The 111,302-nt window shown below is 72.0% G+C and carries 114 protein-coding genes, 4 tRNA genes and 1 riboswitch (2 of these 119 only partly in view); of the genes, 84 read left to right on the forward strand and 34 right to left on the reverse strand.

Annotated features, from left to right (window positions below; genetic code table 11):
* Positions 1-186 carry the 5' end (the start) of a rhodanese-like domain-containing protein gene (locus HB370_RS23275; protein ID WP_030778218.1) on the reverse strand. Its footprint begins 402 nt before the window's first position, so the window shows 186 of its 588 coding nt (coding positions 1-186); the start codon lies at positions 184-186; its stop codon lies off the left edge, out of view.
* Positions 187-295: 109 nt separating this feature from the next.
* On the opposite strand from HB370_RS23275, the gene HB370_RS23280 reads away from it, so the two are divergent.
* Positions 296-583: a metal-sensitive transcriptional regulator gene (locus tag HB370_RS23280; protein ID WP_030778221.1), complete on the forward strand. Its 288-nt coding sequence runs from the start codon at positions 296-298 to the stop codon at positions 581-583.
* Between the two features lie 9 nt (positions 584-592).
* Here the strand turns inward: HB370_RS23280 and HB370_RS23285 are convergent, their stop codons facing one another.
* The 4 genes from HB370_RS23285 to HB370_RS23300 form a co-directional block, all read right to left on the reverse strand.
* Positions 593-1,339 (reverse strand): sulfite exporter TauE/SafE family protein, encoded by a 747-nt coding sequence (locus HB370_RS23285; protein WP_030778223.1) that lies wholly within the window; start codon positions 1,337-1,339, stop codon positions 593-595.
* Complete coding sequence (locus HB370_RS23290; RefSeq protein WP_030778225.1) at positions 1,336-1,617, reverse strand: hypothetical protein; 282 nt, start codon at positions 1,615-1,617, stop codon at positions 1,336-1,338. The genes HB370_RS23285 and HB370_RS23290 overlap by 4 nt, the downstream gene beginning before the upstream one ends.
* 30 nt (positions 1,618-1,647) lie before the next feature.
* Positions 1,648-3,012: an MBL fold metallo-hydrolase gene (locus tag HB370_RS23295; protein WP_030778227.1), complete on the reverse strand. Its 1,365-nt coding sequence runs from the start codon at positions 3,010-3,012 to the stop codon at positions 1,648-1,650.
* A 156-nt stretch (positions 3,013-3,168) separates the two neighbouring features.
* Complete coding sequence (locus HB370_RS23300; RefSeq protein WP_208974434.1) at positions 3,169-3,789, reverse strand: hypothetical protein; 621 nt, start codon at positions 3,787-3,789, stop codon at positions 3,169-3,171.
* 305 nt (positions 3,790-4,094) lie between these two features.
* Between HB370_RS23300 and hemL the strand changes: the two genes are divergently transcribed.
* From hemL to HB370_RS23345, 8 genes are all read left to right on the forward strand, one after another.
* Positions 4,095-5,414: a glutamate-1-semialdehyde 2,1-aminomutase gene (gene hemL / locus HB370_RS23310; RefSeq protein ID WP_030778231.1), complete on the forward strand. Its 1,320-nt coding sequence runs from the start codon at positions 4,095-4,097 to the stop codon at positions 5,412-5,414.
* The gene (locus HB370_RS23315) at positions 5,411-6,142 is read left to right on the forward strand and encodes a histidine phosphatase family protein (protein ID WP_051815435.1); all 732 of its coding nucleotides are present in this window, start codon (positions 5,411-5,413) and stop codon (positions 6,140-6,142) included. Before hemL ends, HB370_RS23315 begins: the two co-directional genes overlap by 4 nt.
* Before the next feature lie 165 nt (positions 6,143-6,307).
* The gene (locus tag HB370_RS23320) at positions 6,308-7,588 is read left to right on the forward strand and encodes a hypothetical protein (RefSeq protein ID WP_030778235.1); all 1,281 of its coding nucleotides are present in this window, start codon (positions 6,308-6,310) and stop codon (positions 7,586-7,588) included.
* A gap of 98 nt (positions 7,589-7,686) precedes the next feature.
* Positions 7,687-8,277 carry a TlpA disulfide reductase family protein gene (locus HB370_RS23325; RefSeq protein ID WP_030778236.1) on the forward strand — a complete coding sequence of 197 codons (591 nt, stop codon included), beginning with the start codon at positions 7,687-7,689 and terminating at the stop codon, positions 8,275-8,277.
* A 1-nt stretch (position 8,278) separates the two neighbouring features.
* On the forward strand, positions 8,279-9,052 hold the full coding sequence (locus HB370_RS23330; protein WP_030778238.1) for a cytochrome c biogenesis protein CcdA: 774 nt from the start codon (positions 8,279-8,281) through the stop codon (positions 9,050-9,052).
* Positions 9,053-9,055: 3 nt separating this feature from the next.
* Positions 9,056-10,768, forward strand: coding sequence for a cytochrome c biogenesis protein ResB (locus HB370_RS23335; protein ID WP_030778239.1), 1,713 nt, complete (start codon positions 9,056-9,058; stop codon positions 10,766-10,768).
* Complete coding sequence (ccsB, locus tag HB370_RS23340) at positions 10,765-11,847, forward strand: c-type cytochrome biogenesis protein CcsB (protein WP_030778240.1); 1,083 nt, start codon at positions 10,765-10,767, stop codon at positions 11,845-11,847. The genes HB370_RS23335 and ccsB overlap by 4 nt, the downstream gene beginning before the upstream one ends.
* A gap of 109 nt (positions 11,848-11,956) precedes the next feature.
* Complete coding sequence (locus HB370_RS23345) at positions 11,957-12,385, forward strand: hypothetical protein (protein WP_030778242.1); 429 nt, start codon at positions 11,957-11,959, stop codon at positions 12,383-12,385.
* 1 nt (position 12,386) lies between these two features.
* On the opposite strand, the gene HB370_RS23350 is transcribed toward HB370_RS23345, so the two are convergent.
* The gene (locus HB370_RS23350; protein ID WP_030778244.1) at positions 12,387-13,793 is read right to left on the reverse strand and encodes a condensation domain-containing protein; all 1,407 of its coding nucleotides are present in this window, start codon (positions 13,791-13,793) and stop codon (positions 12,387-12,389) included.
* A gap of 232 nt (positions 13,794-14,025) precedes the next feature.
* On the opposite strand from HB370_RS23350, the gene HB370_RS23355 reads away from it, so the two are divergent.
* From HB370_RS23355 to HB370_RS23405, 11 genes are all read left to right on the forward strand, one after another.
* Positions 14,026-14,550 (forward strand): VWA domain-containing protein, encoded by a 525-nt coding sequence (locus tag HB370_RS23355; RefSeq protein ID WP_106980596.1) that lies wholly within the window; start codon positions 14,026-14,028, stop codon positions 14,548-14,550.
* Positions 14,547-14,891, forward strand: coding sequence for a hypothetical protein (locus tag HB370_RS23360; protein ID WP_030778249.1), 345 nt, complete (start codon positions 14,547-14,549; stop codon positions 14,889-14,891). The genes HB370_RS23355 and HB370_RS23360 overlap by 4 nt, the downstream gene beginning before the upstream one ends.
* A 69-nt stretch (positions 14,892-14,960) precedes the next feature.
* The gene (locus tag HB370_RS23365; RefSeq protein WP_030778251.1) at positions 14,961-16,412 is read left to right on the forward strand and encodes a menaquinone biosynthesis decarboxylase; all 1,452 of its coding nucleotides are present in this window, start codon (positions 14,961-14,963) and stop codon (positions 16,410-16,412) included.
* A 79-nt stretch (positions 16,413-16,491) separates the two neighbouring features.
* Positions 16,492-17,394 carry a menaquinone biosynthesis prenyltransferase MqnP gene (gene mqnP / locus HB370_RS23370; RefSeq protein ID WP_030778254.1) on the forward strand — a complete coding sequence of 301 codons (903 nt, stop codon included), beginning with the start codon at positions 16,492-16,494 and terminating at the stop codon, positions 17,392-17,394.
* A gap of 114 nt (positions 17,395-17,508) precedes the next feature.
* On the forward strand, positions 17,509-18,171 hold the full coding sequence (locus HB370_RS23375) for a UbiX family flavin prenyltransferase (protein WP_030778256.1): 663 nt from the start codon (positions 17,509-17,511) through the stop codon (positions 18,169-18,171).
* A 52-nt stretch (positions 18,172-18,223) separates the two neighbouring features.
* A complete protein-coding gene (locus HB370_RS23380) occupies positions 18,224-18,679 on the forward strand; it encodes an Lrp/AsnC family transcriptional regulator (protein WP_030601569.1) in 456 nt (151 codons plus the stop codon).
* A 38-nt stretch (positions 18,680-18,717) separates the two neighbouring features.
* Positions 18,718-19,881 (forward strand): aminofutalosine synthase MqnE, encoded by a 1,164-nt coding sequence (gene mqnE, locus HB370_RS23385; protein WP_030778260.1) that lies wholly within the window; start codon positions 18,718-18,720, stop codon positions 19,879-19,881.
* Positions 19,882-20,053: 172 nt separating this feature from the next.
* Positions 20,054-20,710: a UdgX family uracil-DNA binding protein gene (locus HB370_RS23390; RefSeq protein WP_030778263.1), complete on the forward strand. Its 657-nt coding sequence runs from the start codon at positions 20,054-20,056 to the stop codon at positions 20,708-20,710.
* Positions 20,711-20,726: 16 nt separating this feature from the next.
* Entirely contained in the window at positions 20,727-21,251 is a 525-nt protein-coding gene (locus HB370_RS23395; protein ID WP_030778265.1) for a GNAT family N-acetyltransferase, read from the forward strand.
* Positions 21,252-21,360: 109 nt separating this feature from the next.
* A complete protein-coding gene (locus HB370_RS23400) occupies positions 21,361-21,669 on the forward strand; it encodes a DUF4229 domain-containing protein (RefSeq protein ID WP_030778266.1) in 309 nt (102 codons plus the stop codon).
* Between the two features lie 80 nt (positions 21,670-21,749).
* On the forward strand, positions 21,750-22,436 hold the full coding sequence (locus HB370_RS23405) for a TetR/AcrR family transcriptional regulator (RefSeq protein ID WP_030778269.1): 687 nt from the start codon (positions 21,750-21,752) through the stop codon (positions 22,434-22,436).
* On the opposite strand, the gene HB370_RS23410 is transcribed toward HB370_RS23405, so the two are convergent.
* Positions 22,423-23,259 carry a MaoC/PaaZ C-terminal domain-containing protein gene (locus tag HB370_RS23410; RefSeq protein WP_030778271.1) on the reverse strand — a complete coding sequence of 279 codons (837 nt, stop codon included), beginning with the start codon at positions 23,257-23,259 and terminating at the stop codon, positions 22,423-22,425. The genes HB370_RS23405 and HB370_RS23410 overlap by 14 nt on opposite strands.
* 228 nt (positions 23,260-23,487) lie before the next feature.
* Here HB370_RS23410 and HB370_RS23415 point away from each other — a divergent pair, with 228 nt between their 5' ends.
* The 4 genes from HB370_RS23415 to HB370_RS23430 all read left to right on the forward strand — a co-directional run bounded on the left by HB370_RS23415 (position 23,488) and on the right by HB370_RS23430 (position 27,513).
* A complete protein-coding gene (locus HB370_RS23415; RefSeq protein ID WP_030778273.1) occupies positions 23,488-25,434 on the forward strand; it encodes an AMP-dependent synthetase/ligase in 1,947 nt (648 codons plus the stop codon).
* A gap of 62 nt (positions 25,435-25,496) precedes the next feature.
* Positions 25,497-26,117 carry a DUF6232 family protein gene (locus HB370_RS23420; RefSeq protein ID WP_244405618.1) on the forward strand — a complete coding sequence of 207 codons (621 nt, stop codon included), beginning with the start codon at positions 25,497-25,499 and terminating at the stop codon, positions 26,115-26,117.
* On the forward strand, positions 26,114-26,461 hold the full coding sequence (locus HB370_RS23425) for a hypothetical protein (RefSeq protein WP_030778278.1): 348 nt from the start codon (positions 26,114-26,116) through the stop codon (positions 26,459-26,461). Before HB370_RS23420 ends, HB370_RS23425 begins: the two co-directional genes overlap by 4 nt.
* 170 nt (positions 26,462-26,631) lie before the next feature.
* Complete coding sequence (locus tag HB370_RS23430; RefSeq protein ID WP_030778280.1) at positions 26,632-27,513, forward strand: LysR family transcriptional regulator; 882 nt, start codon at positions 26,632-26,634, stop codon at positions 27,511-27,513.
* A gap of 59 nt (positions 27,514-27,572) precedes the next feature.
* Here HB370_RS23430 and HB370_RS23435 read toward each other — a convergent pair whose 3' ends face one another.
* Complete coding sequence (locus HB370_RS23435; RefSeq protein ID WP_030778282.1) at positions 27,573-28,202, reverse strand: class I SAM-dependent methyltransferase; 630 nt, start codon at positions 28,200-28,202, stop codon at positions 27,573-27,575.
* Between the two features lie 101 nt (positions 28,203-28,303).
* On the opposite strand from HB370_RS23435, the gene HB370_RS23440 reads away from it, so the two are divergent.
* Complete coding sequence (locus HB370_RS23440) at positions 28,304-29,950, forward strand: serine/threonine-protein kinase (RefSeq protein ID WP_030778285.1); 1,647 nt, start codon at positions 28,304-28,306, stop codon at positions 29,948-29,950.
* On the opposite strand, the gene HB370_RS23445 is transcribed toward HB370_RS23440, so the two are convergent.
* Both HB370_RS23445 and HB370_RS23450 read right to left on the reverse strand, forming a co-directional pair.
* Positions 29,947-30,261, reverse strand: coding sequence for an AzlD domain-containing protein (locus tag HB370_RS23445; protein ID WP_030778287.1), 315 nt, complete (start codon positions 30,259-30,261; stop codon positions 29,947-29,949). The two genes, HB370_RS23440 and HB370_RS23445, sit on opposite strands and share 4 nt — an antisense overlap.
* Entirely contained in the window at positions 30,258-30,971 is a 714-nt protein-coding gene (locus HB370_RS23450; RefSeq protein ID WP_030778289.1) for an AzlC family ABC transporter permease, read from the reverse strand. The genes HB370_RS23445 and HB370_RS23450 overlap by 4 nt, the downstream gene beginning before the upstream one ends.
* 67 nt (positions 30,972-31,038) lie before the next feature.
* Here HB370_RS23450 and HB370_RS23455 point away from each other — a divergent pair, with 67 nt between their 5' ends.
* Complete coding sequence (locus tag HB370_RS23455; RefSeq protein ID WP_030778291.1) at positions 31,039-31,605, forward strand: XRE family transcriptional regulator; 567 nt, start codon at positions 31,039-31,041, stop codon at positions 31,603-31,605.
* 129 nt (positions 31,606-31,734) lie between these two features.
* Here HB370_RS23455 and HB370_RS23460 read toward each other — a convergent pair whose 3' ends face one another.
* Entirely contained in the window at positions 31,735-31,938 is a 204-nt protein-coding gene (locus HB370_RS23460; protein ID WP_030778293.1) for a cold-shock protein, read from the reverse strand.
* Between the two features lie 285 nt (positions 31,939-32,223).
* Here HB370_RS23460 and HB370_RS23465 point away from each other — a divergent pair, with 285 nt between their 5' ends.
* The 5 genes from HB370_RS23465 to HB370_RS23485 all read left to right on the forward strand — a co-directional run bounded on the left by HB370_RS23465 (position 32,224) and on the right by HB370_RS23485 (position 36,570).
* The gene (locus HB370_RS23465; RefSeq protein ID WP_030778296.1) at positions 32,224-33,072 is read left to right on the forward strand and encodes a menaquinone biosynthesis protein; all 849 of its coding nucleotides are present in this window, start codon (positions 32,224-32,226) and stop codon (positions 33,070-33,072) included.
* 23 nt (positions 33,073-33,095) lie between these two features.
* Positions 33,096-33,890 (forward strand): A24 family peptidase, encoded by a 795-nt coding sequence (locus HB370_RS23470; RefSeq protein ID WP_030778299.1) that lies wholly within the window; start codon positions 33,096-33,098, stop codon positions 33,888-33,890.
* Between the two features lie 81 nt (positions 33,891-33,971).
* Entirely contained in the window at positions 33,972-35,171 is a 1,200-nt protein-coding gene (gene mqnC, locus HB370_RS23475) for a cyclic dehypoxanthinyl futalosine synthase (protein ID WP_030778301.1), read from the forward strand.
* Between the two features lie 26 nt (positions 35,172-35,197).
* A complete protein-coding gene (locus HB370_RS23480) occupies positions 35,198-35,797 on the forward strand; it encodes a hypothetical protein (protein ID WP_030778303.1) in 600 nt (199 codons plus the stop codon).
* Between the two features lie 59 nt (positions 35,798-35,856).
* Positions 35,857-36,570, forward strand: coding sequence for a demethylmenaquinone methyltransferase (locus HB370_RS23485; RefSeq protein ID WP_030778305.1), 714 nt, complete (start codon positions 35,857-35,859; stop codon positions 36,568-36,570).
* Here the strand turns inward: HB370_RS23485 and HB370_RS23490 are convergent.
* The gene (locus tag HB370_RS23490; RefSeq protein ID WP_078637401.1) at positions 36,557-36,874 is read right to left on the reverse strand and encodes a PASTA domain-containing protein; all 318 of its coding nucleotides are present in this window, start codon (positions 36,872-36,874) and stop codon (positions 36,557-36,559) included. The genes HB370_RS23485 and HB370_RS23490 overlap by 14 nt on opposite strands.
* Positions 36,875-37,101: 227 nt before the next feature.
* On the opposite strand from HB370_RS23490, the gene HB370_RS23495 reads away from it, so the two are divergent.
* Complete coding sequence (locus tag HB370_RS23495) at positions 37,102-38,394, forward strand: geranylgeranyl reductase family protein (RefSeq protein ID WP_030778311.1); 1,293 nt, start codon at positions 37,102-37,104, stop codon at positions 38,392-38,394.
* Between the two features lie 369 nt (positions 38,395-38,763).
* Here the strand turns inward: HB370_RS23495 and def are convergent, their stop codons facing one another.
* On the reverse strand, positions 38,764-39,390 hold the full coding sequence (def, locus tag HB370_RS23500; protein WP_030778313.1) for a peptide deformylase: 627 nt from the start codon (positions 39,388-39,390) through the stop codon (positions 38,764-38,766).
* Between the two features lie 128 nt (positions 39,391-39,518).
* Positions 39,519-40,376: a C40 family peptidase gene (locus HB370_RS23505; protein WP_030778315.1), complete on the reverse strand. Its 858-nt coding sequence runs from the start codon at positions 40,374-40,376 to the stop codon at positions 39,519-39,521.
* Between the two features lie 741 nt (positions 40,377-41,117).
* Here HB370_RS23505 and HB370_RS23510 point away from each other — a divergent pair.
* The 14 genes from HB370_RS23510 to nuoN are packed head-to-tail and all read left to right on the forward strand — an operon-like array spanning position 41,118 to position 57,132.
* Entirely contained in the window at positions 41,118-41,477 is a 360-nt protein-coding gene (locus HB370_RS23510; RefSeq protein ID WP_003992243.1) for an NADH-quinone oxidoreductase subunit A, read from the forward strand.
* 13 nt (positions 41,478-41,490) lie between these two features.
* On the forward strand, positions 41,491-42,045 hold the full coding sequence (locus HB370_RS23515; RefSeq protein ID WP_007383964.1) for an NADH-quinone oxidoreductase subunit B: 555 nt from the start codon (positions 41,491-41,493) through the stop codon (positions 42,043-42,045).
* Positions 42,042-42,839: an NADH-quinone oxidoreductase subunit C gene (locus tag HB370_RS23520; RefSeq protein ID WP_030778319.1), complete on the forward strand. Its 798-nt coding sequence runs from the start codon at positions 42,042-42,044 to the stop codon at positions 42,837-42,839. The genes HB370_RS23515 and HB370_RS23520 overlap by 4 nt, the downstream gene beginning before the upstream one ends.
* Complete coding sequence (locus HB370_RS23525) at positions 42,836-44,161, forward strand: NADH-quinone oxidoreductase subunit D (protein WP_030778322.1); 1,326 nt, start codon at positions 42,836-42,838, stop codon at positions 44,159-44,161. The genes HB370_RS23520 and HB370_RS23525 overlap by 4 nt, the downstream gene beginning before the upstream one ends.
* Positions 44,158-44,940, forward strand: a complete 783-nt coding sequence (gene nuoE, locus HB370_RS23530) for an NADH-quinone oxidoreductase subunit NuoE (RefSeq protein ID WP_030778324.1) — start codon at positions 44,158-44,160, stop codon at positions 44,938-44,940. Before HB370_RS23525 ends, nuoE begins: the two co-directional genes overlap by 4 nt.
* Positions 44,937-46,286, forward strand: a complete 1,350-nt coding sequence (nuoF, locus tag HB370_RS23535) for an NADH-quinone oxidoreductase subunit NuoF (protein ID WP_208974435.1) — start codon at positions 44,937-44,939, stop codon at positions 46,284-46,286. The genes nuoE and nuoF overlap by 4 nt, the downstream gene beginning before the upstream one ends.
* Entirely contained in the window at positions 46,283-48,787 is a 2,505-nt protein-coding gene (locus tag HB370_RS23540) for an NADH-quinone oxidoreductase subunit G (RefSeq protein WP_030778328.1), read from the forward strand. The genes nuoF and HB370_RS23540 overlap by 4 nt, the downstream gene beginning before the upstream one ends.
* Complete coding sequence (gene nuoH / locus HB370_RS23545) at positions 48,784-50,148, forward strand: NADH-quinone oxidoreductase subunit NuoH (protein ID WP_030778331.1); 1,365 nt, start codon at positions 48,784-48,786, stop codon at positions 50,146-50,148. The genes HB370_RS23540 and nuoH overlap by 4 nt, the downstream gene beginning before the upstream one ends.
* Positions 50,141-50,791, forward strand: coding sequence for an NADH-quinone oxidoreductase subunit NuoI (gene nuoI / locus HB370_RS23550; protein WP_030778333.1), 651 nt, complete (start codon positions 50,141-50,143; stop codon positions 50,789-50,791). The genes nuoH and nuoI overlap by 8 nt, the downstream gene beginning before the upstream one ends.
* Complete coding sequence (locus tag HB370_RS23555) at positions 50,788-51,633, forward strand: NADH-quinone oxidoreductase subunit J (protein ID WP_030778335.1); 846 nt, start codon at positions 50,788-50,790, stop codon at positions 51,631-51,633. Before nuoI ends, HB370_RS23555 begins: the two co-directional genes overlap by 4 nt.
* Positions 51,630-51,929 (forward strand): NADH-quinone oxidoreductase subunit NuoK, encoded by a 300-nt coding sequence (gene nuoK, locus HB370_RS23560; RefSeq protein ID WP_030778338.1) that lies wholly within the window; start codon positions 51,630-51,632, stop codon positions 51,927-51,929. Before HB370_RS23555 ends, nuoK (HB370_RS23560) begins: the two co-directional genes overlap by 4 nt.
* 15 nt (positions 51,930-51,944) lie before the next feature.
* Entirely contained in the window at positions 51,945-53,909 is a 1,965-nt protein-coding gene (gene nuoL, locus HB370_RS23565; RefSeq protein WP_030778341.1) for an NADH-quinone oxidoreductase subunit L, read from the forward strand.
* 5 nt (positions 53,910-53,914) lie between these two features.
* Positions 53,915-55,486 (forward strand): NADH-quinone oxidoreductase subunit M, encoded by a 1,572-nt coding sequence (locus tag HB370_RS23570; protein ID WP_030778343.1) that lies wholly within the window; start codon positions 53,915-53,917, stop codon positions 55,484-55,486.
* The gene (gene nuoN / locus HB370_RS23575) at positions 55,483-57,132 is read left to right on the forward strand and encodes an NADH-quinone oxidoreductase subunit NuoN (protein WP_030778345.1); all 1,650 of its coding nucleotides are present in this window, start codon (positions 55,483-55,485) and stop codon (positions 57,130-57,132) included. The genes HB370_RS23570 and nuoN overlap by 4 nt, the downstream gene beginning before the upstream one ends.
* A 66-nt stretch (positions 57,133-57,198) precedes the next feature.
* Here nuoN and HB370_RS23580 read toward each other — a convergent pair whose 3' ends face one another.
* Positions 57,199-57,801 carry a Uma2 family endonuclease gene (locus HB370_RS23580; protein WP_030778347.1) on the reverse strand — a complete coding sequence of 201 codons (603 nt, stop codon included), beginning with the start codon at positions 57,799-57,801 and terminating at the stop codon, positions 57,199-57,201.
* Between the two features lie 211 nt (positions 57,802-58,012).
* Between HB370_RS23580 and recQ the strand changes: the two genes are divergently transcribed.
* The gene (recQ, locus tag HB370_RS23585) at positions 58,013-60,016 is read left to right on the forward strand and encodes a DNA helicase RecQ (RefSeq protein ID WP_030778349.1); all 2,004 of its coding nucleotides are present in this window, start codon (positions 58,013-58,015) and stop codon (positions 60,014-60,016) included.
* 37 nt (positions 60,017-60,053) lie between these two features.
* Here the strand turns inward: recQ and HB370_RS23590 are convergent, their stop codons facing one another.
* The gene (locus HB370_RS23590; RefSeq protein WP_030778351.1) at positions 60,054-60,992 is read right to left on the reverse strand and encodes a M56 family metallopeptidase; all 939 of its coding nucleotides are present in this window, start codon (positions 60,990-60,992) and stop codon (positions 60,054-60,056) included.
* 242 nt (positions 60,993-61,234) lie between these two features.
* Positions 61,235-62,452, reverse strand: coding sequence for a fumarylacetoacetase (gene fahA, locus HB370_RS23595; protein WP_030778353.1), 1,218 nt, complete (start codon positions 62,450-62,452; stop codon positions 61,235-61,237).
* 262 nt (positions 62,453-62,714) lie between these two features.
* Here fahA and HB370_RS23600 point away from each other — a divergent pair, with 262 nt between their 5' ends.
* On the forward strand, positions 62,715-63,527 hold the full coding sequence (locus HB370_RS23600) for a Cof-type HAD-IIB family hydrolase (protein WP_030778355.1): 813 nt from the start codon (positions 62,715-62,717) through the stop codon (positions 63,525-63,527).
* Positions 63,528-63,556: 29 nt separating this feature from the next.
* Here HB370_RS23600 and HB370_RS23605 read toward each other — a convergent pair whose 3' ends face one another.
* Positions 63,557-64,045 carry a transglycosylase SLT domain-containing protein gene (locus HB370_RS23605; RefSeq protein WP_030778356.1) on the reverse strand — a complete coding sequence of 163 codons (489 nt, stop codon included), beginning with the start codon at positions 64,043-64,045 and terminating at the stop codon, positions 63,557-63,559.
* A 3-nt stretch (positions 64,046-64,048) separates the two neighbouring features.
* Positions 64,049-64,229: riboswitch (cyclic di-AMP (ydaO/yuaA leader) on the reverse strand.
* Between the two features lie 588 nt (positions 64,230-64,817).
* Between HB370_RS23605 and HB370_RS23610 the strand changes: the two genes are divergently transcribed.
* The 4 genes from HB370_RS23610 (at position 64,818) to HB370_RS23625 (ending at position 69,343) form a co-directional block, all read left to right on the forward strand.
* Positions 64,818-65,828, forward strand: a complete 1,011-nt coding sequence (locus HB370_RS23610; protein WP_030778358.1) for a polyprenyl synthetase family protein — start codon at positions 64,818-64,820, stop codon at positions 65,826-65,828.
* A 410-nt stretch (positions 65,829-66,238) separates the two neighbouring features.
* Positions 66,239-67,465 (forward strand): outer membrane lipoprotein carrier protein LolA, encoded by a 1,227-nt coding sequence (locus HB370_RS23615; RefSeq protein WP_030778361.1) that lies wholly within the window; start codon positions 66,239-66,241, stop codon positions 67,463-67,465.
* 32 nt (positions 67,466-67,497) lie between these two features.
* On the forward strand, positions 67,498-68,469 hold the full coding sequence (locus HB370_RS23620) for an ABC transporter ATP-binding protein (protein WP_030778364.1): 972 nt from the start codon (positions 67,498-67,500) through the stop codon (positions 68,467-68,469).
* Positions 68,456-69,343 (forward strand): ABC transporter permease, encoded by an 888-nt coding sequence (locus HB370_RS23625; RefSeq protein ID WP_030778366.1) that lies wholly within the window; start codon positions 68,456-68,458, stop codon positions 69,341-69,343. The genes HB370_RS23620 and HB370_RS23625 overlap by 14 nt, the downstream gene beginning before the upstream one ends.
* A 25-nt stretch (positions 69,344-69,368) precedes the next feature.
* Here the strand turns inward: HB370_RS23625 and HB370_RS23630 are convergent, their stop codons facing one another.
* Positions 69,369-69,965, reverse strand: a complete 597-nt coding sequence (locus tag HB370_RS23630) for an NAD(P)H-dependent oxidoreductase (protein ID WP_030778368.1) — start codon at positions 69,963-69,965, stop codon at positions 69,369-69,371.
* 228 nt (positions 69,966-70,193) lie between these two features.
* On the opposite strand from HB370_RS23630, the gene HB370_RS23635 reads away from it, so the two are divergent.
* Complete coding sequence (locus tag HB370_RS23635; protein WP_244405621.1) at positions 70,194-71,228, forward strand: hypothetical protein; 1,035 nt, start codon at positions 70,194-70,196, stop codon at positions 71,226-71,228.
* Between the two features lie 98 nt (positions 71,229-71,326).
* Here the strand turns inward: HB370_RS23635 and rarD are convergent, their stop codons facing one another.
* On the reverse strand, positions 71,327-72,283 hold the full coding sequence (gene rarD / locus HB370_RS23640) for an EamA family transporter RarD (protein ID WP_051815437.1): 957 nt from the start codon (positions 72,281-72,283) through the stop codon (positions 71,327-71,329).
* A gap of 117 nt (positions 72,284-72,400) precedes the next feature.
* The gene (locus HB370_RS23645; RefSeq protein WP_030778374.1) at positions 72,401-73,255 is read right to left on the reverse strand and encodes an SDR family oxidoreductase; all 855 of its coding nucleotides are present in this window, start codon (positions 73,253-73,255) and stop codon (positions 72,401-72,403) included.
* A gap of 95 nt (positions 73,256-73,350) precedes the next feature.
* Here HB370_RS23645 and HB370_RS23650 point away from each other — a divergent pair, with 95 nt between their 5' ends.
* Entirely contained in the window at positions 73,351-73,755 is a 405-nt protein-coding gene (locus HB370_RS23650; protein WP_030778376.1) for a helix-turn-helix domain-containing protein, read from the forward strand.
* 13 nt (positions 73,756-73,768) lie between these two features.
* Here HB370_RS23650 and HB370_RS23655 read toward each other — a convergent pair whose 3' ends face one another.
* From HB370_RS23655 to HB370_RS23675, 5 genes are all read right to left on the reverse strand, one after another.
* Positions 73,769-74,830 (reverse strand): 2-oxoacid:ferredoxin oxidoreductase subunit beta, encoded by a 1,062-nt coding sequence (locus HB370_RS23655; protein WP_030778378.1) that lies wholly within the window; start codon positions 74,828-74,830, stop codon positions 73,769-73,771.
* On the reverse strand, positions 74,823-76,751 hold the full coding sequence (locus tag HB370_RS23660; RefSeq protein ID WP_030778379.1) for a 2-oxoacid:acceptor oxidoreductase subunit alpha: 1,929 nt from the start codon (positions 76,749-76,751) through the stop codon (positions 74,823-74,825). The genes HB370_RS23655 and HB370_RS23660 overlap by 8 nt, the downstream gene beginning before the upstream one ends.
* A 260-nt stretch (positions 76,752-77,011) precedes the next feature.
* Entirely contained in the window at positions 77,012-77,671 is a 660-nt protein-coding gene (locus HB370_RS23665; RefSeq protein ID WP_030778381.1) for a response regulator transcription factor, read from the reverse strand.
* 150 nt (positions 77,672-77,821) lie between these two features.
* On the reverse strand, positions 77,822-79,147 hold the full coding sequence (locus HB370_RS23670; protein WP_030778383.1) for a sensor histidine kinase: 1,326 nt from the start codon (positions 79,145-79,147) through the stop codon (positions 77,822-77,824).
* Positions 79,148-79,302: 155 nt separating this feature from the next.
* Complete coding sequence (locus HB370_RS23675) at positions 79,303-80,511, reverse strand: sensor domain-containing protein (RefSeq protein WP_030778385.1); 1,209 nt, start codon at positions 80,509-80,511, stop codon at positions 79,303-79,305.
* A 263-nt stretch (positions 80,512-80,774) separates the two neighbouring features.
* Here HB370_RS23675 and HB370_RS23680 point away from each other — a divergent pair, with 263 nt between their 5' ends.
* The 12 genes from HB370_RS23680 (at position 80,775) to HB370_RS23735 (ending at position 92,462) form a co-directional block, all read left to right on the forward strand.
* Positions 80,775-81,194 carry an NADH-quinone oxidoreductase subunit A gene (locus tag HB370_RS23680; RefSeq protein WP_030778387.1) on the forward strand — a complete coding sequence of 140 codons (420 nt, stop codon included), beginning with the start codon at positions 80,775-80,777 and terminating at the stop codon, positions 81,192-81,194.
* A complete protein-coding gene (locus HB370_RS23685; RefSeq protein WP_030778388.1) occupies positions 81,185-81,790 on the forward strand; it encodes an NADH-quinone oxidoreductase subunit B in 606 nt (201 codons plus the stop codon). Before HB370_RS23680 ends, HB370_RS23685 begins: the two co-directional genes overlap by 10 nt.
* Positions 81,787-83,445, forward strand: a complete 1,659-nt coding sequence (locus HB370_RS23690) for an NADH-quinone oxidoreductase subunit C (RefSeq protein WP_037700834.1) — start codon at positions 81,787-81,789, stop codon at positions 83,443-83,445. Before HB370_RS23685 ends, HB370_RS23690 begins: the two co-directional genes overlap by 4 nt.
* Entirely contained in the window at positions 83,442-84,410 is a 969-nt protein-coding gene (locus HB370_RS23695; protein WP_030778390.1) for a complex I subunit 1 family protein, read from the forward strand. Before HB370_RS23690 ends, HB370_RS23695 begins: the two co-directional genes overlap by 4 nt.
* On the forward strand, positions 84,411-84,968 hold the full coding sequence (locus HB370_RS23700; RefSeq protein ID WP_030778392.1) for an NADH-quinone oxidoreductase subunit I: 558 nt from the start codon (positions 84,411-84,413) through the stop codon (positions 84,966-84,968).
* The gene (locus tag HB370_RS23705) at positions 84,965-85,555 is read left to right on the forward strand and encodes an NADH-quinone oxidoreductase subunit J (protein ID WP_030778394.1); all 591 of its coding nucleotides are present in this window, start codon (positions 84,965-84,967) and stop codon (positions 85,553-85,555) included. The genes HB370_RS23700 and HB370_RS23705 overlap by 4 nt, the downstream gene beginning before the upstream one ends.
* Entirely contained in the window at positions 85,555-85,935 is a 381-nt protein-coding gene (nuoK, locus tag HB370_RS23710; protein ID WP_030601406.1) for an NADH-quinone oxidoreductase subunit NuoK, read from the forward strand. Before HB370_RS23705 ends, nuoK (HB370_RS23710) begins: the two co-directional genes overlap by 1 nt.
* Positions 85,932-87,926 carry an NADH-quinone oxidoreductase subunit L gene (locus tag HB370_RS23715; protein ID WP_030778396.1) on the forward strand — a complete coding sequence of 665 codons (1,995 nt, stop codon included), beginning with the start codon at positions 85,932-85,934 and terminating at the stop codon, positions 87,924-87,926. Before nuoK (HB370_RS23710) ends, HB370_RS23715 begins: the two co-directional genes overlap by 4 nt.
* A 6-nt stretch (positions 87,927-87,932) precedes the next feature.
* Complete coding sequence (locus tag HB370_RS23720) at positions 87,933-89,507, forward strand: NADH-quinone oxidoreductase subunit M (RefSeq protein ID WP_030778398.1); 1,575 nt, start codon at positions 87,933-87,935, stop codon at positions 89,505-89,507.
* A complete protein-coding gene (locus HB370_RS23725; RefSeq protein ID WP_030778400.1) occupies positions 89,504-91,021 on the forward strand; it encodes an NADH-quinone oxidoreductase subunit N in 1,518 nt (505 codons plus the stop codon). The genes HB370_RS23720 and HB370_RS23725 overlap by 4 nt, the downstream gene beginning before the upstream one ends.
* Before the next feature lie 191 nt (positions 91,022-91,212).
* Complete coding sequence (htpX, locus tag HB370_RS23730) at positions 91,213-92,073, forward strand: zinc metalloprotease HtpX (protein ID WP_030778402.1); 861 nt, start codon at positions 91,213-91,215, stop codon at positions 92,071-92,073.
* Positions 92,070-92,462 (forward strand): YccF domain-containing protein, encoded by a 393-nt coding sequence (locus tag HB370_RS23735; RefSeq protein WP_030778404.1) that lies wholly within the window; start codon positions 92,070-92,072, stop codon positions 92,460-92,462. Before htpX ends, HB370_RS23735 begins: the two co-directional genes overlap by 4 nt.
* 28 nt (positions 92,463-92,490) lie before the next feature.
* Here the strand turns inward: HB370_RS23735 and HB370_RS23740 are convergent, their stop codons facing one another.
* A complete protein-coding gene (locus HB370_RS23740; RefSeq protein ID WP_030778408.1) occupies positions 92,491-93,744 on the reverse strand; it encodes an amino acid permease in 1,254 nt (417 codons plus the stop codon).
* A gap of 157 nt (positions 93,745-93,901) precedes the next feature.
* On the opposite strand from HB370_RS23740, the gene HB370_RS23745 reads away from it, so the two are divergent.
* On the forward strand, positions 93,902-94,168 hold the full coding sequence (locus HB370_RS23745) for a GlsB/YeaQ/YmgE family stress response membrane protein (protein WP_030778410.1): 267 nt from the start codon (positions 93,902-93,904) through the stop codon (positions 94,166-94,168).
* Positions 94,169-94,265: 97 nt separating this feature from the next.
* Here HB370_RS23745 and HB370_RS23750 read toward each other — a convergent pair whose 3' ends face one another.
* Positions 94,266-94,754, reverse strand: a complete 489-nt coding sequence (locus HB370_RS23750) for a YajQ family cyclic di-GMP-binding protein (RefSeq protein WP_030778411.1) — start codon at positions 94,752-94,754, stop codon at positions 94,266-94,268.
* A gap of 226 nt (positions 94,755-94,980) precedes the next feature.
* Here HB370_RS23750 and HB370_RS23755 point away from each other — a divergent pair.
* A tRNA-Tyr gene (locus HB370_RS23755) sits at positions 94,981-95,062 on the forward strand.
* Between the two features lie 62 nt (positions 95,063-95,124).
* On the opposite strand, the gene HB370_RS23760 is transcribed toward HB370_RS23755, so the two are convergent.
* The gene (locus tag HB370_RS23760) at positions 95,125-97,743 is read right to left on the reverse strand and encodes a SpoIIE family protein phosphatase (protein ID WP_030778415.1); all 2,619 of its coding nucleotides are present in this window, start codon (positions 97,741-97,743) and stop codon (positions 95,125-95,127) included.
* A gap of 92 nt (positions 97,744-97,835) precedes the next feature.
* Between HB370_RS23760 and HB370_RS23765 the strand changes: the two genes are divergently transcribed.
* The 3 genes from HB370_RS23765 (at position 97,836) to HB370_RS23775 (ending at position 99,186) form a co-directional block, all read left to right on the forward strand.
* Positions 97,836-98,561: a class I SAM-dependent methyltransferase gene (locus tag HB370_RS23765; protein WP_030778417.1), complete on the forward strand. Its 726-nt coding sequence runs from the start codon at positions 97,836-97,838 to the stop codon at positions 98,559-98,561.
* Between the two features lie 110 nt (positions 98,562-98,671).
* On the forward strand, positions 98,672-98,896 hold the full coding sequence (locus HB370_RS23770; protein ID WP_030641125.1) for a hypothetical protein: 225 nt from the start codon (positions 98,672-98,674) through the stop codon (positions 98,894-98,896).
* A gap of 77 nt (positions 98,897-98,973) precedes the next feature.
* Positions 98,974-99,186, forward strand: a complete 213-nt coding sequence (locus tag HB370_RS23775) for a hypothetical protein (protein WP_030778419.1) — start codon at positions 98,974-98,976, stop codon at positions 99,184-99,186.
* A gap of 6 nt (positions 99,187-99,192) precedes the next feature.
* On the opposite strand, the gene HB370_RS23780 is transcribed toward HB370_RS23775, so the two are convergent.
* Together HB370_RS23780 and HB370_RS23785 are read right to left on the reverse strand one after the other, a co-directional pair.
* Entirely contained in the window at positions 99,193-99,849 is a 657-nt protein-coding gene (locus HB370_RS23780) for an SDR family oxidoreductase (protein WP_030778420.1), read from the reverse strand.
* A 123-nt stretch (positions 99,850-99,972) separates the two neighbouring features.
* Positions 99,973-101,247, reverse strand: coding sequence for a hydrolase (locus tag HB370_RS23785; RefSeq protein ID WP_030778422.1), 1,275 nt, complete (start codon positions 101,245-101,247; stop codon positions 99,973-99,975).
* A gap of 241 nt (positions 101,248-101,488) precedes the next feature.
* Between HB370_RS23785 and HB370_RS23790 the strand changes: the two genes are divergently transcribed.
* The 6 genes from HB370_RS23790 to HB370_RS23815 all read left to right on the forward strand — a co-directional run bounded on the left by HB370_RS23790 (position 101,489) and on the right by HB370_RS23815 (position 104,177).
* Positions 101,489-101,561 (forward strand) — tRNA-Thr (locus tag HB370_RS23790).
* Between the two features lie 46 nt (positions 101,562-101,607).
* A tRNA-Met gene (locus HB370_RS23795) sits at positions 101,608-101,680 on the forward strand.
* A 90-nt stretch (positions 101,681-101,770) separates the two neighbouring features.
* Positions 101,771-101,935 carry a 50S ribosomal protein L33 gene (gene rpmG, locus HB370_RS23800; protein ID WP_003948671.1) on the forward strand — a complete coding sequence of 55 codons (165 nt, stop codon included), beginning with the start codon at positions 101,771-101,773 and terminating at the stop codon, positions 101,933-101,935.
* Between the two features lie 160 nt (positions 101,936-102,095).
* Positions 102,096-102,548, forward strand: coding sequence for a MaoC family dehydratase N-terminal domain-containing protein (locus HB370_RS23805; protein ID WP_030601369.1), 453 nt, complete (start codon positions 102,096-102,098; stop codon positions 102,546-102,548).
* Positions 102,549-102,555: 7 nt separating this feature from the next.
* Complete coding sequence (locus HB370_RS23810) at positions 102,556-102,984, forward strand: MaoC family dehydratase (RefSeq protein WP_030778424.1); 429 nt, start codon at positions 102,556-102,558, stop codon at positions 102,982-102,984.
* Between the two features lie 137 nt (positions 102,985-103,121).
* Positions 103,122-104,177, forward strand: coding sequence for a UDP-N-acetylmuramate dehydrogenase (locus HB370_RS23815; RefSeq protein WP_030778427.1), 1,056 nt, complete (start codon positions 103,122-103,124; stop codon positions 104,175-104,177).
* Positions 104,178-104,190: 13 nt separating this feature from the next.
* Here HB370_RS23815 and HB370_RS23820 read toward each other — a convergent pair whose 3' ends face one another.
* Entirely contained in the window at positions 104,191-104,823 is a 633-nt protein-coding gene (locus HB370_RS23820; RefSeq protein ID WP_030778429.1) for an NAD(P)H-binding protein, read from the reverse strand.
* Between the two features lie 113 nt (positions 104,824-104,936).
* On the opposite strand from HB370_RS23820, the gene HB370_RS23825 reads away from it, so the two are divergent.
* Entirely contained in the window at positions 104,937-105,560 is a 624-nt protein-coding gene (locus HB370_RS23825; RefSeq protein ID WP_030778431.1) for a TetR/AcrR family transcriptional regulator, read from the forward strand.
* Between the two features lie 199 nt (positions 105,561-105,759).
* On the opposite strand, the gene HB370_RS23830 is transcribed toward HB370_RS23825, so the two are convergent.
* Positions 105,760-106,800 carry an adenosine deaminase gene (locus HB370_RS23830; protein ID WP_030778433.1) on the reverse strand — a complete coding sequence of 347 codons (1,041 nt, stop codon included), beginning with the start codon at positions 106,798-106,800 and terminating at the stop codon, positions 105,760-105,762.
* A gap of 127 nt (positions 106,801-106,927) precedes the next feature.
* Complete coding sequence (locus HB370_RS23835) at positions 106,928-108,154, reverse strand: pyridoxal phosphate-dependent aminotransferase (protein WP_030778435.1); 1,227 nt, start codon at positions 108,152-108,154, stop codon at positions 106,928-106,930.
* Between the two features lie 261 nt (positions 108,155-108,415).
* Here HB370_RS23835 and HB370_RS23840 point away from each other — a divergent pair.
* From HB370_RS23840 to rplA, 6 genes are all read left to right on the forward strand, one after another.
* Positions 108,416-108,488 (forward strand) — tRNA-Trp (locus HB370_RS23840).
* Between the two features lie 106 nt (positions 108,489-108,594).
* A complete protein-coding gene (gene secE, locus HB370_RS23845; RefSeq protein WP_030601348.1) occupies positions 108,595-108,879 on the forward strand; it encodes a preprotein translocase subunit SecE in 285 nt (94 codons plus the stop codon).
* Positions 108,880-108,959: 80 nt separating this feature from the next.
* Complete coding sequence (gene nusG, locus HB370_RS23850; protein ID WP_030778437.1) at positions 108,960-109,838, forward strand: transcription termination/antitermination protein NusG; 879 nt, start codon at positions 108,960-108,962, stop codon at positions 109,836-109,838.
* Positions 109,839-109,864: 26 nt separating this feature from the next.
* The gene (locus HB370_RS23855) at positions 109,865-110,314 is read left to right on the forward strand and encodes a hypothetical protein (RefSeq protein ID WP_051815438.1); all 450 of its coding nucleotides are present in this window, start codon (positions 109,865-109,867) and stop codon (positions 110,312-110,314) included.
* Between the two features lie 131 nt (positions 110,315-110,445).
* A complete protein-coding gene (gene rplK, locus HB370_RS23860) occupies positions 110,446-110,880 on the forward strand; it encodes a 50S ribosomal protein L11 (protein WP_030601313.1) in 435 nt (144 codons plus the stop codon).
* 109 nt (positions 110,881-110,989) lie between these two features.
* Positions 110,990-111,302 carry the 5' end (the start) of a 50S ribosomal protein L1 gene (rplA, locus tag HB370_RS23865; RefSeq protein WP_030778441.1) on the forward strand. It continues 413 nt past the right edge of the window, so the window shows 313 of its 726 coding nt (coding positions 1-313); its start codon is at positions 110,990-110,992; its stop codon lies off the right edge, out of view.

The raw sequence follows: 111,302 nt of genomic DNA on the forward strand, positions 1-111,302 counted from the left end.
GTGGCCGGCCGCGTGCCGGAGTTCGGGCAGTGCGCGGCGGATGTGGTCCAGGGGGATGTTGAGGGCGCCCGGAAGGTGACCGGTGGCGTATTCGCCGGGGGTGCGGACGTCGATGACGGTGAGTTCGTGGAGCCGTTCCCGGACCTGGTCGGTGCCGAGCGTGGTGGGAGCGAGGGGGCTGGTCATGACAGTGGTGAACCTTGTCGTCGCTTGGTGATCGTCTGGGCGTCCGATCGACCCCGTCCGCGACCCGGGGACGTACAGTACCCCTAGGGGTATAGGCGGAGGAGTGATCGTGGAACTGGAGCTCGAGGGCGCGTCCCTGAAGGCCGTGCTGAACCGGCTGCGCAGGGCGCAGGGGCAGATCTCCGGGGTGATCCGGATGATCGAGGAGGGGCGGGACTGCGAGGAGGTCGTCACCCAGCTGGCCGCGGCCTCGCGGGCGCTGGACCGGGCGGGTTTCGCGATCATCGCCACCGGGCTGCAGCAGTGCGTCGCGGACATCGAGTCGGGCAGGAAGAACGGGGAGGACGCGGAGGCGATGCGCGCGCGGATGGAGAAGCTGTTCCTCTCCCTGGCGTGACGGCGGCCGTCACGCCACCGCGTCCAGCAGCATGAAGCCGGCCACCGCGAGCAGGACGACGGCGAAGACGCGTCGCAGGGTGTCCCCGGGCACCTTGGCCGACAGGCGTTTGCCGTCCCAGGCGCCGAGGATGGCCGCTCCGGCGAAGGGGCCGATGACGGACCAGTCCAGGCCGCTCGCCGTTCCGGCGCGCACGGCCAGCGCCGCGAGCGAGTTGAGGGTGATGACCAGCAGGCTGGTGCCCACCGCCGCCCGCATGCGCATGCCGAGGACGTTGACCAGTGCCGGTACGGCGAGGAAGCCGCCGCCCACGCCGAGCACGCCGGTGACCGCGCCGAGCCCGGCGCCCGCGGCCGCCGTCCTGAGGGGCCGCACCGGTGCGGCGGTTCCCGGTGCCGGACGGTGCCGCAGCATGCGTATCGCGGCGGCCGCGGCGACCACGGCGAAGGACACGGCCAGCACGGCTGCCGGCAGACGGCCGGCGAGCGCCCCGCCCAGCATCGCCGGGCCGGTTCCCGCCGCCGCGAACAGCAGCCCCGTACGCCAGCGGACCCGGCCGTCGCGGGCGTGCGCGGTCAGCGCGGTGGCGGAGGTGACGGTGACGATGACCAGGCTCGCGGTGGTCGCCGCGACCGGGGTGAAACCCAGTAGGTAGATCAGGGCGGGGACGGCGAGCACGCTGCCGCCGCCCCCGAGCGCGCCGAGGGCCAGGCCGATGACGGCGCCGGCGATCAGCGCGAGTATCACGGCGCTCATGCGACGGTCCCGTCCCCGCCGTGCGCGTCCGCCGCCGGCGGACCGGCGACGGCCCGGTCCCGGATGCCACCGGTCACGCCGTCGGCCTGCACGCCGTCGGCGAGTGTCGCCAGGGGCATGCGCATGGCGTGGGACGGGTGCCCGGCCTGCCGCTCGTGGGGTTCGCGTACGCCGAGCAGCGGTGCGTGACCGCCCCGTCCACCGGTGCGGAGCGCGGCGCCCCGCACCGTCACCCGTCCCGGGCCGCTTCCGCCGCGCCCGAAGAGGCTCGTTCTCACTGCTGTTCTCTCCCGGTTCCCGGTCCCCGGTCAGGAGGTGCGGACGGTGAGTCCGGCCGTCTCGGCCGCGTCGAAGGAGTCGTCCACGGCCACCACCTCCCGGCCGGCCGCGTCCAGCAGGGACGCGGCGATGGCGGCGCGCATACCGCCCGCGCAGTGCACCCAGACCTGACCTGCCGGGACCTCGTCGAGACGACGGCGCAGGGCATGGAGCGGGAGGTGGACGGAGCCCCGGAGGAAGCCGGCGGCCCGCTCGGAGTCCCGGCGGACGTCCAGCACGACGACGCCGTCCCCGGGGGCCGCCGCGAGGTCGGCGAAGGTGGCGCGCGGGAAGGAGGCGAGGGCTTCGCCGTCCCTCACCCAGCCGGCGGGTGCGCCGGTGGCGGCGGCTGCCGGGCGGTCGATGCCGACCCGGACCAGTTCGCGCTGGGCGGCGGCGAGCTGCTCGGGGGACTCCGCGAGCAGGGTCACGGGCTTGCCCCAGGGGATCAGCCAGGCCAGGTAGGTGGCGAGCTGCCCCTCGGCCTCGAAGTTGAGGGAGCCCGCCAGGTGGCTCTCGGCGAAGGCGACACGGTTGCGCAGGTCGACCACCCACTCGCCGGCGGCCAGCCGGGCGCCGATCTCCTCGGCGTCGGCGACGGGGGGCGGGGTGAGGTCGACCGGAGCGGGGCCGGCGGCGTTGGCCGGTGCCATGTGGGCGTAGTAGGCGGGGGTGTCGTCCAGGCCGGCCAGCAGGTCGGCGACGAAGGTGTCCACGTCCCGGGTGAGCGCCTCGTTGACCGCCTTCTCCGTGCCGATCGTGGTGGCACCGTCCCGCGCCCGGGAGGAGGAGCAGAAGCTGCCGAAGCCGTGGGTGGGCAGCACGGCCGCGTCGTCCGGCAGTTCGGCGGCCAGCCGGTGCGCGGAGGCGTGCTGGGCGCGGGCGAGGTCCTCCGTCAGCCGCGGCTCGACCAGGTCGGGCCGGCCGACGGTGCCGATCAGCAGCGAGCCGCCGGTGAACACGGCGACCGCCGTGCCGTTCTCCTCCAGGACGTAGGAGGTGTGGTGCGGGGTGTGGCCGGGGGTGGCGAGCGCCCGCAGGGCCAGTCCGGCGGTGGGCTCGATCTCCCAGCGGTCGCCGTCGTGCACGGGTACGCGTGCGTAGGAGACGCGTGCGGCGGCGGGTACGAGATAGGCGGCGCCCGTCACCCGGGCCAGCTCCAGGCCGCCGGTGACGTAGTCGTTGTGGAGGTGCGTCTCCACCACGTGGGATATCCGCACCCCGCGCCGCGCCGCGGCCCTGATCACCTGCTCGACGTCGCGCGGCGGATCGACCGCCACCGCGCCCCGCTCACCGCCCGCCAGATAGCCGCGGTTGCCGAGCCCGGCGATCTCAAGGGTGTCGATGAAGAACATGAGCTGCTCCACTCCAGTGGCGAATTACCCCCCGGGGTATACGTCGACGGTAGCACGGGTACCCCGGGGGGTATTTCAGGGGTCATGGAAAGGCCCTTCGGCCACATGAAGAAGGGCGGGGTCCGAAGACCCCGCCCGCAGCTCAATAAACCCGCCTCACGGCCACACCAGGCAATAAGGCTGATGCCCCGCCTCATGCAGCCGTACCGAAAAGTCCTGCCACTCGTGCAGCAGCTGGTACACGTTGAACGCGTCCCGGGGGCCGCCGCGGTCCGGGACCGTGGACCAGATGAAGGCCGCCGCGCCGACCGCCTCCTCGCCGACGCCGCGCAGGGGGTCGACGACCGTCATGGGGAGCTTGACGACGGCGTAGTCGGGGTGCAGGACGACGAGTTCGAGGGGCGGCACCTTGTGCAAGGGGACGCCCTGGATGCCGGTCAGGACCATCGCGGCCATCGTCTCCGGCTTGATCTTCGTGAACATGCCGTTCATGCCCAGCTCGTCGCCGCCGAGTTCCTCGGGGCGCATCGAGATCGGGACACGGGCCGCGGTCGCTCCGTCCGGCGCGCCGAAGTACTTGTACGTCACCCCCACCCGACCACCGCTCCTGCTCCCCGCGCGGAGGGGCTGCCGGTCGTACCGCTCGGGCTCACCCGGTCCACCCTGTGTCCGACGTGTCTCGGCCGTTTCCTCCGCGTCGCGCCGGTGCCTTCCCCGCCGGGCACGTCGAGGACCCAGGTCATCAGTCCCCTCGCCCAGTCCGCCACCGCGATGCATATCTCCACCCGACTGCTTTTCTAGGACGCGTGGCCCCCGCCGCGCAACCCGATCATCGTGTCAGTGACCTCCCCCGCGTCCGCCTGCCGAAACGTACGGTGGAACGGCGATCCGCGCGGAAGATTCCCGGCTCTGATCATTACGTGCGTACGAGCCGTGTGTATCAGGTCTCAGTCTCGCAGACGAGGGATGGCACCGCTTAGGTCCCGAGGGTGAGGGCGGCCTCGCCGGGGCGCGGCCTACCCTGAGGAGGTCACCCCGCAACCGGAGCCGAGAAGCCGGAGAAGCCGCACGTCATGAGTGCCATGAGCGAAACGCCCTATCCCTACGACGCGCCCGTCTCGCAGGCGCTCTTCGACCGCGCCTCCGCCGTGACACCGGGCGGAGTGAACTCCCCGGTGCGCGCCTTCCGCGCCGTCGGCGGCACGCCCCGCTTCATGGTGTCGGGCCAAGGGCCCTACCTCACCGACGCCGACGGGCGCGAGTACGTCGACCTGGTCTGTTCCTGGGGGCCGATGATCCTCGGGCACTCCCACCCCGAGGTCATCGCCGCCGTACAGGAGGCCGTCGCCCGCGGTACGTCCTTCGGCACGCCCGGTCAGGGCGAGGTGGAGCTGGCCGAGGAGATCGTCGCCCGGGTCGAGCCCGTGGAGCAGGTGCGGCTGGTCAGCAGCGGCACCGAGGCCACCATGTCGGCCATCCGGCTCGCCCGCGGCTTCACCCGGCGCTCGAAGGTGATCAAGTTCGCCGGGTGCTACCACGGGCACGTCGACTCGCTGCTCGCCGCCGCCGGCAGTGGCGTGGCCACGTTCGCGCTGCCCGACACGCCCGGTGTCACCGGGGCCCAGGCCGGTGACACGATCGTGCTGCCGTACAACGACCTGGAGGCCGTCCAGGAGGCCTTCCACCGGTACCCGGGCGAGATCGCCTGTGTGATCACGGAGGCATCGCCGGGCAACATGGGCGTGGTGCCGCCGGACCCCGGGTTCAACCAGGGCCTGAAGGACGCCTGCGGCAAGAACGGCGCCCTGTTCATCTCCGACGAGGTCATGACCGGCTTCCGTACCAGCCGCGCCGGCTGGTACGGCGTGGAGGGCGTCAAGCCCGACCTGATGACCTTCGGCAAGGTCATGGGCGGCGGGTTCCCGGCCGCCGCGTTCGGCGGGCGGGCCGATGTGATGGCCCACCTGGCGCCCGCCGGTCCCGTCTACCAGGCCGGCACCCTCTCCGGCAACCCGGTCGCCACGGCCGCCGGTCTCGCCCAGCTGCGGCTGCTCGACGACGCGGCGTACGCCAAGGTCGACGCCGTCTCCGAGCAGATCCGGACGCTGGTGAGCGAGGCGCTGACCAAGGAGGGCGTCGCGCACCGGGTGCAGACCGCCTCCAACATGTTCTCGGTGTTCTTCACGGACCGGCGGGTACGGGACTACGAGGACGCCAAGCGGCAGGAGTCGTACCGCTTCACCGCGTTCTTCCACTCGATGCTGGCGAACGGCGTCTATCTGCCGCCGTCGTCCTTCGAGTCCTGGTTCGTGTCCACGGCCCACGACGAGCGGGCCGTGCAGAAGATCGCCGACGCCCTCCCGGCGGCGGCCCGGGCGGCTGCGGAGGCCACGGCGGAATGAGCTCCCCCGAGACCAACAGCGCGGGCACGGCCGGAAACGGCGCCAAGGACATCACCGTCGTCCACCTGATGCGGCACGGCGAGGTGGAGAACCCGGAAGGGATCCTGTACGGCCGGCTGCCCGGCTACCACCTGTCCGAGCTGGGCCGGAAGATGGCCGAGCGGGTCGCCGAGCACCTCTCCTCCCGGGACGTGTCGTACGTCTGCGCCTCGCCGCTGGAGCGGGCGCAGGAGACCGCCACCCCGATCGCCAAGGCGCACGGGCTGGACCTGGCCACCGACGCGCGGCTGATCGAGGCCGACAACGTCTTCCAGGGCAAGACCTTCGGCGTCGGCGACGGCGCGCTCCAGCGGCCGGAGAACTGGAAGCACCTGGTCAACCCGTTCCGGCCGTCCTGGGGCGAGCCGTACATCGACCAGGTCGTGCGGATGATGGGCGCGCTGGACGCGGCCAGGGACCGGGCGCGCGGCCACGAGGCGGTGCTGGTCAGCCACCAGCTGCCGATCTGGATCGTGCGGTCGTACGTCGAGCGGCGGCGGCTGTGGCACGACCCGCGCAAGCGGCAGTGCACGCTGGCCTCCCTGACCTCGTTCACCTACCAGGGCGACAGGATCGTGTCCGTCGGGTACAGCGAGCCCGCCATCGATCTCGTCCCGGTGCACCTGCGGGCCGGTGCCAAGCCGCAGAAGGGCAAGGGCACGGCTCAGGGGAAGGCCTTCGGCGCCTGAGCCCGACCCGGCCGACGGGCGCCGGTGGTCACTGTGCGTCCGTTTGGCGTGGCTTAGCGCACTGTTGCGCACATAATTGCGAAAAGCATAGGAATTAGCGGAACCTCCCCGATCTTCCTGTCCTCTGACTGGGTGACCAGCAGGCAGTGATGATCGGGGATTCCCATGCGCACCATCTCCCGGACCCTTTCCCGGCGGGGAGCACTCGGCCTCGGCGCGGGCGCGGCCGCCGCCGTGTCGCTCGCCGGGTGCGGCGGCTCCACGTCCTCGGACGACGCCGGGCGCCCGGGCGGTTCCCGGACCCAGGGGAGCAGGGGGGAGGCGCGCCCGGCGCGGCCCATCGGCGACGGCTCCACCTCCTTCACCGGCAGCCAGCCGCACCAGCCGGCCAAGCCCGAGCCGCTGGAGCCGGGGCAGACCCCGCCGCAGTTCGTGGTCTTCTCCTGGGACGGCGCCGGCGAGGTCGGCAACGGCCTCTTCCCGCGCTTCCTGGACCTCGCCAAGGAGCACGGCGCGTCCATGACCTTCTTCCTCTCGGGGCTGTATCTGCTGCCCGAGTCGAAGAAGCGGATGTACGAGCCCCCGAACAACCCGCGCGGCGCCTCCGACATCGGCTACCTCACCGACGAGCACATCAAGGCCACCCTCGCCAATGTGCGCCGGGCCTGGCTGGAGGGGCACGAGATCGGCACCCACTTCAACGGGCACTTCTGCGCGGGCGGCGGCACGGTCGCGCACTGGACCCCGAAGCAGTGGGCCGACGAGATCCGGCAGGCCAAGGCGTTCGTGAAGGAGTGGCGGACCAACACCGGCTGGACCGATCTGCCGTCGCTGCCGTTCGACTACGACAAGGAGCTGACCGGCGGCCGTACGCCCTGCCTGCTCGGCCAGGACAACCTGCTGCCCACCGCCCGTGAGCTGGGCTGGCGCTACGACGCCTCCTCGCCGGGCGGCCGTCAGGTGTGGCCGGTCAAGCGTCAGGGCCTGTGGGACCTGCCCCTTCAGCAGATACCTTTCCCCGGACGTGCGTTCGAGGTCCTGTCCATGGACTACAACATGCTCGCCAACCAGTCGGTCAACTCCACCAAGGCGCCCGCGTACAACTACCCGGGCTGGCGCAAGCAGTCCGCCCAGGCGTACATCCAGGGGTTCCGGCGGGCCTACGAGACGAACCGGGCGCCGTTCTTCATCGGCAACCACTTCGAGCAGTGGAACGGCGGCATCTACATGGACTCCGTCGAGGAGGCCTTCAAGCACATCGCGCGCGAGAAGGAGAAGGGGGCCGACGTGCGCCTGGTCTCCTTCCGGCAGTTCGTGGACTGGATCGACGTGCAGAAGCCCGAGGTGCTCGCCAAGCTGCGCACGCTGGGTGTCGGGCAGCGGCCCGCCGGGGGCTGGAAGGAGTTCCTGCGGGAGACCAAGGGGGCCGCTGCCAACGCCGCCTGATGCCCGGAATGTCCCGTGTAAATACGCCCTGAAATGCGGTTTTCCGCCCGGCAGGGGGGCGCGCGAAATCCCCGGGACGGTCATGCGAAACTTTTCACATGAGTACCCGTAGCCGCGCCGTCCTGCTCACCGCCGCGGCCGCAGCGGCGGCCCTGACCCTGTCCGCGTGTGGCAAGGGCGGTATCTCCGGCGGCGGTGGCGACACCCACTTCGTCACCGGCAGCAACGGCATCGACACCGTCGCGGCGGGCAAGCGCGCCACGGCTCCGGACCTGTCCGGCAAGACCATCGACGGCAAGACCCTGGACGTCGCCGACTACAAGGGCAAGGTCGTCGTCATCAACGTCTGGGGCTCGTGGTGCGGACCGTGCCGCAACGAGGCGAAGTACTTCGCCAAGGTCTCCAAGGACTACGCGGACAAGGGTGTGCAGTTCGTCGGCATCAACACCCGGGACACCAGCACCACCCCGGCCGTGAACTTCGAGAAGGAGCACGGCGTCGAGTACCCGAGCCTGTACGACCCCACGGGCAAGCTGATGCTGCGCTTCAAGAAGGGCACGCTCAACCCGCAGATCGTCCCCTCCACGCTCGTCATCGACCGGCACGGGAAGGTCGCCGCACGGGCCCTGGAGGCGCTCGACGACACCGGCCTGGTGGAGATGATCAAGCCGGTCCTCGCGGAGAAGTGACGTGAGCGCACTGCTGACGCTGGCCGCGGAGACCGGCCGGAACCAGACGGTGATGCACGGCGCCCTGCTGGTCGCCCTGCCGATCGCCCTGTTCGCCGGTCTCGTGTCGTTCTTCTCGCCCTGTGTACTGCCGCTGGTCCCCGGCTACCTCTCCTATGTGACCGGCGTCGCGGGCACCGACCTGGCCGAGGCCAGACGGGGCCGGATGGTGGCCGGCGCCTCCCTGTTCGTGCTCGGCTTCAGCGCCGTGTTCGTCTCCAGCGGGGCCCTGTTCGGCTACTTCGGCTCCAACCTGCTGAGCTACCAGAGCGTCCTGTCCAAGGTGCTCGGCGCGCTCATGATCGTCATGGGTGTGTTCTTCATGGGCCTGACGCCCTGGTTCGCCATGCGCGAGTTCCGCTTCCACAAGCGGCCGACGGGCGGTCTGGCCGGGGCGCCGGTGCTCGGCGCGCTCTTCGGCGTCGGCTGGACGCCCTGCATGGGACCGACGCTGTCCTCGGTGAACTTCCTCTCCCTCCACGAGTCGAGCGCGGCGCGCGGCTCCCTGCTGATGGTGGTCTACTGCCTCGGCCTCGGCGTCCCGTTCGTCATCACCGCGATCGCCTTCCGCAAGGCGCTCGGGGCCTTCGCCTGGGTCAAGCGTCACTATGTCTGGGTGACGCGCATCGGCGGCTCGATGATGATCGTGACCGGTGTGCTGCTGCTGACCGGCGCCTGGGGCGAGCTGGTGCAGCAGATGCAGACCTGGACCAACGGCTTCGATGTGGGGATCTGACCGATGAGCAAGACCGACACCGGCACCGGCCGGGACCGGGAGGAGCTGGGCGCGGCCGGCTCCCGGCTGTCCACCGCCCCGCAGGAGGAGGCGGTGAGCCTGCCGGGCCTCGGTGTCATCGGCTGGGTCCGCTGGTTCTGGCGGCAGCTGACCTCCATGCGGGTCGCGCTGCTGCTGCTCCTGCTGCTCTCGCTCGGCGCGATCCCCGGCTCGCTGATCCCGCAGACCGGCGCGGACGCCACCAAGGTCGAGGACTTCCGCGCCGCGCACAAGACGCTGGCGCCGGTCTACGACAAGCTCGGCCTGTTCCACGTCTACAGCTCGGTGTGGTTCTCCGCGATCTACATCCTGCTGTTCGTCTCCCTCATCGGCTGCATCATCCCCCGCACCTGGCAGTTCGTCGGCCAGCTGCGCGGGCGGCCGCCGGGCGCCCCCAAGCGGCTGGACCGGCTGCCCGCCTACACCACCTGGACCACCACCGCGGACCCCGAGCAGGTCCGCGCGGCCGCGCTCGGCCTGCTGAAGAAGCGCCGCTTCCGCGCCCACGCCGTCGGTGACGCCGTCGCCGCCGAGAAGGGCTATGTGCGCGAGCTGGGCAACCTGGCCTTCCACATCGCCCTGATCGTGCTGCTGATCGCCTTCGCCTCCGGCCAGCTGTTCAAGTCGGACGGCACCAAGCTGATGGTGGAGGGCGACGGCTTCTCCAACGCGCTGCCGATGTACGACGACTTCAAGTCCGGCAGCCTCTTCGAGCCGGACGACCTGGTCCCGTTCAGCTTCGACCTGGAGGACTTCAAGGGGACCTACGAGCTGACCGGGCCCAACCGGGGCACTCCGCGCACCTTCCAGGCGAAGATCCGCTACAGCGAGGGCGCCTACGGCAAGCAGACCGAGACCACCGTCAAGGTCAACGAGCCGCTGGAGATCGACGGCTCCAAGGTCTACCTGGTCAGCCACGGCTACGCACCCGTGATCACCGTCCGGGACGGCAAGGGCAAGGTGGTCTACCGCGACGCCGTGCCGCTGCTGCCGCTCGACGGCAACGTCACCTCGCAGGGTGTCGTCAAGGTCATGGACGGCTACCGCGATGCCAAGGGCAAGAAGGAACAGCTCGGCATCAAGGCCTTCTTCCTGCCGACCTACGGCGGGGCCGGCATGGAGATCGCCTCGGCCTTCCCCGCGCTGCTGAACCCGGTGCTGAACCTGGAGCCGTACCACGGTGACCTGGGCGTCGACTCGGGCCTGCCGCAGAGCGTGTACCAGCTCGACAAGACCCACATGAAGGACTACAAGGACGCCAAGGGCGCGCAGCTGAGGGTCAACCTCAAGCCCGGCGAGTCCATGAAGCTGCCGAACGGCGCCGGTACCGTCACCTTCGAGAAGGACGTCAAGGAATGGGCCGGCTTCGAGATCGTGCAGGAGCCGGGCGGCGGCTGGGCGCTCGGCGGCGCCGTCGCCGCGATCCTCGGTCTGGCCGGGTCCCTGTTCATCCAGCGCCGCCGCGTGTGGGTGCGTGCGGTGCGCGGCGACGACGGCGTCACGGTGGTCGAGATGGCCGGACTCGGCCGCAGCGAGTCGGCGAAGGTGCCCGAGGAACTGGGCGTGCTCGCCGGACACCTCTACGAGCGGGCGCCGGGCGCACCGGCACCCGACGACGAACACTCCGCACCCACAACAGACCGCCACGCCGTACCTGCCGAAGGGGCTGAGAAGTGACTCTCGCCGCCGCGACCAACGAACATCTCGCGAGCGTCAGCAACACGCTGATCTACTCGTCGATGGCCGTCTACACCCTGGCCTTCTTCGCCTACATCGCCGAGTGGCTGTTCGGCAGCCGCAGCAAGGTCGCCCGGACGGCCGCCGCGCTCACCGCCGACGGCGCGCGGACGGCGGCCGGCCCCGCCGTCGCGGTCCGCAAGGGCGGCGGCACCGCCGTGCTGGAGCGGCCCAAGGTCGTCGTCCGCTCGGCCTCCGGCGCGCGGGACGTGCCGGACGGTCCCGGCGCGCACGGCGGCGACGAGCAGGGCGACCTGTACGGCCGGATCGCCATCTCGCTGACCGTGCTCGCCTTCCTGGTGGAGCTGGCCGGTGTCATCGCCCGCGCGGCGTCCGTGGAGCGGGCGCCGTGGGGCAACATGTACGAGTTCAACATCACCATCTCCACGGTGGCCGTCGGCGTGTACCTGGTGCTGCTGGCGCTGAAGAAGAACGTGCGCTGGCTCGGGCTGTTCCTCATCACCACGGTCCTGCTCGACCTGGGTCTCGCGGTCACCGTGCTGTACACGGCCAGCGACCAGCTGGTGCCGGCCCTGCACTCGTACTGGCTGTACATCCACGTCTCCACCGCGATCTTCTGCGGCGCGGTGTTCTACGTCGGCGCGGTCGCCACGATCCTGTACCTGTTCAAGGACTCGTACGAGAACAAGCTCCAGACCGGCGGCAAGCCCGGCGCCTTCGCCCGCTCGGTGCTGGAGCGGCTGCCCGCCTCCGCGTCCCTGGACAAGTTCGCCTACCGGATCAACGCGGCCGTCTTCCCGCTGTGGACGTTCACGATCATCGCGGGCGCGATCTGGGCGGGCGACGCCTGGGGCCGGTACTGGAACTGGGACCCGAAGGAGACGTGGTCCTTCATCACCTGGATCGCCTACGCCTGCTACCTGCACGCGCGGGCCACGGCCGGCTGGAAGGGCCGCAAGGCCGCCTACCTGGCGCTGATCGCGTTCGGCTGCTGGCTGTTCAACTACTACGGCGTCAACATCTTCGTCACCGGCAAGCACTCCTACGCGGGCGTGTGAGCCCCCCTTCCGGCACGAGGCCGGTCTCCGTGGCGCGGGTCACGGGGGCCGGCCTTTCGCCGTCGCGGGCAGGCGTGCGGGAACCCGGGGCCGGGGGCAGGCTGGAGTCATGAGCGGTTCCATCGCACAGGGTTCCAGCCAGACCCACGGGAACACGCACATCCTGCACTTCGTCGTGCGGCTCCCGCGGCGCATGGAGGACGTCTGGCCCGCGGTGTCCACGCCCGAGGGGCTGGCCGGCTGGTGGACCCCCGCCGAGGTGCTCGAACCCCGGCTCGGCGGCGCGGTCACCCTGGGCGGGCTGGGCAGCGGGCACGTCACCGCGTGGGACGTGGACCGGGTGGCGGAGTACACGGTCGAGGGCGGTGGCCGGATCCGGTTCCACCTGGAACGCGAGGGCGAGGACGGCAGCGCGCTCCGCTTCACCCACGAGTTCCAGGGCGAGGAGGAGACGGAACGGCGCTGGCGGGACCGATTCGAACGATTGATCGAACTCCTGGGGCCGGACCGGTCCGTGCCCGGTACGGACCCGTGGTGACCTACGACACCGCAGACAGGCTGCCGTCGGCCACCGAGGCGATCCGGTCCCGCAGCCGTTCCACGTACAGCCGCATGTTCTTCGCCGCGACGTCCGTGTCCGGGTACCGGCTCGCCAGCCACAGCCCCTCGGGCAGCCGGTTGACCCACACGCACACCTGGTCGCCGTAGGACACCCGCAGCAGCCCGTACGCCTTCTGCTCGGCCCACCGCCCGGCGCCCGGCAGACCGCGGGTGTCGACGTAGGACACGATCGAGTACAGGTCGGGGGAGACCGGCCGGAAGTCGGCGCCGAGGAGGCGCAGCACCCGGGCCAGCGGCATCCGGGCCAGCGCACGGTTGGCCCGCAGCTCCGCCCGTACCGCCCGCAGGGCCTCCGGGAAGCCACGGGTGCGGCCGACGGGCACCTCGATGGGGGCGCCGCCCACGTACCAGCCCACCGACTCGCTCCAGCGGGAGGCGACCCGGGTGTGGAAGGGCACCACGGTCCGGTACACCGGCTGCCCGCCGAGTTCGTGCACGATCAGCCCGGTCGCGGCCAGCAGCCCGGTCATGCTGCCGCCGTAGGGCCGGCAGTACGCCTCGAACGCGGCGGCCGTGTCCGCGTCGGCCAGCGGCTCGGCCAGCATCCGCTGCCGGGGCAGCGGGTCTCCCGGCACCAGGCCGAGGTCGACCGGGAAGCCCGGCAGGGTGCCGTCGCAGCGGCGGATGAACTCCCGCCAGCGCTCCACGATCGTGTGCCGGCCGTCGACACCGTCGGCGTGCGACCGCTCGATCTCGCAGAAGTCGACGTAACTGGCGGCCGTCGGGCCGGCGCCGGACCCGGCCGCGACCGTGCCCGCCGTGTACAGCTCGTGGATCTCGGCGGGCATCCGCTGCAGCGAGTAGGCGTCGACGTTGCTGTGGTCGAAGGCCAGGTAGACGCTCGCGCCGTCGTCCCGGACGACCGCCGTGTAGACGAGGTTCGGCCAGCGCAGCGCGTCCGCGACCGTGTCGAAGCGGTCCTGGAGGTGCCGGACGAGACCGTCGGCGTCGGGGAAGTGACCCGCCTCCCGACGGGTCAGGGACACGTCGGCCGCGTCCAGGGTGAACCGGCGCAGCTCGTCGCCGGCCCAGCGGAAGCCGCTGCGCAGCGTCTCGTGCCGGACGGTCCAGGCGTGCAGGGCCCGCTCCAGCGCGTCCAGGTCGACCGGGCCGGGCAGGTCGAAGGCGGTGCCGAGCCAGGTCGGCACGAACAGACCGTCCTCCCTCAGCGACCGGGCCGTCCTGATGTGCGACTCCTGGATGTAGGCGGGCGGCCGGGAGTCCTCGGGGAGTGCCGCCGCCGCCGCGACGGTCGCCGGGCTCAGCGTCCACTCCACGAGCCGTCCCGGCCGTACCTCGCAGCGCTGGATGTCAGTGATTCGCACGCGTCTCCCATCGAAGAAGGGGCCCCTGGATGCGGGCCCCCTCCAAGGCAATGCCGTGGGGCGCGGCCGGGACATGCCCGTTTGGTCCATTTCAACGGAACGGGTGGCGGGCCGAACGCGGAAGTGATTAACGGTCGGTGACCGTCCGGCCCCGGCCGCAGGGCCGTCTGGACCCCTGTGACCTGACGGTTCGAGGTTTCCCGCGAGGTTCGTCCCAGGACGGCCCGCCAGGGTGGGTGGTGTGGTCCCGGCCGTCGGCCGGTGGACGGCCCACGGGGGCCAAGGGGAGCGGCAGACCGTCGTACGCTTCGGCGGCCGCCCGCTGGCCGAACGCACGGTCACCGTGCGCGGCCCCGCCGACCTCAAGGCACTGGCCGGCTTCGTCGCCGAGGACGGCTACGACGGCTCCACCGCCGTCTGGTCCGCCCTGGACCACGGCTACCGCACCGCCGAACGCGCCCTGCGCGCGGACCCCGGCCGGCTGGTGTCCATCGTGCTCATGACGGACGACGAGAACAACGCGGGCATCGGCCCGGCCGCCTTCGCCGCCCGCCACCGCTCCCGCCCCGCCGACGTCCGCGCCGTACGCACCTACCCCGTCGGCTTCGGCGACGCCGACGCCGACGCGCTGCGCCGGGCCGCCGAACTGACCGGCGGGCGCCTCGTCGACGTCCGCACCTCCTCCCTGTCCACCGCGTTCAAGGAGATCCGGCTGTTCTTGACGGCACCTGGTGGAGCGCCTGGTGGGGCCCGATGACCTGGTGGCTGCTGGCCCTCGCCGGCCTGCTCGTGCTGGCCGGGCGGGCGCTGCGGCGCGGACTGGCCCGGCTCGGCAGGACCGCCGCCGACCCCGCCTACCTGCCCCTGTACCTCGACAACGACGCGGTCATGGGCCTGTTCAAGATGCAGCGAGCCCATCTCCGTGATCGGCCTGCTGCTGTCCGTGCTGCGCCGGGGCGACGCCCTGGTGGAGGTCCGGCTGCGGCCCGACTCCGGGACGAGGGCCAGTTCCAGGCGCACTGCCTGGGCAAGGTCACCAGCTGGGACCCCGACGCCGGGGAGGTCGTCCTCCAGTACCCGATCGCCGTCTTCCGCTGACCCGGCCCCACTCCGGAACCGGGGGGGTGGGCACCGGGACAAAGCGGCACGTCGGCGATACTGGGGCACATGGCTTACGACGATCTTCGCTCCCTGCTCCGGGCGCTGGAGCGCGAGGGCGACCTCAAGCGCATCAAGGCCGAGGTCGACCCGTATCTGGAGGTCGGGGAGATCGTCGACCGGGTGCAGAAGGCCGGCGGCCCGGCGCTGCTCTTCGAGAACGTGCGCGGCTCCGACCTGCCCCTCGCCATGAACGTGTACGGCACCGACCGCCGGCTGCTGAAGGCGCTGGGCCTGAAGTCGTACGAGGAGATCTCCGACAAGATCGGCGGGCTGCTGCGGCCCGAGCTGCCGCACGGCTTCGTCGGCGTGCGCGAGGCCTTCGGGAAGCTCGGCGCCATGGCCCACGTCCCGCCGCGCAAGGTCAAGGAGGCGCCGGTGCAGGAGGTCGTCCTGCACGGTGACGACGTGGACCTGGAGCGGCTCCCGGCGCTGTTCACCTGGCCCGAGGACGGCGGCTCCTTCTTCAACCTCGGCCTGACCCACACCAAGGACCCCGAGACCGGCATCCGGAACCTGGGCCTGTACCGCCTCCAGCGCCACGACAAGCGCACCATCGGCATGCACTGGCAGATCCACAAGGACAGCCGGAACCACTACCAGGTGGCCGCGCGCCGGGGCGAGCGCCTCCCGGTGGCCATCGCCTTCGGCTGCCCGCCCGCCGTGACCTACGCCTCCACGGCGCCCCTCCCCGGCGACATCGACGAGTACCTCTTCGCCGGCTTCCTCGCGGGCAAGCGGATCGAGATGACCGACTGCAAGACGGTCCCGCTCCAGGTGCCCGCCCACGCCGAGGTGGTCCTGGAGGGCTGGCTGGAGCCCGGCGAGATGCTGCCCGAGGGCCCCTTCGGCGACCACACCGGCTTCTACACCCCGCAGGAGCCGTTCCCGGCCCTGAGGATCGACTGCGTGACCATGCGCCGGCGCCCGCTGCTCCAGTCGATCGTCGTGGGCCGCCCCCCGACGGAGGACGGCCCCCTCGGCCGGGCCACGGAACGTTTCTTCCTGCCCCTGCTGAAGATCATCATCCCGGACATCGTGGACTACCACCTGCCCGAGGCCGGCGGCTTCCACAACTGCGCGATCGTCTCGATCGACAAGAAGTACCCCAAGCACGCGCAGAAGGTGATGCACGCCATCTGGGGGGCGCACATGATGTCCCTCACCAAGCTGATCGTGGTCGTGGACGCCGACTGTGACGTCCACGACCTGCACGAGGTCGCCTGGCGGGCCCTCGGCAACACCGACTACGCCCGTGACCTCACGGTCGTGGAAGGCCCCGTCGACCACCTCGACCACGCCTCCTACCAGCAGTTCTGGGGCGGCAAGGCGGGCATCGACGCCACGCGGAAGTGGCCGGAGGAGGGCTACACCCGCGACGGCGGGTGGCCGGAGATGGTCCTGTCGGACCCGGATACGGCCGAACGGGTGACCCGGCGCTGGAAGGAGTACGGACTGTGAAAGGCACCGACGTGATGGTGCGGGGCAGCGCGGAGACGGGGTTTCCCCGCCGCCGCGGGGATGATCCGGAGTACGGACTGTGACGTCAGCCTCCGCCGCCATCGCCCAGCCGGGCCGGACCAAGGCGTTCCTCCGCCTGGTGATGATCGAGCACTCGGTCTTCGCGCTCCCCTTCGCCTACATCGCCGCCCTGACGGCGATGTACGAGTGGGACGAGAACATCCACTGGGGCCGGCTGCTCCTGGTCACCGTCTGCATGGTGGGCCTGCGCACGTTCGCGATGGCGGTCAACCGGATCATCGACCGCGAGATCGACGCCCGCAACCCGCGCACCGCGCACCGGGAACTGGTGACGGGCGCGATGTCGGTCCGGCACGCCTGGACGGGCGCGCTGATCGCCCTCGCGGTCTTCCTGGGCGCGGCGGCCCTGCTCAACCCGCTGTGCCTGGCCCTGGCGCCGGTGGCGGTGGTGCCGATGGTGGTCTACCCCTACGGCAAGCGGTTCACCAACTTCCCGCAGGCCATCCTCGGTCTCGCCCAGGCCATGGGCCCGGTCGGCGGCTGGCTGGCGATCAGCGGGGAGTGGTCGTGGAACGCGGTGATCCTCGGCCTGGCCGTCGGCATCTGGATCGGCGGGTTCGACCTGATCTACGCCTGCCAGGACGTGGAGACCGACCGCGAGATCGGCGTGAAGTCGGTCCCGGCCCGCTTCGGCATCCCGGCCGCGATCTGGGGCGCCCGCGCCTGCCACACGGTCACCACGGCCCTGTTCGTCTGGTACGCCCTGGCCACCGACGCGGGCGCGTTCTTCTGGCTCGGCCTGGTGATCGTCGCGGCGGCCTTCGTCTACGAGCACACGATCGTCCGCCCGCACGACCTGACCCGCCTGAACAGGGCGTTCTTCTCGGTCAACGGGTTCATCGGCATCGCACTCTTCGTGTGCGCCCTGCTGGATCTCCTGGTACGGGGGCTCACCGTCTAGCCCGTTCCCGCCGTTTCCGGGGCCTTCGGCCGGGCGGCCGGAACCCCCACCGGTCCTGAGCCCCTTGGCGTCCGCCGGTACGCTCAAGGTGTGAACGCAGGAGAAACGCAGCGCGTGCCTTGGATCGTGGGGGTGTCCGGAGCTTCCGGGACGCCGTACGCGGCGGCCGTGCTGCGGGCGCTGCTGGCGGCCGGGGAAGCGGTGGACCTGGTGGTCAGCCGGGCCTCGCGGCTGACGCTGCTGGACGAGACGGGCCTGCCCTTCCGGGACGCCCACTGGCAGGACGACCTCGCGGAATGGCTGGCCCGCGGCGCCGACGGCAAGCCCGGGACCTTCGACGTGGACATCAGCGGCGTCCGCTACTGGAAGGCCGGCGACCTCGCGGCCGGGCCGTCCTCCGGCTCGTACCCGGCCCGCGGCATGCTCATCGTGCCCGCCTCCACCGCCTGCGTGGCCGGCGTGGCGCTCGGCCTGTCCAAGGACCTCCTCCAGCGCGCGGCGAGCGTCACGCTGAAGGAGCGCCGCCCGCTGGTGGTGTCCGTACGGGAAGCCCCCCTGAACGGCCAGACGCTGCGCCACCTCGTCGCCCTGGACGACGCCGGCGCCTCGGTCGTCCCGGCCTCGCCCGCCTTCTACGCGGGCGCCACGCACATCCAGGACCTGGTGGACTTCGTGGCCGGCCGGGTGCTGGACGCGGCGGGCGTCGCCCACGGCCTGTACCGGCGCTGGCGAGGAGACCTGGGCGGCGGCCAGGCGGACGGCACCCGGGGCGATTAGCAGTACGTACCTCTCATCACTTCAGGAACTTTCACCGGAAGGCTTCGATCGCATGGACGCGGTGGACAGGCAGCTCATCCAGGCCCTGAGGGAGAACGGCCGGGCCTCGTACGCGGAGCTGGGGCGCCTGGTCGGCCTGTCGGGCCCCAGCGTCACCGACCGCATCAACCGGCTGGAGGCGGCCGGTGTCATCACCGGCTACCGGGCCACGGTGAACGCGGCCTCGCTCGGCCTCGGTGTCACCGCCCTGATCGGCATCTCCCTCTCCGACGCGGCCGACCACGAGGACGTCGCCCAGCGGCTGCGGGACCTGCCGGAGATCGAGGACTGCTGGTTCATCGCGGGCGACGACTCGTACATGCTCAAGGTCCGGGCGTCGGACGTGGACGGGCTGGAGCGGACCATCCGCCGGCTCAGCGGCACCAAGGGCGTCTCCCGGACCCGCACCACGATCGTGCTGTCCACGAAGTGGGAGAACCGGGTCGGGGAACTGCCCGAAGAGGTGTAGGGATACCGTTGGTCGGGCTGTCGTAGAAAGGTGTTGCCATGGACGTCGGGCTCAAGCGCGAGCTGGAGGAGAAGGTCCGCTCCGGGGAGCGGCTGACCCGCGAGGACGGCATCGCGCTGTACGCGTCGGACGACCTGGCCTGGCTCGGCGGCCTCGCCCACGAGGTGCGGACCCGCAAGAACGGTGACGTGGTCCACTTCAACGTCAACCGTCACCTCAACATGACGAACGTGTGCACCGCGTCCTGCGCCTACTGCTCGTTCCAGCGCAAGCCGGGCGAGAAGGACGCGTACACGATGCGCATCGAGGAGGCCGTCAAGCTCGCCAAGGCGATGGAGTCGGAGAACCTCACCGAGCTGCACATCGTCAACGGTCTGCACCCGAACCTGCCGTGGCGGTACTACCCGCGGTCGCTGCGGGAGCTGAAGAAGGCGCTGCCGAACGTCTCGCTGAAGGCGTTCACGGCGACCGAGATCCACCACTTCGAGACGATCAGCGGGCTGTCCGCCTCGGAGATCCTGGACGAGCTGATCGACGCGGGCCTGGAGTCGCTGACCGGTGGCGGCGCGGAGATCTTCGACTGGGAGGTCCGGCAGCACATCGTGGACCACCGCACCCACTGGGAGGACTGGTCCCGCATCCACCGGCTGGCGCACGAGAAGGGTCTGAAGACCCCGTGCACCATGCTGTACGGCCACATCGAGGAGCCGCGGCACCGCGTCGACCACGTGCTGCGGCTGCGTGAGCTGCAGGACGAGACGAACGGCTTCCAGGTCTTCATCCCGCTGCGCTACCAGCACGACTTCGTGGACATGAAGGACGGCAAGGTACGCAACACGCTCCAGGCGCGGACCACGATGGCGACCGGCGCGGAGGCGCTGAAGACCTTCGCGGTGTCCCGGCTGCTGTTCGACAACGTGCCGCACGTGAAGGTCTTCTGGGTGATGCACGGCGTGCAGACCGCCCAGCTGGCCCTCCAGCACGGCGCGGACGACATGGACGGCTCGGTCGTCGAGTACAAGATCACGCACGACGCGGACAACTACGGCACGCCGAACAAGCTGACCCGGGAGGACCTCCTGGAGCTGATCCGCGACGCCGGCTTCCGCCCCGTGGAACGCAACACCCGCTACGAGATCATCCGCGAGTACGAGGGCCCGGACCCGTCCCGCCGGGACGAGCCCCAGCCGATGCGCGTCTGACGCACCGGCCACCTTTGACGCGAGGCCCCGGCGCCCCCACCCAAGGGGCGCGGGGCTGTGTCCATATGCGGCTCCGCCGCGCGGGCGCGACCAGCCACGACGCGCCCGCAGCCGGGCGACGGCCTGGACCAACCCCTCGCTTCTCCGCCGCAAAGAGGGGTACTCGCCCGGCATGCCAGCAGCGAAGGCACCCGAGGACGCGTACACCGCGGCACCCTTCGTCCCCGAGGGCGCTGACCTGCCCGCCCTCCGCCAAGCCGCCGGAGGCTGTCGCGGTTGCCCCCTCCACCGCGCCGCCACCCAGACGGTCTTCGGCGCCGGAAGCACCGACGCCCGCGTGATGCTCGTGGGGGAGCAGCCCGGTGACCAGGAGGACCGTCAGGGGAAACCGTTCGTCGGCCCGGCGGGCAAGCTGCTCGACCGGGCGCTCGAAGAGGCCGGTATCGATCCCGCCGGGGCCTATGTGACGAACGCGGTGAAGCACTTCAAGTTCACCCGGGCCGAGCCCCGCAAGCGCCGCATCCACAAGGCGCCGACCCTGAGGGAGATGACGGCCTGCGGCCCCTGGCTGGCGGCGGAGCTGGCGCTGGTGGAGCCGGAGCTGATCGTGGTGCTCGGCGCCACGGCCGGCAAGGCCCTGCTGGGCTCGGCGTTCCGGGTGGGCGAGGTACGCGGCACGGTGCTGGAGCGGGAGATCCACGGCCGCCCCGAACGCCTCGTGCCGACCGTGCACCCCTCCTCGGTGCTGCGGGCGCGGGACGACGACCGCAGGGCCGCGTTCCAGGGTCTGGTGGCCGATCTGGAGGTCGCCGCACACGCCCTCGGGTAATGGATACACTCCGCTGGTGCCTCTTACCTTCACCTTGGACCCAGCGATCACCCCCGCCCTCCGCGACGGCATCCTCGACCTGTGGACGGACGTCTCGAACGCGGGCGGTTCCGTCGGCTTCGTACCCCCGGTGACCCCCGACGAGATACGGCCCGAGCTGGTGCGCCACTTCGTGGCGATGGCCGAGGGCCGCACCCGGCTGCTCGTCGGCCACGACGAGGCCGGCCGGGTGGCCGCGACCGCCTTCCTCGCCCGCAACACCCACCGGCTGATGACGCACTGGCTGTGGCTGTACACGGTGATGGTCCACCCCCGCCACCAGGGCCGCGGCTACGGCCGTGACCTGCTGGCCGCCGCCGAGGAGGCGGCCCGTGGCCTCGGGGGCATCGAGGGGATCCGGCTGACCTGCCGGGGCGGGCACGGCCTGGAGCGGTTCTACGCCTCCTGCGGCTACAAGGAGGTCGGCCGGGTCCCGGACGCCATCCGGGTCGGGCCCGGTGACGACCGCGACGAGATCGTCATGCTGCTGCCGCTGCGCTGACCCGGGGCCCGGCGCCCGTACCTCCCTTGCGCGACCCCCTTGCATGATCGCCACCGGGTCGTGCTTCACTGGGCGATGACCCTATTTGGAATCGGACGAGTGGATTGAGATGCTCCGCTACACGCTGATGCGCCTCGGTATCTTCGCGGGCTGCCTCGTGATCGTCTGGGGAGCCGTCTACTCGGGCATCTTCCCGCGCGGCTTCGGTGACTCCAACTTCCTGTGGGTGCTGCTGCTCTCCCTGGTCCTGTCGGCGCCGATCAGCTGGGTGGTGCTGCGCAAGGAGCGGGACCGGGCCTCGGTGCGGATCGTGAAGAAGGTCGACCGGATGAAGGCCAACCTGGAGGCCAACCGCAGCCAGGAGGACCTCGCCGACGACGTCGCGCGGGCGCAGGGCGGGGCCACCGCGTCCAGCTAGCGCGTGCCCGGGTCGGCGGGCCGTTCCCGGCCGGCACGTTCCCGGCCGGGTACGGCACCCGGCCGAACTAGTCTTGCCCCATGGGTGCCGTGAAGACCAAGCGGATGCCGCGGGCGGTGCGCGAGCGGCAGATGCTCGACGCCGCCGTGCGGATCTTCGGGCAGCGCGGGTACACGGCCGCGTCGATGGACGAGATCGCCGAACTCGCGGGCGTGTCCAAGCCGTTGGTCTATCTGTACCTGAACTCGAAGGAAGACCTCTTCACCGCCTGCATCCGCCGGGAGGCCGCCGCGCTCACCGCGGCCGTGCGCGCCGGGGTCCGCCAGGACCTGCCCGTCGAGCAGCAGTTGTGGGAGGGCCTGCGGGCGTTCTTCGCGCACACCGCCGAGCATCCGGACGGCTGGTCGGTGCTGTACCTCCAGGCCTGCAGGCACGGTGAGCCGTTCGTGTCCGAGGCGGCGGCGATGCGCGCGGAGATCGTCGCGTTCGTGACGCGGCTGGTGGCGGTGGCGGCGCGGGAGGCGCACCGGGATCCGGGCCTGCCGGAGCGCGAGGTGGCCGGGCTCGCCGAGGCGCTGGTCGGCGCGGCGGAGTCGCTCGCCGCGTGGGCCAACACCACACCGGAGGTGTCGGCGCACCAGGCCGCGTCCACCCTGATGAACTTCGCCTGGTCGGGCCTGGGCAGCCTCATGGGGGGCAAGGTCTGGAGCCCGCCGCCGGAGCGGGATCACGGCGACCGGCCGCCGGCGCCCCTCAGCTCCCCCTGACCGTCCCCTCCAGGCACAACCTCCCGCCCTCGCCCCGCAGTTCGAACCGCCCCGCGCCGTCCGCCCCGTACGCCACCGTCCCGGGCAGCGGCACGGGCGCGCGGAACCGGGCCCGTACGACGGCCGAGGCCGGGGTGCCGTGGGCGGCGAGGCAGCGGGCGAGGGTCCACATGCCGTGGGCGATGGGCCGGGGGAAGCCGAAGAGGCGGGCGGTGAGCGGGTGGAGGTGGATGGGGTTGCGGTCCCCGGACACGGCCCCGTACCGCCGCCCCACGTCCGCGCCGAGCCGCCATTCGGCGAGGGCGGGCAGCCGCTCCGTGGAGGCCGCCGGACCACGGCGTCCGGTCCCCCCGGTCCGGGCCAGGTATCCGCTGCGGGACGACCACACCAGCTCGCCCCGTGACCGTACGGCCGTCGCCACCACCGCTTCCGTTCCGCGCCCGCGCGCCGCCAGCTCCTCCACCCACACGGAGAGCTCGTACTCCCCGTCGGCGGGCAGCGCGGCACTCCGCTCGATCTCGACGGACGTGTGGACCAGCCCCAGCAGCGGCAGCGGGAAGTCCCGGCCGCTCATCAGCCGCATGGCCAGCGGGAAGCCGAGGACGTGCGGGTAGGTGAGGGGGAGGGCGGACTCGCCGGTGGGGAAGCCGCAGACCCGCTCGTAGGCGGCCAGGCGCGCGAGGTCGACGCGTACGCCGGGCAGTACCAGCCGGGTGCGGGGGACGGGCGCGTCGGGGGAGGGGCGTCTGAAGGGGGAGCGCAGGGCGCCCCGGGCCAGCAGGGGGCCGAGCGCGGGCGGCGCGGCGAGGGTCACGGTGTGCATCGGGTCACGCCCCAGCGGTCTCTCCGGATTGCCTACTCTGAAGTAACGTTACCGGAGGTAAGCCGGGAGGGCGGCCACCCCCCGAGGCTGCACATCCCCGACCCCGGACCCTCCCGGAACCCGCACAACCCCCTCACAGCGGAGCCGTACGATCACCAGGCCTGACCAGCGGTAACCCCGCCCGCACCGGGGCCCGCCGCCGGTGCACGCACGCAGGAGGAGCCGCCCGTGTCCACGTCGTACCCGAACGCCCCCGCCTCCTCCGGAGCCCCCGTCTCCGCCGTCGACTACGACGGCCGGCCGGTCCTCGTGCAGCCCGACGTACGGCGGCTGGACGGCGCGGTGCGGGAGGTGTCGGTGCCGCCGTTCGCGCCCCCCGTCACCCACGGCTCCCTCGCCGACCTGCCGTACGACAACGCGGAGGCGGCCCCCGACGCGGTCGTGATCGGCCGCAAGCTGCCCGGCGGCCGCTGGACGGACCTGACGGCCGCGCGGTTCGCCGCGGAGGTGCAGGCGGTGGCGAAGGGGCTGATCGCCGAGGGCCTGGTGCCCGGCGACCGGATCGCGATCATGGCCCGTACGACCTACGAGTGGACCCTGCTGGACTTCGCCGCGTGGGCGGCCGGGCTGGTCACCGTGCCGGTGTACCCGACCTCGTCCGCCTACCAGACCCGCTGGATCCTGCACGACTCCGGCGCGGTCGCCCTGATCACGGAGACCGCCGCCCAGGCCGCCGCGATCGGCCCCGAACTCCCGCACCTGCCCGACCTGCGCCATGTGTGGGTGATGGAGAAGGAGCACGTGGCCCGGCTCGCCGACGCGGGCGCGGCGGTGCCGGACGGGGAGGTGGGCGTACGCCGGGGCATGCTCGTTCCCGACACGCTCGCCACCCTGATCTACACCTCCGGGACCACCGGCCGCCCCAAGGGCTGCGCCCTGACGCACGGCAACTTCTTCGCCGAGGTGGACAACGCCGTCGAACTCCTCCACCCGGTGTTCAAGGCGCGCGACCACGATCCGTCGGTGCTGCTCTTCCTGCCCATGTCCCATGTCTTCGGCCGGATGGTGGCCATCGCCTGCGTCCGCGCCCGGGTCCGCCTCGGCCACGCCCCCAGCCTGGCCCCGGACGACCTGCTGCCGGACCTCGCCGCCTTCCGGCCCACCGCGCTCCTGACGATCCCCTACATGCTGGAGAAGGTGTACAACTCCGCGCGGGCCAACGCGGAAGCCGGCGGCCGGACGGCGGTGTTCGACCGGGCGGCGGCCGTGGCCCGGCGCTACGGCGAGGCGCTGGAGGCCCGCCAGACCGGCACCGGCACCGGCCCGAGCCGCGCCCTGAAGACCCAGCGCGCCTTCTACGACCCGCTGGTCTACCGCCGCATCCGCACCGCCCTGGGCGGCCGCGTCCGGTACGCGATCTGCGGCGGCTCCCCGCTCGGCCGGCGCCTCGCCGCGTTCTACGCGGGCGCGGGCATCGAGATCTTCGAGGGCTACGGCCTGACCGAGACCACCGGCGCGACCACGGTCACCCCGCCGCTCAAGCCCCGGCTGGGCACGGTGGGCTGGCCGCTGCCCGGGACCCGGGTGCGGATCGCGGCGGACGGCGAGATCCTCGTCGCCGGCGACCACGTACTGCGCGGCTACTGGGACGCCCAGGCGGGCGGGGTGGTCCCCGCGACCCGCGACGGCTGGCTACCGACCGGGGACCTCGGCACGCTGGACGACGAGGGGTACCTGACCATCACCGGCCGCAAGAAGGAACTGCTGATCACGGCGGGCGGCAAGTCGGTGGCCCCGGCCCCGCTGGAGAACTGGCTGCGCCAGCACCCGCTCATCTCCCAGGTCATGCTGGTGGGCGACGGCCGCCCCTACGTCGGCGCGCTCATCACCCTCGACGCCGACGGCATCACCCACTGGCGCCAGATGCTCGGCAAGCACCCGGTCCCGCCGGAACTCCTGATCGGGGACGAGGAGTTGACGGCGGTTCTCCAGCGCGCGGTGGACGAGGCGAACAAGCTGGTCTCCCGCCCCGAGTCCATCCGCCGCTTCGCCGTCCTGCCGACGGACTTCACCGAGGCGGCCGGCCACCTGACCCCGTCGATGAAACTCCGCCGGGACCGTGTCCTGGAGGACTTCGCGGAGCAGGTGGAAAGCCTGTACGAGCGCTCGGAATAGCGCTGTACGAGCGCCCGGGACAGGCCGTACCCTGCCGGAACGCAGATACATCGGGGGAGTGCATGAACGACACTAACGGCCTCGGCGCGCCACCGCCCGGACGCCCGCCCGGGCCACCGCCCGCCCCGCCGTCCGCGCCACCGCCTCAGCCCTCCGCGCCGCCCTCCGGGCAGACGGGCGGTGCACTCGTCCTCCGGGTCAGCCGCCGCATGCTGTGGGCGGGGTCGGCGGCCTTCCCGTTGCACAACATCACGATGGTCGAGGCCTTCATGTACCGGCCGAGCCGGCTCGCGGCGCTCGTCCGGTGCCTGAAGTGGCTGGTAGGCGCCCTCCTGGTCTACCTGGCCTACGTCGCGCTCAACGCCATGGACAACGGGGGCGGCGGGGACGCCGACAACCCCGCGCTCCTGGTCGTCCTGTGCATCGCGGCGCTGGCCGTCCCCGTCAAGGACCTGTTCGCGCCGCCCAAGCCGGTGCTGTCCGTCCAGGTGTCCAGCGGCACGGCGCTGGTGGTGACCCTGCCGAGCCTGGAGGAGCTGCGCCAGATCGCGGACCGGATCGCGTACGCGATCGACCACCCGGAGGCCGAGTTCACCGCGGTCGTGCACCAGTACAACACCAACAACTACGGGCCGGTCGCCAACCTCAACGGCGGCCAGGGGAACACGGGGTTCAAGCTGTGAGCGACACGACGAACTACTACGGCCCGGTCGCCAACGTCAACGGCGGTCAGGGCAACGTGGGCTTCAACTACGGCACGGTCGGCGCTCCGGCCGGAGATCCCGAACTCCGGGCCGCTGTGGCGGAACTGACCCGCGGCCTCGCCGACCTGCGCCGGCACCTCACCCCGGAGCAGGACCGGACCGTCGAGGAGGCCCTGCCCGCGCTGACCCCCGACCGGGCCGCCCTGCGCGAGCGCGGCCTGGTCCTGGCGTCCATCGCCCAGATCGCCGCCACCGTCGGCGCGGTCGGCGAGCCCGTCGCGAACGCGGTGGGGCGCCTGCTCGCACTGCTGGGCCAGGGCTGACCGAGGGGTCGGCACCCGCTCCCCGCGCCTCCCGCGTCGTCCGGACTCGGCGGGGCGGGGAGCGGGTTGCCGCCTGGGTCGGTCGCGGCCCGCACACGATCCTCGTACGACGCCAACACCCAGTCAATCCTGGGGTTTTCTTCCCTGGCCCAAGCATTACCTTGGGTCCCATGACTCTGGACGACCTCCGTGTGTTCGTGGCCGTGTGCCGCGCGGGCAGCCTCAGTTCGGTCGCCCGGGACCTGGGCTGCACCCAGTCCGCCGTCAGCCAGCACGTGAAGCGGCTGGAGCGGGAGACCGGCGTCGCCCTGCTGGAGCGCCGCCCGCGCGGGGTCGTCCCGACGCAGGCCGGCCGGATCCTGGAGACGGCGGCCGCCGAGGGCATCAACGGCCTCGACCTGGCCGTACGACAGCTCCGCGACCTCCTCGACGGCCACAGCGGACACGTCCGCGTCGCCACGGGCGCGACGACCGTACGGCACTTCATGTCCGAGGCGGTCGTGACCTTCCGCCGCAGCCACCCCGAGGTCAACCTGGAGTTCCGCACGGTCAGTTCGGGCCGGGGCAGCTTCGACGCCCTCGCCGACGGCACCCTCGACCTGGCGTGGATCACCATCGGCCCCCCGGTCCGCGGGATCGAGCAGCGGACCGTCGTGGAACTGCCCTGGCTCCTCGCCGTACCGGCCGACGACCCCCTGTCCGACCGCCCCCACCTCGACCCCGCCGAACTGACCGACACCCGGCTCATCCGGCTCCCGCCCAACTCCGCCTCCGCCGCCCACCTGGAGGCGGCCTGCGCGGAACGGGGAGTCCGGTTCGCCTACGAGCCGAGCGTGGCCGACTGGGACACCGCCCTGCTCCTCGCCGAACTCGGCGTCGGCAGGGCGGTCGTGCCCGCCGTGCCCGGTCTGCCCGTCCCGGGCGACGGCCCCCTCCGGCTGATCCCCCTGCCCGGCCTGCGCCCCCTCCCCGTCGGCTGGGCCGTACGCCGCTGGGACGCGCTCAGCCCGCCGGCCCGCGCCTTCGCGGACACGGTCGCCGCCGTGCGCTGAGCGACGACTCGGCCCACACGCTCTTGCCGGCGTCCCGAACCGTCACCGCGCGGACCTGGTCAGCCTTCCTTCTGGGCGAGAAGCAACGCCTGCGGGGCCGACTCGCCGTGCTCGGCCACCCGCTCCCGCACCGTGCTGGAGCGGACGGCGAAACCGGCGCCCGTCAGCAGCTCGGCCATCCGCTCGGGGCGGCGCCGGTGGAAGTCCAGGGAGACCGGGTGGCCCCAGGGCTGGTCCAGGTGGAGCGGTTCGTCGCCGGTCTGGAAGGCGAGCAGGAGCCGGCCGCCGGGGGACAGGACCCGGTGGAACTCGGCGAACAGGGCGGGGAGTTCGTCCACAGGTGTGTGGATGCTGGAGTACCAGGAGACCACCCCGGCCAGCGAACCGTCGGCCAGGGAAAGGTCCCGCATCGAGCCCCGCTCGAACCGCAGCGTGGGGTACCTGCGGCGGGCGACCGTGATCATCGACTCGGACAGGTCGAGGCCGAACACGGACAGACCGAGCCCGTCGAGGTGCGCGGTGATCTCACCGGGACCACAGCCGAGGTCGGCCACCAGGCCCGAGGTCCCCACCTGTTCGGCGTACGCGGCGAGCAGGGCCCGCTCCAGCGGCCGGTGCGCGAGCTGGTCGCGGAAGTGGACGGCGTAGTCCTCGGCGATGGTGTCGTAGAAGGCGCGGGTGTCGGTCATGGGGAGGGACCCTAGCGGGCCGCACCCGTAACCCTCGTACCTCCCAACCCCCGTACCCTGATGGCCGTTGGCCGGAACATGACGCGGGGGGTTACGGGCCGATGGACCAGACGACGGAGGTCTTCCGGCCGCTCCAGGCCGACGACCCGGTGGCGGTGGCCGGATACCGGCTGGCGGCCCGACTCGGCGCGGGGGGCATGGGCCGGGTGTACCTGTCGCACACCCGGGGCGGACGCCCCGTCGCGCTGAAGGTCGTACGGCCCGAGCTGGCGGACGACCCGGACTTCCGGCGGCGGTTCCGGCGGGAGGTCACGGCGGCCCGGCGGGTGCGCGGCGCGTACACCGCCGAGCTGATCGACGCGGACCCGGACGCCACCCCGCCCTGGCTGGCCACCCTGTACGTGCCGGGGCCGTCGCTGGCCGACGCGGTGGCCCGGCGCGGTCCGCTGCCGGACGCGGCGGTGCTGTGGCTGATGGCCGGCGTCGCCGAGGCGTTGCAGGCGATCCACGCCGAGGGCGTCGTGCACCGGGACCTGAAGCCGTCGAACGTACTGCTCGCCGCCGACGGGCCCCGGGTGATCGACTTCGGTATCGCGCTGGCGGCGGACGGCACGTCGTACACGGCGACCGGCAGCACCATCGGCACGCCCGCGTTCATGGCGCCCGAGCAGGCGACCGGCGGCGAGGTGACGGCGGCGACGGATGTGTTCGCGCTCGGGCAGACCGCCGCGTTCGCGGCGCTCGGCCGGCCGCTGTACGGGGAGGGGCCCGGCGTGAACGTGCTGTACCGCATCGTGCACTCCGAGCCCGACCTGTCCCTGCTGCCCGAGCCGCTGCGCCCGCTGTTCGCCCGGTGCCTGGCCGCCGACCCGGCGGAGCGGGCCACCCCGGCGGAGATCGTGGAGTGGTGCCGGCGGCGGCTGGGCGCGGAGGACGGCGCGGGTGGTGGACCGGCTGTGTGGCGGGAGATCACCGGGCCGCAGGCAGCGGTCCCGGCGCCGGTGCCCGAGCCCACCGCCGTCGCCCCGCGGCCACTGGTCGGTTACCCGCCGCCCGGATGGCTGCGGCCGACGGCTCAGGAGCGGCGGACCCGCAGGCGGCGCGCCGCGCTGATGTCGGTGGCCGTGGCGGTCGGCGCGGTGCTCGCGGTGATCCTGGCCACGTCGGTGATGGACGCCAAGGGCCGGCCCGGTGCGCGGCACACGGCGGGCGGGGTCACGACGTCCGGCTCTCCCGGCTCCGGTGGCCCGCGGTCGTCGGCGTCCGCGTCCGGCTCCGGCTCCGGTTCGGCGGGGTCCTCGGACACGGAAGGGGTGCCCGGGGCGGCGCGGACCCCTTCGGCCTCGCCCGCGCAGCCGCGCGCGGAGGACTACGGCGGGAGCTACCTCAACGCGTCGACGCCGCTGAGCATCGAGCACCCGTACGGCGGGGGGAAGGACGACAAGGGCGCCCTCCGCCTCGGCTGCCGGACGATCGGGTGTGAACTGGACGCCGGTGACAGCACCATCGTTCAGATGTACGGCGCCCACGGCACCACCCTCGACGAGTGCCGGCTGATCCTCAAGGACGCCACCAAGCACCGCTGGACGCTGACCGGGGCGGCGGCCGGCAGCGAGTTCTGCGTCCGGCACCCCTCGGGGGACGTCGCGCTGTTCGTCCTCCGGATCAAGTCGACCGCGATGCCGGAGGCCGCCTTCCTGGAAGGAGACCTGACCGTCTGGCGGAACGCGTCCGAGGACGCGGCCTAGCCGGTCCCCGCCAGCCGCAGCAGCGCCGTCGTAGCGGCGGCGGCCAGCACCACCGTGGCGAACGGGGCCCGGCGCCAGGCCAGTACGGCGCCGACCAGGACCCCGGCCGGGCGGGCCCAGCCGGCGAACCGCCCGGACTCGGTCAGCGTGCCCGTGGCCAGCAGGGCGACCAGTATGACCACCGCGCCCGCCGACGCCAGCTCCTGCACCCGCGGCGGCACGGTGACCCGGCCGTGCAGGGCCGGGCCGACCAGCCGGAAGGCGTACGTGCCTACGGCCAGGGCGACGATCACGGTGACGGTCGCGTTCACAAGGCGGCTCCGGAGACCACGCGGTGTCGGTGCGCGAACAGGCCGGCCAGCGCGAGCAGCACCGGCACCCCGGCCGGGACGGCGGGCGTGACCGCCAGGGCGAGCGCGGCGCCGAGCAGGGCACAGCGCCGTACCGTCGCGTCCGTGCGCAGGGCGGGCAGCACCAGGGCGGCCAGGACGGCGGGGAAGGCGGCGTCCAGGCCGTAGCGCCCCGTGTCGCCGAGGGCGCCGCCCGCGAGCGCGCCGGCCAGGACGCCCAGGTTCCACACCGCGTACAGGCCGAGCCCGACGATCCAGAAGGCCCGGCGCCGCCGGGCCGGGTCCGGCTCGGCGAGCGCGAAGGCGACCGTCTCGTCCGTGACCAGGTGGGCGCCGAGGAAGCGGCTCACGCGGCCGGTGCCGATGATCTCGGCCACGGCCAGACTGAAGGCGGCCGTCCGGGTGTTGAGCAGCAGCCCGGCGGCCACGGCGGCGGCCGGGCCGCCCCCGGCGAACAGCACGCCGACCGCGCTGAACTGGGCCGCCCCCGCGTACACCACCACGGACATCAGGACCGGTACCCACAGCGGCAGCCCGCCCCCGACGGCCACGGCGCCGAAGGACAGGCCCACGATGCCGCCGGCCAGCCAGACGAGCGCGCTGTCCCGGACGAGGGCACGGTCGTCGGCGCTGTCAGTGGGCCCCGGGCCCGTTCGCTGTGCCGAACGCATGTTTTCTACGATGAACGCTGAGCACATTGTCCGTCAAGACACACGTTCGTGTGATGGAGTGAACGACATGTCCGAGGCCACCCCCGTCCGACTCCCCCTGGAATGGATCGCCGCCGCCCTGAAGCGGGAGCGCGGCCGTGCCGGGCTGTCCCTGTCCGAGCTGGCCAGGCGGGCCGGCGTCGCCAAGTCGACGCTGTCCCAGCTGGAGGCGGCGAGCGGGAATCCGAGCCTGGAGACCGTCTGGGCGCTCGCGGTGGCGCTGGGCGTGCCCTTCAGCGCGCTGGTCGAGCCGCCCGCGTGGCAGGTGCGGGTGATCCGGGCCGGACAGGGGCCGGCGGTCCGCTCCGAGGAGTCCGGCTACGTGGCCTCCCTGCTCTCCGCCTGCCCGCCGGGCGCCCGCAGGGACCTGTATTCCGTGTGGCTGGAGCCGGGCGCCGTGCGGGAATCGGAGCCCCATATTCCGGGGAGCGTGGAACACCTGGTGGTCAGTGAGGGCGCGGTGAAAGCGGGGCCGCGCGGGGAGACCGTGGAACTGGGGCCCGGGGACTACATGTCATACCGGGCGGATGTGCCTCACTCGTATGAGGCGCTCGCGGCCGGGGCGAAGCTCGTGCTCGTCATGCAGCACATGTGAGACGCCGCGGGCCCATGGGGGCGGTGTGGTTTGTGAACGGGAAATGAACGGGAAAAGGCAGGAGCCCCGTCGCCGGAAGGCGTGGGGCTCCTTGGGTACTGCTCTCAGGTTCTGCGATCAGGCAGGGAATCAGGCGGGGGTGACGTTCTCCGCCTGCGGGCCCTTCGGGCCCTGCGTGACGTCGAAGGTCACCGCCTGGTTCTCCTCAAGGGAGCGGAAGCCGGTGGCGTTGATCGCGGAGTAGTGAACGAAGACGTCGGGGCCGCCGCCCTCCTGGGCGATGAAGCCAAAGCCCTTTTCGGCGTTGAACCACTTAACGGTTCCGGTAGCCATAAGCCCTCCTTGGGCTCAAAAGGGTTGCCCTGCTCCAGAACCTGCAAGTGTGAAACGGTGCCGCATCACTGCATACTTCTGAAAACGACGAGAGCCTGCGGTTACATGCTCCGCAGGCTCTGTACTGCAAGGGAAACCAAACTGCAACTTGCGGCGAGCCTAGCACGGGGGCGCCGGAAAGCAATAGAGGTCAAGATCACTTCACCCGGATGTTTGAACGCTCGTTAGGCCGTTCGGGGGCGGGTTGGTCCAAGAGCCGTACCGTACGGGGGCTAGTCTCGCGATGTGGACAATTCTCGCACCCGGCCGCGTGTCGGCCACATCCAGTTCCTGAACTGCCTGCCCCTGTACTGGGGGCTCGCGAGAACCGGCACGCTTCTCGACTTCGAGCTGACCAAGGACACCCCGGAGAAGCTCAGCGAGCGGCTGGTGCGCGGCGAGCTGGACATCGGCCCCGTCACCCTCGTCGAATTCCTCCGCAACGCCGACGACCTCGTCGCCTTCCCGGACATCGCCGTCGGCTGCGACGGGCCGGTGATGTCCTGCGTCATCGTCTCCCAGGTGCCGCTCGACCGGCTGGACGGCGCCCGGGTCGCCCTCGGCTCGACCTCGCGCACCTCGGTCCGGCTCGCCCAGCTCCTGCTCGCCGAGCGGTACGGGGTGCGGCCCGACTACTACACCTGCCCGCCCGACCTCAGCCTGATGATGCAGGAGGCCGAGGCCGCCGTCCTCATCGGCGACGCGGCCCTGCGCGCCAACCTCGTGGACGGGCCCCGCTACGGCCTCCAGGTGCACGACCTCGGCGCGCTCTGGAAGGAGTGGACCGGGCTGCCGTTCGTCTTCGCGGTCTGGGCGGCCCGCCGGGACTACGCCGAGCGCGAGCCGGACATCACCCACCGGGTCCACGAGGCCTTCCTCGCCTCCCGCAACCTCTCCCTGGAGGAAGTCGCCAAGGTCGCCGAACAGGCCGCCCGCTGGGAGGCGTTCGACGAGGCCACCCTGGAGCGGTACTTCACCACCCTCGACTTCAGCTTCGGCGCCCCCCAACTCGAGGCGGTCGCCGAGTTCGCCCGCCGGGTGGGGCCGACGACCGGTTTCCCGGCCGACGTACGGGTGGAACTGCTCCAGCGGTAGGAGGGGGAGGGCGTGTGGGTGAGCTGACCACGGGGTTACTGGCGCTCGCGGCCGCGGTGTGGGGCGCGCTGACCGGGCTGCTGCTGCCCCGGGCCGCGTACCGCTTCTCCGTCCCGCCCGGCGAGCCCTGGCGCGACCGGTGCCCGGCCGGCGCCCACCCGGTCCGCGGCTGGCTGGGCGGAACCCGGTGCGGGGCGTGCGGGAGCGATCGGGGGAGCGTGGAGCCCGAGGGGGGCGCGCAGAGCGGTGAGACGCGCTCCGGAGCCGGCGGGCATGGGGTGTGTTCCGCGCTGCTCCTCGCCGGTGTCACCGCGCTCGTCTGCGCCGCCCTCGCCGCCGCCACCGGGACCCGGCCCGAGCTGGGGGTCTGGCTGCTGCTCGCGCCCGTCGGGGTGCTGCTGGCCACCGTGGACCTGCGGGTGCGCCGGCTGCCCGACCCGCTGACCCTGCCGCTCGCCGCCGCCGCCCTCCTCCTGCTCGGCGTCACCGCCCTGCTCCCCGAGCACACCGGCCACTGGCCCACCGCCCTCTGGGCCGCCCTCGCCCTCGCCGCCGGCCACTTCGCGCTGCACGTCCTCAACCCGGACGGCATGGGCTTCGGTGACGTCAAACTGGCCGCCGGGACGGGCGCCGTGCTCGGCTGGTACGGCTGGCCCACCGTGCTGCTCGGCACCTTCGCCGCGTTCCTGCTCGGCGCCCTGTACGGGGGCGCCCTCGTCCTCGCCCGGCGCGCCGGGCGCAAGACCGGCGTGCCGTTCGGCCCGTTCCTGCTCGCCGGCACCCTCGCCGGGCTGCTGACCGGGGCCTTCGCGGCCTGACGTCGGCCCCCGGAACCGCCTGGCGTAGTCTGGCGTACGTCCGTCCACAACCCCTTACGAAACCTTGCGAAAGGGACGCCGGTGACCGAGAAGGCCGACCTCCAGTCCGTCCTCGACCGCGCCGCGGCGGGCGGACGCATCACCCCCGAGGAAGCGCTCGCCCTCTACCGTGACGCCCCTCTGCACGCCCTCGGCTCCGCCGCCGACGCCGTGCGCCGCCGCATGTACGCGGGCACCGAGCACATCGCCACGTACATCATCGAGCGGAACATCAACTACACGAACGTGTGTGTCACGGCGTGCAAGTTCTGCGCCTTCTACGCGGCCCCCAAGGACACCGAGAAGGGCTGGACCCGCGACCTCGACGACATCCTGCGCCGCTGCGCGGAGACCGTCGAACTCGGCGGCACCCAGATCATGTTCCAGGGCGGCCACCACCCGGACTACGGCGTCGAGTACTACGAGAAGCACTTCAAGGCCATCAAGGACGCCTTCCCGCAGCTGGTGATCCACTCCCTCGGCGCGTCCGAGGTCGAGCACATGGCCCGGATCAGCGGCGTCTCGGTCGAGGAGGCCATCACCCGGATCCACGAGGCGGGCCTGGACTCCTTCGCCGGCGCCGGTGCCGAGCTGCTGCCGGAGCGGCCGCGAAAGGCCATCGCCCCGCTGAAGGAGAGCGGCGAGCGCTGGCTGGAGATCATGGAGACCGCGCACCGGCTGGGCGTGGAGTCCACGTCGACCATGCTCATGGGCACCGGCGAGACCAACGCCGAACGCATCGAGCACCTGCGGATGATCCGGGACGTACAGGACCGCACGGGCGGCTTCCGCGCCTTCATCCCGTACACCTACCAGCCCGAGAACAACCACCTGAAGGGCCGCACCCAGGCGACCCTGTTCGAGTACCTGCGGATGATCGCGATCGCCCGCCTCTTCCTGGACAACGTCCGGCACATCCAGGGCTCCTGGCTCACCACGGGCAAGGAGGTCGGCCAGCTGTCCCTGCACTACGGCGCGGACGACCTCGGGTCGATCATGCTGGAGGAGAACGTCGTCTCCTCGGCCGGCGCCAGGCACCGCTCCAACCGCCTGGAGATCATCGACCTGATCCGCAAGGCGGGCCGCGTCCCGGCGCAGCGCTCGACCACCTACGAGCACCTCGTCGTGCACGACGACCCGGCGAACGACCCCGTGGACGACCGGGTGGTCTCCCACATCTCCTCCACGGCCATCGAGGGCGGCACCGCCCACCCCGAGCTGAAGCTGCTCGCGTCGAACTAGCCGAGCCGGGAGAGACCAGGACCGCCGTGCTGACGCTGCACACGGACTCCAGGGGCCACGCCCACCTCGTCCAGGGCGAACGGATCGAGGCCGTGGGGCCCCTGGAGGAACTGGCCGCCGCGCACCCGCACGCGCGCGTGCGCCGCTGGCCGGGCATCCTCACGCCCGGGTACGTCAACCCCCACGGCAACGAACTGCTGGAGCGGACGTACCACCCGGACCCGCGGGAGGCCGACGTCCTCGGCACCGAGCCGCTGACCGGCGCCGCGCTCGCCGCGCTCCCCATGGACGACGCCCGCTGGGGCGCGAGCGCCCGGCGCGGAGTCCAGCGCATGCTGGCGTACGGCACGGTCGCCGTGGCCTGCGAGCCGCTGCGCCTGCGCGCGGTCCAGGACGCCGTACGCCGCGCCGGCATCGCCGTCGTGCCCCGCCCGGCCCCCGCCGCCGGCGCCCCGTCCCTGGACCCCTTCGCCCACCACCCCGAGGCGGCCCCGCCCCGCCGGCCGGGCTCCGCCGCCGACTTCGCCGTCTTCGACGTCGAGGACGAGACGGAACTGGCCGCACGAGGGGCCGTGACGTGCGTGGCGACGGTCCTCTCGGGCCGCCTGGTCTTCCGCCGCCGCTAGCCACCCGCACCCGGCAAGCCGCCGCCCGGGCCGTGTGGCCCGGCTGCAACAATGGGCGGGTGACCCGCGCTTCCCTGAACAAGCAGCCGCACGAAGTCGCCTCGATGTTCGACGACGTGGCGGAACGGTACGACCTGACGAACGACGTGCTGTCACTCGGCCAGGACCGCCGCTGGCGCAGGGAGGTGGCGAGGGCCGTCGACGCCCGCCCCGCGCAGAAGGTCCTGGACCTCGCCGCCGGCACGGCCACCTCCTCCCTCCCCTTCACCCGGACGGGCGCGTACGTCGTCCCCTGCGACTTCTCCCTGGGCATGCTCCAGGTCGGCAAGAAGAAGCACACCTGGCTGCCGTTCACCGCGGGCGACGCGACGCGGCTGCCGTTCAAGGACGACACCTTCGACGCGGTGACGATCTCCTTCGGGCTGCGCAACGTCCAGGACACGGACGCGGCCCTGCGCGAGATGTACCGCGTCACCCGCCCCGGCGGACGCGTGGTGATCTGCGAGTTCTCCCACCCGACCTGGGCGCCGTTCCGCACCGTCTACACCGAGTACCTGATGCGCGCGCTGCCGCCGGTCGCCCGCGCGGTCTCCTCGAACCCGGACGCGTACGTCTACCTCGCCGAGTCCATCCGGGCCTGGCCCGACCAGCCGGGCCTCGCCGAGCGCCTGCGCAAGGCGGGCTGGTCGAAGGTCGCCTGGCGCAACCTCACCGGCGGCGTGGTGGCGCTGCACCGGGGCTTCAAGGAGGACCCGGGCCTCAGGGAGAGCTGATCCCGGCCACCTCGTACGGGTCGTGCGGCGGGTCCAGCTCCCGCCGCAGCCCCCCGCGCGGCGGTCCCGGCACGCGCGGCTCGCGCACGCCCCCGCCGCCCTCTCCGTCCGCGAAGTCGAACCACACGTACACCATCGAGTCCCGCGGCACCTCGGTCCCGGGCTGCGGATGCTGGCGTACGACGTAGTCCACGACGGCGAGGTGGAAGTCCGGGCGGTCCGGTGCGTTCAGGGACAGGCCCCGTGCCCGGGCGGTCTCGCGCGCGTCCACGGCCATCAGACCGACCAGACGCGGGACGCGCACTTCGGGTGTCTTGGGTGGTATGTGCACAGATGTCACCCCCAGCGGTACTGGCAGGGTAACTCCGGGCCGTGTCACCCGGAAGGCACCGATGTCTTTCCGTGACAGACGGATACGGAGAGTAGCAATTACTGGGGTGGCCCTTCGGCCGGGCGGCCAACTGCGCTGAATAGACTGCCTATGTCCCGTGCCGGCCGGCACACACCATTCGACCTTGGGGAGATCCCGCCGTGACCGTCGTGACCGAGCCGCTCTCCGAGAACACCGCCGACGTGATCGTCGTGGGCGCGGGGCCGGCCGGCTCCACGACCGCGTACCACCTCGCCAAGGCCGGACTCGACGTGCTGCTCCTGGAGAAGACCGAGTTCCCGCGCGAGAAGGTGTGCGGCGACGGCCTCACCCCGCGCGCGGTCAAGCAGCTCGTCGCCATGGGGATCGACATCTCCGAGGAGGCCGGCTGGCTGCGCAACAAGGGGCTGCGCATCATCGGCGGCGGCGTCCGCCTCCAGCTTGACTGGCCGGACCTCGCCTCCTTCCCGGACTACGGCCTGGTCCGCAAGCGCGACGACTTCGACGAGCAGCTCGCCCGCAACGCCCAGAAGGCGGGGGCGCGGCTGTACGAGCGCTGCAACGTGAGCGGCCCGATCGTGGACGACCGCACCGGCCGCATCACCGGTGTCACCGCCAAGCTCGGCGAGGACAAGCGCGAGGTCGCCTTCCACGCGCCGCTGGTCGTCGCCGCCGACGGCAACTCCACCCGGCTGTCCCTCGCCATGGGCCTGCACCGCCGCGAGGACCGCCCGATGGGCGTCGCGGTCCGGACCTACTTCGAGAGCCCCCGCCACGACGACGACTACCTGGAGTCCTGGCTGGAGCTGTGGGACCGCCGCGGCCCCCAGGACCGGCTGCTGCCCGGCTACGGCTGGATCTTCGGCATGGGCGACGGCACCTCGAACGTGGGTCTCGGCGTGCTGAACACCTCCGCCTCCTTCAAGGAGCTGGACTGGCGGGAGATCCTCAAGGCGTGGTGCGCCTCCATGCCGGAGGACTGGGGCTACACGCCCGAGAACATGACCGGTCCCATCCGCGGCGCCGCCCTCCCCATGGCCTTCAACCGCCAGCCGCACTACACGCGCGGCCTGCTGCTCGTCGGCGACGCCGGCGGCCTGGTGAACCCCTTCAACGGCGAGGGCATCGCCTACGCCATGGAGTCCGGCCAGCTCGCCGCCGACGTCATCGTGCAGGCCCACGCGCGCGCCACGCCCGCCCAGCGCGAGACCGCCCTCCAGCGCTACCCGCGCGTCCTCAAGGACACCTACGGCGGTTACTACACCCTCGGCCGCGCCTTCGTGAAGCTCATCGGCAACCCGAAGGTCATGCAGATCGCCGCCCAGCGCGGTCTGACCCACCCGATGCTGATGAAGTTCACCCTCAAGCTCCTCGCCAACCTCACCGACCCCACGGGCGGCGACGCGATGGACCGCATCATCAACGGCCTGACCCGGGTGACCCCGAAGGCCTGACGACACATCGGGCCGTGCCCCGCCGGGAGACCGGCGCCGGGGGCGGTGGGCGTCCTCGCGCGCGGGGCGCGGTCGGCGGCCGATCGGGGCGGCCCCGGGCCGAGGTGCGCGGGGGCGCGGTCGGCAGTCGGCCTGGTGGTGCCGTGTGCGACGGGGTCAGGCCCAGCCGGGCGGGTGCGGGGGCCGGACGCACCGGGTGCCGTTGGGCGTCCGGGGTGGCCCGGAGCCGGCCGGGGGCGGGTCGGGAATGCCTCGGGCGCCGGGATGCGGTCGGCGGTCGCTTCGCGGAACCGTTCCCTGACCCCGTGGGACCCGGGCGGCGCCGGGAGCCCGCCGAGGGCGTCCGGCGCCACCGTGGGCCGCAGGAGGTCAGGCGCCGCCGAAAGCGGTCTCCTTGGCGGCGCGGCGGGCGTACACCTCGTCCCGGCGGTCCGTCATCTGCCGCAGCGCGTCCTTCCGTTCCCGCTTGGACAGCCGGTCCAGGTAGAGGCGGCCGTCGGTGTGGTCGGTCTCGTGGGCGAGGCAGCGGGCGAAGTACCCGGTGCCCTCGATGACGACCGGCCGGCCGTTCCGGTCCTGCCCGCGCACGACGGCCCGGTCCGGCCGGGGTACGGCCATCACGGCGCCGGGCACCGACAGGCAGCCCTCACCCTCGTCCAGCAGCCGTCGCTCACCGGTGGGCGTTTCGAGCACAGGGTTGACGATGTGTCCGACATGCCGGACACCGTCGTCGTCCGGGCAGTCGTACACGAACAGCCTCAAGTCCACACCGACCTGATTCGCCGCCAGCCCCGCGCCCTCGGCGACGTACATCGTGCGGAACATGTCGTCGATGAGCGCGGCGAGGTCGGGCCCGAACTCCGTGACGTCCCGGCACGGCTTGTGCAGCACCTCCTCGCCGACCTCGGTGATGCGCCGCACCGCGCCACGCCCGGCCTCGGGGGCGTAGCGCGGGTAGTAGCCGACGGGATTTCCCTGTACGAACACGCGTGGCATCGCGTGGACTCCTTCGCTCGGACGCGGACCACCGGACGGCGGCCCGAGCAGAGCATGTCAGGGAACGCGTGAGGGCCGCTGCCCGGGGGCAGCGGCCCTGTTGTGCGCGCAAGAGGCGCGGAGTGCGCTCAGAGCACCCGTACGGCGCCGGTGGGCGGGTCGTAGGACAGCGGGCGCTCCACCACACCGGTGGAGGAGTTCTGCGCGCCGACGAACATGCCGCCGCCGACGTACACCGCCACGTGGTACGCGCTGCCCGCGCTGCCCCAGTACAGGATGTCGCCCGGCTGGAGGTTGCTCAGCGAGACCTGGGTGCCGGCGGTCGACTGGTCCTGCGACACGCGCGGCAGGCTGACGTTGATCTGCCGGAAGGCCGTCTGCACCAGGCCGGAGCAGTCGTAGGCGGACGGGCCGGTGGCGCCGGGGACGTACGCCTTGCCGACCTGGGACTTGACGAAGTTGACGATCGTCGCGGCCGATCCGGTGGCCGTGGACGTGCCGGTGTCGGTGCTGGTGCCGGCCTCCGTGCCGGTGCCGCCGCCGAGGGTGGTGGTGCCGGTGTCGGCCGACGTGGTGGAGAGCGTGGTCCGCGCCGCGGTGCGCGACGCGCGGGCGGCGGCCTCCTTGCGGGCTTCCTCCTCGGCCTTCTTCTTGGCCTCGGCCGCCTTCTTCTTGGCCTCGGCGAGGTCCGCCTCGGCCTTCTTGGCGGCCTTGGCGGCGGCCGCGTCACGCTCCGCCTGCAGCTGGTAGTTCGCGGCGGCCTGCTCGGTCGCGTCCGCGGACTGGGCCGCCTGAGCGGCCAGGTCGGCCGTCAGGGTGGGCAGTTCGAGGGTCTGCGTCACCGGCTCGGCCGCGTTCGCCGACCCGGACGCCCCGGCGACTGCCAGGGTGCTGAGGACGCCACCGGCAACTCCGGCCCGCACGGCGAGGGTCGACGCGCTGCGGCGGGGCTTCCGGTGGCTGCGTATGTGAGCGGTGTGGGACATGGGAACAACCGGTACCAGGGGCTCCTTCATATCTTCAAGAAACGTGTCGTGCGCCACAGTTGCTCAATCGATACCTGGAAACCCGGGCGTGTCGCCCTTTATTGACGCCGTAACGGACATTGCGGACCGTCGTGATCAAGCCCTTGATCACGGTCTTTGATCATTACGTCCGAATTGCCCCACGCCTACCACTGGTTGGGGTCGTTGGCCAAGCCCGGTTCTCATCGCCCTCTCATGAACGTGACGGAGGTCACGGAACGGCCGGTGGAACTCCGGCGTCCGGCGCGTGCGGACTTCGTGAACGCGTGCACGCGCCGGGGTCCGCGTTCACATCCGCTCCGGGGTCCGCTCCGGGGTGTGAACGGGCTCCACTACCAGATAGCTGCGCCCGGCACCAATTTGCATGCAGGCGAACTCTCTTGATATTGAGACGACCCCTCTCGCCTGCGCTGATAAGTAGGAATGTCACTTCTGGTGATCAACTGAACGCTTCCGGTGTGTAGATCACCCATCATCCGACTTCATGATCCTTCGTCAGGTGGTGGAGATCACAAAGCTTGTGCAATACCCCGTGTCGCAGATCACAGAGCGACAGGCATAAGATGCGAGGCAATCGGGCTTGTGACCTGCTTCACATGTTCTCGATCTTCGCCCGGGACGAGCGGGGTTCGTGGGACCGGTGAGGCGCGTGAGCCCAGTGATCCGCCAGCAGTCAGTGCCGACTGAGAGGAGCGAGGAGCGGTGAACGCGTATGCGCCCATCCTCGTACTGGGAGCCCTCGGGGCAGGCTTTGCGATCTTCTCCGTGGTCATGGCCACGCTGATCGGTCCGAAGCGGTACAACCGCGCCAAACTCGAAGCCTACGAGTGCGGCATCGAGCCGACCCCCACGCCGGCCGGCGGCGGGCGCTTCCCCATCAAGTACTACCTGACGGCGATGCTCTTCATCGTCTTCGACATCGAGATCGTCTTCCTCTACCCCTGGGCCGTCACCTTCGACGCCCTGGGGATTTTCGGGCTCGTGGAGATGCTGCTCTTCGTGCTCACCGTCTTCGTCGCGTACGCGTACGTATGGCGGCGCGGCGGCCTGGAATGGGACTGAGGGGCCTTTAGACATGGGACTCGAAGAAAAGCTGCCGAGCGGCTTCCTGCTCACCACCGTCGAGCAGGCCGCGGGCTGGGTGCGCAAGGCGTCCGTCTTCCCGGCCACCTTCGGCCTGGCCTGCTGCGCCATCGAGATGATGACCACCGGCGCCGGCCGCTACGACCTCGCCCGCTTCGGCATGGAGGTCTTCCGCGGCTCGCCGCGCCAGGCCGACCTGATGATCGTCGCCGGCCGGGTCAGCCAGAAGATGGCGCCCGTCCTGCGGCAGGTCTACGACCAGATGCCCAACCCCAAGTGGGTGATCTCCATGGGCGTCTGCGCCTCCTCGGGCGGCATGTTCAACAACTACGCGATCGTCCAGGGCGTCGACCACATCGTCCCGGTCGACATCTACCTCCCCGGCTGTCCGCCCCGGCCCGAGATGCTCATGGACGCGATCCTCAAGCTCCACCAGAAGATCCAGTCGTCCAAGCTCGGCGTGAACGCCGAGGAAGCGGCCCGGGAGGCGGAGGAAGCGGCACTGAAGGCCCTGCCCACGATCGAGATGAAGGGGCTGCTGCGGTGAGCGACGCGAAGAACGGCACCCAGGGCGCGAACGGGTCCGCGCACGCCAACGGGTCCGCGAACGGTTCCGGGAACGGGGTGAATCCCGAGAAGGACCTCGCCGCGGCCAACCTCCCCGGGATGCGCGGCCAGGGCGGCGAGGAGATCCGCGTCCAGCGCGGCATGTTCGGCGCCGACAACGGCGGCGACACCTCCGGCTACGGCGGCCTCGTGCGCTCGGTCCGGCTCCCGGGACCGGCGACCCGCCCCTACGGCGGCTGGTTCGACGAGGTCGCCGACGAACTCGAAGGCGCGCTGGAGGAACAGGGCCTGCTGCCCGAGAACGCCATCGAGAAGACGGTCGTCGACCGCGACGAACTGACCTTCCACATCGAACGCGAGCACCTGGTCCGCGTCGCCCGCGTCCTGCGCGACGACCCGGCGCTGCGCTTCGAGCTGTGCACCGGCGTCAGCGGCGTCCACTACCCGAACGACAAGGGCCGCGAGCTGCATGCCGTCTACCACCTGCGCTCGATCACCCACAACCGGCTGATCCGCCTGGAAGTCAGCGCCCCCGACAGCGACCCGCGCATCCCGTCCCTGGTCTCCGTCTACCCGACCAACGACTGGCACGAGCGCGAGACCTACGACTTCTTCGGGATCGTCTTCGACGGCCACCCGGCCCTGACGCGGATCATGATGCCGGACGACTGGCAGGGCCACCCGCAGCGCAAGGACTACCCCCTCGGCGGCATCCCCGTCGAGTACAAGGGCGCCCAGATCCCGGCTCCGGACCAGCGGAGGTCGTACTCGTGAGCAGCACCCAGTCAGCAGCCGCCCGGGAAACCACCGAGGGCACCGTCTACACGGTCACCGGTGGCGACTGGGACGAGGTCGTCCGGTCCGCGGCCCGCGCCGACGACGAACGCATCGTCGTCAACATGGGCCCCCAGCACCCGTCCACCCACGGAGTGCTCCGCCTCATCCTGGAGATCGAGGGCGAGACGGTCACCGAGGCCCGCTGCGGCATCGGCTACCTCCACACGGGCATCGAGAAGAACCTCGAATACCGCACGTGGACGCAGGGCACCACGTTCGTGACGCGCATGGACTACCTGACGTCCTTCTTCAACGAGACCGCCTACTGTCTCGCCGTCGAGAAACTCCTCGGCATCGAGGACCAGGTCACCGAGCGCGCCGAGATCATCCGGGTGCTCCTGATGGAGCTCAACCGGATGTCCTCCCACCTGGTGTGCATCGCCACCGGCGGCATGGAGCTGGGGGCCACCACGATCATGATCTACGGATTCCGTGATCGTGAAATGATTCTCGACCTCTACGAGCTCATCACGGGCCTGCGCATGAACCACGCGTACATCCGGCCCGGCGGACTCGCCCAGGACCTGCCGCCCGGCGCGGTGGACCAGATCCGCGAGTTCGTGAAGAAGATGAAGCGGAACCTCCCGGAGTACGACAAGCTCGCCACCGGGAACCCCATCTTCAAGGCCCGCATGCAGGACATCGGCTACCTCGACCTGGCCGGCTGCATGGCCCTCGGCGCCACCGGCCCGATCCTGCGCTCCACCGGCCTCCCGCACGACCTGCGCAAGACCCAGCCGTACTGCGGCTACGAGAACTACGAGTTCGACGTCCCGACCGCCGACTCCTGCGACGCCTACGGCCGCTTCCTCGTCCGCCTGGAGGAGATGCGCCAGTCGCTCAGGATCATCGAGCAGTGCCTGGACCGGCTCCAGCCCGGCCCGGTCATGGTCGCGGACAAGAAGATCGCCTGGCCCGCCCAGCTCGCCCTCGGACCGGACGGACTCGGCAACTCCCTCGACCACATCAAGAAGATCATGGGCACCTCCATGGAGGCCCTGATCCACCACTTCAAGCTGGTCACCGAGGGCTTCCGGGTCCCGCCGGGGCAGGCGTACGCGGCCGTGGAGTCGCCCAAGGGCGAACTCGGGGTGCACGCCGTCTCCGACGGCGGCACCCGCCCCTACCGGGTCCACTTCCGCGACCCGTCCTTCACCAACCTTCAGGCGATGGCGGCGATGTGCGAGGGCGGCCAGGTCGCCGACGTCATCGTCGCCGTCGCGTCCATCGACCCCGTGATGGGAGGCGTCGACCGGTGACCACCTCTTCTTCGGAGCGGGGCATCAGCCTGGGCATGCCCGAACTGCCCGCACCGGCCTACCCGGACGACGTCCGGGCCCGGCTGGAGGCGGACGCCCGCGAAGTGATCGCGCGCTACCCCGACTCCCGGTCCGCCCTGCTGCCGCTGCTCCACCTCGTGCAGTCCGAGGAGGGCCACGTCACCCGCACCGGGATGCGGTTCTGCGCGGAGATGCTCGGCCTGACCACGGCCGAGGTCACCGCGGTCGCCACCTTCTACTCCATGTACCGGCGCCGGCCCTCCGGTGACTACCAGGTCGGCGTGTGCACCAACACGCTGTGCGCGGTCATGGGCGGCGACGCCATCTTCGAGACCCTCCAGGAGCACCTGGGCGTCGGCAACGGCGAGACCACCGGCGACGGCAAGGTCACCCTGGAGCACATCGAGTGCAACGCGGCCTGCGACTACGCGCCGGTCGTGATGGTCAACTGGGAGTTCTTCGACAACCAGACCCCCGCGAGCGCCAAGCGCCTGGTCGACGACCTGCGCGCCGGGCGCCCCGTACAGCCCACGCGCGGGGCGCGCCTGTGCACCTTCAAGGAGACCGCGCGGATCCTGGCCGGCTTCCCCGACGAGCGGCCCGGGGCCGTCGAGGAGGGCGGCAGCGCCGGACCCGCCTCACTGGTGGGCCTGCGCCTGGCCAAGGGAGAGGACGCGACCGCGCGCGTGGTCCACCCGCGGGTCCAGGAGTCCCCGGACGCCCCGTCGGCGGGCCAGGCCGAAGAGGAGGGGGAGTGATGACCGTGGTATCCGAGGTCAAGGACCCGAGCCCCGAGAAGCTGCTCGCACCCGTGCTGTCGGCCTTCTGGGACGAGGACCGGTCCTGGACTCTGGACGTCTACCGGAGGCACGAAGGGTACGAAGGGCTCCGCAAGGCCCTCGCCATGTCGCCGGACGACCTGATCGCGTACGTCAAGGAATCCGGGCTGCGAGGCCGCGGCGGCGCGGGGTTCCCGACCGGGATGAAGTGGCAGTTCATCCCCCAGGGCGATGGAAAACCGCACTATCTCGTTGTCAACGCCGACGAGTCGGAACCCGGGACGTGCAAGGACATCCCGCTCCTCTTCGCGAACCCGCACAGCCTCATCGAGGGCATCGTCATCGCGTGCTACGCCATCAGGTCGTCGCACGCCTTCATCTATCTGCGGGGTGAGGTCGTCCCCGTACTGCGGCGGTTGCACGAGGCCGTGCGCGAGGCCGAGGCGGCGGGCTACCTCGGCGAGAACATCCTGGGCAGCGGGCTCGACGTGAAGCTCACCGTGCACGCCGGCGCCGGCGCGTACATCTGCGGTGAGGAGACCGCACTGCTCGACTCGCTCGAAGGCCGCCGTGGTCAACCGCGACTGCGTCCCCCCTTCCCCGCCGTGGAAGGCCTCTACGCCTGTCCCACTGTGGTGAACAACGTCGAGTCGATCGCGTCGGTTCCCGCCATCCTGAAAAACGGCAAGGACTGGTTCAGGTCGATGGGCAGCGAGAAGTCCCCGGGCTTCACGCTCTACTCGCTCAGCGGCCACGTCGCCAGCCCCGGACAGTACGAGGCCCCGCTCGGCATCACCCTGCGCCAGCTCCTCGACATGAGCGGCGGCATGCGCCCCGGCCACCGGCTGAAGTTCTGGACACCGGGCGGCTCCTCCACACCGATGTTCACCGACGAACACCTCGACGTCCCCCTCGACTACGAGGGCGTCGGCGCCGCCGGCTCCATGCTCGGCACCAAGGCCCTGCAGTGCTTCGACGAGACGACCTGCGTGGTGCGGGCCGTCACCCGCTGGACCGAGTTCTACGCCCACGAGTCCTGCGGCAAGTGCACCCCCTGCCGGGAAGGGACGTACTGGCTGGTGCAGCTGCTGCGGGACATCGAGGCGGGCAAGGGCGCCATGTCCGACCTCGACAAGCTCGCCGACATCGCCGACAACATCAACGGCAAGTCCTTCTGCGCCCTCGGCGACGGCGCCGCGTCCCCGATCTTCTCCTCGCTGAAGTACTTCCGCGAGGAGTACGAACAGCACATCACGGGCCGGGGCTGCCCCTTCGACCCGGCCAAGTCCACGGCCTGGGCGGACCGCCCGGAGGTGAACGCATGACCGTGACCACGAGCGCCCCCGCCGGCGGGGGCGAGGCGGCGGTCCCGCCGGAAGACCTCGTCACGCTGACCATCGACGGCATCGAGATCAGCGTGCCCAAGGGCACCCTGGTCATCCGCGCCGCCGAACAGCTCGGCATCGAGATCCCCCGGTTCTGCGACCATCCCCTCCTGGACCCGGCCGGCGCCTGCCGCCAGTGCATCGTCGAGGTCGAGGGCCAGCGCAAGCCGATGGCGTCCTGCACGATCACCTGCACCGACGGCATGGTCGTCAAGACCCACCTCACCTCCCCGGTCGCCGAGAAGGCCCAGCACGGTGTGATGGAGCTGCTGCTCATCAACCACCCGCTGGACTGCCCGGTCTGCGACAAGGGCGGCGAGTGCCCGTTGCAGAACCAGGCGGTCTCGCACGGCAACGCCGAGTCCCGCTTCGAGGGCCGCAAGCGGACCTACGAGAAGCCCGTCGCGATCTCCACCCAGGTGCTGCTCGACCGCGAGCGGTGCGTGCTGTGCGCCCGCTGCACCCGCTTCTCCAACCAGATCGCGGGCGACCCCATGATCGAGCTGATCGAGCGGGGCGCGCTCCAGCAGGTCGGCACCGGCGAGGGCGACCCCTTCGAGTCGTACTTCTCCGGCAACACCATCCAGATCTGCCCGGTCGGCGCGCTCACCTCGGCCGCGTACCGCTTCCGCTCCCGCCCCTTCGACCTCGTCTCCTCGCCGTCGGTGTGCGAACACTGCGCCGGCGGCTGCGCCACCCGCACCGACCACCGGCGCGGCAAGGTCATGCGGCGGCTCGCCGCCAACGACCCCGAGGTCAACGAGGAGTGGCTCTGCGACAAGGGACGCTTCGCGTTCCGCTACGCGCAGCAGCGCGACCGCCTCGAGACCCCGCTGGTCCGGAACGCCGACGGGGTGCTGGAGCCCGCCTCCTGGCCCGAGGCGCTCCAGGCGGCGGCCGAGGGCCTTGCCGCCGCGCGTTCCCGGGCCGGCGTCCTCATCGGCGGCCGGCTGACCGTCGAGGACGCCTACGCCTACAGCAAGTTCGCCCGCGTGGCGCTCGACACCAACGACATCGACTTCCGCGCGCGCGTGCACAGCGGTGAGGAGGCCGACTTCCTCGCCGCCCGGGTCGCCGGCCGCGGCCGTGACCTGGACGGTACGGGCGTCACGTACACCTCCCTGGAGAAGGCGCCCGCCGTGCTGCTGGCCGGCTTCGAGTCGGAGGAGGAGGCCCCCGGCGTCTTCCTGCGGCTGCGCAAGGCCTGGCGCAAGCACAAGCAGCAGGTGTTCGCGCTGGCCACGCACGCCACCCGGGGCCTGGAGAAGACCGGCGGCACGCTGCTGCCGGCCGCCCCCGGCACCGAGACCGAGTGGCTGGACGCCCTCGCGAGCGGCGTCGGCCTCGAGGAACCCGGCACGCGCGCCGCCGAGGCGCTGCGCGCCGACGGCGCCGTCATCGTCGTGGGCGAGCGGCTGGCCGCGGTCCCGGGCGGCCTCACCGCCGCCGTGCGCACCGCCGCCGCGACCGGCGCCGAGCTGGTGTGGATCCCCCGCCGGGCCGGTGAGCGCGGCGCCGTGGAGGCGGGCGCGCTGCCCTCCCTGCTGCCGGGCGGCCGGCCCGCGACCGACCCGCGCGCGCGGGAGGAGGTCGCCGCCGTCTGGGGGCTCGCCGAACTCCCCGCGGGCTACGGCCGCGACACCCACCAGATCCTGGCGGCCGCCGCGGCCGGGGAACTGTCCGCGCTGTTGGTCGCCGGGGTGGAGGTCGCCGACCTGCCCGACCCGGCACGCGCGCGTGAGGCACTGGAGAGCGTCGGCTTCCTGGTGTCGCTGGAGCTGCGGCCCAGCGAGGTCACCGCGCACGCCGACGTCGTCCTGCCGGTCGCCGCGGTCGCCGAGAAGGCCGGCTCCTTCCTCAACTGGGAAGGCCGTGTGCGCTCCTTCGAGGCCGCGCTCAAGCCCGACCAGATGACCCGCCGGCTCGCCCCGGCCGACACCCGCGTGCTGCACATGCTCGCCGACGCCATGGACGCCCACCTGGGCCTGCCGGACCTGCGCACCACCCGCGCGGAGATCGACCGGCTCGGCCTCTGGGACGGCCCCCGCGCCCTGCCGCCGATGGAGACCGCGGGCGCCCTGCCCCGCCCGGCGGCCGGCGAGGCCGTACTGGCCGGGCACCGGCTCCTGCTCGACCAGGGCCTCCTGCAGGAGGGCGACGAGGCGCTCGCCGGAACCCGGCACGCCGCGCTCGCCCGCCTCTCCGCGGCCACGGCCGCCGAGGCGGGCGTCGCGGACGGCGACACGCTGGCCGTCACCGGCCCCGCCGGCACGACCGAACTGCCTCTCCGGATCACCGAGATGCCCGACCGGGTGGTCTGGCTCCCGCTGAACTCCGCCGGTGGCGGCGTCGCCTCCGACACCGGGGCGCGGCCCGGCTCCCTCGTCCGCATCGGCCCGGCGGCCACCGCCGAGACGGCCCCCAAGGAGGTGGAGGCATGACCGCGTACCTCGCCGTCGAAGACCTCTCGATGTTCGGCCGCGACCCCTGGTGGCTGGTCGTCGTCAAGGCCGTCTTCTGCTTCGCCTTCCTGATGGTGACCGTGCTGTTCTCCATCGTCTGGGAACGCAAGGTCGTCGCCTGGATGCAGCTGCGCATCGGCCCCAACCGGCACGGCCCCTGGGGCATGCTCCAGTCGCTCGCCGACGGCATCAAGCTGATGCTGAAGGAGGACCTCGTCGTCAAACGCGCGGACAAGGTGGTCTACGTCCTCGCGCCGATCGTCGCGGCCATCCCCGCCTTCATGGCGATCGCGGTGATCCCCTTCGGCCCGGCCGGCAACGAGATCTCGATCTTCGGCCACCGCACCACGATGCAGCTCACCGACCTGCCGATCGCGATGCTCTACATCCTCGCGGTCGCCTCCGTCGGCATCTACGGCATCGTGCTGGCGGGCTGGAGCTCCGGCTCCACCTATCCGCTGCTGGGCGGTCTGCGCTCCTGCGCGCAGATGATCTCCTACGAGATCGCCATGGGTGCCGCGTTCGCCTCCGTGTTCCTCTACTCGGGGTCGATGTCGACGTCCAGGATCGTGGAGGCGCAGGCCGACCGCTGGTACATCCTGCTGCTGCCGGTCTCCTTCATCCTGTACATCGTCACGATGGTCGGCGAGACCAACCGCGCCCCCTTCGACATGCCGGAGTCCGAGGGCGACCTGGTCGGCGGCTTCAACACCGAGTACTCGTCGATCAAGTTCGCGATGTTCATGCTCGCGGAGTACGTCAACATGGTGACGGTCTCGGCCGTCTCCGCCACCCTCTTCCTCGGCGGCTGGCGCGCGCCCTGGCCGATCAGCACCTTCTGGGAGGGCGCCAACCACGGCTGGTGGCCGCTGCTCTGGTTCGTCGTCAAGGTCCAGCTGCTGCTGTTCTTCTTCATCTGGCTGCGCGGCACCCTCCCGCGCGTGCGCTACGACCAGCTGATGAAGCTCGGCTGGAAGGTCCTCATCCCGGTCTCGGTGACCTGGCTGATGCTCGTCGCGACCGTCCGCGCGCTGCGCAACGAGAACTACGACTTCGCCGACATCGCCCTCTACGTCGGCGGCGGTGTCCTCGCCCTGCTGCTCGTCTCCTTCGTCGCCGACATGTTCCGCGAGAAGGGCAGGACCGCCGGGCCGCCCGCCGCCCGGGAGCCGGTCTTCGATGCCATGGCGGGCGGATTCCCCGTACCGCCGCTGCCCGGACAGCAGCTGCCGCCGGTGCCCAGGCGCCGCCCGCGCCGGGAGCGGGAGCTGATTGTCAGTGGCGGGGCGGACACTGTCAGTGACGGAACTTCGGATGGAAAGGAGGCGTCCGATGGCTGAGGAGCCTCAGGAGTCCGGGCAGATCAAGCCCGGCTTCCAGAACCCCGTGGCCGGCTTCGGCGTGACCTTCAAGGCCATGTTCAAGAAGCGGCTGACCGAGCAGTACCCGGAGCAGAAGAAGACCACGGCTCCGCGGTTCCACGGACGGCACCAGCTCAACCGCCATCCGGACGGCCTGGAGAAGTGCGTCGGCTGCGAGCTGTGCGCCTGGGCCTGCCCCGCCGACGCCATCTATGTGGAGGGCGCCGACAACACCGACGAGGAACGCTACTCGCCGGGCGAGCGCTACGGCCGCGTCTACCAGATCAACTACGCCCGCTGCATCCTGTGCGGCCTGTGCATCGAGGCGTGCCCCACGCGCGCGCTGACGATGACCAACGAGTTCGAACTGGCCGACTCCAGCCGCGCCAACCTCATCTACACCAAGGAGCAGCTGCTCGCCGGTCTCGAAGAGGGCATGGTCGACACCCCGCACGCCATCTTCCCGGGGACGGACGAGCAGGACTACTACCGCGGCCTGGTCACCCACGCAGCGCCCGGCACCGTCCGGCAGACCGCCGTCTCCAAGGGCGAGAGTCCGCAGGAGGCCGCCGACACCTTCGGCGAGGACGAGCCGGCCTCGCAGGAGGTGATCGGCCGATGAGCGCGCACACCCTGGCCGCCTACACCACCTCCACCGGTGAGGCCTTCCAGTTCTGGGTCCTCGGCACCGTCGCGGTGATCGGCGCCCTGTGCACCGTCTTCATGAAGAAGGCCGTGCACAGCGCGCTCTGCCTCGCCGGCACGATGATCGTCCTGGCGGTGTTCTACCTCGCCAACGGCGCCTACTTCCTCGGCATCGTGCAGATCGTCGTCTACACCGGCGCGATCATGATGCTGTTCCTGTTCGTGGTGATGCTCGTCGGCGTCACGGCCGCGGACTCCCTGAAGGAGACCATCAAGGGCCAGCGCTGGCTGGCCCTGCTGTGCGGGACCGGCTTCGGCGTCCTGCTGCTCGCCGGCATCGGCAACGCCTCCCTGAAGGAGTTCAACGGCACCGGCCGGGCCAACGCCAACGGCAATGTCGAGGGCCTGGCGTCGCTGATCTTCACCAAGTACGTCTTCGCCTTCGAGATCACCGGCGCGCTGCTCATCACGGCCGCCGTCGGCGCCATGGTGCTCACCCACCGGGAGCGCACGGAGCGCGCCAAGACCCAGCGCGAGCTGTCCGAACAGCGCGTCCGCGAGGGCACGTACATCCCGCCGCTGCCCGCCCCCGGCGTCTACGCCCGGCACAACGCGGTCGACATCGCGGGCCTGCTGCCCGACGGCACCCCGTCCGAGCTGACCGTCAACAAGACGCTGCGCGCCCGCGGCCAGATCCGGGACGTGTCCACCGAGGCCCTCAACGACCTGCGGGCGCTGGAGCAGCGCGCGGAGGAACGCCTGGAGCGCCGGGCGATCGAACCGGAGACGTTCAAGCGGCCCGAGGAGGCGTCGAAGTGAACCCGGTCAACTACCTCTACCTCGCCGCCCTGCTGTTCACGATCGGCGCGACCGGCGTCCTCATCCGGCGCAACGCCATCGTGGTCTTCATGTGCGTCGAGCTGATGCTGAACGCCTGCAACCTCGCGTTCGTCGCCTTCTCCCGGATGCACGGCAACCTCGACGGCCAGATCATCGCCTTCTTCACGATGGTCGTCGCCGCCGCGGAGGTCGTGGTGGGCCTCGCGATCATCGTGTCGCTGTTCCGTACCCGCCACTCGGCCTCGGTCGACGACGCCAGCCTGATGAAGCTGTAAGGGGTCGGAAGAATCGTGGAGAACCTGATCGCGCCGCTCGTCGCGGCACCCCTGCTCGGAGCGGCCGTCCTCCTGGTCGGCGGCCGGCGCCTGGACCGCGCCGGCCACTGGATCGGCGTCCTGCTGTCGTTCGTCTCCTTCGCCCTCGGGCTCGTCCTCTTCGCGGATCTGCTCGGCGAGGACGCCGGACACCGCACGCTGACCCAGCACCTGTTCAGCTGGATCCCGGTGGCCGGCTTCCAGGCGGACATCACCTTCCGCCTGGACCAGCTGTCGATGACGTTCGTCCTGCTCATCACGGGCGTCGGCTCGCTGATCCACCTGTACTCGGTCGGGTACATGGCGCACGACGAGCGCCGCCGCCGCTTCTTCGGCTACCTGAACCTGTTCCTCGCGGCGATGCTGCTGCTCGTCCTCGCCGACAACTACCTGCTGCTGTACGTCGGCTGGGAGGGCGTCGGCCTCGCCTCGTACCTGCTGATCGGCTTCTGGCAGCACAAGCCCAGCGCCGCCACGGCCGCGAAGAAGGCATTCCTGGTCAACCGCGTCGGCGACATGGGCCTGTCGATCGCGATCATGCTGATGTTCACCACCTTCGGCAGCTTCGCCTTCGGCCCGGTCCTCGGCACGCACGAGGAGCCGGGTTACGTCGGCGACGCCTCCGAGGGCAGGCTCACCGCGATCGCCCTGATGCTGCTGCTCGCCGCCTGCGGCAAGTCCGCCCAGGTGCCGCTGCAGTCCTGGCTCGGGGACGCCATGGAGGGCCCGACCCCGGTCTCCGCCCTCATCCACGCGGCGACCATGGTGACCGCGGGCGTCTATCTGATCGTCCGCTCCGGCGCGATCTTCAACGCGGCGCCCGACGCCCAGCTGGCCGTCACCGTCGTCGGTGCGGTCACGCTCCTGTTCGGTGCGATCGTCGGTTGCGCCAAGGACGACATCAAGAAGGCGCTGGCCGGCTCGACCATGTCGCAGATCGGCTACATGGTCCTCGCCGCCGGTCTCGGCCCCATCGGCTACGTCTTCGCGATCATGCACCTGGTGACGCACGGCTTCTTCAAGGCCGGGCTGTTCCTCGGCGCCGGTTCGGTGATGCACGGCATGAACGACGAGGTCGACATGCGCCGCTACGGCGGCCTGCGCAAGTACATGCCGGTCACCTTCATCACCTTCGGCCTCGGCTACCTCGCCATCATCGGCTTCCCGGGCCTGTCCGGCTTCTTCTCCAAGGACAAGATCATCGAGGCGGCGTTCGCCAAGGGCGGCACCGAGGGCTGGATCCTCGGCGGCGCGGCCCTGCTGGGCGCGGCCATCACCGCCTTCTACATGACGCGCGTGATGCTGATGACGTTCTTCGGAGAGGAACGGTGGCGCAACGCCCCGACCCCGTCCCCGGCCGAGCCCGGCGTGGAGCCCGCCGCCGAGACCGGGGGTGAGCACACCCAGCCGCACCCGCACGAGTCCCCGAAGGTCATGACGGTCCCGATGATCGTCCTCGCCGTCGGCTCGGTCTTCGGCGGTGCCTTCTTCAGCATCGGCGACCGCTTCCTGAACTGGCTGGAGCCGGTCACCGGGCACGACCACGGCGACGCGCCGCTCAGCGCGGGGGTGATCACCGGGGCCACCATGGTGTGCCTGGTCGTCGGCGTCGCCATCGCCTGGGCCCAGTACGGCCGGGGGCCCGTCCCCGCGGTCGCCCCGCGCGGCTCGCTGCTCACCCGCGCGGCCCGTCGCGACCTGCTCCAGGACGACTTCAACCACGTGGTCCTGGTGCGGGGCGGTGAGCACCTGACGCGCTCCCTGGTCTACCTCGACCACTCCCTGGTGGACGGCGTCGTCAACGGCACGGCGGCCGGCTTCGGCGGCCTGTCCGGACGGCTGCGCCGGCTCCAGAACGGCTTCGCCCGCTCCTACGCGGTCTCGATGTTCGGCGGCGCGGCACTCCTGGTCGCCGCGACCCTGCTGATGAGGGCGGTCTGATACCGATGTCCTTTCCCCTGCTGACAGCGACGGCGGCGCTCCCGGCCCTCGGGGCCGTCGCCACGGCCGCCGTACCGGCCGCCCAGCGCACCGCCGCCAAGTGGCTGGCGCTGCTCGTCTCGCTCGCCACGCTCGCCCTGGCCGTCACCGTCCTGGTCCGCTTCGACCCGGACGGCGAGCGCTACCAGCTCACCGAGAACCACGCCTGGATCAGGGACTTCGGGGTCAGGTACGAACTGGGCGTCGACGGCATCGCGGTGGCGCTGGTCGCGCTGACCGCCCTGCTGATCCCGTTCATCATCCTCGCCGGCTGGCACGACGCCGATCCGCTGGAGACCGGCAGCCGCCGCTGGCGGCCCACCCAGGGCTTCTTCGCGCTGATCCTGGCGGTGGAGGCGATGGTGGTCATCTCGTTCGAGGCCACGGACGTCTTCGTCTTCTACATCTTCTTCGAAGCCATGCTCATTCCGATGTACTTCCTCATCGGCGGCTTCGGGGACCGCGCCCACGCGCACGGCGAGGAGACGGCCGCCACCCAGCGCTCGTACGCGGCGGTGAAGTTCCTCCTCTACAACCTGGCCGGCGGTCTGATCATGCTGGCCGCGGTGATCGGGCTCTACGTGGTCTCCGGGACGTTCTCGCTCACCGAGATCGCCGACGCCCGCGCGAACGGCAGGCTGCACATGGCGACGAGCACCGAACGCTGGCTGTTCCTCGGCTTCTTCTTCGCCTTCGCGGTGAAGGCGCCGCTGTGGCCGCTGCACACCTGGCTGCCCAACGCCATGCAGGAGGCCACCGCGCCCGTCGCCGTCCTCATCACCGCGGTCGTCGACAAGGTGGGCACGTTCGCGATGCTCCGCTTCTGCCTCCAGCTGTTCCCGGAGGCCAGCAAGTGGGCGACGCCGGTCGTCCTCGTCCTGGCCGTGATCAGCATCATCTACGGCGCGCTGCTCGCCGTCGGCCAGCGGGACATCAAACGCCTGGTGGCCTACGCGTCGATCTCGCACTTCGGCTTCATCATCATGGGCGTCTTCGCGATGACCAGCCAGGGTCAGTCCGGGGCCACGCTGTACATGGTCAACCACGGCATCTCCACCGCCGCGCTGATGCTCGTCGCCGGTTTCCTCATCTCCCGGCGCGGCTCGCGGCTCATCGCCGACTACGGAGGCGTGCAGAAGGTCGCCCCGGTGCTCGCCGGCACCTTCCTGATCGGCGGCCTCGCCACGCTGTCGCTGCCCGGCCTCGCCCCGTTCGTGAGCGAGTTCCTGGTGCTGGTCGGCACGTTCACGCGCTACCCGGTGATCGGGATCATCGCCACCTTCGGCATCGTCCTCGCCGCCCTGTACACCCTGGTGCTCTACCAGCGGACGATGACGGGCCCGGTGAAGCCGGAGGTCTCGGCGATGCCCGACCTGCGCGCGCGTGAGGTGCTGGTCGTGGCCCCGCTGATCGTGCTGCTGATCTTCCTGGGCGTCTACCCGAAGCCGGTCACGGACATCGTCGACCCGGCGGTCAAACAGACCCTGTCCGACGTACACAAGAAGGACCCCCGGCCCGAGGTGGAGGCGGCCAAGTGAGTGCAACAGCCGTCCACAGCCTGTGGACAACCGCGGCCGAACCGATCACGAAGATCGACGCGCCGAAGATCGAGTACGGACAATTGTCCCCGACGCTGATCGTCGTCGGCGCGGCGCTGGTGGGGGTGCTGATCGAGGCGTTCGTGCCGCGCCGGTCCCGCTACTACGCGCAGGTGTTCGTGTCCGTCGTCGCCCTGTGCGCCGCGTTCGCGGCGGTCGTCGCGCTCGCGGCCGACGGGTACGGCACCACGAAGGCGCACATCGCGGCCATGGGCGCGATCGCGGTCGACGGTCCGGCCCTCTTCCTCCAGGGCACCATCCTGCTGGCCGGCCTGGTCGGCCTGTTCACCTTCGCTGAACGGCGCCTGGACCCGGTGGCGCACGGCAACCGGGTCGACTCCTTCGCCGCGCAGGCCGCGTCCGTGCCCGGCAGCGACAGCGAGAAGGCCGCGGTGCGGGCGGGCTTCACCACCACCGAGGTCTTCCCGCTGCTCCTGTTCGCGATCGGCGGCATGCTGATCTTCCCGGCGGCCAACGACCTGCTGACCCTGTTCGTGGCCCTGGAGGTCCTCTCCCTGCCGCTGTACCTGCTGTGCGCGCTGGCCCGGCGCAAGCGGCTGATGTCGCAGGAGGCCGCGGTCAAGTACTTCCTGCTGGGCGCGTTCGCCTCGGCCTTCACCCTGTTCGGCATCGCGCTGCTGTACGGCTACGCGGGCTCGGTGTCGTACGCCCGCATCGCCCAGGTGGTCGACGGCACCGTCACCGACGTCGACCCCGCGCTCGCCGACACGATGGGCAACGACGCGCTGCTGCTGATCGGCGGCGCCCTGCTCGTCATGGGCCTGCTGTTCAAGGTGGGCGCGGTGCCGTTCCACATGTGGACGCCCGACGTCTACCAGGGCGCGCCCACCCCCGTGACCGGGTTCATGGCGGCGGCGACGAAGGTGGCCGCGTTCGGCGCGCTGCTGCGCCTGCTCTACGTCGTCCTGCCCGGCCTGCGCTGGGACTGGCGGCCGGTGATGTGGGCGGTGGCGATCATCACCATGCTGGGCGGTGCGGTCGTCGCCATCACCCAGACCGACATCAAGCGCCTGCTGGCGTACTCGTCCATCGCGCACGCCGGGTTCATCCTCGCGGGTGTCATCGCCACGTCCAAGGACGGCGTGTCCTCGGTCCTCTTCTACCTGGCGGGCTACTCCTTCGTGACGATCGGCGCGTTCGCCGTGGTCACGCTGGTGCGGGACGCGGGCGGCGAGGCGACCCACCTGTCCAAGTGGGCCGGGCTCGGCCGCCGCTCGCCGCTGGTGGCGGCGGTCTTCGCGATCTTCCTGCTGGCCTTCGCCGGCATCCCGCTGACCTCCGGGTTCGCGGGGAAGTTCGCCGTGTTCAAGGCGGCGGCGGACGGCGGAGCGGTCCCGCTGGTCATCGTGGGTGTGATCTCCTCGGCGATCGCCGCGTTCTTCTACATCCGGGTGATCGTGCTGATGTTCTTCAGCGAGCCGAAGCCGGAGGGCCCGACCGTGGCCGTTCCGTCCCCGCTGACCATGCTGGCCATCGGCATGGGCGTGGCCACCACCCTGGTCCTCGGCATCGCCCCCCAGTACTTCCTGGACCTGGCCGGCCAGGCGGGAGTCTTCGTCCGCTGACGCCCACCTCTTGCGCGCCACTGCCCGGCACCCCGTTCGGGGGCCGGGCAGCGGCATTCGGTGGGCTCACTGATTCCTGTCGCGGCGCGTCTTGATCTGGGTGAGGTCCAGGTCCATCGAAAACGGCACGTCCAGCTTCATCCGCTCGCGGAAGATGCCGGTGCTCGTGTAGGTGCCGGTCGTCGGCTCCAGCTCGAAGACGTGCACGGCGGCCCGGCCGTTCTCGTTCTCGACCCGCCAGTAGTGGGGGATCTTGGCGCGGGCGTATTTCAGGGGCTTGGTCTCGCGGTCGCGGGAGACCGAGTCCTCGGAGACGACCTCGATGGCCAGGACGACGGACTCCGCTGGGAAGCGGGTCTGGCGCGAGTCCTCGACCACGTCCGCCATTACCACCACGACATCCGGCTCGGGCCTGTTCTGGCGGTCGATGTCAATAGTGAACTCGCGGATGACCTCGAATTCCTCCGGCGCCAGCGACTGGAGCTGCCAGTTGAAGAAGTCGACAGCCCGTACATGAAACATCGTCTGCGGACTCACGAAGACCAGGCTCCCGTCGATCAATTCCGTGTGCGGAGGAAGATTCGGGAGGCGGTCCAGGTCGTCGGCGGTCCAGCCGCCCTTCGGCGGGGTCGGCCAGCTGGACGCGGACGCCTTCGGTGCGACGCTCATCAGTGCTCCCATGGGACGGAGTCTCGCCGGTGAGTTCAGACTATCGGCGGGAAACGGGCAGGTCTCCCGCGAACGTGTGAACGACACTCGCGTGCTTGACGTGAGATATATCGGCCGGCCTGTGGATAACTCCGAGGCTGTCGGTGCGGGCCCCTATCGTTGAGGGAGCGGTCGAGGGACGGCACACGGGGGACCGACGGGGGACAAGGCGATGGGCGTGATGGGCGGGATCAGCGAGATGGCACAGGTGACCGAGGGGCCGGGCGCGGCCGGCAGCGAGGCGTTGGCCACGCTGCACCGGGTCTTCGGATTCGACGCCTTCCGGGGCGAGCAGCAGGCGATCATCGAGCATGTGGTGGCGGGCGGCGACGCCGTCGTGCTCATGCCGACCGGCGGCGGAAAGTCGCTGTGCTACCAGATCCCGGCCCTGGTCAGACCGGGTACGGGCGTGGTGGTCTCCCCGCTGATCGCGCTGATGCAGGACCAGGTGGACGCCCTGCGCGCCCTCGGCGTCCGGGCCGGCTTCATGAACTCCACGCAGGACTTCGACGAGCGGCGCGTGGTCGAGGCCGAGTTCCTGGCGGGCGAACTGGACCTGCTCTATCTGGCACCGGAGCGGCTGCGCCTGGACGCCACGCTGGACCTGCTCTCCCGCGGCAAGATCTCCGTCTTCGCGATCGACGAGGCGCACTGCGTGTCCCAGTGGGGCCACGACTTCCGCCCCGACTATCTCGCCCTGTCCCTGCTCGGCGAGCGCTGGCCGGACGTCCCGCGGATCGCCCTCACCGCCACGGCGACCCGCGCCACGCACGAGGAGATCACCCAGCGGCTGAACCTGCCGACGGCCCGGCACTTCGTCGCCAGCTTCGACCGGCCCAACATCCAGTACCGGATCGTGCCCAAGGCCGACCCCAAGAAGCAGCTCCTCGCCTTCCTGAGGGAGGAGCACCCGGGTGACGCCGGCATTGTCTACTGCCTGTCGCGGAACTCGGTCGAGCGCACGGCGGAGTTCCTGACAGCGAACGGCATCCAGGCGGTGCCGTACCACGCGGGCCTGGACGCCTCCGTGCGCGCGGCGCACCAGTCCCGGTTCCTGCGCGAGGACGGCCTGGTCGTGGTCGCGACCATCGCCTTCGGCATGGGCATCGACAAGCCGGACGTGCGCTTCGTCGCCCACCTGGACCTGCCCAAGTCGATCGAGGGCTACTACCAGGAGACCGGCCGCGCGGGCCGTGACGGCCTGCCGTCCACGGCGTGGATGGCGTACGGCCTGAACGACGTCATACAGCAGCGCAAGCTGATCCAGTCCGGCGAGGGCGACGAGGCGTTCCGCCGCCGGGCCGCCTCCCACCTCGACGCCATGCTCGCGCTGTGCGAGACCGCCCGGTGCCGCCGCGGCCAGCTGCTCGCCTACTTCGGCCAGGACGCCGACGCGGAAGCCTGCGGCAACTGCGACACCTGCCTCACCCCGCCGGAGACCTGGGACGGCACGGTCGCCGCGCAGAAGGTGCTGTCCACGGTGGTGCGGTTGCAGCGGGAGCGCGGGCAGAAGTTCGGCGCGGTGCAGATCGTGGACATCCTGCTCGGCAAGCGCACCGCCAAGGTGATCCAGTTCGACCACGACCAGCTGTCCGTCTTCGGCATCGGCCAGGACCTCACCGAGGGCGAGTGGCGGGGCGTCATCCGGCAGCTGCTGGCGCAGGGGCTCCTCGCGGTCGAGGGCGAGTACGGCACGCTGGTGCTCACCGAGGCGAGCGGCGCGGTGCTGCGCAGGGAGCGGGAGGTGCCGCTGCGCAAGGAGCCGAAGAAGCCGGCCGCCTCCCGGTCCCGGTCCGCCGGCGGCTCCGGTGCCTCCGGCGCCGGCAAGGCCAAGGCCGCCGCGGCCGAGCTGCCCGAGGCGCTGCTCCCCGCCTTCGAGGCCCTGCGGGCCTGGCGCGCCGAGCAGGCCCGGGAACAGGGCGTCCCGGCGTACGTCATCTTCCACGACGCCACCCTCCGGGAGATCGTGACCCGTTGGCCCGGCTCGGTCCGGGAGCTGGGCACGGTGAACGGCGTCGGCGAGAAGAAGCTGGCGACGTACGGCGAAGGCGTGCTCGAGGTGCTGGCCTCCCTGGACGGCGCCGCGGTGCCCGCCCCCGCCGGCGCACCGGACGACGCGGACTGGCCCGAGCCGGCCGACGAGCCCGAGCCCGAACCGGAGCCCGACTGGACGTAGCCCGCCCCGGCCCGCCGGCGCGCCCGGTGCACCGTCGTCAGGACAGCGCCGTCAGCCCGGGTGCGAAGGTGATCAGCAGCGGCACCAGCGGCACCAGCGCGGCCACCGTCGTGGTCAGCGCCCGGTGCCGGCGCAGCAGCCGCGGCGGCGGCTCCAGCAGCCGGTCCACGCGCTCGCCCAGCAGCCGGCGGCTGGAGGCGCAGGAGAGCACGCCCCGGTGCTGGTTCAGCTCGATCAGGGCGAGCGCCGTGGTGAGGTGCCCGCAGCGCCGGGAGGCCGCGTCGTCGGCGGCCAGCTCGACCAGGCGGTGCGTCTGGTCGCAGAAGTGGGCGCAGAGCGGCACGCGCGGGAAGCCCGTGGCGAGCGCGGCGGACAGGTGCAGCAGCCAGTCGTGGTGGGCGCGGGCGTGTCCGCGCTCGTGGGTGAGGACGGCGTCGAGCTGGAGGTCGGTGAGGCGGTGCAGCGCTCCTGTGGTGACGACCAGCTGTGGCGGGTGCCCCGGCATCCACCACGCGTCGGGGTACTCGTCCTCCAGCACCAGCATCGGCCCGCGCGGCGCCCGCAGCCCCGGCGGCAGTTCGGGGGCGCGTTCGCGCAGCTGCGCCCGGGCCTGGCCCCGGCTGCGGCGGGCCTCGAACAGCTCCCGGGCCAGCATGGCCGTCGTCCAGGCGGCCCCGCAGGCCAGCAGCAGGGTGAGGGCGGTGGTCCACACCGGGGTGGCGGACAGGTCGTAGGCGGCGGTGACGGCGGGCGGTGCGGGGGCGAACACATGGTCGCGGACGGTGTGGAAGACGGCCGCCGCGCCCAGGACCAGTGCGGTCAGGCAGCACAGCAGGACGGTGGCGACCAGACACTGCCACACCCACAGCGCGACCACGGGTTCCCGTTCGGGCCAGGCCGCCCGGGTCAGCGCGCGCGGCGCCGGTACGGCGGCCGTCAGGGCGACGGCGCTCAGCAGGAGCAGGCAGACGGTCATGCCGGGGCTCCGGTTCCTGGTCGGAAAGGTGTGCGGGTGCTGGGTGGTGCGGGGCACGCAGCGCACGGCCGCGCGGGGTGCGGATGCGTGTCCCCGCCAGTATGGCGAAGAAGGGCGGTGTGAGTCAGGTGTCGGCGGCGATCCGACCGGGAAAGGCAGCGAAATCCCGGGTGGGGGAGGCGAGTTCGGCGGGGCCGGAACAGGGTCCCGGCCCGTCGGCGCGCCGGCCGCCGTACCGCGGCTCAGTCCGCCACGACGCGGCCCGTGACCTCGCCCAGCCCCACCCGGCGGCCGTCCGGGCCGGGAGCCCAGGCGGACAGGGTCACCACGTCCCCGTCCATCAGGAACGCCCGCTTGCCGTCGGGGAGTTCGAGGGGGTCGCGGCCGTTCCAGGTCAGCTCCAGCAGCGAACCGCGCTGGTCTTCGGCCGGGCCGCTCACCGTGCCCGAGCCGTACAGGTCGCCGGTGCGCAGCGAGGCGCCGTTCACCGTCATGTGGGCGAGCTGCTGGGCGGCGGTCCAGTACATGGTGGAGAACGGCGGCTCGGAGACCACATGGCCGTTGACCGCGACGGAGATGCGGAGGTCGTAGCCGCCGGATTCCACGCTGGGGGCCGTGTCGTCCAGGTAGGGGAGCAGCGGGTGGGTGCGCTCGGGGGGCGCCACGCGCGCGTGCTCCAGCGCCTCCAGCGGGGTGATCCACGCCGAGACCGAGGTCGCGAAGGACTTGCCGAGGAACGGGCCGAGCGGGACGTACTCCCAGGCCTGGATGTCCCGTGCGGACCAGTCGTTGAGCAGGCACAGTCCGAAGACGTGCTCGCGGAAGTCGCCGAGCGCCACCGGGCGGCCCTGCCGCGACGGCACGCCCACCACGAAGCCGACCTCGGCCTCGATGTCCAGCCGGATCGACGGCCCGAAGACGGGGGCGGGGTCGGCGGGGCCCTTGCGCTGCCCGGCGGGCCGTACGACGTCCGTGCCGGAGACGACGACCGTGCCGGCGCGGCCGTGGTAGCCGATCGGGAGGTGCTTCCAGTTGGGGGTGAGGCTGTCCTCGGCGTCCGGGCGGAAGATCCGGCCGACGTTGCGGGCGTGGTGTTCCGAGGCGTAGAAGTCGACGTAGTCCGCCACCTCGAAGGGCAGGTGCAGGGTCACCTCGGACAGGGGGTGGAACAGCGGCTCGACGGTCGGGCGGTGCGCCGGGTCGGTGACCCAGGAGGTGACGGCGCGCCGTATCTCCGACCAGGTGGCGCGGCCGGCGGCCAGCAGCGGGTTGAGGGTGGGGGCGGCGAGCAGCGCCTGGTGGGGCGAGCCGACCGCCGCCGCCGTGGCGCCCGCGTCGAGGACGTGGTTCCCGAGCCGGACGCCGATCCTCCGCTCCGTGCTGCCGTGGGGCGAGAACACGCCATAGGGGAGGTTGTGCGGGCCGAAGGGGTCGCCCTCGGGGACGTCGAAGGGGGGCATGGGTGCTGCCTCACTCTCATCCGTGCCATGCATGGCGAAGCGTTCCATGTGGTCGGGCCACACGTTACGGCCGACACGCGTGTCATGGGCAGTGGTCCTTGTGGCTCGGGGATTGCTCGAAAGAGTGCTCGCACGGGCCCACGACAGTTCGGCGGGCGTGCCTCACGCGGCAGCGCCCGTACGGCAGTTGGGGACGGGCGGTACGGCGGGAGCGGGGAACGGGGGATGAGTCGGTGGGGCCCGGGGTCCGTATTCTCTGGGCATGGCATCCACCCCGGCATATGCCCTCATCGCCACTGACCTGGACGGAACGCTGCTGCGCGGCGACGACACCGTCTCCGACCGGTCGCTCGCCGCGCTCGCGCGGGTGGCGCGGGCCGGGGCCCGGCATCTGGTGGTCACCGGCCGCCCGGCGCCGCGGGTACGGCCCCTGCTCGCGCGCCTCGGCGGCACCGGGCTGGCGGTGTGCGGGCAGGGCGCGCAGGTCTACGACGCCCGGGCCGGCCGGCTGCTGTGGTCGGTGCGGCTGGACCGGGAGCTGGCGGAGACCGCGCTCGGCAAGGTCGAGGCGGAGGTGGGGCAGGTGTTCGCGGCGGTCGACCAGGACGGCGAGGACGGGCTCACGCTCATCGAGCCCGGCTACCGGATGCCGCACCCGACGCTGCCCGCGGTGCGGGTCGGCCGGCGCGCCGATCTGTGGGCCGAGCCCATCAGCAAGGTGCTGCTGCGGCACGCCGAGCTGTCGGACGACGAGTTGGCGGCCGTGGCGCGTTCGGCGGTGGGCTCGCTGGCGACCGTCACCATGTCGGGGCCGGGCACCGTGGAGCTCCAGCCGAGCGGGGTGACGAAGGCGACCGGTCTGGCACTGGCCGCCGAGCGGCTGGGGATCGGCCCCGAACGGGCCCTCGCCTTCGGTGACATGCCCAACGACATCCCCATGTTCCGCTGGGCGGCGCGCGGTGTCGCCATGGCCGGCGCGCACCCCGAGCTGAAGGCGGTGGCCGACGAGGTCACGGTGTCGAACGAGGACGACGGTGTCGCCGTCGTCCTCGAAAGACTGTTCCCGGCCGCCTGACCGTGGGAAGGGCCGGGCGGCCGGGCCGGTCAGTAGGCGCCGAAGACGTTGTCGATCGACCCGTACCGGTCCGCCGCGTAGTTGCAGGCGGCGGTGATGTTCGCGACCGGGTCGTAGATGTCGAAGGACGTCCCGGCGACGTGGTACGCGTTGAAGGTGGGGTCGATGACCTGGAGCAGGCCCTTGGACGGGATGCCCTTGGCCGCGTTGGAGTCCCAGAGGTTGATGGCCGCCGGGTTGCCGGAGGACTCGCGGATGATGTTGCGGTGGATGCCGTTGTAGGTGCCCGGGATGTTCTTCTCGGCCATGATCGCGAGCGATTCGCGGATCCAGCCGTCGAGGTTGTCCGGGTATCCGGCGGGGGTGGTGCCCACCGTCGGGGCCGCGGTGGTGGCGGCGGACGCGGCGGTCGCGCCGACGAGCGGCAGGGCGAGGACTGCGGCGCCGGTGCAGGCGGCGGCGAGGGCGCGGACGAGGCGGGTGTTCCGGGTACGGCGGTGCTGAGCGGCAGCAGGCATCGAAAGGTTCCTCTCCGGCGCCTGCGAGGTGAGCTGTCGGGTTCGGGCGGGGAGGCGCCCGGCCGTGCCCGGGAGGAGGCACGGCTTCACCCCAAGCCGTTCCGGCGCGGCGGATGCCGTCCGGCGCGGCGACTTACCTGGGTCCCCCGCTCCTGCCGTACGAATGAGTTCGTGAATGGGTTACGCGGGCGGCGGCAGGATTCGGCGTCCGCCCGACGGCCCGGAACGTATGCGAGAGCACATGTCGGGAACAAGTGCCGGATTCATACAACGCGCCATTTGACCTTGATCGATGCCGTATGGGGTGCTTGATCCTTTGCGGTTGCCAATCCTCAACTCGCCGACGGCGCAAGGAGGGCGGGAGGAGCGGCGGGTGGCGCGGATGGGCCGGGCGAGTGACCCAATTCACGAAATAGCAAAAGACTTCAAATCAGACATGGGGGATTAGGGGGATTCAGGTCTGAAGTCCGAGTCGTGGTGGAACCCGGGGTATGGCGCGCGTCGTTGTCGTAGGGGCCGGCCGAGGGAGGTGGGGGAGAGGAAGGTGTGGAGAGGTCGCGACACGGCATCCGGATTACTGTTAAGTCGATATATGTCCCCTTATTACCGTGTGATCAAAACCATGCCGGTCATGCTCCGATACCACCCAGGCTGGACCGGTGGGCGCTATCGGTGATCGAAACAGGACCGGATACGCTGACTTGAGTGATGGCAGCGACCTATCGACAAACCGTGTAATCGCCAGCAGACACCAGCAGACAGGAGACCCCTCGTGACCGTCGTCGGGCCGTTCGGGCTGAGCGTGCGGGACCAGGCTCTGGAAGCCGATGTCCAGGCCGGATTGGCGGCTGTCGAGGAAGGCTTGCTCGAGGCCACCAAGAGCGAGGTCCCGTTCATCACCGAGGCCGCGCAGCACCTCGTGCGGGCCGGCGGGAAACGATTCCGGCCACTGCTCGTGATGCTCGCCGCCCAGTTCGGCGACCCGTACGCGCCGGGCGTCGTGCCGTCGGCCGTGGTCGTGGAGCTCACCCACCTGGCCACGCTGTACCACGACGACGTCATGGACGAGGCGGCCGTACGACGCGGGGTGGACAGCGCCAACACCCGCTGGGGCAACTCCGTCGCGGTCCTCACCGGCGACTTCCTCTTCGCCCGCGCCTCCCAGATCCTCGCCGACCTCGGTCCGGAGGCGGTCCGGGTGCAGGCCCTGGCGTTCGAACGGCTGGTCACCGGGCAGATCCTGGAGACCGCGGGCCCCTCGGACGGCCGCGACCCGGTCGAGCACTACCTGGACGTGCTGGCCGGCAAGACCGGCTCCCTGGTGGCGGTGTCCTGCCGGTTCGGCGCGATGATGTCCGGCGCCGGCGAGCGGGTCGTGGACGTGCTCACCCAGTACGGCGAACGGCTCGGCGTCGCCTTCCAGCTGGCGGACGACGTCCTGGACATCGCCTCCGACTCCCACGAGTCCGGCAAGACCCCGGGCACCGACCTGCGCGAGGGCATCCCGACGCTGCCGGTGCTCCGGCTGCGCGAGCGGGCCGCCCGGCTCGGGCTGGCCGAGGACATCGCGCTGTGCGAACTGCTGGACTCCGACCTCAGCGACGACACCCGGCACGCCCGGGCGCTGGCCGCGCTGCGCGCCCACCCCGCGCTGGAGCAGGCCCGCCGGGACACGGTCCGGTACGCGGAGGAGGCGCGGGCCGCGCTGGCCCCGCTGCCGGAGTGCGACGCCAAGGCCGCGCTGACGGAACTGTGCGACGCGGTGGTCCACCGCGCCGGCTGACCCGGCCCGGCCCACTCGGGCCGACCGCCGTACCTCCCCGGCTCGACCGGCGTGACCTTCCCGGCTCGACCGGCGTACGGCCGTACGACTGTACGGCCGCGTACGACCCGCTGACGGACCCCGCACGGCCCCTGCCGGGCCCCGGTGTCCCCGCCGTGGCCTGATCTCGATGTCCCTCACATGGGCGCGGTCTCCCTGGCGACCCCTACGGGTCGCGGGGTGACGCGGTCGCCGGGTGTCATACCGCAGGCGTAGGCGCAGTTGGCTCCGAGGGCTGACGCTTCCTGACGGCGGATTTGGTCATATGGAAACCGCACGCATCACCACTCCTCACCGATTCGGGTGAGAATGGCGGCTCAGGGTTGACCAGCGTGAGAACAGCCGCCGCCGACGACGGAGGTAAGGCACACATGGCACCGTACGAATCCGACGACGCAGTGGGCGCCGCGCACGAGGGGGCCGCGCGGGACGGGGCCCCGCGCCCCGGCCGGCGCAAGGCCGCCCGGTACGCCGTTCCGGTCGCGGTGGTGGGGGTGGCGGCGGCCACGATCGGGCTCGTCCCGGCGCTCGCCGACTCCGGCGACCCCGACCTGCCGAAGATCACCGCCCAGCAGCTCATCGACAAGATGGCCACGTCGGACGTGCAGCAGCTGTCCGGCACCGTGAAGATCACCACCGATCTCGGCCTGCCCGACCTCGGCGGCCTGGAGGACGGCCTGCTCTCCGGCTCCGGCCACGACGGCTCCGGCGACGGCTCCGGCGACGGCTCCTCCGCCGACCCGCGGTCCAGGCTCACCGAGCTGGCGACCGGCATGCACACCCTGCGGGTCGCCGCCGACGGCCCGGACCGGCAGAAGGTGTCGCTGCTGGAGCGCGGCGCCGAGTACAGCCTGATCCACGACGGCAAGGACGTCTGGGGCTACGACAGCAAGAGCAACGAGGTCTACCACTCCACCGCGGCCGGGTCCGGCAAGGAGCGCCGGGCCGAGTCCCCGGCCACGCCCGGGGACTTCGCCGACGAGGCGCTGAAGGCGGTGGACGACACCACGTCCGTCACCGTCGACGGCACCGCGCAGGTGGCCGGCCGCGACGCCTACAAGCTGCTGATCCGGCCCCGGCAGTCCGGCACCACGGTCGGCGCGATCAGCATCGCCGTGGACGCGAAGACCTGGACGCCGCTGAAGTTCACGCTCACCCCGAGGAGCGGCGGGGCCGCCGTGGTCGACGCCGGCTTCACCCAGGTCTCGTTCGCCCGGCCGGCCGCCTCCACCTTCGACTTCACCCCGCCGAAGGGCGCGAAGGTCACCGAGGAGAAGGACGCGGCGGCCAGGACCCCGGCGCCCGAGCACGACGAGGACCTCGCCGGGGGCCTCGGCGGGCTGGACGTCCTCGGCGAGGGCTGGACGTCCGTCGCCACCGTCGACACCGGCGCCAAGGGCGGCCTGCCCACCGGTTCCCAGGGCGGTGACCTCGGCGGCTTCCTCGGCTCGCTCGGCGACCCGGTCTCCGGGAAGTTCGGCAAGGGCACGGTCTTCTCCACCCGCCTGGTCAACGCCCTGATCACCGATGACGGCAAGGTGTACGCCGGCCTGGTGACGAAGGAGACCCTGGTGAAGGCGGCCGACGCGGGGAAGTGACCCCAGGGGACCGAGGGAACGAGGGGAAGCCGATGGACGAACGCGAGCGCGGCGGCCCGCCGGACGGTGATCCGGCGAGCGTGATCGACACGCGCGGGCTCACCAAGCGCTACCGCGGCGGACAGCTCGCCGTGGACGGTCTCGACCTGACCGTCCCGGAGGGCAGCGTCTTCGGCTTCCTCGGCCCGAACGGCTCCGGCAAGACCACCACCATCCGGATGCTGATGGGCCTGATCGAACCGACCGCGGGCACGGTCCGGCTGCTCGGCCGCCCCATGCCGCGGGCGGCCCGTACGGTCCTTCCGCAGGTCGGGGCCCTCATCGAGGGCCCCGCGCTGTACGGCTTCCTCTCCGGCCGGGACAACCTGGTGCGCTACGACTCCGCCGACCCCACCGCCGACCCGCGCACCCGGCACGCGCGCGTGGCCGCCGCGCTGGACCGGGTCGGCCTGACGGCGGCCGCCGGCAAGAAGGCGAAGGCGTACTCGCTCGGCATGAAACAGCGCCTGGGCCTGGCCGCCGCGCTGCTCCAGCCGCGCCGGCTGCTCGTGCTGGACGAGCCCACCAACGGCCTCGACCCGCAGGGCATGCGCGAGATCCGCACCCTGATCAGGGAGCTGGCCGCCGACGGTACGACCGTGTTCCTCTCCTCGCACCTGCTGGACGAGATCGAGCAGGTGTGCACCCACGCGGCGGTCATGGCGCAGGGCCGGCTCGTCACCCAGGGCGAGGTGGCCGACCTGGCGGCCGGGGCGCGCGGCCGGCTGGTCGTGACCACCCCGGACCCCGCCGAGGCGGCCCGGGTGCTGAAGGAACTGGGCGTCGGGGACGTGACCGCCGACGGCGACCGGGTCACCGGCGAACCACCCGGGCGGGACCTCGCCGAGGTGACCGCGGCCCTGGTCACCGCCGGGGTCCGGGTCCGGGGCCTGACCGTCGAGCGCGCCTCGCTGGAGGACGCGTTCGTGGCACTGACCGGGGAGGGCTTCGATGTCGCGGGCTGAGTACCCGACCGGGGCCGCCGCCGTGCGCCGGCCGAACCCGCTGTGGGCCCTCGGGCTGCTGCGCAGCGAGCTGGTCACCACCGTCCGGCGGTGGCGCACGCTCGCCCTGCTCGGGGTGCTGGCCGCGGTGCCGGTGCTGGTCGGGGTCGCGGTGCGGATCGAGACCCGGGGTGGCGGGCAGGTGGGCGGCGGGGGCGGCGAGGGCCCGGCCTTCATCGCGCAGATCACCAACAACGGGCTGTTCCTGGTGTTCACCGCGCTGGCCGCGACCCTGCCGTTCTTCCTGCCGATGGCGGTCGGTGTCGTGGCCGGCGACGCGATCGCCGGGGAGGCGGGCGCGGGCACCCTGCGCTATCTGCTGGTGGCCCCGGCCGGCCGCACCCGGCTGCTGTTCACCAAGTACGCGACCGTGCTGGCCTTCTGCCTGCTGGCCACGCTGGTGGTCGCGGTCTCGGCGCTGGCCGTGGGGGCGCTGCTGTTCCCGTTCGGCGAGCTGACGACGATCTCCGGCACCCGGATCGGCCTCGGCGAGGGGCTGGCCCGCGCGCTGCTGATCGCCCTGGTCGTCGCGGCCTCCCTGGTGGGGGTGGCGGCCCTCGGCCTGTTCGTGTCGACCCTCACCAACAGCGGCATCGCGGCGATGGCGACCACGGTCGGCCTGCTCATCACCGTGCAGATCGTGGACCAGATACCCCAGCTGCACGCGGTGCAGCCGTACCTCTTCTCGCACTACTGGCTGTCGTTCGCCGACCTGATGCGCGACCCCGTCTACTGGGACGACCTGCTGCGCGACCTCGGCCTCCAGGCGCTGTACGCGGCCGTGTTCGGCTCGGCGGCCTGGGCCCGGTTCACGGCGAAGGACATCACCGCCTAGGCGCCGGGCGGCCGGTGCCGGGGGTTCAGGCGGCGTCGGCCGTCTCGTACGGGAAGCGCGCGAGGGGCGCGTCCTGCGCGAAGAAGGTCTTGGCGCGGGTCAGCGCCCCGGTGTCGTTCAGGACGTCGCCCGGCTTGCTGCCGTTGCCCAGCAGTACGCCGCCGAACCGCATCCCCATGTACGCGGCCGAGTAGCGCAGGGTGCCGGCGTACGGGTCGGCCACGGACAGCTCCTCGTGGGCGAGCGCGGCGACGCCCCAGAGGGTGCGGCCCGCCATCCTCGCCTTGAAGTCGAGGCCCGGGATGCGCAGCCAGCCGGACCAGTGGTCCAGGTAGCGCTTGGTCTGGGCGGAGACCGAGTACCAGTACACCGGCGAGGCGATCACGATGTCCGTGGCCTCCAGCGTGGCGTCCAGCAGCAGCCCGAGCGGGGTGTCGGACGGCGGTCGTACGTGGTCGCTGTCGTGCCGCAGGTCCTCGAAGTCGGGCAGCGGCTGCCCGGAGAGGTCGATCCAGCGCTGTCCGACGTCGTCGGGGAGCTGTTCGGCGGCCCGCCGGGCCAGCAGCTCGGTGTTGCCTTCGGCGCGGGCACTGCCCAGGACGAAGAGAAAGCGGCGGCTCATGAGGTCTCCCAGGTGCGGCAGGTCGTACCAACGAACAAGGTGCACACGCATCTTATGCACACGCATCCAATTGGCGCCAGGGGGTTCTCGGCGTCGGGTTCACGGCGCCAGGGGGCGCTGGTGCGAGGCTGTGACGTCGCGGTGACCCGGTAGCCGTGGGCAGCCGACACACTGGTGGTCAGGATGCGTAGGACCGGATCGCGACGCCGGGGGAGTGGAGGGACACCGATGGCTGGACTCAGCTTCGAGAAGAAGCGGGCGCCGCGGACCGTGGGGTACCCGGCGGCGGTGCCCGTCCGGGTGTACGGCCCGGAGAGCGCCTCCGTGGACGGGGTACCGGTCGCCGCGGCGCCCGGCGAGGAGATCCAGCAGGCCGTCCTGAACCGCCTCCAGAGCCTGGCCATCAGCGTCGGGGCGCCCATACACGCCACGGTCCACGACGACCTCGCGGGCTGTGTGGTCCCCCTGGAGGTCTCGGCCGACGGCTCCAGCCGGGTGACCGGCGAACCGGTCCGGCTGACCGCCCCCCGGACACCGGACCCGGCGCCTACGGCGCACACCGCACCGGGCGGCACACCGGGCACCCCGCAGGCACCGGCCGGCCCGTTCGGCCCCCCGCCGGCGGCCGACGCGCGGCCCGTGACCGCCGCCACGCGGGACGCGGGCGCGCGTGCGGGTACGGCCTTGGGGATGGGGCTGCCCTACGACGAGCCCGCGCCCGCCCAGACCCCGGCCCGCGGCTTCGACGCGGTCGCCGAGGAGGTGCTCGGGGACGGGCCGCTGACCGAGACCGCCGAGGGTGCGGAGCTGCTCGCCGAGCCGATGGGCCGGATCAACGAGGCCGTGCGCGCGGGCCGTATCGACACGGCGGCGGAACTGGCCGAACGGACGCTCGCCGAGGCCTCCGCCGTGTTCGGCCCGCACCACGCCGAGGTGCTGCACGTGCGCGAGCTGTCCGCCTACATCGCCTACCTGGGGGACGAGCCCGTGCGCGCCTGCCGGCTGTCGCTGGAGCTGGCCCGGCTGCGCCGCCAGGCCCGGGACGGGGAGGCGGCCTACGGCAACCTGCAGAGCGCGGCGACCGCGTGGCGTGCGGTGCGCGACCCCGAGGAGGGCCTGCGGCTGGGCCATGAGCTGATCGGCCTGTGGACGGACCTCTCCGCCGAGCCGGGACCCGCCGCCGACGACCTTCGCCCGCTGGAGGCCGCCCGCGCCCGCATGGTCCGTCTGACCGACCGCGCGGCGAAGGCGGCACGAGCCTGACCGGCCCGGCGGCCCGCCCGTAGTACCCGCGCAGTACGGGCCCCGTAGTACCCGTACTGCCCGTAGTACCCGTAGTACCCGTAGTACTCGCGTCCCGGTCAGGCGTCCGCGGGTGCCGACGAGGGTGTCTCGGTGGTGCGGGGCGCCGGTTCGGGGAGTCGGCGCGGGCGCCGGGAGAAGCGCAGCGCGTCGACCGTGAGCAGTACCAGCGCCAGCCAGACCAGCGCGAACCCGGCCCACCGTTCGGCCGGCATGGCCTCGTGGAAGTAGAGGATGCCGAGCAGGAACTGGAAGACCGGGGCCAGGTACTGCAACAGGCCCAGCGTGGACAGGGGCACGCGGATCGCCGCCGCGCCGAAGCAGACCAGCGGCACGGCGGTGACCAGGCCGGTGGAGGCGAGCAGGGCGGCGTGTCCGGCACCCTCGGCCGCGAACGTGGCGTCCCCCTGCGCGGCCAGCCAGATCAGATAGCCCAGCGCCGGCAGGAACTGGATCGCGGTCTCGGCGGCCAGCGACTCCACCCCGCCGAGGTCGACCTTCTTCTTGACCAGCCCGTAGGTGGCGAAGGAGAAGGCGAGGCAGAGGGAGATCCACGGCGGACGGCCGTAGCCGACGGTGAGGACGACGACGGCGGCGAGGCCGACCGCGACCGCCGCCCACTGCGCGGGCCGCAGCCGCTCCTTGAGGAGCAGCACGCCCATCGCGATGGTGACCAGCGGGTTGATGAAGTAGCCCAGCGAGGCCTCCACGACGTGGCCCGCGTTGACCGCCCAGATGTACACGCCCCAGTTGACGGTGATGACGGCGGCCGCCACGGCGATCAGACCGAGCCGCCGGGGCTGGCGCAGCAGCTGTCCGGCCCAGGCCCAGCGGCGCACGAAGAGCAGCGCGACCGCGACCACCGCCAGGGACCACACCATGCGGTGGGCGAGGATCTCCGCGGCCCCGGCCGGTTTCAGCAGGGGCCAGAACAGGGGCACCAGGCCCCACATCCCGTAGGCGGCGAAGCCGTTCAGCAGGCCTATGCGGTGTTCACCCTCGGATTTCCCGGCCACCGGCCCCTCCCTCTCGCTCGCGCGCCCGGTGCGGACGCGCGAGCACGAAGGTAGCGCCGGACGGCCTCCGGTGTCATGTTCGTTTCGTCATACGGTCATGACAGGGCAGGGATCGGCTCAACTCTTCAGCGCGGCCGTGACGGCCTCGGCCAGCGGGGTGGTGGGGCGGCCGATCAGCCGGGACAGGTCGCCGGAGGAGATGACCAGCTCGCCCTCGGCGATCGAGGCGTCCACGCCGGCGAGGATCCCGGCCAGCGGCGCGGGCAGCCCGGCGCCGGTCAGGATGCCGGTGAGGTCCGCCACCGAGACCTGCCGGTACGCGATCTCCCGGCCGGTCTGCCGGCTCAGCTCGGCCGCGTACTCGGTGAAGCTCCACGCCTCGTCGCCGCCCAGCTCGTACGTGGCGTTCTCGTGGCCCTCGCCGGTCAGCACCGCGACCGCGGCGGCGGCGTAGTCGGCGCGGGCGGCCGAGGAGACCCGGCCGTCACCGGCGGCCTGCACGACCGCGCCGTGCTCCAGCACCGGCGCCAGGTGCTCGGTGTAGTTCTCGTGGTACCAGCCGTTGCGCAGCAGGGTGTACGGCAGGCCGGAGGCGAGCAGCACCTTCTCGGTCGCCCGGTGGGCGTCCGCCAGCGCGGCGGTCAGGGTGCCCGGGGCGCTGGTGTAGGCGAGCAGCGCCACGCCAGCCGCCTTCGCCGCGTCGATGACGGCCGTGTGCTGCGCCACCCGGTCCTTGTCGACCTCGCTGCCGGAGATCAGCAGGACCTTGTCGCCGGCCGCGAACAGGCCGTCCAGGGTCTCGGGCGCGTTGTAGTCGGCGACGGCCAGCCGCACGCCCCGCGCGGCGAGGTCGGCGCCCTTCGCCGCGTCCCGGACGACGGCGGTGATCCGCTCCGCCGGGACCTTCTCCAGCAACTGCGCCACGACATGACGGCCGAGCTGTCCGGTGGCTCCGGTGACGACGATGCTCATGTTGTCCGACTCCTTGGGATCGATGTCCTGATGACACCGACCGTACGGGAAGCGCTGTGGATGAGAAAGTACCTACTTTGAAGTAAGGTACTGGCATGCCGGTAAGTAAGAGTGGGGCGGACGCGGAGGCGCTGTGCCCCCACCGCCTGGTCCTGGAGCACGTCACCAGCCGCTGGGGCGTCCTCGTCCTGATCGAGCTGCTGGAGCGGTCGTACCGGTTCAGCGAGCTGCGCCGGGCGGTCGGCGGCTCCGGCGGCCGGACCGTCAGCGAGAAGATGCTCACCCAGACCTTGCAGACCCTGGAGCGCGACGGCCTGGTGCACCGGGACGCCAAGCCGGTGATCCCGCCCCGCGTCGACTACTCGCTCACCGACCTCGGCCGCGAGGCGGCGGAGCAGGTACGGGCCCTCGCCCGGTGGACCCACGACCGCATGGACCGGGTGGAGGCGGCCCGCCGGGCATACGACGAGGCCCGGGACGTCCGGTCCCGGGCCTCGTGAATCGGAGGGAAGGTCAGCCGACGACGGTCCAGGTGTCGCCGCCCGCGAGCAGGGCGGCGAGGTCGCCCTTGCCGCGTTGTTCGACGGCGGTGTCGAGTTGGTCGGCCATGAGGGTGTCGTAGACCGGTCGGTCGACGGAGCGGAAGACGCCGATGGGGGTGTGGTGGAGGGTGTCGGGGTCGGCGAGGCGGGAGAGGGCGAAGGCGGTGGTCGGGGACGCGGCGTGCGCGTCGTGGACCAGGATGTCCGCCTCGTTCTCCGCCGTCACCGTGACGACCTTCAGGTCACCGGTGGCCCGGTCGCGTACGACCCCTCGCGAGCCGTCGGCGCCGAACCGGATCGGCTGCCCGTGCTCCAGCCGGATCAGCGCTTCCTCGGCCTGCTGCTTGTCCTTGAGGGAGTCGAAGGCGCCGTCGTTGAAGATGTTGCAGTTCTGGTAGATCTCGATGAGCGCGGTGCCCGGGTGGGCGGCGGCCTCTCGCAGGACCTGGGTGAGGTGTTTGCGGTCGGAGTCGATGGTGCGGGCGACGAAGGACGCCTCCGCGCCGAGCGCGAGCGACACCGGATTGAACGGGGCGTCGAGCGAACCCATCGGGGTCGACTTGGTGATCTTGCCGATTTCGGAGGTGGGGGAGTACTGGCCTTTGGTCAGGCCGTAGATCCGGTTGTTGAACAGCAGGATCTTGAGGTTGACGTTGCGGCGCAGGGCGTGGATGAGGTGGTTGCCGCCGATGGAGAGGGCGTCGCCGTCGCCGGTGACGACCCAGACGCTCAGGTCGCGGCGGGAGGTGGCCAGGCCGGTGGCGATGGCGGGGGCGCGGCCGTGGATGGAGTGCATCCCGTAGGTGTTCATGTAGTACGGGAAGCGGGAGGAACAGCCGATGCCGGAGACGAAGACGATGTTCTCGCGGGCCAGGCCGAGTTCGGGCATGAAGCCCTGGACGGCGGCGAGGATGGCGTAGTCACCGCAGCCGGGGCACCAGCGCACTTCCTGGTCGGACTTGAAGTCCTTCATCGACTGCTTGGCCTCGGCCTTGGGGACCAGCTGGAGCAGTGCGTTGGCGGTGTCAGTCATCGATGGCCTCCTTCAGCGCCTTGGCGAGCTGTTCCGCCTTGAACGGCATGCCGTTGACCTGGTTGTAGGAGTGGGCGTCGACCAGGTAGGTGGCCCGGATCAGGGTGGCGAGCTGGCCGAGGTTCATCTCGGGGATGACCACCTTGTCGTAGTTCTTGAGGACCGTGCCGAGGTTGGCGGGGAAGGGGTTGAGGTGGCGCAGGTGGGCCTGGGCGATCGACTCGCCGGCCGCCCGCAGCCGCCGTACCGCCGCAGTGATCGGCCCGTAGGTGGAACCCCAGCCCAGAACGAGGGTCCTCGCGCCGTGCGGGTCGTCGACCTCGATGTCGGGGACGTCGATACCGTCGATCTTGGCCTGGCGGGTACGGACCATGAAGTCGTGGTTGGCCGGGTCGTAGGAGATGTTGCCCGTGCCGTCCTGCTTCTCGATCCCGCCGATACGGTGCTCCAGACCCGGCGTGCCCGGAATCGCCCAGGGGCGGGCCAGGGTCTGCGGGTCGCGTTTGTAGGGCCAGAAGACTTCGGTGCCGTCGTCCAGGGTGTGATTCGGGCCGGAGGCGAAGCGGACCGTGAGGTCGGGCAGTTCCTCCAGTTCGGGGATGCGCCAGGGTTCGGAGCCGTTGGCCAGGTAGCCGTCGGACAGCAGCATCACCGGGGTGCGGTAGGTCAGCGCGATCCGCGCCGCTTCCAGGGCCGCGTCGAAGCAGTCCGCCGGGGTGCGCGGGGCCACCACCGGTACCGGGGCCTCGCCGTTGCGCCCGTACATCGCCTGCAGCAGATCCGCCTGCTCCGTCTTCGTCGGCAGACCCGTGGAGGGACCGCCGCGCTGGATGTCCACCACCAGCAGCGGCAGCTCCAGGGAGACGGCCAGGCCGATGGTCTCGCTCTTGAGGGCGACGCCGGGCCCGGAGGTGGTCGTCACGGCCAGGGAGCCGCCGAAGGCCGCGCCGAGTGCGGCGCCGATGCCGGCGATCTCGTCCTCGGCCTGGAAGGTGCGTACCCCGAAGTTCTTGTGCCTGGACAGTTCGTGGAGGATGTCCGAGGCGGGGGTGATGGGGTAGGAGCCCAGGAACAGGGGCAGGTCGGCCTGGCGGGAGGCGGCGATCAGGCCGTAGGCCAGGGCGAGGTTGCCGGAGATGTTGCGGTAGGTGCCCACGGGGAAGGCCGTGGCGGCCGGCGCGACCTCGTAGGAGACCGCGAAGTCCTCCGTGGTCTCACCGAAGTTCCAGCCCGCCCGGAAGGCCGCGATGTTCGCCGCCATGATCTCGGGCTTCTTGGCGAACTTCGTCTTCAGGAACTTCTCGGTGCCCTCGGTCGGGCGGTGGTACATCCACGACAGCAGGCCCAGCGCGAACATGTTCTTGCTGCGCTCGGCCTCCTTGCGGGTCAGGTCGAACTCTTTGAGGGCTTCGACGGTCAGGGTGGTGAGGGGCACGGGGTGGAGGTGGTAGCCGTCGAGTGAGCCGTCGTGGAGGGGGTCGCTGTCGTAGCCGACTTTTTGCAGGGCGCGTTTGGTGAACTCGTCGGTGTTGACGATGATCTCCGCGCCGCGTGGCAGGTCGCCGATGTTGGCTTTGAGGGCGGCGGGGTTCATCGCGACGAGGACGTTGGGTGCGTCGCCGGGGGTGAGGATGTCGTGGTCGGCGAAGTGGAGCTGGAAGGACGACACCCCGGGCAGGGTGCCGGCGGGGGCGCGGATCTCGGCGGGGAAGTTCGGGAGCGTGGAGAGGTCGTTGCCGAAAGAAGCGGTCTCCGAGGTGAACCGGTCACCGGTGAGCTGCATACCGTCACCCGAGTCCCCCGCGAACCGGATGATCACCCGGTCCAGGCGCCGTACGTCCTTCGCGTCGCCCGGTTTGCGCTGCTCTCCCACGACGGTTCCGTCGGCCTGTTCCGCTGGGCTGCTGACCTGGCTGGTCACTGAACTGGACCTCCTTCGAGGCGGCTGTCCGGGGCCGGTCGTCCCACGGACCATCCCAGGATCAACCCTACGTCGGTCAGGGTCGCCTTCCCGAGGCCATCCGCGGATTGGATGACATTTCGAGAGGGCCTGTCGCGCTGGCTTCCCATCATGTCCCGCATCGCGGAAGCGCCGCTCACAGCGCATCCGCGCGTCTCTCGCGGAAGCGCCGCTCACAGAGCTTCCGCGCGTCTGAGGAATCTCTGCCGCAGTGGGCCGTCTCAGGAGTTCAGGTAGGTGAGCACGGCCAGCACCCGCCGGTGGTCGCCGTCGCTCGGGGCCAGTCCGAGCTTCAGGAAGATGTTGCTGACGTGCTTCTCCACGGCGCCGTCGCTGACCACCAGCTGCCGGGCGATCGCCGAGTTCGTCCGCCCCTCCGCCATCAGCCCGAGCACCTCGCGCTCCCGGGGGGTCAGCCCGGCCAGCACGTCCTGCTTGCGGCTGCGGCCCAGCAACTGCGCGACCACCTCCGGGTCCAGCGCCGTACCGCCCTCGGCCACCCGCACCACCGCGTCGACGAACTCCCGCACGTCCGCGACCCGGTCCTTGAGCAGATAGCCCACGCCCCGGCTGGAACCGGCCAGCAGCTCGGTGGCGTAACGCTCCTCCACGTACTGCGACAGCACGAGCACCCCGAGCCCCGGGTGGACCCCGCGCAGCGTCACGGCCGCCCGGACGCCCTCGTCGGTGTGCGTCGGCGGCATCCGTACGTCCGCCACGACCACGTCGGGCAGCTCGCCCCGGCCGTCCAGGTCGGCGATGGTCTTCACCAGTGCGTCCGCGTCGCCGACGCCGGCCACGACGTCGTGCCCGCGGTCGGTCAGCAGCCGGGTCAGGCCCTCTCTGAGCAGCACCGAGTCCTCGGCGATGACCACCCGCACCCTGTCCTCCACGATCTTTTGGTCCCCCCAGCACGATCCGTCACGGCGGCGTCCGCCGTCCTACGGAACACCAGCATTCCAGGGATCGGGCCGCGGCGCCGCCGTACCAGGGGAAAGATCGGGGATCTCGGGCAGCCACGCCGGAACGGTTCAGCCGCGCCAGGGCAGTTCCGCCGTCACCCGGGTGGGGCCGCCGGACGGGGAGTCCACCACGAGGACGCCGTCCACCGCGCCCAGCCGGGCCGCGAGACTCGCCAGACCGGAGCCCCGGGCGGGGTCGGCGCCGCCCCGGCCGTCGTCGCTCACCTGGAGCAGCAGCCGGTCGTCCGCCCGCCACACGTCGACCGAGGCGGTCCGGGCCCCGCTGTGCTCACTGACGTTGCGCAGCAGCTCGGAGACGGTGAAGTAGGCGATGCCCTCGATGGCCGGGGCCGGCCGGGCCGGCAGGTCGACCTCCACCCGGACCGGCACCGCGCAGCGGGAGGCGACCGCCGACAGCGCCGCGTCCAGACCTCGGTCGGTGAGCACGGCCGGGTGGATGCCCCGGGCCAGGTCGCGCAGCTCCTGCAGGGCCGTCTTCACCTCGCCGTGCGCCTCCTCCACCAGCCGCGCCGCCGTCGTCGGGTCGTCCCGCAGCTTCTCCTTCGCCAGCCCCAGGTCCATGGCGAGACCGGCCAGCCGGGCCTGGGCGCCGTCGTGCAGGGCCCGCTCGATGCGGCGCAGATCGGCGGCGGCCGCGTCGACCACGACCCCCCGGTCCGACTCCAGCTCCACCACCCGCGCCGACAGCGGCGACGGCCCGAGCAGCCCGCGCACCAACAGCCCGTCCACGGTCGTCAGGGCCCGCACCAGCCACGGGCCGACCAGCGTGAACGCCAGCCCGACCAGCGCGGCCAGCCCGATCTCGAAGGGGTTGTCCAGGTAGACGCTGTGGTGGCTGTCGCCGTACAGCTGGAGACCGCCCTGGCCGCCGTACACCGGGAACACCCAGAACCACAGCGGGTACGTCAGCAGCGACCAGCCGATGCTCCAGAAGGTCACCACCACCGAGAACGAGAACACCGCCCACGGGAACTGCACCAGCGTGTACAGCGCCTGCCGCCAGGAGGAGCCGCTCTTCAGCACCGCCCCCGTCCAGGCCACCGGGCCCGGCTTGGCCGGACGCAGCGGCTCCGGGTCGGCCACCCGCAGGCCCAGCAGCGCCCGCGCCCGCGCCCGCTCCAGCACCCCGAAGCCCCGGCAGCCGGCCAGCGCCGCCGCCAGCACCGGGATGCCGAGGAAGGTCACCAGCAGGCCCGCGCCGAGGGAGACCATCGTCACCGTCCAGCAGAACAGCACGATCGCGACCGGCAGGCTCAGCAGCACATACCCGAACTCCCGCCAGCTGCGCGCCTCGAACGGCGCCCGCAGCCCGGCCGGCAGCCGGTGCGGCCGCTCGCTGCGGTAGGCGTATCCGTGTCCGTACTCCGTCGCCATCGGTGTCGTCCCGTTCTCCTCGTCCACGCGGCGGTTCAGCCGTACGTCCAGGGTGGTCCGCCGCGCCTTCCGGGGACATGGAGGCCGTCGGCGTCTTCGGCGGGGGGTTTTCCCCACCCCGCGCCCGCGGCCGGTCCGTGGTGGCCGCGCCCGGCCTACTCCTGCCGGTCGCGCCAGGGCAGTTCCGCGGTGATCACCGTCGGGCCGCCGGGCGGGGAGTCGACCACGAACAGGCCGTCCACCGCGCCCAGCCGCTCCGCCAGGCCCCGCATGCCGCTGCCCCCGTCGAGCCGGGCGCCGCCCCGGCCGTCGTCCCGTACCTGGAGCATCAGCCGGTCGTCCGCCCGCCAGGCGTCGACGGAGGCGGTCCGGGCCCCGCTGTGCTTGCTGACGTTCTGCAGCAGCTCGGAGACGGTGAAGTAGGCGATGCCCTCGATGGCCGCCGCCGGCCGGGCCGGCAGGTCCACGCTCACCTTCACCGGCACCGTGCAACGGGAGGCGACCGCCGACAGGGCCGCGTCCAGACCTCGGTCGGTGAGGACCGCCGGGTGGATGCCCCGGGCCAGGTCGCGCAGCTCCTGGAGGGCCAGCTTCACCTCGCCGTGCGCCTCGTCCACCATCGCCGCCGCCGCGTCCGGGTCCTCCAGCAGCTTCTCCTTGGCCAGGCCCAGCCCCATGGCCAGGTTGACCAGCCGCGCCTGGGCGCCGTCGTGCAGGTCCCGCTCGATCCGGCGCAGGTCCGCCGCCGCCGTGTCCACCACGATCCCCCGGTCGGACTCCAGTTCGGCGATCCGGCGCTCCAGCTCGTCCGAGGGCGACAGCAGCCCGCGCACCATCGCCCGGTCCAGGTTCGCCATCAGCCGCGCCAGGTACGGCAGCACCGGCCACAGCACGAACAGCGAGGTCAGCGTGGTGACGAAGGTGAGAATGCCCCACGGCAGCCGGATCACGTCGTACAGCAGGGTGCGCCAGCCCACCGGGTCCTTCAGCGCCATCCACACCCGGTGCACCGGCCCCCCGCTCCGGGCGAGCGGCAGCGGCGACGGCTCCTCCACCCGCACCCCGAGCAGCGCCCGGGCCCGCGCCCGCTCGACCTTGCCCAGCTGCCGGGCGACCAGCAGGCACACCGCGAGCAGCGGAAGCCCGATCACGGTGAGGGTGAGGGCGCCGCCGACCACCACCACGGTGAACGCGTACGTGAAACCGATCACCGCCACCGGCAGGTTCAGCAGCAGGTGCGCGATCTCCTTCCAGGTGTGCGCGTCGTAGGCCGGCCGGGGCGGAGGCAGCCGGTGCGAGCCGGAGGGTCCGTCGTCTGCGTCGGTGCCGCCGTTCGGGGCGGCGGTGGGGCGGAGAGCGGTCATGCTGGTCAGCCTGCCGTGCCGGGCACCGTTCCCGCCATGCGGTATGCCGCCCTGCGCCGCCGGGGGAAAACCCCACCCCGGGCCCGCCCCGGGCTCACATCGGGGCCGCCCCGGCCCGCCCGGGCCGTCCCACGGCGTGACGGGCCGCTTACCCGCTCTTTATCAGGGCCTAGACTCGCGTGCGTACAGATCCTCGAACCACGAGGCATCACCCAGTGCACTAATTCACCACGGTCACGAGGTCAGGGAGCGAGGGACGGACGGTGCGGGAGACGTTGGGGGACTCGGCGGTCGCCGCGGGGCACGTCGTCGCGGCCGGCTACTTCCGGTCCTACTCGGTGGTCGGGCTGCTCGCCGTCGTCGGCGTGCTGTTCGTCGCGGTCGCCTTCGGCGCCGGCCGCCTGCTGCGCCCGGTCGTGCCGACCCCCGAGAAGCTGCTGACCTACGAGTGCGGTGTCGACCCCGTCGGCGAGGGCTGGGCCCACACCCAGGTCCGCTACTACGTCTACGCCTTCCTGTACGTGATCTTCGCCGTCGACTCGATCTTCCTGTTCCCCTGGGCCACGGTCTTCGCCGCCCCCGGATACGGCGCGGCGACCCTGGTGGAGATGTTCGTCTTCCTCGGGTTCCTCGCCGTGGGCCTGCTGTACGCATACAAGAAGGGCGTCCTGGCATGGACGTGAACCCGGACCCCGTTCTCCTGCCCGAGCCCAAGCGGCTGGGAGCGCTGGCGCGGCTGGCGCCCGAGCCGATGAAGGTGGTCCTGAACTGGGGCCGCCGCTACTCGCTCTGGGTGTTCAACTTCGGCCTCGCCTGCTGCGCGATCGAGTTCATCGCCGCGTCGATGGCCCGGCACGACTTCATCCGGCTCGGCGTCATCCCCTTCGCGCCGGGCCCCCGCCAGGCCGACCTGATGGTGGTCTCGGGCACCGTGACGGACAAGATGGCCCCGGCCGTCAAGCGCCTGTACGAGCAGATGCCCGAGCCGAAGTACGTCATCTCCTTCGGCGCGTGCTCCAACTGCGGCGGCCCCTACTGGGACTCCTACTCCGTCACCAAGGGCGTCGACCAGATCATCCCGGTGGACGTCTACGTCCCCGGCTGCCCGCCGCGCCCCGAGGCGCTGCTCCAGGGCATCCTCAAGCTCCAGGAGAAGATCGCCCGCGAGTCGCTCGGCGAGCGGTACGGCGACGGGCCCGCCGCCCGGCCGTCGACCGCGGCCCTCCAGAGCGGCCTGGTACGGCCCCCGGCGCCGGCCGGCGAGGAGGGCCCGCGATGAGCACCGCCGCCGGCTGGCTGCCCGCCCCCGCCGAGGAACTCTTCGGCCCGGACGCCACGGCGGAGGAGTCGTACGACCTCCTGACCGTGGACGTACCGCCGTCCGCCTGGCTCACCGCCCTGGAGACGGCCCGTACGACCCTGGGCTGCACCTACTTCGACTGGCTGAGCGCGGTCGACGAACCGGGCACGGGCTTCCGGGTCGCCGCGCACGTCGTCGCCCTGCACCCGGTCCGCCGACTCCTCGTCCGTACGACGGTCCCGCACGAGGCCCCCGCCCTGCCCTCCGCCACCGGCGTCTACGCGGGCGCGGCCTGGCACGAGCGCGAGACCCACGAGATGTTCGGCGTCGACTTCGAGGGCCACCCGGGCCTGGAGCACCTGCTCCTCCCCGAGAACTTCGAGGGTCACCCCCTCCGCAAGGACTTCGTCCTCGCCGCCCGGGTCGCCAAGGCGTGGCCCGGCGCCAAGGAGCCGGGCGAGTCCGAGCACGGCGGCCCCAAGCGCCGCCAGATGCTGCCGCCGGGCGTCCCCGACCCCAACGAATGGGGCCCACTGAAGGGCCAGCTCCCCCCGGCCCCGGCCCGCCCGGCCAGGGCGGCGGCGCCCCGCGCGGCGGGCGACCGCCCGGTACGCCGCACCCGCTCGGCATCAGAGGGCTCGACCAGCCAGGCGGCCCAGCCGAGCGCTGCCGCGCCGGGTACGGATCCGGGCGCTCCCGCGCGGCCGCGCCGGATGCGGAGCGCGAGCGAGGGTTCGGCGAGCCAGGTGGCCGAGTCGGGGGCTGCGTCTGGGGAGGCTGCCGCTTCGGGTGCGGTGCCGGGTGCGGGTGCTCCCGCGCGGCCGCGGCGGACGCGGAGCGTGAGCGAGGGTTCGGCGAGCCAGCAGGCGGCCCGGGCCGAGGACGCGGCGCCGCGCAAGGAGGCCGCGGCCGAGGGCGATGCCACGGCTGCGGCGGCACAGGGACCGGCGGAAGGCCCGGCCGCCGAGGCCTCGGTGGCCTACGAGCCCGGTCCCACGCCCACCCCGACGCGCCGTGCCCGCAGTGCCTCGGAGGGCTCGGCCTCCCAGCGCGCCCGTGCCCCGCGCAGCTCGGACGCCCCCTGGCACCACGCCCGCCCGGCCTTCGAAGAGCCGCGACCGGCCCCGGAACCGGAGCCCCGAAAGGCGACCGAACCGGAGGGGACCGAGCCGGGGCAGACCGAACCGGAGGGGACCGGGAGGCCGGAGAGCACCGGGGAGCCGGAGCGCGCCGGAAAGCCGGAGCGCACTGGCGAGCCGGAGCCTGAGCGGGCTTCGCAGCCGGAGCGGGCTTCGGAGCCGGAGTCGAAGGGTGAACCGCAACCGGCACCTGAGCGGCAGTCGGCACCGCGGTCTCAGCCGGGGACGCGGCCTGAGCCGGAGTCGCAGCGTGAGCCGGACTCACGGCCTGAGCCGGAGTCGCAGCGTGAGCCGGGCTCGCGGCCTGAGCCGGAAACGCGGCCCGCGCCGGGCTCGCGGCGCACCGCGGCGGCGCAGCCGGCACCGGGCGAGGCCCAGTCGGCCGAGCCCGGCCCTGGCGCCGGCCCCGGCCACCCCCACACTCCCCGCACCCCGGCCACCCCCGCCGACCCCGACGCCGATCCCGACACCGACCCCACAGGAGGCCCGCAGTGAACGGCGTGCTGGACGTCGCGCTGCGACTCCTCGTCGTGTTCGCCGTCTTCCTCACCTTCCCGCTGATCGTCGGTCAGACCGAGCACAAGGTGATGGCCCACATGCAGGGCCGCCTCGGCCCGATGTACGCGGGCGGATTCCACGGCTGGGCCCAGCTGATCGCCGACGGCGTGAAGTTCGCGCAGAAGGAGGACGTGGTCCCGGCGGGCGCCGACCGCCGTGTCTTCCAGCTCGCCCCCGCCGTGGCCCTGCTGCCGTACCTCCTCGTCCTGCTCGCCATCCCGATCGGCCCGGGCGAGGGCGCCGTCGGCCAGGTCCTCGACGCCGGCGTGTTCTTCGTCCTCGCGGTGATGGGCGTCGGCGTGCTCGGCTCGCTGATGGCCGGCTGGGCCAGCGCCAACAAGTTCTCCCTGCTCGGCGGCCTGCGCACGGCCGCCCAGCTGCTCTCCTACGAACTGCCGATGCTGCTGGCGGCGGCCTCCGTCGCGATGGCGGCCGGCACCGTCTCCCTGCCCGGCATCGTGCACGCCTTCCACTGGTGGTGGCTGCCGTGGCAGATCGTCGGCGCGGTCGTCTTCTTCGTCGCCGGACTCGCCGAACTGCAACGCCCGCCGTTCGACATGCCGGTCGCCGACTCCGAGATCATCTTCGGCGCGTACACCGAGTACACCGGTCTGCGCTTCGCCCTGTTCCTGCTCGCCGAGTACGCCGGCATCGTCGTCCTGTGCGGCCTGACCACCGTCCTCTTCCTCGGCGGCTGGCACGGCCCGTGGGGCGCCGACGGCCTCGGCTGGGTGTGGACCCTGCTGAAGACCGCGATCCTCGCCTTCCTCGTGATCTGGCTCCGCGTGACCTACCCGCGGCTGCGCGAGGACCAGCTCCAGAAGCTGTCCTGGACCCTCCTCGTCCCCCTCTCCCTCGCCCAGATCGCCCTCACCGGCATCGTCAAGGTGGTGATCTCCTAAATGGCCCCCATCCCCGGCTCCGGCCTCGCCAAGGGCCTGGCCGTCACCCTGCGCACGATGACGAGGAAGACCGTCACCGAGCAGTACCCGGACGCCCTGCCCGAGCTGCCGCCCCGCACCCGCGGGGTGATCGGGCTGTTCGAGGAGAACTGCACGGTCTGCATGCTGTGCGCCCGCGAGTGCCCGGACTGGTGCATCTACATCGACTCCCACAAGGAGACCGTCCCGCCCGCCGCCCCCGGCGGCCGGGAGCGCAGCCGGAACGTCCTCGACCGGTTCGCGATCGACTTCTCCCTGTGCATGTACTGCGGTATCTGCATCGAGGTCTGTCCTTTCGACGCGCTGTTCTGGTCCCCGGAGTTCGAGTACGCCGAGACCGACATCCGCGACCTCACCCACGAGCGGGACAAGCTCCGCGAGTGGATGTGGACCGTGCCGGCCCCGCCCGCCCTGGACCCCGGCGCCGAGGAACCCAAGGAGATCGCCGCGGCCCGCAAGACCGCCGAGAAGCTGGCCGCCGCGCAGGCGCAGGCGCAGCCGGGGGAGGGCACGTCATGACGCTCGCCCAGGCCCCGCACGGCTTCCTGTCCCCGACCGGCGTCGAGATCGCCTTCCTGCTGGTCGGCCTGGTCACGCTGGGCGCCGCGCTGGTCACCGTCACCACCCGGCAGCTGGTGCACGCCGCCCTGTGGCTGGTGGTCGCGCTCGGCGGCCTCGCCGTGGAGTACCTGCTGCTGACGGCCGAGTTCATCGCCTGGGTGCAGGTGCTGATCTACGTCGGCTCCGTCGTCGTCCTCCTGCTGTTCGGTCTGATGCTCACCAAGGCGCCCATCGGCCGCTCCCCTGATGCCGACTCCGGCAACCGCTGGGCCGCCCTGACCGTCGCGGTGGCCTCCGCGGTCGCCCTGGTCTGGGTGGTCGCGGACGCTTTCCGCACCACCTGGATCGACCTGGACGGCCCGGCCGCCGGCACCACCGAGGTCACCGGCGCGAGCCTGTTCCGGCACTGGGTGCTGCCGTTCGAGGCCCTGTCCGTGCTGCTCCTCGCGGCACTGGTCGGCGCGATCGTGCTGTCCCGCAAGGCCAAGGCCGGCGACCAGGCCGGCGACCTGCCCGCGGCCCCCGGGAAGGAAGGCGCCCGCTGATGCACCTGGCCTATCCCGCCGTACTCTCCGCCCTCCTGTTCTGCACCGGCCTGTACGGCGTCCTCGCCCGCCGCAACGCGATCCTGGTCCTGATGTCGGTCGAGCTGATGCTCAACGCCGTCAACCTCAACCTGGTCGCCTTCGACGTGTGGCTCAGCCGGACCGCGCGGGAGACCCTGCACTCCGGCCAGGCACTGACCCTGTTCACCATCGCCATCGCCGCCGCCGAGATCGGCATCGGCCTGGCGATCGTGCTCGCGGTGTACCGCAACCGCGGCACCTCCGACATCGACAAGCTCCGCGACACCGCCGAGGGCCCCGACGCGGAAGGCCCCGACGGCGACCACCCCGCGGCCGAGAAGGCTGAGGCCACCGCGTGACCACGACCACCCTCGCCGTCCTCGTCCCCCTCCTGCCGTTCCTGGGCGCCGCGGCCGGCCTGCTGCTCGGCCGCACCGCCCCCGGGTTCGTCCGTCCGCTCGCCGTGCTCCCGCCGCTGGCCTCGCTGGTCCTGGCCGCGCTGGTCGCCGTGCGCCAGGGCGGCGGCACGACCGTGGACGCCCACACCGAGCTGACGCCCACCGGGTCCGTGCCCATCGAGCTGGCCCTGCACATCGACGGTTTCGCCGCGCTCGTCGCCGTCCTGGTCACCTGCGTCGCGGCCTGCGTGCAGATCTACTCCACCGGCTATCTGCGCGACGACCCGCGCTACCCGTCGTACGCCGCGCTCGTCTCCCTGTTCACCTCCGCGATGCTCCTGGTCGTCTACTCCGGCGACCTGATCGTGCTGCTGGTCGGCTGGGAAGTGATGGGCATCTGCTCCTACTTCCTGGTCGGCCACTACTGGGAGACCCCCGAGGCCCGCGCCGCCTCCCTGAAGGCCTTCCTGGTCACCAAGCTCGGCGACGTGCCGTTCCTGATCGGCCTGTTCGCGCTGGCCGGCGACGCCGGGTCGTTCCGGCTCACCCGGATCCTCGGCGCCGTCACGAGCGGCGGCATCGACCACCCGACGCTGGTGGCGCTGCTGCTGCTCGCGGGCGTCGCGGGCAAGTCGGCGCAGTTCCCGCTGCACACCTGGCTCCCGGACGCGATGGCGGGCCCGACGCCCGTCTCCGCGCTGATCCACGCCGCGACCATGGTCGCCGCCGGTGTCTACTTCATCGCCCGCCTCCTTCCGCTGTTCGAGGCCTCCCGGGCCGCGATGGTGGTCCTCGCCGTCATGGCCGCCGTCACGATGGCCGGCTCCGCCCTCGCCGCGCTCGCCCAGGACGACATCAAGCGCGTCCTCGCCTACTCGACCGTGGGCCAGCTCGGCTACATGACCGGCGCCCTCGCCGTCGGCGACCGCGGTGCCGCCGTCTTCCACCTCCTTGCGCACGGCGCCTTCAAGGCGCTGCTGTTCCTCGCGGCCGGCGTGGTCATCCACGCCGCCGGCACCAACTCGCTGGCCGCCATGTCCCGCATGCGGGGCCTCAGGGACCGCGTCCCGGACGCCTACTGGACGATGACCGTGGCGCTGCTCGCGCTCGCCGCGATCCCGCCGTTCAGCGGCTTCTTCTCCAAGGAGTCCGTCCTCGGCGCCGCCGAACACGTCACCCGGGGCCACACCGGGCACACCCCCGGCGCGGCCGGCTGGATCGTCCTGGTCTCCGGCCTGCTCACGGCCCTGCTGACCGCCGCCTACGCGACCCGGCTGTGGCTGCTCGCCTTCCGGGGCCGGGGCGCCGAGGCCCCGGACCACGGCCGTCAGCCGCTGTCGATGACCGTGGTGCTCTGGGTGCTCGCGATCCCCTCCCTCGCCCTCGGCGGGCTCGCCTACCGCGTCCTGCCCGACTGGTTCGACGGCCGCGACCTGACCCCGTCCCTGCTCACCTCCATCCTCGGCACGGGCCTCGCCCTGGTCGGCGGGCTCCTCACCTACGGCGCCTGGCAGCGCGGCACCGCGCTCGCCGCCCGCTCCCCGCTGGGCGCGGTCGCCGCCCATCCGGAGGCCGACGCCGGCCTGGTCGAGGCCGAGGCCATCGCCACCCACCGGCCGGCCTACGGCGACGTCGCCTCCGCGCCCGACCCGGCGGACCCCGGACGGCTGCTGCTCGGCCCGCTGCACCGGCCCGCCGCGGCGGGCTTCCACCTGGACGCCCTGTACGAGGCGCTGTTCGTGCGCCCGGTGCGGGCCGGGGCGAGCCTCGTGCGGTTCCTGGACCGCGAGGTCGTCGACACCTACGTGCGCGGCGCCGCCGCCCTGCCCCGGCTGCTCGGGGCCGCCGTCCGGCGTGCGCAGACCGGCAATGTGCAGACCTATGTGAGCGCGCTGCTCGCCGGCACCGTCGTCCTGGCGGTCGCCGTCCTCCTCGTCGCCACGGGAGCGTGAGCAGGCGTGATCGATATCAACGAGTCCGTGATGCAGTTCCTTCTGGCATTCGTCGTCGTCGGCCCGCTCCTCGGCGCCGTCGCCGCGCTCCTCCCGGCCCCGCCCGGACTGAAGGGGAAGTCGCCGGGGCAGGCCGTGCTGCGGCACGGCGTGACCGTCACCGGCGCGATCCTTCTCGCCGCGATCGTCCTCGCGCTCGGCTTCGACCACGACCATCCGTCGAAGATGCAGGCCACGACCGACATCAGCTGGATCCCCGCGCTCGACGTGCGGATCCACCTCGGCATCGACGGCATCTCCCTCCCCCTCCTGGTTCTGACCGCGCTGCTGACCTTCCTCTGCGCGCTCTACTCCTACTTCAAGCCGCCGGCGGGCCCGGCCCCGAAGGCGTTCGTCGCACTCCTGCTCCTGCTGGAGTCCGGCACCCTCGCCACCTTCGCCGTGCTCGACCTGCTGCTGTTCTTCCTCGCGTTCGAGATGGTGCTCATCCCGATGTACTTCCTCATCGCCCGCTGGGGCGGTGCGGGCCGGACCCGGGCCGCGTGGAAGTTCATCCTGTTCACGCTGCTCGGTTCCGTGGTCATGCTGCTCGGCCTGCTCCTGATCGGGATCAAGGCGGGCACGTTCGACATGGTGGCACTCGCCACTGACAACGGCCGGTCGCTGACCGCGTCCGTGCAGGTCATCGCCGTTCTGGCGATCGGGATCGGGCTCGCGGTGAAGACGCCGATGTGGCCGCTGCACAGCTGGCTGCCCGACGCCCACACCGCCGCGCCGACCGTCGGCTCGGTCCTGCTGGCGGGCGTCCTGCTGAAGATGGGTACGTACGGTTTCGTCCGGATCGTCCTGCCGGTCGCGCCGGACGGCTTCCACACCTTCGCGCCGTACCTCGCCGCGCTCGCCGTCGTCGGGATCGTCTACGGATCCCTGGCCTGCCTCGCCCTCGCCCGGCAGGGCGCCAAGGGCGACCTCAAGCGGCTGATCGCCTACTCCTCCGTCGGCCACATGGGCTTCGTCCTGCTCGGCATCGCCAGCACCACCCCGACCGGCGTGAACGGCGCCCTGTTCGCCAACATCGCCCACGGCCTCATCACCGGCCTGCTGTTCTTCCTGGTCGGCGCGCTGAAGGACCGCACCGGCAGCACCGACCTCGACACCCTGGCCGAGGAGACGGGCGCCGCCCTCTACGGCAGGGCCCCGCGCCTCGGCGGCCTGCTCGCCTTCGGCGCGGTCGCCTCCCTCGGCCTGCCCGGACTCGCCGGGTTCTGGGGCGAGATGCTCGCCCTGTTCGGCTCCTTCCGGCCCGCCGCCGGCCTCAGCCGCCCGGCCTTCCTCACCTTCATGGCGATCGGCGCGTTCGGCACCCTGCTCACGGCCGCGTACATGCTGATCGTGGTCCGCCGCGTCTGCATGGGCGGCGCGGACCGCGAGACGGCGAAGCTCGCCGACGTCCACGGCTACGAGTTCGCCGCCTGGACCCCGCTGGTCGCCCTCACCGTCCTCGCCGGACTGTGGCCGAAGGCCCTGCTCGGCCTGACCGACCCGGCCGTGCAGCAGCTCCTCGCAGGAGGCACCCGATGAGCGCCCAGCCGCTTGCCGAGTCGCTGGTCCAGTCCGTCGACTGGCTCGCGATCGCCCCGCCCACCCTCGCGGCCGTCGTCGCGCTCGCCGTCCTCGTCGCCGACCTGTTCGTGCCCGAGCCCCGAAAGGCCGTGCTCGGCTGGGTCTCGGTCGCCGGACTCGCCGCGGCGACCGCGCTGCTGCTGCCCCTCCTGGACGGCGACCGCGCCACCTTCTGCACCGACGCGCCCGCCCGCGCGTGCAGCTACACCGCCGACCACTTCACCCTCGTCATCCAGTTCCTGGTGCTCGGCGGCGCCCTGCTCGCGGCCCTGCTGTCCGTCACCCACCTGGACGACGAGCGGCGGCGCGTCCCGGCGGGCGAGTTCTGGTTCCTGCTGCTGTCCTCCGCGGCCGGCGCCGCCCTGCTGCCCGCCTCCCGCGACCTGGCCACGCTGATCGTCGCCCTGGAGGTCGCCTCCCTGCCCGCGTTCGCCCTCGTCGGCATCCGGCACGGCGACAAGCGGTCCTCGGAGGCCGCGCTGAAGTTCTTCCTGTCCTCGGTCACCGCCACCGCGGTCAGCCTGATGGGCATCAGCTTCGTCTACGCCTCCACCGGCACGCTCTACCTCACCCAGGTCGCCCAGCGCCTGACGCACGTCGACGGGCAGCTGCACACCCTCGTCCAGGCCGGTGTCGTGCTGACCCTCGTCGGCTTCGCCTTCAAGACGGCCGCCGCGCCGTTCCACTTCTGGGTGCCCGACACCTACGTGGGCGCGCCCCTGCCCGTCGCCGCCTATCTGTCGGTCGTCGGCAAGGCGGTCGGCTTCTCCGGCCTGATCCTCGTCACCGTCGTCGCCTTCCCGTCGTACGCCGACGTCTGGGGGCCCGCGCTCGCCGTCCTGGCCGCCCTGACCATGACCGCGGGCAACGTCGCCGCCCTGCGCCAGCGGGCCACGCGCGCGTACAGCGCCGTACGGCTGCTCGCCTGGTCCTCCGTCGGCCAGGCCGGCTATCTGCTGGTGCCGATCGCCGCCGCCGGATACACCAAGGACGCCGAGCGGGCGATCGGCTCCACCGTCGCGTACGCCCTGATGTACGCCGCCGTGAACCTCGGCGCCTTCGCCGTGGCCGCCCTGGTGGGCCGCGGCCGGACACTGAACCGGATCGCCGACTACCGGGGCCTGTACGCCACCAACCCGCTCAGCGCGCTGCTGCTGGCCTTCTTCCTGCTGTGCCTGGCCGGGCTGCCGCCGGGCGTCATCGGCCTGTTCGCCAAGGTCACCGTGTTCTCGGCGGCCGTCGACGCGGGCCTGGGCTGGCTCGCCGTCGTCATGGCCGTCAACGTCGTGATCGCCCTCTTCTACTACCTCCAGTGGACGGCCCTGCTGTTCCGCGCCCCCGAGGGCGAGCCCGTCCGGCACCGGGTCCCGGCCCCCCTCACGGCCGCGCTCGCCCTCACCGGAATCCTCGGCGTCGCCCTGTCCGGAGCGCCCCAGCTGGTCCTCCGTTTCGCGGCCGGCGGACTGTTCTAGGAATCGGCACGCGCGCGCGGGGCACCCGTCGCGCCCCGCGCGCGTGCGCCCGTAAGGGCACGTCACCCGCCCCGGCCGGGGCGGGGGGCCGCGGGCACGCGGGAACTCGTGGGCCCCGCCCCGCGTTGTCGGAAGCGGGAGGGTCCACTGGATCGGAGTGATCCCCAGCAGCACGACTTGGAGGGCGCACCGTGCACCGCCGGCACAACGGGCTCAGGACGGCCGTACTCCTCGGAGGGCTGTCCGCGCTCATCATCGTCATCGGAGGCTTCTTCGGCCGCACCGGGCTGATCGTCGCCGTCCTGGTCGCCCTGGGCACGAACGCGTACGCGTACTGGAACAGCGACAAGCTAGCGCTCCGCGCGATGCGTGCCCGCCCGGTCAGCGAGTTCGAGGCCCCGGCGCTGTACCGGATGGTGCGGGAGCTGTCCACGCAGGCCCGCCAGCCCATGCCCCGGCTGTACATCTCGCCGACGGAGGCCCCGAACGCCTTCGCCACCGGCCGCAACCCGCGCAACGCAGCCGTGTGCTGCACCGAGGGCATCCTGCGCCTGCTGGACGAGCGCGAGCTGCGCGGTGTCATCGGCCACGAGCTGAGCCACGTCTACAACCGGGACATCCTCATCTCCTCGGTCGCCGGCGCGCTCGCCTCCGTGATCATGTTCCTGGTCAACTTCGCCTGGCTGATCCCGGTCGGCCGCTCGGACGACGACGAGGGGCCCGGCCTGTTCGGCATGCTGCTGATCATGATCCTGGGCCCGCTCGCCGCCTCCCTGATCCAGCTGGCCATCAGCCGCTCCCGGGAGTACGAGGCGGACGCCTCCGGCGCCCACCTCACCGGCGACCCGCTCGCCCTCGCCAGCGCCCTGCGCAAGCTGGAGACGGGCACCAAGCAGCTTCCGCTGCCCCCCGAGCCCCGGATCGAGACGGCGAGCCACATGATGATCGCCAACCCCTTCCGGCCGGGCCAGGGGATGTCCAAGATGTTCTCCACGCACCCGCCGATGGCGGAGCGCATCGCCCGCCTCGAAAGGATGGCAGGACAACAGTGAAGACCATCCTGAACGTCATCTGGCTCGTCCTGTCCGGCTTCTGGCTGTTCCTCGGGTACCTCTTCGCCGGCGTCCTGCTGTGCGTCACGGTCATCGGCATCCCCTTCGGGATCGCCGCCTTCCGCATCGGCGCCTACGCCCTGTGGCCCTTCGGGCACACCACGGTCGAGCGGCGCGACGCGGGCGCGCCCTCCTGCGTGGGCAACGCGCTGTGGCTGATCCTGGCCGGCTGGTGGCTGGCGCTCGCCCACATCGTCACCGGCGTCCTGCTGTGCGTCACGGTCATCGGCATCCCGTTCGGCATCGCCAACTTCAAGCTGATACCGGTCTCCCTGCTGCCGCTGGGCCGCGAGATCGTCCCCACCGACCGGCCGTTCGCCGCCCGCTGAGCCGACCGCGGGGCGCCCCGAAGAGGCATCAGGCCCCGCTCCGGCCCGCCCACCACCGCCGTACGCCGTAGACCGCCACGCCCAGCGCGAGCACGCCCGCGCCGACGGCCACCGAGACCGGCGGCAGTGCGAACGCCAGCGCGGCGCAGCCCAGCAGGCCCACGGCGGGCACCACGCGGGCACGCGGGGCCGCGCTCAGCGTCCAGGCCGAGGCGTTGGCGACGGCGTAGTAGGCGAGCACACCGAAGGACGAGAAACCGATCGCGCCGCGCACGTCCACCGTCGCGGCCAGCACGGCGACCACCGTGCCCACCGCCGCCTCCGCCCGGTGCGGCACCCGGAACCGCGGGTGCACGGCCGCCAGCGCGCCCGGCAGATGCCCGTCGCGGGCCATGGCGAGCGTCGTACGGGACACCCCGAGGATCAGCGCCAGCAGCGAGCCCAGCGCCGCCACCGCCGCCCCCGCCCGCACCACGGGCACCAGCCCCGGTGCCCCCGCCGCCCGCACCGCGTCGGCCAGCGGCGCCGCCGCGTGCCCGAGCCGGTCCGCGCCGAGCACACCGAGCACCGAGGCGGCCACGGCCGCGTACACCACCAGGGCGATGCCCAGCGCCAGCGGAACGGCCCTCGGGATCGTGCGCGCCGGATCGCGCACCTCCTCCCCGAGGGTGGCGATCCGCGCGTACCCGGCGAACGCGAAGAACAGCAGCCCGGCCGCCTGGAGCACCCCGCCCGGCCCCGCCGACGGGCCGCCGCCCAGCCGCCCCGCGTCCGCCCGGCCCGATGCCAGGCACACCACGACCACGGCGGCGAGCACGGCGAGGACGACGGCCACGATGCCCCGCGTCAGCCACGCCGACTTCTGGATCCCGCCGTAGTTCACGGCGGTCAGCGCCAGCACGGCGGCGACCGCCACCGCGTGCGCCTGCCCCGGCCACACGTACGTGCCCACGGTGAGCGCCATGGCCGCGCAGGAGGCCGTCTTGCCGACGACGAAGGCCCAGCCGGCCAGATACCCCCAGAAGGCGCCCAGCCGCTCCCTGCCGTACACGTAGGTGCCGCCGGAGGCCGGATAGCGGGCGGCCAGCCGGGCGGAGGACAGCGCGTTGCAGTAGGCGACCACGGCGGCGAGGGCGAGCCCGTGGAGCAGCCCGGACCCGGCCGCCCGCGCGGCGGGGCCCGGCGCGGCGAACACCCCGGCGCCGATCATCGACCCCAGGCCCACGACCACGGCGTCCCGCACGCCCAGACCACGGCGCAGACCGGCATCCGTACGTGTCATGCGCCGCACCCTACTGAGCGCGGCAACCAGCGGATGGACCGCCGGCGTCTTCTTTCTCGACACGGCACGAACACGCGCGCGTGCCGGGCACCGGGCCCACGGCGGAGAACCGGGGTACGGACAGCGCGGACACCGCGCGGGAGGGCAGGTTCACGGCATGGGCATCATCAGCTGGATCATCCTGGGGCTGCTGGCCGGAGCCATCGCCAAGCTCCTGCTGCCGGGCCGCGACCCCGGCGGCTTCATCGGGACGACCCTCATCGGCATCGCGGGCGCGTTCCTCGGCGGCTGGATCTCGGCGCGCTGGCTGGACCACCCGGTCAGCAAGCACTTCTACGACGGCGCGACCTGGGCGGCGGCCATCGGCGGCTCCCTGGTGCTGCTGATCGTCTACCGCATCCTGTTCGGCAACTCACGCGACTGATCCGGCGACTTGCGCGACCGAGCGCGGCCGGAGGCGGTCCGGGCGGCACGGAAGGGCGGGTGCCCCACGGCACCCGCCCTTTCCGCGTTCCGTGCGCCTAGCGGTAGTTCACGAACTGCAGCGCGAAGTCGAAGTCCTTGCCCTTCAGGAGGGCGATCACGGCCTGGAGGTCGTCGCGGCTCTTGGAGCTGACGCGCAGCTCGTCACCCTGGACCTGCGCCTTGACGCCCTTGGGGCCCTCGTCGCGGATGATCTTCGCCACCTTCTTGGCGTTCTCCTGGGAGATGCCCTCCTGGATCGACGCGAAGATCTTGTACTCCTTGCCGGAGAGCTGCGGCTCGCCCGCCTCCAGCGCCTTCAGCGAGATGCCGCGCTTGATGAGCTTGGACTCGAAGACGTCGAGGACGGCCTTCACCCGGTCCTCGGAGTTCGCCTCCATGAGGATCTTCTCGCCGGACCACGAGATCGAAGCCCCCACGCCCTTGAAGTCGTAGCGCTGAGAGATCTCCTTGGCGGCCTGGTTGAGGGCGTTGTCGACCTCCTGCCGCTCGACCTTCGAGACGATGTCGAAACTGGAGTCGGCCATGTCCTGTGGCTCCTTGTATCGGGGTGCGTATGGGGTGGGTGCCGGCGCGCGGCGGCGACCGCCGGGCCCGGTGGAGCACCGGGCCGCATCCGCACCAGCCTAGCCACCCCGCGCCCCCGGATGCGGAGATCAACCGGGTGGCGAAGCACCCCCGTGCATCGGGTATTGTTTACGTCGTTGCCGGGGAACACCGCCGAAAGGCGGGGTTCGAACGGCAGCGATACCCGGCGGTGTGCCCGAGCGGCCAAAGGGAGCAGACTGTAAATCTGCCGGCTCAGCCTTCCCAGGTTCGAATCCTGGCGCCGCCACACGGGAACGATGGCCCCGTGACCTGCGATACGCAGGTCACGGGGCCATCGTCGTACGTGGGTCAGGCCGGTGGACCGGGGCGGAGGGCGAGCAGGGCTATGTCGTCGGTCGTGTCGCGGCCGAATCTGAGGATCAGTTCGTCGCAGAAGACGTCCAGCGGGGCCCGCGCCAGGGCGGCGGTGGAGCGGCGGAGCCTGCTCATGGCCTCGTCCAGCGACTCACCGCGGCGTTCGATGAGGCCGTCCGTGAAGAACAGCAGCGTGGAGTGGGGCGGCAGCAGCTCCCAGGCGGACCGGCGGGGCAGCTGCGGGTCCATCCCGATCAGCAGGCCCCGGCCCGCGTCCAGGTACCGCGTCCCGCCCTCCTCGGTGGTCAGCAGGGGCGGCAGGTGGCCGGCCGAGGAGTAGTGCAGGTACGTCGTGTGCGCGTCGCTCTTGACCAGGCCGTACACGCAGGTGGCGGTGAACTGCGGGTTCAGGGTCTGGCTCGCCAGGTCCAGGCGGCGCAGGACCTCCTCGGGCGGTTCCTGCCGGTCGACGGCGATACCGCGCAGCATGTTCCGCAGGGTGCTCATGGCGACCGCGGCCTGGAGGTCGTGACCGGACACGTCCCCGATGACCAGCACGATGTCACCGCCCGGCAGCGTGAAGGCGTCGTACCAGTCGCCGCCGACCTCGGCGGTGGTGCTGGACGGCACATAGCGGGCGGCCAGCTCCAGACGGTCGGCGCGGGGCAGTTCGGGCAGCAGCGCGCGCTGGAGGTGCTCGGCGTTGGAGCGGGCGTGCTGGTGCAGACGGGCGTTGTCCACGCCGAGCGCGACGGCGCGGACCAGCTCCGCGATCAAGGGAACGTCTTCCTTGGCGAACGGGCGCCCGGCATCGGTACGGACCATGGTCAGGGCCCCGAACACCGCGCTCTCGGCCCGCAGCGGAGCGACGACCGCGCTGCTCGCGCCCAGCTGCCGCACGAGGTCCCGCTGCCGGGCGTCCAAGGGGCTCTGCGGGTCGTCGGGCGGGGAGATGTCGGTCACCAGCAGCGGGCCGGCGCCGCGCACCACCCTGAGCAGCGAACTCTGCGTGGCCCCGGACGCCGGCGGCAGCGTGCCGAGGTGGGCCTCGGACACCGGCGCGTGGGGGTCGCGGTGCACGACACAGACCCGCTCCAGCCGCCCCTGCTCGTCGACGAGGTCCGCCGCACACCAGTCGGCCAGGTTCCGGGTCAGGACATGGCACACCCGTCGTAGCCGCTCCTCCGGATCGAGGGTGCTGGTCAGCGCCATGCCGGTGTCGGCGAACAGGGACAGCCACTCCGGCGCCGCCGTCTCCGTGCTCAGCGTCTTCGCCTTCTTGGTGGTGGTCGGCAGGTGCACCGGTCCCGGCACCGGCCGGGTGGCGGGGCGGACGTCCCCGGGGGTGTCCGGCGGGGCGGGGGGAGCCGTCGTCATGGTGAGCTGGGCGACGAACACGGTCCGCCCGTCGATCGCCTCCTGCGTCTGGATGGTGAGGCGGATCGGGACCACCCGGCCGTCCCGGTGCAGCGCGGGCACCGGGATCGGACGGCCCAGGATGCGGGACTCGCCGGTGAGCAGCAGCGAGGTGAAGGCCGTCACATGGCGTCGGCGGAGGTGTTCGGGCATGAGCACGGTCAGCGGCCGGCCGACGAGATCGTGCGCAGGCCAGCCCAGCAGGCCCGACGCGGCGTCGTTCACCGCGACGATCCGGTTGGTGTCGTCGGCCGCGACGGTCGGCACGAGGGCCGCCTCCACCTCGCTCGCGTCCCAGGGCGCCAGATCCGTCGGGTTGGCGCCCGGGGCGCCGGTGACCTGCGTCCACGAGGTGGGCTGTCCGCCGAGCAGCTGGCCGGTGATCTGGTCGAGCAGCCAGTGCCGGAAGGCCCGGATGTGCGGCAGGGGCGGCAGGGCCAGCAGGCTTTCCTGCTGTGCCGCGGTGTCGGCGGCGTCGAGGACCCGGCGCAGCGTCGCGATGCGGGGCGCCGCGTCCGCCGCGAACGCCACCCGCAGGGAGAGCGTCGAACTGTCGGGGGTCTCCTGCTCCACCGCCGCCGTCATGGACGCGCAGATCATCCCGCTCGTGTCCTGGGCGACGGCGTGGTCCTCGGGGGACACCCCGGTCCAGGAGGTGCCGGGCCGGGCGAGGAGCAGTTCGCGCAGCAGCCCCTCCCACTGCTGCTGGGCCGCCCAGTAGAGGGCGTACGGTACGTCGTTCAGCGTCACGGTGACGGTCCGGCCGGGCGGCGCCACGGTCTCCCACGCGGACGGAGGCGGCGCCGGTGCCTCGGGCCACACCTCGAACCAGACCGTCTTGCGGTCCTCCCCGCTGTGGACGCCATGGCTGGTGGCCAGCTCCTCGACCAGGGCCAGGCCCCTGCCGGTGCTGGCGTACAGGTGACGGACGTGCGGTACCAGCCCGTGGTCCGGGCGGTGATCGCTGACCCGCACATGGGCCTGGCCCTCGACGGTCCAGGCCTCGACCTCGATCCCGGTGCGCGCGTGGACGACCGCGTTGGTCACCAGCTCGCCCGTCAGCAGCTCGGCGGTCTCCACCACGTCCGGCGCCAGACCGTCCAGCACCGACCGTACGAACCTCCGGGCCGCCACGACGTTCTCCGGCGCCGGAGCCAGGCGCCGCGCCGACGCTCCCGGAGGAATCGGGCTGCCCATACCGGCTGGGTGCCCAGAACCCCGTACCTGAACTCCGCCCGCCCGGGAAAACCGGTCGTCGGCCGCGCCCGGCGCCGCGTACGTTCGTCCGCATGGCCGACGACTGCTTCGCGCACCCACGTCTCGCCGCGGTCTACGACCCGCTCCACTCCGGCCGGGCGGACCTCGACGCGTATCTGGGCATGGCGGAGGAGTTCGGGGCGCGCCGCGTGCTGGACATCGGCTGCGGGACCGGGGTGTTCGCCCTCCTCCTGGCCGGTCGCGGCATCGAGGTCGTCGGCGTCGACCCCGCCCGGGCCTCCCTGGACGTCGCCCGGGCCAAACCGGGTGGCGAGCGCGTCCGCTGGATCCACGGTGACGCGACCGGCCTTCCGCCGCTCCGGGCGGACCTGGCGACGATGACGGGGAACGTCGCCCAGGCCGTCGTCGATCCGCACGCGTGGCGGGAGACGCTGCGGGGAGCCCGGGAAGCGCTGCGGCCCGGCGGACGGCTGGTCTTCGAGACACGTGATCCGGCCCGGCGCGGCTGGGCGGAGTGGACCCGTGAGCAGTCGTACTTCGTGACGGAGGTCCCCGGTGCCGGAACGGTCGAGTACTGGGTCGAGGTGACCGAGGTGAGCGGCCCGCTGGTGACCTTCCGCCAGAGCTACGCCTTCGCGGCGGACGGACAGGTGCTCACCTCGGACTCCACGCTGCGCTTCCGGGAGCGCGCCGAGGTCGAGCGGGACCTGCTCGCGCACGGCTACGTGGTCGAGGAGGTCCGTGACGCCCCCGACAGACCGGGACGGGAGCTCGTCTTCGTGGCCCGTCGCCCATGAACTCCGTGGCCCGCCGCCCATGACTCCGGAACGCTCCCAGGACCCTGGTCCCAGCCGGTCGGATGACCGGCCCGGGTGCGGGGCCGGGCGGTCCGGACGATGCTGGAGCCATGGCCGGGAAACGCCCCATCATCGTGCACCTGCCGTCCCCGACCGGCGGCCGCCGGGTGCGGGTCGACGGCGAGATCCTCGGACTCGCGCACAACGTGCGGGACCTCGTGGAGTTCCTGCGCCGGGCGGGGCTGGAGATCGAACCTGAGGAGGTCGCCGACTCCCCGCTGATCGACTGGCGCGGAGTGGGCCCCGACCGGTGGGAGGCGGAGACCCGGACCTGACCACGCCATCACGCCCGCCCGTACGCGCATCTGACGGCCGGTCGGTGTCCCGGCACGCCGGCGGGCACACTGGCGGTATGTCCTCCCGACGCAGAACCTGTCCCGTGTGCCACCGCGACATCGCCGTCGTAGCGGGCCGTTTCGCGCGCCACGACCCGCCCGGGGCGCGGGCGAACGGCGACCTCGTCTCCTGCGCCGGATCCCGGCGGCACGCGCAACTCGGCGCCGCCCAGCCCTCCTTGGACGGCTATGTCCTGCCGGAGTTTCCCGGTCAGCTGCCCTTGTTCTGAGTCCGCTCAGTTCCCGGCCACCGACTTGACCGCGACCGACACCGGCGTGGAACCGCTGATCAGCTCCAGCGTGAGACCGGCCGTCGCGGGCGTGTCCACCAGCTCCGCGAGGACGGCCGCGACATCGTCCCGGGGGACGGAGCCGCGCCCGGTGTGCGCCTCCATGCGGACCAGTCCGGTGCCCGGCTCGTCCGTCAGCGCGCCGGGGCGCAGGATCGTCCAGTCCAGCGCCTCCTGCCGGGTGACGTACGCGTCGGCCTCGCCCTTGGCGCGCAGATACGCGTCGAAGACCTCGTCCCCCTGGTGCGCGGGGTCCGCGCCCATCGAGGACACCACCAGGAAGCGCCGTACGCGCGCGCGTACGGCCGCGTCCGCGAACAGCACCGCCGCGCCCCTGTCCACCGTGTCCTTGCGGACCGCGCCGCTGCCCGGGCCCGCGCCCGCCGCGAAGACCGCCGCGTCGGCGCCCTGGAGGTGTGCCGCGACCTCCTCCAGCAGGGCCGACTCCAGGTCGAGCAGGACCGGTTCGGCGCCGGCCGCCCGCAGGTCGTCGCCCTGCTCCGGCGTGCGGATGATCCCCGCGACCTCGTCACCGCGCGCGGAGAGCAGGCGCTCCAGCCGCAACGCGATCTGACCATGACCACCAGCGATGACAATGCGCATGATTCCGACCGTACGCCCGCAGGGCCACGCCCGCCGCACGAGTCGACCGGCATGACACCGGCCCCGCGTACGAGCGCGGCCACGCGCGCGTGCACCCCTGCCGGACCCCGCCCGGCGGCCCGCTCAGGACAGCTCTCCGCGGCCCTGCCGGGGCAGCCCCGGTTCCTCCGCGCCGGTCGCGTGGCAGTACTCGCGTACCGCGCTCGTACGGGCCACCACGCGGCCCCGGTGCACCACGATCCGGCTGTAGGCCAGGGAGAGCGCCCCGGCCAGCCGGTCGCCGCGTACGGCCAGCAACTCGGCCGGGAAGCCCGCCTCCACCCGTACCTCCGGCAGGCCCAGCGCCGCCCGGGCCGAGGCGGACACCGCGTCGTAGGCGTCCTCGGGGCGCAGTCCGTGGACGGACGCGAGGAGGTACGCCGCCTCCAAGGGGTCGCCGCGGCCCACGGGGTTGGAGACATCGCGCAGCGCCCCGCCGCCGGCCGTCACCCGTACCCCGGCCGCCCGCAGCAGCCGTACCGGTGCCGTGCCGCGCCGGGACGTGCCGCCGCAGCCGCCCTGGGGCAGGCAGACCACCGTCACGCCGGCCGCCGCGAGTTGGTCGGCGGCGCGCGAGGCGAGCTGGGCGGGCAGGCGCGCGAGACCGGCGCACGGTCCGATCGTCACGCCGGGGCGCAGGCCCCCGGCCATGGCCGCGAGCCGGGCCAGCCGGGCCGGGTCGGCGGCGTCGGTGTGCAGGTCCACCGGGCAGCCGTGTTCGGAGGCCACCTCCAGAACCGCCTCGACATAGCCGGCGGGGTCCGGGTCGAGGTCCGGGCAGCCGCCCACCACCGAGGCGCCCATCCTCACCGCGTCCCGCAGCATCGCCAGCCCGTCGGCCCCGGCCACCCCGGTCAGCAGCCGGGGCATCGCCACCGTCGTCAGTTCCGCCAGCCCCCGCAGCGACCGCCGGGCCCGCAGCACCGCGCCGAGCGCGCCGAGGCCCCGGACGTCGCCCACGCGCACGTGCGCGCGCACCGCCGTCGCGCCGAGCCCGAGGTGCAGCAGCGCCGCCTGGGTCGCCCGCCGCTGGACGTCCTCGGGGGCGTACGACACCGGCCCCGGGTGCTCGGCGGACAGCGCGGTGTCCCCGTGGGCGTGCGCTTCGGCCGGGGCCGGCAGCAGCAGGTAGCCGCTCAGGTCCACGCGGGCGAGGCCCGTGCGGGCCGGGCCCGGCGCGAGGCTGCCGACCGTGCCCACCGCCTCGATGCGCCCGCCGCCGAGCCGTACGTCCACGGTCCGGCCGTCGGTCAGCCGCGCCCCGCACAGCAGCAGGGCGGCCGGGCCGGACGGTCCCGGGGTTCCGGGCGGGCGCGGCGGGTTCGACGGCGGTTGCGGCTGCGGCTGGCTGTCGGGCATCGCGCTCCAGGTCGGGCGGGAGGGCTCGGGCGGGCCGGCGTGGGGCAGGGGCGCGTGGTCGCCCCAAGATCACGCAGGGCGAGTCGAGCCTAGGCTCGGGAGCCGCGCGGATCCCGCAGGAGCGCAATAGTCGTACCGGCGTGGTCCGCCCTCTCCCGGCACCCCGCGGAGGGCTCCCGGTGGGGCGGCGGGATACGGATTTGGGTGAACGGCGGCGGACCGTGTAATGTCTTCATCGCTCGCCCCAATAGCTCAGTCGGCAGAGCGTCTCCATGGTAAGGAGAAGGTCAACGGTTCGATTCCGTTTTGGGGCTCTGATGTGAGAGGTTCCCGTCGCAAGGCGGGAGCTGATCTCATCAAAGCGGTGTAGCTCAGTCGGTAGAGCAAGCGGCTCATAATCGCTGTGTCACCGGTTCAAGTCCGGTCACCGCTACTGACAGTAGCCGATTGCGGGGTCGGTCCTTCGATCGGCTACTCTTTCTTGCGTTGAACCAGTCCATCCGTTCGTCTTAGGAGCACTCACGTGGCTGCCACCGACGTCCGCCCGAAGATCACGCTGGCCTGCGTGGAGTGCAAGGAGCGGAACTACATCACCAAGAAGAACCGGCGTAACAACCCGGACCGTCTTGAGATGAAGAAGCACTGCCCGCGTTGCAACGCGCACACCGCGCACCGCGAAACGCGATAAATCAGGCTCGTCCGTGAGGCCGTCCCCTTCCGAGGGGGCGGCCTCACGGCGTTTCCACGGCCCGTCCCGCATCGAGGCCCCCACCGGCCCCCCGCGCATTCCGCGACCGGTTTCCGGCTAATTTGGGGCCATCACAGCAGAGATCAGGAGGTGCCGGGCCATGGCGCTCGACCAGTCCTTCGTGGGACGGACCTACCCGCCCACCGCGCCCTATGAGGTGGGCCGGGAGAAGATCCGCGAGTTCGCCGAGGCGGTGGGCGAGACCAACCCGGTGTACACCGATCCCGAGGCCGCCAAGGAATTCGGCTACCCCGATGTGATCGCCCCGCCGACCTTCGTGTTCTCCATCACCTTCCGGGCCGCCGGACAGGTCGTCCAGGACCCGCAGCTCGGCCTGGACTACAGCCGCGTGGTGCACGGCGACCAGAAGTTCGCCTACGCCCGCCCGGTGCGCGCCGGCGACCGGCTCACGGTCACCTCCACCATCGAGGCGATCAAGTCCCTCGCGGGCAACGACATCCTGGACATCCGCGGTGAGGTCCACGACGAGTCCGGCGAGCTCGTCGTGACCGCCTGGACCAAGCTCGTGGCCCGCGCGGCCGAGGAGGCGTGAGGATCCGATGACGGCGAAGATCGCGTACGACGAGGTCGAGGTCGGCACCGAGCTGCCGGCGCGGAGCTTCCCGGTGACGCGCGCCACGCTGGTGCGCTACGCCGGTGCCTCCGGGGACTTCAACCCGATCCACTGGAACGAGAAGTTCGCCAAGGAGGTGGGCCTGCCGGACGTCATCGCGCACGGCATGTTCACCATGGCCGAGGCGATCCGCGTGGTCACGGACTGGACCGGGGACCCGGGCGCGGTCGTGGAGTACGGCGTCCGCTTCACCCGGCCCGTCGTCGTCCCGAACGACGACCAGGGCGCCCTGATCGAGGTCAGCGGCAAGGTCGCGGCCAAGCTGGACGACCACACCGTCCGCGTGGACCTGACGGCGACGAGCGCCGGCCAAAAGGTGCTGGGCATGTCCCGGGCGGTCGTACGCCTGGCCTGACGGAGCCGGAGCCGGTGTAAGGGGCGACCTCCTTGGAGGGGCGCCCCTTACGCGTCCGAGGCTCTGCCCGGCGTTCCCGGAGGCGGGTGCTCCCCGCCTGCCCGGCCCCCTCGGTGACGTCTCGTACGCTTGGCCCCGTGCAGGTACTCCACGACGCCCCCCTTGCCCCGCTGACCACCTTCCGGCTGGGCGGCCCCGCGACCCGGCTGGTCACGGCCGGCACCGACGCCGAGGTGATCGCCGCCGTACGCGAGGCCGACGACAGCGGTACGCCGCTGCTGGTCATCGGCGGCGGTTCGAACCTCGTCATCGGCGACAAGGGATTCGACGGCACCGCGCTGCGCATCGCCACGCGCGGCTTCGAACTGCGCGGCAACACGCTGGAGCTGGCGGCCGGCGAGGTGTGGAGCGACGCCGTCGCCCGCACCGTGGAGGCCGGGCTCGCCGGGATCGAGTGCCTGGCCGGCATCCCCGGCTCCGCGGGCGCCACGCCGATCCAGAACGTGGGCGCCTACGGCCAGGAGGTCTCCTCGACGATCACGGAGGTGATCGCGTACGACCGCCGGGCCGGCCGGACCGTCACCCTGACGAACGAGGAGTGCGCCTTCTCGTACCGCCACAGCCGCTTCAAGGCCGATCCGGACCGCTATGTCGTGCTCCGGGTCCGTTTCGGACTGGAGGACGCGGACGGGCTGTCCGCGCCGCTGAAGTACGCCGAGACCGCCCGCGCGCTCGGTGTGGCGACCGGCGACCGGGTGCCGCTCGCCGACGCCCGCGAGACCGTGCTGAAGCTGCGCGCCGGGAAGGGCATGGTGCTGGACCCGGAGGACCACGACACCTGGTCCGCCGGTTCCTTCTTCACCAACCCGATCCTCACCGACGAACAGTTCGCCGCCTTCCACGCGCGCGTGCGCGAGCGCCTGGGCGAGGGCGTCGAACCGCCCGCCTACCCGGCGGGGGAGGGCCGTACGAAGACGTCCGCGGCCTGGCTGATCGACAAGGCGGGCTTCACCAAGGGCTACGGCACCGGTCCCGCCCGCATCTCCACCAAGCACACCCTCGCCCTGACCAACCGGGGCGAGGCCACCACGGAGGACCTGCTCGCCCTGGCCCGCGAGGTGGTCGACGGGGTCCGCGCGGCCTTCGGAGTGACGCTCGTCAACGAGCCGGTGACCGTCGGCGTGAGCCTGTAGGGACGGGGCCGGCTCAGTAGGCCACTCCCACGCCCTGCCGCACGGTCTCCTTGGCGTCGATCATCGACAGCATCGCGTGCGCGACGTCCGCGCGCGCGAGGAAGCGGCCCCTGGCCGGGGTGCCGCCGACGACCGTGCGGTAGCGGCCGGTGAGCGGCTTGTCCTGGAGCCGCGGCGGCCGTACGCACGTCCAGTCGGTGTCGCTGCGGGCCAGGCCGGCCTCCATCTCGCGCAGATCGGCGTAGACGTCCTTCAGGACCGCCGACACGATCCCCCGCACCGCGCGGTCCAGGGGGCCGTCGCCCTCGGGGGCCGGGCCGACCGGGCTGGCACTGACCACCAGCAGCCGGCGCACCCCCTCCGCCTCCATGGCGCCGGTGATCGCCCGGGTCAGCCGGGCGGTCACCCCGTCGGCCTTGCGGCCGCGCGGCCCCAGGCCGGACAGGACGGCGTAGCGGCCCCGGACGGCGGCGCGCAGCTCCTCCGGGTCCTCCAGGCCGTTGCGGACGATCTCCAGGCGGTCCCCGGACACCGGGAGCCGGGCAGGATCCCGCACGACCGCCGTGACGTCGTGACCGGCGTCCAGGGCCTGGCGGACCAGTTCACGGCCGGTCCCCCCGGTGGCGCCGAAAACAGTGAGCTTCATGGTGATCTTCCCCGATTCCCGTGCGCGTCCATGGTGGGTGAGTGCTCACTCACCCACGTGCCTCCTAGAGTGAGTAATCACTTACTGATGCGTCAAGGCCGATTAGGAGTTCCATGGAGCCCGTGGAGACGAAGCCCGCGCGTGTGCGCATCCTCGAGGCCGCCCACGAGCTGATGCTCACCGTCGGACTCGCCCGCGCCACCACCAAGGAGATCGCCCGCGCGGCCGGCTGCTCCGAAGCGGCCCTCTACAAGTACTTCGACAGCAAGGAAGAGCTGTTCGTACGGGTACTCACCGAGCGGCTGCCCCGGCTCACCCCGCTGCTCGACAGCCTCTCCGCCGCGCCGGGACGGGCCACCCTGGAGGAGAACCTCACCGAGATCGCCCGCCAGGCCGCGCTCTTCTACGAGCAGAGCTTCCCGATCGCCGCGTCCCTGTACGCCGAGACCCAGCTCAAACGGCGCCACGACGACACCCTGCGCGCCCTCGGCTCCGGCCCGCACATGCCCATCCAGGGGGTGGACGCCTACCTCCGCGCCGAACAGGCCGCCGGCCGGGTCCGCGCCGACGCCGACACCTACGCCGCCGCCTCACTCCTCATGGGCGCCTGCGCCCAGCGGGCCTTCGCCTACGACGCCACCGAGACCGGGCGGCGGCCCCCGGTGGACGAGTTCGCCGCCCGCCTCGCCCGGACCCTCCTCGGCGGCATCCAGGCCCCGCACGAGCCGGTCAGGTGACCCCAGGGCCCCGCCGGGCGGTCTAGGCCCTGTCGTCAAACTCCCGCCTGTCGCGCGACGCCATGCACGCACTCTCGCCGCACCGGGCCCAGACCCAAGTACGTCCAGTACGAGGGTCAGGGCCCGGCACGCCGAGAGCACGCACCTGACGCCGCGCGACCCGCCCTTCGGGCGGACGGCGGGAGTTTGACGACAGGACCTAGGCGGCCGGACGGGCCAGCCAGTCGTCCACGCCCGCCAGCAGCCGCGCCTTGACCTCCTCCGGCGCGGCCGAGCCCCGCACCGACTGCCGGGCCAGCTCCGCGAGCTCCGCGTCCGAGAAGCCGTGGGCGTGCCGGGCGATCTCGTACTGCGCGGCCAGCCGCGAGCCGAACAGCAGCGGGTCGTCCGCGCCCAGCGCCATCGGCACGCCCGCTTCGAAGAGGGTGCGCAGCGGGACGTCCTGCGGCTTCTCGTACACGCCGAGCGCCACGTTCGAGGCCGGGCACACCTCGCAGGTCACGCCCCGGTCGGCCAGCCGCTTCAGCAGCCGCGGGTCCTCCGCGGCCCGCACCCCGTGCCCGATCCGGGAGGCGTGCAGATCGTCCAGGCAGTCCCGGACCGACGCCGGGCCGGCCAGCTCGCCGCCGTGCGGAGCCGACAGCAGCCCCGCCTCGCGGGCGATGTGGAAGGCCCGGTCGAAGTCCCGCGCCAGGCCCCGCCGCTCGTCGTTGGAGAGCCCGAAGCCGACCACGCCCCGGTCCGCGTAGCGCACCGCCAGCCGGGCCAGCGTGCGCGCGTCCAGGGGGTGTTTGATGCGGTTCGCGGCGACCAGGACGCGCATGCCGAGGCCGGTGTCCCGGGAGGCCGTGTCGACCGCGTCCAGGATGACCTCCAGCGCCGGGATCAGACCGCCCAGCCGGGGCGCGTACGACGTCGGGTCCACCTGGATCTCCAGCCAGCCCGAGCCGTCCCTCAGGTCCTCCTCCGCGGCCTCCCGGACCAGGCGCTGGATGTCCTCCGGGGTGCGCAGGCAGGAGCGGGCCGCGTCGTACAGCCGCTGGAAACGGAACCAGCCCCGCTCGTCCGTGGCGCGCAGCCGGGGCGGATCCCCGCTGACGAGGGAGTCCCGCAGCGTGTCGGGCAGCCGTACGCCGTACTTGTCGGCCAGCTCCAGCACGGTCCCTGGTCGCATCGACCCGGTGAAGTGCAGGTGCAGATGGGCTTTCGGCAGCTCAGAGAGATCACGTACACGCTCCATTCCCAGATCCTGCCGTACGTCACCGTCTTCCCGGTAGCCGTTTCACCGTAGGTGGGCCGGCCCGTACACACGAACGGGCCGCCTCCCCGGGGGGAGACGGCCCGCACGCGGGCGTGGCGGCCGGGAACTAGTCCCGCGCCTCCGCCAGCAGCTTCTGGATGCGGCTCACGCCCTCGACGAGGTCCTCGTCGCCGAGCGCGTACGACAGCCGCAGGTAGCCCGGCGTGCCGAACGCCTCGCCCGGGACGACCGCTACCTCGGCCTCCTCCAGGATCAGCGCGGCCAGCTCGACGGTGTCCTGCGGGCGCTTGCCGCGGATCTCCTTGCCGAGCAGCGCCTTGACCGAGGGGTAGGCGTAGAACGCGCCCTCGGGCTCCGGGCAGACCACGCCGTCGATCTCGTTGAGCATCCGCACGATGGTCTTGCGGCGCCGGTCGAACGCCTCGCGCATCTTCGCCACGGCCTCCAGGTCGCCCGAGACGGCGGCCAGGGCGGCCGCCTGGGCCACGTTGGAGACGTTGGAGGTGGCGTGCGACTGGAGGTTCGTCGCGGCCTTGACGACGTCCTTCGGGCCGATGACCCAGCCCACGCGCCAGCCGGTCATGGCGTACGTCTTCGCCACGCCGTTGACCACGATGCACTTGTCGCGCAGCTCGGGCAGGAGGGCCGGCAGGGACACCGCGGCGGCGTCGCCGTAGACCAGGTGCTCGTAGATCTCGTCGGTGAGCACCCACAGGCCGTGCTCGAGGGCCCAGCGGCCGATCGCCTCGGTCTCGGCCTCGGAGTACACCGCGCCGGTCGGGTTGGACGGGGAGACGAAGAGGACGACCTTCGTCCGCTCCGTGCGCGCCGCCTCCAGCTGCTCCACCGAGACCCGGTAGCCGGTGGTCTCGTCCGCGACGACCTCCACCGGGACACCGCCGGCCAGGCGGATGGACTCCGGGTACGTCGTCCAGTACGGCGCCGGGACGATGACCTCGTCGCCCGGGTCGAGGATCGCGGCGAAGGCCTCGTAGATGGCCTGCTTGCCGCCGTTGGTGACCAGGATCTGGGAGACGTCGGGCTCCCAGCCGGAGTCGCGCAGCGTCTTGGCGGCGAGCGCGGCCTTCAGCTCGGGCAGGCCGCCGGCCGGGGTGTAGCGGTGGAACTTGGGGTTCTTGCAGGCCTCGACGGCCGCCTCGACGATGTAGTCCGGGGTCGGGAAGTCGGGCTCACCGGCGCCGAAGCCGATCACCGGACGCCCGGCGGCCTTCAGGGCCTTGGCCTTGGCGTCCACGGCGAGGGTGGCGGACTCGGAGATCGCGCCGACTCGGGCGGAGACCCGGCGCTCGGTGGGAGGGATTGCAGCGCTCATGCGGCCCATCGTTCCAGACCGGAAATGTCCCCGGCACACGGGTTTCACAGACTGGGCAGCCAGTGGCCGAGGGGTGAACAGGGGTCCGAATCCGGCCCCCGGCCAGGACGATCTTCCCTTCCGGGATCCCGACGAGCACTTTCTGTTCGACGCCGGGCCCCGGAACACGTACACTCTCACCTCGTTGGCCTCTCGACGGCCGCCGCCTGGCCGGTGCACAACGGGCACCCGGTCGGATGCGGTACGTTGGGGGACACACAAAGGGTCGTAGCTCAATTGGTAGAGCACCGGTCTCCAAAACCGGCGGTTGGGGGTTCAAGTCCCTCCGGCCCTGCTACACACACCGCCAGGATGTGTGCGCATGTACGTACAGCAATGCACCGCCGTGCGGCTCAGAAACCGGGCGCGGCACGGCCACGACCCGGGATCAGGTGAGGACTATGACGGACGCCGTAGGCTCCATCGACACGCCTGATGCCCAGGACGAGGTGCCCGAGTCCAAGAAGGCCCGCAAGGGCGGAAAGCGCGCCAAGAAGGGCCCGCTGAAGCGCCTCGCCACCTTCTACCGCCAGATCATCGCGGAGCTCCGCAAGGTCGTCTGGCCGACGCGCAATCAGCTGACTTCGTACACCACCGTGGTGATCTTCTTCGTCGTCATCATGATCGCTCTGGTGACCGTGATTGACTATGGGCTCGACCACGCGGCCAAGTACGTCTTCGGCTGAGCCAAAAGCGAAGGGCGCCGTGGTACCGGCGCCCCTTTTCGCATGTTCCACCCCTATGTATCCAGGAAGAAGCAGCCATCGTGTCTGACCCGAACCTGAACGACGACGCCACTGAGCCCCGCGGGGTGGCTGCCGAGACGGTGGACGACGAGCTCGACATCGTCGAGGGCGCGGACGACCAGGACGAGTTCGAGGCTGCCGAGGCCGAGGCGGGGGAGCCGGCCGAGGAGGCCGCCGTGCACGCCGAGGACGCCGAGGACGAGGACGACTCCGAGGACGAGGGCGACGAGGCCGCCGAGGAAGCCGTCGAGGAGACCGCGGAGGCCGAGCCTGCCGCCCCGGTCGACCCGGTCGAGGCCCTGCGCGAGGAACTGCGCACCCTGCCCGGCGAGTGGTACGTCATCCACACCTACGCCGGTTACGAGAACCGCGTGAAGACCAACCTGGAGCAGCGCGCCGTCTCGCTGAACGTCGAGGACTACATCTTCCAGGCCGAGGTGCCGCAGGAGGAGGTCGTCCAGATCAAGAACGGCGACCGCAAGACGATCAAGCAGAACAAGCTGCCGGGTTACGTCCTGGTCCGCATGGACCTGACCAACGAGTCCTGGGGCGTCGTCCGCAACACCCCGGGCGTCACCGGCTTCGTCGGCAACGCCTACGACCCCTACCCGCTGACCCTGGACGAGATCGTCAAGATGCTCGCCCCGGAGGCCGAGGACAAGGCCGCCCGCGAGGCCGCCGAGGCCGCGGGCAAGCCCGCCCCGCAGCGCAAGGTCGAGGTCCAGGTGCTGGACTTCGAGGTCGGCGACTCGGTCACCGTCACCGACGGCCCGTTCGCCACGCTCCAGGCGACCATCAACGAGATCAACCCCGACTCCAAGAAGGTCAAGGGCCTGGTCGAGATCTTCGGCCGGGAGACCCCGGTCGAGCTGTCCTTCGACCAGATCCAGAAGAACTGAGCACACACCCCGGAAGCGCCCCGCCGGTGAACACCGGCCCGGGGCGCTTCCGCCGTGTCCGGCCCGCCCTCGTCGCCGTGGCCGTGCTGGTGCCGCTGGTCCTGCTGTACGCCGTCTGCGTGCCGGCGGCCTGGCAGCGCACCGGACTGCGCGGCGCCGAGCCGGTCGCGGCCACCTTCCACGACGGGGCCTGCCTCCTCGGCCGCTGCACGGTGACGTACTCCCTCGCGGGGGAGCGGGTGACCGCCGGCCTGCCGGTCGGTACGCGCGCGGGGGGCCACGCCGAGGGCGACACGGTGTCCGTGCGCGCCGCGCCCGGCGAGCCGCAGCGGGTGGCGCTCGCCGCCGACACCGGGCGCGGGACGGTCGCCGCGCTGCTCGCCGTGCCCGTGGGCGCGAGCCTGCTCGCGCTGCTCGCCGCGGCCGTGCACGTGCTGCGCGACCGGCGTCCCGAGGACCTCGTACAGGACCCCTGACCTGGGGGATTTCTTGACTCGTGGGGAAAGCGGCTATCGTTGTGCGGTATGCCATCTGCGGGATCGTGCAACGGCATGGATCCGTTAGTCGCAGGCGGCCATCAACCTCTCAGTAAGGACCCGGAGAGAGCATGCCTCCCAAGAAGAAGAAGGTCACGGGGCTCATCAAGCTCCAGATCCAGGCCGGCGCCGCCAACCCGGCCCCGCCGGTCGGCCCGGCGCTGGGCCAGCACGGCGTCAACATCATGGAGTTCTGCAAGGCCTACAACGCCGCGACCGAGTCGCAGCGCGGTTGGGTCATCCCGGTGGAGATCACGGTCTACGAGGACCGTTCCTTCACCTTCGTCACCAAGACGCCGCCGGCCGCGAAGATGATCCTCAAGGCCGCGGGCATCGAGAAGGGCTCCGGCGAGCCGCACAAGACCAAGGTCGCCAAGATCACCCAGGCGCAGGTCCGCGAGATCGCCCAGACCAAGATGCCCGACCTGAACGCGAACGACCTGGACGCCGCCGCGAAGATCATCGCCGGTACCGCGCGTTCCATGGGCGTCACGGTCGAGGGCTGAACCCCACCTTCGTAGCAGTCATGCGGCTGCCCGCATTTCGCGGCCGCACGTGGCAGGGCCTGCTCGGCCCAGGGACCACGACTCCTTTCAGAACACACAGGAGCAAGTTGTGAGCAAGCGCAGCAAGGCTCTCCGCGCTGCGGACGCCAAGGTCGACCGGGAGAAGCTGTACGCCCCGCTCGAGGCCGTCCGTCTCGCCAAGGAGACCTCCACGACCAAGTTCGACGCCACCGTCGAGGTCGCCTTCCGTCTGGGTGTCGACCCGCGCAAGGCCGACCAGATGGTCCGTGGCACCGTGAACCTTCCGCACGGCACCGGTAAGACCGCCCGGGTCCTGGTCTTCGCGACCGGCGACCGTGCCGAGGCCGCGCGTGCCGCGGGCGCCGACATCGTCGGTGCCGACGAGCTGATCGACGAGGTGG

It is taken from the genome of Streptomyces sp. DSM 40868, assembly GCF_011820545.1.
In the GTDB taxonomy this organism is placed as follows: domain Bacteria; phylum Actinomycetota; class Actinomycetes; order Streptomycetales; family Streptomycetaceae; genus Streptomyces; species Streptomyces eurythermus.

Excerpts from the sequence above, each read along its gene's own strand:
- HB370_RS23410 (WP_030778271.1), bottom strand. The coding sequence starts at position 23,259 with ATGCACACCGTGACCCTCGCCGCGCCGCCCGCGCTCGGCCCCCTGCTG.
- HB370_RS23600 (WP_030778355.1), top strand. The coding sequence starts at position 62,715 with ATGGCATCCACCCCGGCATATGCCCTCATCGCCACTGACCTGGACGGA.
- HB370_RS23635 (WP_244405621.1), top strand. The coding sequence starts at position 70,194 with ATGGCTGGACTCAGCTTCGAGAAGAAGCGGGCGCCGCGGACCGTGGGG.
- HB370_RS23685 (WP_030778388.1), top strand. The coding sequence starts at position 81,185 with ATGGACGTGAACCCGGACCCCGTTCTCCTGCCCGAGCCCAAGCGGCTG.
- HB370_RS23705 (WP_030778394.1), top strand. The coding sequence starts at position 84,965 with ATGACGCTCGCCCAGGCCCCGCACGGCTTCCTGTCCCCGACCGGCGTC.
- HB370_RS23300 (WP_208974434.1), bottom strand. The coding sequence starts at position 3,789 with ATGCATCGCGGTGGCGGACTGGGCGAGGGGACTGATGACCTGGGTCCT.
- HB370_RS23650 (WP_030778376.1), top strand. The coding sequence starts at position 73,351 with ATGCCGGTAAGTAAGAGTGGGGCGGACGCGGAGGCGCTGTGCCCCCAC.
- HB370_RS23645 (WP_030778374.1), bottom strand. The coding sequence starts at position 73,255 with ATGAGCATCGTCGTCACCGGAGCCACCGGACAGCTCGGCCGTCATGTC.
- rplK (WP_030601313.1), top strand. The coding sequence starts at position 110,446 with ATGCCTCCCAAGAAGAAGAAGGTCACGGGGCTCATCAAGCTCCAGATC.
- HB370_RS23540 (WP_030778328.1), top strand. The coding sequence starts at position 46,283 with ATGACCGTGACCACGAGCGCCCCCGCCGGCGGGGGCGAGGCGGCGGTC.
- HB370_RS23360 (WP_030778249.1), top strand. The coding sequence starts at position 14,547 with ATGACCTGGTGGCTGCTGGCCCTCGCCGGCCTGCTCGTGCTGGCCGGG.
- HB370_RS23590 (WP_030778351.1), bottom strand. The coding sequence starts at position 60,992 with ATGACCGTCTGCCTGCTCCTGCTGAGCGCCGTCGCCCTGACGGCCGCC.
- HB370_RS23335 (WP_030778239.1), top strand. The coding sequence starts at position 9,056 with ATGAGCAAGACCGACACCGGCACCGGCCGGGACCGGGAGGAGCTGGGC.
- HB370_RS23390 (WP_030778263.1), top strand. The coding sequence starts at position 20,054 with ATGCCAGCAGCGAAGGCACCCGAGGACGCGTACACCGCGGCACCCTTC.
- HB370_RS23630 (WP_030778368.1), bottom strand. The coding sequence starts at position 69,965 with ATGAGCCGCCGCTTTCTCTTCGTCCTGGGCAGTGCCCGCGCCGAAGGC.
- HB370_RS23785 (WP_030778422.1), bottom strand. The coding sequence starts at position 101,247 with ATGCCCGACAGCCAGCCGCAGCCGCAACCGCCGTCGAACCCGCCGCGC.
- secE (WP_030601348.1), top strand. The coding sequence starts at position 108,595 with ATGACGGACGCCGTAGGCTCCATCGACACGCCTGATGCCCAGGACGAG.
- HB370_RS23700 (WP_030778392.1), top strand. The coding sequence starts at position 84,411 with ATGGCCCCCATCCCCGGCTCCGGCCTCGCCAAGGGCCTGGCCGTCACC.
- HB370_RS23515 (WP_007383964.1), top strand. The coding sequence starts at position 41,491 with ATGGGACTCGAAGAAAAGCTGCCGAGCGGCTTCCTGCTCACCACCGTC.
- HB370_RS23555 (WP_030778335.1), top strand. The coding sequence starts at position 50,788 with ATGAGCGCGCACACCCTGGCCGCCTACACCACCTCCACCGGTGAGGCC.
- HB370_RS23745 (WP_030778410.1), top strand. The coding sequence starts at position 93,902 with ATGGGCATCATCAGCTGGATCATCCTGGGGCTGCTGGCCGGAGCCATC.
- HB370_RS23725 (WP_030778400.1), top strand. The coding sequence starts at position 89,504 with ATGAGCGCCCAGCCGCTTGCCGAGTCGCTGGTCCAGTCCGTCGACTGG.
- HB370_RS23285 (WP_030778223.1), bottom strand. The coding sequence starts at position 1,339 with ATGAGCGCCGTGATACTCGCGCTGATCGCCGGCGCCGTCATCGGCCTG.
- HB370_RS23810 (WP_030778424.1), top strand. The coding sequence starts at position 102,556 with ATGACGGCGAAGATCGCGTACGACGAGGTCGAGGTCGGCACCGAGCTG.
- HB370_RS23620 (WP_030778364.1), top strand. The coding sequence starts at position 67,498 with ATGGACGAACGCGAGCGCGGCGGCCCGCCGGACGGTGATCCGGCGAGC.
- HB370_RS23580 (WP_030778347.1), bottom strand. The coding sequence starts at position 57,801 with ATGAGCGTCGCACCGAAGGCGTCCGCGTCCAGCTGGCCGACCCCGCCG.
- nuoH (WP_030778331.1), top strand. The coding sequence starts at position 48,784 with ATGACCGCGTACCTCGCCGTCGAAGACCTCTCGATGTTCGGCCGCGAC.
- HB370_RS23505 (WP_030778315.1), bottom strand. The coding sequence starts at position 40,376 with ATGTCCCACACCGCTCACATACGCAGCCACCGGAAGCCCCGCCGCAGC.
- recQ (WP_030778349.1), top strand. The coding sequence starts at position 58,013 with ATGGGCGTGATGGGCGGGATCAGCGAGATGGCACAGGTGACCGAGGGG.
- HB370_RS23295 (WP_030778227.1), bottom strand. The coding sequence starts at position 3,012 with ATGTTCTTCATCGACACCCTTGAGATCGCCGGGCTCGGCAACCGCGGC.
- HB370_RS23775 (WP_030778419.1), top strand. The coding sequence starts at position 98,974 with ATGTCCTCCCGACGCAGAACCTGTCCCGTGTGCCACCGCGACATCGCC.
- hemL (WP_030778231.1), top strand. The coding sequence starts at position 4,095 with ATGAGCGAAACGCCCTATCCCTACGACGCGCCCGTCTCGCAGGCGCTC.
- HB370_RS23740 (WP_030778408.1), bottom strand. The coding sequence starts at position 93,744 with ATGACACGTACGGATGCCGGTCTGCGCCGTGGTCTGGGCGTGCGGGAC.
- HB370_RS23420 (WP_244405618.1), top strand. The coding sequence starts at position 25,497 with ATGAACGACACTAACGGCCTCGGCGCGCCACCGCCCGGACGCCCGCCC.
- HB370_RS23345 (WP_030778242.1), top strand. The coding sequence starts at position 11,957 with ATGAGCGGTTCCATCGCACAGGGTTCCAGCCAGACCCACGGGAACACG.
- nuoI (WP_030778333.1), top strand. The coding sequence starts at position 50,141 with ATGGCTGAGGAGCCTCAGGAGTCCGGGCAGATCAAGCCCGGCTTCCAG.
- mqnE (WP_030778260.1), top strand. The coding sequence starts at position 18,718 with ATGGACGTCGGGCTCAAGCGCGAGCTGGAGGAGAAGGTCCGCTCCGGG.
- HB370_RS23460 (WP_030778293.1), bottom strand. The coding sequence starts at position 31,938 with ATGGCTACCGGAACCGTTAAGTGGTTCAACGCCGAAAAGGGCTTTGGC.
- HB370_RS23820 (WP_030778429.1), bottom strand. The coding sequence starts at position 104,823 with ATGAAGCTCACTGTTTTCGGCGCCACCGGGGGGACCGGCCGTGAACTG.
- HB370_RS23450 (WP_030778289.1), bottom strand. The coding sequence starts at position 30,971 with ATGCGTTCGGCACAGCGAACGGGCCCGGGGCCCACTGACAGCGCCGAC.
- HB370_RS23455 (WP_030778291.1), top strand. The coding sequence starts at position 31,039 with ATGTCCGAGGCCACCCCCGTCCGACTCCCCCTGGAATGGATCGCCGCC.
- HB370_RS23400 (WP_030778266.1), top strand. The coding sequence starts at position 21,361 with ATGCTCCGCTACACGCTGATGCGCCTCGGTATCTTCGCGGGCTGCCTC.
- HB370_RS23380 (WP_030601569.1), top strand. The coding sequence starts at position 18,224 with ATGGACGCGGTGGACAGGCAGCTCATCCAGGCCCTGAGGGAGAACGGC.
- HB370_RS23625 (WP_030778366.1), top strand. The coding sequence starts at position 68,456 with ATGTCGCGGGCTGAGTACCCGACCGGGGCCGCCGCCGTGCGCCGGCCG.
- HB370_RS23780 (WP_030778420.1), bottom strand. The coding sequence starts at position 99,849 with ATGCGCATTGTCATCGCTGGTGGTCATGGTCAGATCGCGTTGCGGCTG.
- HB370_RS23315 (WP_051815435.1), top strand. The coding sequence starts at position 5,411 with ATGAGCTCCCCCGAGACCAACAGCGCGGGCACGGCCGGAAACGGCGCC.
- HB370_RS23570 (WP_030778343.1), top strand. The coding sequence starts at position 53,915 with ATGTCCTTTCCCCTGCTGACAGCGACGGCGGCGCTCCCGGCCCTCGGG.
- HB370_RS23430 (WP_030778280.1), top strand. The coding sequence starts at position 26,632 with ATGACTCTGGACGACCTCCGTGTGTTCGTGGCCGTGTGCCGCGCGGGC.
- def (WP_030778313.1), bottom strand. The coding sequence starts at position 39,390 with ATGCCACGCGTGTTCGTACAGGGAAATCCCGTCGGCTACTACCCGCGC.
- HB370_RS23325 (WP_030778236.1), top strand. The coding sequence starts at position 7,687 with ATGAGTACCCGTAGCCGCGCCGTCCTGCTCACCGCCGCGGCCGCAGCG.
- HB370_RS23760 (WP_030778415.1), bottom strand. The coding sequence starts at position 97,743 with ATGGGCAGCCCGATTCCTCCGGGAGCGTCGGCGCGGCGCCTGGCTCCG.
- HB370_RS23605 (WP_030778356.1), bottom strand. The coding sequence starts at position 64,045 with ATGCCTGCTGCCGCTCAGCACCGCCGTACCCGGAACACCCGCCTCGTC.
- HB370_RS23655 (WP_030778378.1), bottom strand. The coding sequence starts at position 74,830 with ATGACTGACACCGCCAACGCACTGCTCCAGCTGGTCCCCAAGGCCGAG.
- HB370_RS23765 (WP_030778417.1), top strand. The coding sequence starts at position 97,836 with ATGGCCGACGACTGCTTCGCGCACCCACGTCTCGCCGCGGTCTACGAC.
- nuoK (WP_030601406.1), top strand. The coding sequence starts at position 85,555 with ATGCACCTGGCCTATCCCGCCGTACTCTCCGCCCTCCTGTTCTGCACC.
- HB370_RS23805 (WP_030601369.1), top strand. The coding sequence starts at position 102,096 with ATGGCGCTCGACCAGTCCTTCGTGGGACGGACCTACCCGCCCACCGCG.
- HB370_RS23835 (WP_030778435.1), bottom strand. The coding sequence starts at position 108,154 with ATGAGCGCTGCAATCCCTCCCACCGAGCGCCGGGTCTCCGCCCGAGTC.
- HB370_RS23690 (WP_037700834.1), top strand. The coding sequence starts at position 81,787 with ATGAGCACCGCCGCCGGCTGGCTGCCCGCCCCCGCCGAGGAACTCTTC.
- HB370_RS23750 (WP_030778411.1), bottom strand. The coding sequence starts at position 94,754 with ATGGCCGACTCCAGTTTCGACATCGTCTCGAAGGTCGAGCGGCAGGAG.
- HB370_RS23830 (WP_030778433.1), bottom strand. The coding sequence starts at position 106,800 with ATGGAGCGTGTACGTGATCTCTCTGAGCTGCCGAAAGCCCATCTGCAC.
- fahA (WP_030778353.1), bottom strand. The coding sequence starts at position 62,452 with ATGCCCCCCTTCGACGTCCCCGAGGGCGACCCCTTCGGCCCGCACAAC.
- HB370_RS23770 (WP_030641125.1), top strand. The coding sequence starts at position 98,672 with ATGGCCGGGAAACGCCCCATCATCGTGCACCTGCCGTCCCCGACCGGC.
- HB370_RS23670 (WP_030778383.1), bottom strand. The coding sequence starts at position 79,147 with ATGGCGACGGAGTACGGACACGGATACGCCTACCGCAGCGAGCGGCCG.
- HB370_RS23825 (WP_030778431.1), top strand. The coding sequence starts at position 104,937 with ATGGAGCCCGTGGAGACGAAGCCCGCGCGTGTGCGCATCCTCGAGGCC.
- HB370_RS23365 (WP_030778251.1), top strand. The coding sequence starts at position 14,961 with ATGGCTTACGACGATCTTCGCTCCCTGCTCCGGGCGCTGGAGCGCGAG.
- HB370_RS23405 (WP_030778269.1), top strand. The coding sequence starts at position 21,750 with ATGGGTGCCGTGAAGACCAAGCGGATGCCGCGGGCGGTGCGCGAGCGG.
- HB370_RS23320 (WP_030778235.1), top strand. The coding sequence starts at position 6,308 with ATGCGCACCATCTCCCGGACCCTTTCCCGGCGGGGAGCACTCGGCCTC.
- HB370_RS23435 (WP_030778282.1), bottom strand. The coding sequence starts at position 28,202 with ATGACCGACACCCGCGCCTTCTACGACACCATCGCCGAGGACTACGCC.
- HB370_RS23440 (WP_030778285.1), top strand. The coding sequence starts at position 28,304 with ATGGACCAGACGACGGAGGTCTTCCGGCCGCTCCAGGCCGACGACCCG.
- HB370_RS23615 (WP_030778361.1), top strand. The coding sequence starts at position 66,239 with ATGGCACCGTACGAATCCGACGACGCAGTGGGCGCCGCGCACGAGGGG.
- HB370_RS23675 (WP_030778385.1), bottom strand. The coding sequence starts at position 80,511 with ATGACCGCTCTCCGCCCCACCGCCGCCCCGAACGGCGGCACCGACGCA.